The following is a 114,204-nucleotide window of genomic DNA, read 5'->3' as shown; positions in this document are numbered from 1 at the left end:
GCTGCGTCTGCGTCCAGCCGCGGTGCTGGCGGGCGTCACGGATGAGCTTGCCGATGCGTACGAGGTAGTCGTCTGCCATGGGCGTCACGTTATCTCAGATATGAGATGAGTCTTGCGCGGGGGTGAGCCGTCAGGGTGACGAACCGTGAGCAGTGGGATGGCGTGGTTCATACAGGGGCAGTTCGGACCCGCTCGGCATCCGCACGGTGGCGAGCAGCCCCCACCCCTGGTCGCTGGGCTCCGAGGTCTCGGCCCCGCGGTCCCGCAGCGTGGTGAGCGTACGGGTGATGTCGTCGCACATCAGATAGAACTCGTGCTTCGGCGCACCCTCCGTGGGGTGAACGGCGACCTCCGCCGGCGGGAGCTTGAAGATGAGCCAGCCGCGACCCGCGTCGACGTGCTCGAAGCCCAGCACGTCCTTCAGGAACGCCCGGTCGGCGTCCGCGTCCGGGGTGTAGAGAATCACATGCGCGCCGCTGAACATGATCCGATCCTCCCCCTGCCGTACGGCCCCGGCAATCGCTCCGCGCCCGTACGGGGAGCGGGGGCAGGGCTGCTCAGGCCGCGGCCGGCGCGGTCGCCGCGCGGTGGTGGCTCGGGCGGGTCCCGTACACGCGGTGGAAGGCGACGCTCAGTCCGAAGGCGCTGCGGTAGCCGACCTGTCGGGCGATCGACTCGACCGTCGCGTCGGTGCGCGCCAGCAGGTCGGCCGCCAGGGCGAGCCGCCAGCCGGTCAGATAGGCCATGGGCGGTTCGCCGACCAGATCGGTGAAGCGGCGGGCGAGCGTCGCCCGCGACACCCCCGTCTCCTCGGCGAGCGCCGCAACGGTCCACGGCCGCGCCGGACGGTCGTGCATCAGCCGGAGCGCCCGGCCCGCGACGGGGTCGCCGAGCGCGCGGTACCAGCCGGGCGGATCGGCCTCCGGACGGGCGAACCACTCGCGCAGCGTGGACAGCAGCAACAGGTCAAGGAGCCTGTCCAGGACGGCCTGCTGCCCCGGGTCGTCCCGGCCGATCTCCGCGACGGTGAGGTCCAGGATCGGGCCGGGCCCGCCGTCGGGGCGGACCATGACCACCCGGGGGAGCGCGCTCAGCAGCCGCTCCGAGACACGGCCGCCCACGTGGTAGCTGCCGGTGAGCAGCACCGTCGGGCCGTCCAGGGTGTTCCCGCAGGTGCGCAGCCCCAGCACGATGTCCTCGCAGACCTCTTCACCGTCGGCCGTCGTGCACCGGTCGGGGCCTTCCAGGACGTAGAGCGGCGGAGTCCCGGCGCCGGGATCGTCGGTGACGGAGAACGGCTCCGAGCCGACCACGACCGCCACGTCCCCTCGGCCGAGCGCCACGGGCGGCTCGGTGCCGCCCGGGAGAAGCCAGCCGGAGCCCCGCAACATCGTGACCAGGGTGAGCTGCGTGCGGTCGGCGAAGCGGATCGACCACGGCGGCGCCAGGATGTTCCGGCTGAACAGCGCGCCGTCGGATCTCACCTCGTACAGCAGACTTCCCAACGCGTCCATGCGGCAAGGCTAGACCCTGATTCGACGGGGGACGCGGCTCCCTGAGACGTTGAGACATCGATGTGAGCGCTCGTGCCATTCCGTGCCTCACGTCCACGGCGTTGGATGTCTCTCATGACGACTCATCACATGACCACCAGGCCGATCCTCGTCCTCGGCGGCACCGGCAAGACCGGCCGCCGCGTCCTCTCCCGCCTCCGCCGGCGCGGCCACGACGTCCGCGCGGCCTCCCGCAAGGGGCCGACCCGCTTCGACTGGACCGACGAGAACACCTGGGAGCCCGCCCTCGCGGGCGCCGGCGCCGTCTACCTGGTCGACTCGCAGCGCGAGGACGCCGGGACCTCGATGCGCGCCTTCGCGAAGCTCGCCGCCGCCGGCGGGGTCGAGCGCCTCGTCCTGCTCTCCCACAGCGACTGGGTCGTGCCGGAGGGCGAGGAGAAGCTGCCCTGCGAGGGCGCGGTGCGCGAGTCCGGTGCGGCGTGGACGATCCTGAAGCCGGCCTGGTTCGCCCAGAACTTCAGCGAGGACCCGCTCTTCCGGGGGCAGATCCTCGACGGCGAGGTGGTGACGTCGGCGGGAGCGGGCGCCGAGCCGTGGGTCGACGCCGAGGACATCGCCGACGTCGCCGTGGCCGCCCTCACCGAGGACGGTCACGCCGGGCAGACGTACCCCTTGTCCGGGCCGCGGCTGCTCACCTTCGACGCCGTGGCCGACGAGATCGCCCGGGCCACCGGCCGGGACATCACCCACCGGGCCGTCCCGCCGGAGGAGTTCGCGGCCTACGCGGCGCGCCGCGGGGTGTCGGAGGAGCACATCGCCCTGCTGAACATGCTCTACGGCTGGATCGGCGAGGAACGTTTCGCCCGGCTCGCCGACGGCGTCCAGCGGGCCCTCGGCCGCGAACCGCGCGACTTCTCCGACTACGTCCGTACGGCGGCGGTGACGGGCGTCTGGCACGGCTGACCGTCCCCACCCGCCTCTGGCGCGCCGACCGTCCCCACCCGTCGGCCTACGGCAATTCGACCGAAACGTGGGCGGAAAGGGCGCGGAGGAAGTCCGGCGCGTCGAACATCGCGCCCGCCGAGGCGACCCCGACCGTCCTGGTCCGCCCCGTGAGGACCCGCTCGACCGCCTCCACCGCGAGGGGCGCGCTGACGGCGTAGATGTCCTGGCCGCTCGCCACGGCGCGCCGCTCGACGCCGCCGGAGCGCACGACGACGTCGACGAGGAAGGTCTGCGCGGACCGTCCGCGCTCGTCGACCGCGGCCGGCGCCGGGGTGTCCGAGGCCGCCAGGTCCCTGGCCGCCTCGGCGGCCATGTACGTACGGACCTGGGGCACGGTCAGGTGGCTGGGGACGGTGACGATGTCGGCCATGGTGAAGTCGCCGATCACGGACCTGACCCCCAGCGGCTCGGGGAAGGTCCACTTCAGGGCCGGCGGGGCGTCGTCGCGGTACTCGATGCGCCCGTCGCGGAAGCGGACATGCCGCCCGTCCCTGCGCTGCCGGGAGACGGCACCCGCCGTTCGGGTCCCGGCGGTGGGGTGCCAGCTGCTCAGCCCGTACGCGACGTGCGCCTCGTCGGCCGACGTCCAGTCACCCATCGCCGCGGTGACGAGCAGGTCGCCGAGGCCGCCGAAGAAGGCCATCGCGGGGACGACGGCGGTACCCGCGGCGCGGGCGGGCTCCTCGAACCGGGCGAACGTGTCGAGATTGGCCTCGATCTCCGCCGCCACGTCCACGTACGGGATCCCGGCGCGCAGCGCCGCCTCGATCACCGGGGCGGCGGTCGTGGCGAAGGGCCCGGCGCAGTTGATCACGGCGGCGGCGCCGGCCAGCGCGCGGTCGAGCGAGGCCGGGTCGTCGACCGTGGCGGGCCGGGTCTCGAGTCCGGGACGCGTCGCCGCGAACTCGCGCAGCTTGCCGGCGTCGCGCCCGGCGAGAACCGGGACGAACCCCCGGTCCAGCAACTCCGCCACCACGAAGCGCCCGGTGTGCCCGTAGGCGCCGAACACCGCGACGATCTGTCCTGATCCCATGGGTTCCCCCGTTGTCCGCTGTCGAATGTTCCGATGCGGAGAGTCTGGCAACGGAGGCGTGATCCGAGGGAGTGTCCGGAACGACATGCCTCGTACAATTCCGGACATGGGAACTGTCGCGCTGGCCGTCACCGACGGAATGCTGCACTTCGAACTCTCCGTGGCCCACGAGGTGTTCGGTGACCCCCTGTACCGCCTGGCCGTCTGCGGGCCGGGTCCGGTCCGGGTGGGAAGGTTCCTGCTGGAGCCGGACGCGGGTCTCGACCGGCTCCCGTACGCCGACACGGTGGTCGTTCCGGGCTGGGCGGACGTGGAGGTGCCACCGCCCGCGGACCTCGTCGACGCGGTGCGCGCGGCGCACGAGGCGGGAGCACGGGTGGCGTCCCTGTGCACGGGCGCGTTCGTGCTGGCGGCCGCGGGCCTGCTCGACGGCCGCCGCGCGACGACGCACTGGGCGCACACCGACGTCCTGGCCGCCCGCCACCCCCTGGTGGAGGTCGACCCGGACGTGCTCTACGTCGACAACGGCAGCGTCCTCACCTCCGCGGGCAAGGCCGCCGCGATGGATCTCTGCCTCCACCTGGTCCGCCTCGACCACGGCTCGGCGGTCGCCAACACGGTCGCCCGCCGCCTGGTCGTGCCCCCGCACCGGGCGGGCGGCCAGGCCCAGTTCGTCACCGCCCCGGTACCGGCGCAGGACGACCACCCGCTGGGCGGCCTGTTCCCCTGGGTGATCGAACGGCTCGACCAGCCGCTGACGGTGGAGGACCTGGCCCGCCGGGCGAACATGAGCTCGCGCCACCTCGGCCGCCACTTCCGGTCGGTGACCGGTACGACCCCGCTGCAGTGGCTGCTGACCCAGCGGATCCGGCGCGCCCAGGAGCTCCTGGAGTCCACCGGCGACAGCGTCGACGCGATCGCGGCGGCCACCGGCATGGGCACGGCCACGACCCTGCGCCGTCACTTCAACCGCACGCTCGGCGTCCCCCCGGACGCCTACCGCCGCACGTTCCGCAGCGGCCGGGCGGACGGGTCGGGCGATCGTCCGCGGGTGGGGATCGGCCGGCCGGCGTCGTTCACCGGCCACCCGCGCGATTGAGTGGGCGGTCACACGCATGCCGGGCATGACCGAGCGGCGGGGATGCACTAGAGTTATCTCGACATCGAGATAACTGCTTACGGCGCACCGCAGCCGCCTACCTGGTAAGGGTTACCTAACTAAGCCTTACCTTAGCGGATCGGCGAGGAGTCGTGGCGGCAGCATGGCGGTAATACGCGCACATTGATGAAGGAGACTGTCGTGTCGGCGAACAGCTTCGACGCCCGCAGCACGCTGCGCGTGGGCGACGAGTCGTACGAGATCTTCAAGCTGGACAAGGTCGAGGGCTCCGCGCGCCTCCCTTACAGCCTGAAGGTCCTCCTGGAGAACCTGCTCCGCACCGAGGACGGCGCGAACATCACCGCCGACCACATCCGGGCCCTCGGCGGCTGGGACTCGCAGGCCCAGCCGAGCCAGGAGATCCAGTTCACGCCGGCCCGCGTGATCATGCAGGACTTCACCGGCGTCCCGTGTGTGGTGGACCTCGCCACGATGCGTGAGGCCGTGAAGGAGCTCGGCGGCGACCCGGCGAAGGTCAACCCGCTCTCCCCGGCCGAGCTGGTCATCGACCACTCCGTCATCGCCGACAAGTTCGGCACGAAGGACGCCTTCGGCCAGAACGTCGAGCTGGAGTACGGCCGCAACAAGGAGCGCTACCAGTTCCTGCGCTGGGGCCAGACCGCCTTCGACGACTTCAAGGTCGTCCCCCCGGGCACCGGCATCGTCCACCAGGTGAACATCGAGCACCTGGCCCGTACGGTCATGGTCCGCAACGGCCAGGCGTACCCCGACACCCTCGTCGGCACCGACTCGCACACCACCATGGTCAACGGCCTCGGTGTGCTGGGCTGGGGCGTCGGCGGCATCGAGGCCGAGGCCGCCATGCTCGGCCAGCCGGTCTCCATGCTCATCCCGCGCGTCGTCGGCTTCAAGCTGACCGGCGAGCTGCCGGCCGGCACCACCGCCACGGACCTCGTCCTCACGATCACCGAGATGCTGCGCAAGCACGGCGTCGTCGGCAAGTTCGTCGAGTTCTACGGTGAGGGCGTCGCCGCCACCTCCCTCGCCAACCGCGCCACCATCGGCAACATGTCGCCCGAGTTCGGCTCCACCGCCGCGATCTTCCCGATCGACGGCGAGACCCTGAACTACCTCAAGCTCACCGGCCGCTCCGAGCAGCAGGTCGCGCTCGTCGAGGCGTACGCCAAGGAGCAGGGCCTCTGGCTGGACCCGTCCGCCGAGCCCGACTTCTCCGAGAAGCTGGAGCTCGACCTCTCCACGGTCGTCCCCTCCATCGCCGGCCCGAAGCGCCCGCAGGACCGCATCGTCCTGGCCAACGCCGCCCAGCAGTTCGCGCTGGACGTCCGCAACTACGTGGACGAGGTCGACGAGGCGGGCAAGGAGTCCTTCCCGGCCTCCGACGCCCCGGCGAACCACCCCAACGGTGCCCCGTCGAAGCCGGTCACCGTCACGGCCCCCGACGGCTCGACGTACGAGATCGACCACGGCGCCGTCACCGTCGCCGCGATCACCTCCTGCACCAACACCTCGAACCCGTACGTCATGGTCGCCGCCGCGCTCGTCGCGAAGAAGGCCGTGGAGAAGGGCCTGACCCGCAAGCCGTGGGTCAAGACCACCCTCGCCCCGGGCTCGAAGGTCGTCACCGACTACTTCGACAAGGCGGGCCTGACCCCGTACCTCGACAAGGTCGGCTTCAACCTCGTCGGCTACGGCTGCACCACCTGCATCGGCAACTCCGGCCCGCTGCCGGAGGAGGTCTCCAAGGCCGTCAACGAGCACGACCTCGCGGTCACTTCGGTCCTCTCCGGCAACCGGAACTTCGAGGGCCGTATCAACCCCGACGTCAAGATGAACTACCTGGCCTCCCCGCCGCTGGTCGTCGCGTACGCCCTCGCGGGTTCCATGAAGGTGGACATCACCAAGGACGCGCTCGGCACCGACACCGAGGGCAAGCTGGTCTACCTGGCGGACATCTGGCCGTCGGAGGCCGAGGTCAACGACGTCGTCGCCAACGCCATCGGCGAGGACATGTTCAACAAGTCCTACCAGGACGTCTTCGCGGGCGACGCCCAGTGGCAGGCGCTGCCGATCCCGACCGGCAACACCTTCGAGTGGGACACCGAGTCCACCTACGTCCGCAAGCCCCCGTACTTCGAGGGCATGACGATGGAGACCACCCCGGTCACCGACATCGTCGGCGCGCGCGTCCTGGCCAAGCTGGGCGACTCGGTCACCACCGACCACATCTCCCCGGCCGGTGCCATCAAGGCCGACACCCCGGCCGGCAAGTACCTCACCGAGCACGGTGTGGAGCGTCGTGACTTCAACTCCTACGGCTCGCGCCGTGGCAACCACGAGGTCATGATCCGCGGCACGTTCGCCAACATCCGCCTGCGCAACCAGATCGCGCCGGGCACCGAGGGCGGCTACACCCGCGACTTCACGAAGGAAGGCGCCCCCGTCTCCTTCATCTACGACGCCTCCCGCAACTACATCGAGCAGGGCACCCCGCTCGCGATCCTGGCGGGCAAGGAGTACGGCTCCGGCTCGTCCCGCGACTGGGCCGCCAAGGGCACCGCGCTGCTGGGCGTCAAGGCCGTCATCGCCGAGTCGTACGAGCGCATCCACCGCTCGAACCTCATCGGCATGGGCGTCCTGCCGCTCCAGTTCCCGGAGGGCGCCTCGGCGGAGACCCTCGGCCTGACCGGCGAGGAGACCTTCTCCTTCACCGGCGTCGAGGAGCTCAACAACGGCACCACGCCGCGCACGGTCAAGGTCACCACCGACACCGGTGTCGAGTTCGACGCGGTCGTCCGCATCGACACCCCCGGTGAGGCGGACTACTACCGCAACGGCGGCATCATGCAGTACGTGCTGCGCAACCTGATCCGCGGCTGACGCATCGGGTGACAGAACGAAGCGGGCCCCGCTCCTCGGAAGAGGAGCGGGGCCCGTCCGTCTGTTCGTCGGGCGCCGAGGGCGTCGATCAGAACATGAAGCGGTAGGTGTTCCAGCCGGCGTTGCCGATGAGGGCACGGGCCTTGAACGGGGCCGCGGCGTTGCCGGTGCCCGAGTAGCGGTACAGCTTGCCGGTCGTGTCGCGGGCGACGATGTCGCCGAGCCCGTCGAAGTCCAGGTCGCTCACGGCCGTGAGGTTGTTGAACATGTTCCAGCCGGTACCGACCTTGGTACGGGCGGAGAACGGGGCCTTCTGGTCGCCGGTGCCCTTGTACAGCCACAGCGTGCCCGAGCCGTCGCGCGCGACGATGTCGGCCTTGCCGTCACCGCTCAGGTCGCCGGCACCGGTGATCTGGGTGTACTGGCCCCAGCCGCCGCCGACCAGGGTGCGGCCGGTCAGCTTGCCGGTGCCGTAACCGAGGTAGATGTACAGGTTGCCGGACGTGTCGCGGGCGAGCAGGTCCGGAGCGGCCGCGCCACCGAGGTTGCCCGGGACCAGAACCTTGTTGTAGATGTTCCAGCCCGTGCCGACGGTGATGCCGTCGTCCGCCGTGTCACCGTCGGCGTAGCCGAGGGTGCCGTCGGTCGTCCACACCCAGATGTCGTCGGCGACGCCGTCACCGTCGTTGTCGGCCTGCTGGGCGTGCTTGACGTCGCCCCACGTGTCGGTCTGCCACAGGCGGGCGTCGTAGCCGCCCGTGCCGTTCGGCGAGTACCAGTACAGGGTGTTGCCGGTGACGGCACCCAGCCAGCGGTAGTCGGCCTCGGCCGTCGTGGAGGCGATGCCCGCCTTCGGCGCCTGCACCGGCTTGGTGGCCGCGGCGGCGGCCTTGTCGGCGCCCTTCGGGGCGTCGGCCGCCATCGCGCTCGTGGTGGTGGCGACCAGGGCCGCGGTGATCGCCGCGACCGTGACACGGGACAGGATGCCCGTGGTGTTCAGGCCAGTGGAGGTGGCCACGTAAGTCTCCAGTCTCTGTGGTGGAAAAGGTCCGCCGCAAAGGGCGAACGGGCCCCGCTCCCCGGAAGAGGAGCGGGGCCCGTTCGTCTGTTCGTCGGACGTCGAGGACGCCGGTCAGAACGTCAGGTCGATCAGAACAGCAGGCGGTAGGTGTTCCAGCCGCTGGTGCCGATCTTCACGCGCGGCTTGAACGCGCCCGCGGCGTTGCCGGTGCCCTTGTACAGGTACAGCGCGCCGGCGTTGTCACGGGCTATGAGGTCCGTGATGCCGTCGAAGTCGATGTCGCCGACCGAGACGAGGTTGTTGAACAGGTTCCAGCCGCCGCCGATCTTGACGCGCCCGGCGAACGGGGCCGTGGAGCTGCCCGTGCCCTTGTACAGGTACAGGTTGCCCGAGCCGTCGCGCGCGACGATGTCGGCCTTGCCGTCACCGGTCAGGTCGCCCTTGCCGGTGATCTGGTTGTACTGGCCCCAGCCGCTGCCGACCAGCTTGCGCGCGGTCAGCTTGCCGTTGCCGTAGCCCAGGTACAGGTACAGCTTGCCCGAGGTGTCCCGCGCGAGCAGGTCGTCGGCGCCGGCGCCCGCGAGGTTGCCCGCGGAGGTGACCTTGTTGTAGATGCCCCAGCCGCTGCCGACGTTGAACGAGTCCTCGCCGAACGGCGTGTAGGACAGCGTGCCGTTGCCGACGGCCCAGAGGCCGTCGGCGCTGCCGTCCGCGTCCTGGTCGGCCTGCGTCATGTGCTTGGCGTAGTTCCAGCCGAAGCCGGTGTAGATCCGGCTGTCCAGGCCACCGTCGCCGTTCGGCGGGTAGCCGTACATGTCGCCGCTGCTGTTGACGCCGTACAGCGCGTTGATCGGAGCGTCGGCCGCGGCCGACGTGTTGAACGCGGAGGCGGACGGCGCCGCCTGCGCGCGCTCGGCAGCCGTCGGCTGGTCGGCCGCGACGGCCGACGTGGTCGTGGCGACCAGGGCCGCGGTGATCGCCGCGACCGTGACACGGGACAGGATGCCCGTGGTGTTCAGGCCAGAGGAATTGGCCACGTATTCACTCCCGTTTTTTGGTGGAAACGGGTCCGCCGCGCCCAGAGGGGCGCGGCGGACCACTCACTCCCAGGAATCCTCGCACAGGATCTTCACGGGTCAATTCGTTTGTGACAGAACTGTTTCGGTAAGGAGCTCCTGTTTGCCGGGTGTTAGCGGAGCAGCTCCACTTCTGCCAACTGGGCCTCTGTGCCGAGCACCAGACGGTAGGTCGTGTACGAGCCCGGTGCCCGGATCGTGAAGGCCCGGGTCTGGCGGTCCCAAGTGAAGGTCTCGCCGGTCCTCTTGTCCAGATCCATCCACTTATGTCCTTCCTTCGAGCCCTGCAACACCCACCCGGTCGGCGCCGATTCCGCCGCCGCCGACGTCAGCGTGTACTGCACCGCCCGCGTCCTCTCCGCGACCGGCAGTGCGACCGAGGTCACGGCCGCCGACGTGGCCGAGGTGTTGTCGACGAGCGGGCCGGTGCCGGTGGTGGCGTCCGTACGCGGCGACGGAGCCTTGCCGACCGGAGTGATCGAGACCGGACCCGCCTGCGCGCCCGTGCCCCAGGACGAGGGCTTCGACCCCATCTCGAACGAGAGCGTGCCGCCGCGGGCCAGCAGGTCGTGCGGCAGCGCGGTGGAGTTCCAGCGCTTGCCGTCGACCTTGACCCCCTGGACGTAGAGGTTCCTCGCGCTGTTGCGCGGGGCCTCGACGACCAGCTTGCGGCCGTTGTCCATCCGGACCGTCGCCTTGGTGAAGAGCGGCGAGCCGATCGCGTACTCCCCGCTGCCCATCACCAGCGGGTAGAAGCCCAGCGCGGAGAAGAGGTACCAGGCCGACTGCTCACCGTTGTCCTCGTCGCCGTGGTAGCCCTGCCCGATCTCGCTGCCGGTGTAGAGCCGGGAGAGCACCTCGCGGACCTTCTCCTGCGTCTTCCAGGGCTGCCCGGCCGCGTTGTACATGTACGGGACGTGGTGGGCGACCTGGTTGGAGTGCCCGTACATGCCCATCCGGACATCCCGGGCCTCGGTCATCTCGTGGATGACGCTGCCGTACGAGCCGACGAACTCGGGGCTCGCGGTCTCGGGCGTGGAGAAGTAGCTGTCCAGCTTCTCGCCCAGCTTCGACCGGCCCCCGTACAGCTGGGCCAGGCCCCGCGAGTCCTGCGGCGCGGTGAAGGCGTAGCCCCAGCCGTTGGTCTCGGTGTAGTCGTACCCCCAGATCCTCGGGTCGTACTGCTCCGAGGGCACCCGCCAGTCGCCCTTCAGGTCACGGCCCTGGAAGAAGCCGGCCTTCGCGTCGAAGAGGGAGACGTAGCTCTGCGCGCGGGAGAGAAAGTACGTCGCCTCCTCCTGGTACCGCTTCTTGCCGGTCTTCTTGTGCAGCGCCTGCGCCATCTTCGCGATGCCGTAGTCGTTGAGATAGCCCTCCAGGGACCAGGAGAGACCCTCGTGGGTCTCCGTCGACGCATAGCCGAGGAAGGGGGAGGTCTCCATCCCCTTGCGGCCCACGCCCCGGCTCGGCGCCACGACGGTGGCGTTCTTCAGCGCCGCCTCGTACGCCGCCTCCGCGTCGAAGTCCACGCCCTTGACGAACGCGTCGGCGAACGCCACGTCCGAGGAGGTGCCGGTCATCAGGTCGGCGTAGCCGGGGGAGGACCAGCGGGATATCCAGCCGCCGTCCTTGTACTGCTGCACGAAACCGTCGACCAGCTCGCCCGCCTTGTCCGGCGTGAGGAAGGAGTAGGCCGGCCAGGTCGTGCGGTAGGTGTCCCAGAAGCCGTTGTTGACGTACACCTTCCCGTCCACGACCTTTGCCCCGGTATGCGTCGGGGTGTCGGGGCCGGTCATGGGGGAGAAGGGGCTGGCGTACCGGTGCTTCGAACCGACCTTCTCGAATCCGGAGTTCGGGTAGAGGTAGAGCCGGTAGAGGCTGGAGTAGAGGGTCACCAGCTGGTCGTGGGTGGCGCCCTCGACCTCGACCCGGCCCAGGATCTCGTCCCAGGCGTCCTGTGCCCGCTCCTTCACGTTCTCGAAGCCGCTGCCGGCCGGGAGCTCGTCCGCGAGGTTCGCCTTCGCCTGGTCGACGGAGATGAGCGAGGTCGCGATCCGCAGGCTCACCGTGCGGTCGGCGCCCGCGTCGAAGCGGAGCAGGCCCCGGACGCCCTCGGCCGCCGAGGAGGTGACCGGCGCGTCGAAGACGCCGTACACGAACATCCGCGTGGCGCCCGTCGACAGACCGCTCTTGACGTCCGAGAAGCCGGTGAAGGAGCTGCTCGCCGGGTCGAGGGTCAGACCGCCCTCCGCCGTGACGTTGTCGAGCACGACGCTCGCGTCGTCGCCCGGATAGGTGAAGCGCATCAGCGCCGCGTGGTCGGTCGGGGTGATCTCGGCCTTCAGACCGTTGTCGAAGGTGACGCCGTAGTAGTGCGGCCGGGCCGTCTCCTTCTCGTGGCGGAAGGCGAGCGCCCGCCCGGTCCGGTCGGTCTCCGGGGTGCCGGCCGCCGCCGACGGCATCACCTGGAAGGTCTGCCGGTCGCCCATCCAGGGACTCGGCTCATGGCTCGCGGCGAACGCCTGCACCGTGGGCAGGTTGTCCGCGTTGTTGCCCCGCGCGTACTCGTACAGCCAGCTCTTGGAGGCCGCGTTGGTCACCGGAGTCCAGAAGTTGAAGCCGTGCGGGACGGCGGTCGCCGGGAAGGTGTTGCCGCGCGAGAACGAGCCGCTGGAGTTCGTGCCCCGGGTGGTGGAGGCGTAGTCGGAGAGCCGGTCGAGCCGCTTCTCCGGCGCCTTGGCCCTGAGCGCGATGTCGTCGATCCAGCCCTGGAACTTCGCCGGGCCCTTGGGGGAGTCGTACGCCACCAGGATCCGGTCGACGGTCCTGCCTGCCGCGACCGCGCCGATCCGCGAGGTCACCTGGTTCCACTGGTTGACGTAGAGCCGCTTGGCCGCGCCCTGACCCTGGGGGGAGAGGAGTCCGCCGTGGGAGTCGGTGGCCCTGAGGTCACTCAGATAGGTGCCGTCGGTGAAGGCCAGGTCCACCGACACGTTCGTGGCCGGGTAGTTGAGGTCCGTCTCGGGAAGGGACGGGAAGATCCGGTACGAGAGCTCGGTGTCCCGGGCTATCGGGGTGTCCACGTCGAAGATCTTGTTGTACGAGTACGCCCGGCCGTCCGGCTTGTGCGTGCCGGCGTAGCGCAGGGCCCGCGTTCCGGTGAAGCCGGCGTTCGCCTTGGCGGTCGGCGAGCCGCCGGGGCCGCGGTCGACATGGCTGCGCATCTCCTCGGGCACGGGGGTCGAGGTGTCCCCGTTCGAGAACTGAACGTCCGCCAGCTGGGTGAGGCCCGCTCCGGCGTTCTTCGTGAACTCGAGCCGGTAGTGGGCGTACGCCGTGTCGTTGGCGGTGTCGTACGTCTTCGTCTCGAAGCGCTTGGCGAAGTTCTGGCCCTCCCGGCTGTCGAGGGCCTTCCACTCCTTGCCGTCCGCCGAGCCCTTCAGGGTCCAGTCGCGCGGGTCGCGCTCGGCGGCGTCGTTCGCCGACGTCAGCGCGTACGTGACCACCTTGACCGGCTCGTCCAGGTCGAACTCGATCCAGGCGGTGGGCTCGAAGACCAGCCATTTCGTGGCGGGCTGGAGGTCGACCAGGTTCTCCTTGGTCTCTCCCGAGCCCGCGTTCTCGCCGCTGGCGCGCAGCGCCACCACCCTGTCGGTGACATTGCCCGGTATTCCAGTGGCGAAGCCGCCGTCGACCCCCGACGCGCGCGGGGCGCCGTCCGATCCGACGTCCACCGTGTTACGCCAAGTGGGCTGAGTTTCGTCCGATTCGAAGGAGGTGGTGAACTCCCCGGAGGATATGTCGGTTTGGCCGGGAAGTGCCTGTGCCACCGAGGGTGCCGAGCTCAGTACCAATGCCGTCGACGCGATCAGCGCGGCGGCTCTGACGCGGGGGTTCCGGGACCGTGATCGGGTGCGAATTCTGGGCTCCATGCCGTGTCGCCGCTCCTGCCACTGGATTTGGACAACGTTGTCAAATCAAAGACGCAGGCTCCAGTAGGGGGTCAAGTGAGAGGCGGTGTCAAGGGTGTTGACGGCAAGTCGGGGGATGAAACGGCATAGATACGCCTGCATAATCAGCGAGGTCTCAACTCGGGAAAGACTGCCGCGCAAACCTGCTTTCGATCTTGCTCAGGGTAAGGGAAGTGGACTATACCTGTCGGCGTCCGGACCGTCGTACCTCTCACTCGACGGCACGACGCCTGCACGTGTACGACCCAAGCTGCATTCGAACGCGGTGGCGGGGCCCTTCGCCTGTGGCGAGCAGATAACGGGCGACCGGTACACCGCCTGAGTCCTGAATGAAGGCGAGGACTTGAGCATGGGATCCACCTCCGCGCACAACGACGAGGGCCTCGGCCGCCGCGATCTGATCAAGCGGTCCGCCGCTCTCGGTCTGATCTCGGTGCCGACGATGAGCTTCCTTTCCGCCTGCGCCAGCGGCGGCACCACCGACGGCGGCGACAAGGTAGAGAAGGGCACGAAGACCGAGAAGAACCCCCTCGGCGTCAACGGGTCGGCCCCGCTCGACTTCGTCCTCTTCGACGGAGGCTTCGGCCAGCAGTACGCCAAGGACGCGGTGAAGGTCTACGAGGGCACCTACCCTCAGGCCAAGGTCAAGTTCACCGCCACCCAGAAGATCACCACCGAGCTGCAGCCGCGGTTCAACGGCGGCAACCCGCCGGACCTCATCGACAACTCCGGCGCCGAGCAGATGGACATGGGCGTCCTCGTCGGCCAGAAGCAGCTGGCCGACCTCACGGCGCTGCTCGACGCCGCCTCGATCGACGACCCGAGCAAGAAGGTCCGCGACACCCTGCGCCCGGGCATCGTGGAGATGGGCCAGTTCGACGGCGCCCCGGTCTGGATCCTCTACTACGCCTACACGATCTACGGCGTCTGGTACTCCCAGAAGCTGCTGGACTCGCTCGACGCGAAGTACCCCGAGACCTGGGACGAGATGCTGGCCGTCTGCGAGAAGGCCAAGAAGAAGGGCATCGCGGGCTGGACGTACGCCGGCAAGCACCCGTACTACGTCCCCTTCTCGCTGTACCCGATGATCGGCAAGGTCGGTGGCCGCGAGGTCCTCGACGCGATCGACAACCTGGAGCCGAAGGCCTGGGAGCACCCCGCCGTCAAGGCCTGTTTCGAGGCGTACTACGAGCTCCAGCGGAAGGGCTACATCCTCCAGGGCACCCCGGGCCTCGACCACATCCAGTCGCAGACGGCCTGGACCGAGGGCAAGGCGCTCTTCATCCCGAACGGCTCGTGGGTGGAGAACGAGGCGGCGAAGACCATGCCGGCGGACTTCAACCTCGCCGTCTCCGCCCCGACCGGCATCGACTCCTCCGACAAAATGCCGTTCGGCACGATCTGGGCCTCCGGCGGTGAGCCCTTCATCGTCCCGGCCAAGGCGAAGAACATCGAGGGCGGCATGGAGCAGCTGCGCATCATGCTCAGCGAGGCCTCCTCGAAGAACTTCACCAAGTCCGTGAAGTCGCTGACCGCGTTCAACGGCGGCACCGACGGAATCGAGCTGACGCCGGGTCTGAAGTCCGGTGTCGCGGCCCTCGACAAGGCCGGACAGAATGTCGTCAACCCGCGTCTGCAGGACTGGTACGTGGCGCTGCAGAAGGAGAAGATCGGTGTCGCCGGCATCGGCGAGATGATGGCCGGCCGGGCGACCCCGGCCGAGACGATCAAGAAGATCCAGAAGTTCGCCGACGAGGCGGCCAAGGACTCCTCCATCAAGCACTACAAGCACCAGTGAGCTGTGCCGGGGCCCCTTCCCGCCGACCGGGAGCGGGCCCCGGCTCCTTGCGTACGGCACTCACGCCACGCACGGCACCAGCGGCTACTCCGCGGGAAGATCGGGGTCGGTAGGAATGCAACACGGCAAGTACCGTTTCATCGTGGGGTTCCTGGCGGTCCCCCTGGCCATGTACGCGTTGTTCGTCATCTGGCCCTTCATCCAGTCCATCTACTACTCGTTCACGGACTGGAGCGGTCTCAGCCCCGAATTCCGGATGGTCGGGTTCGACAACTACAGCCGCATGCTCGACGACGAGGTGTTCTGGAAATCGCTCCAGCACAGCCTGACCTTCGCGGTCGTACTGCCGCTGGTCACCGTCGGCCTGGCGCTGTTCTTCGCGTTCATGCTCAATGTCGGCGGTCGGCGCCGCCGGGGAGCGGCCGTCGCCGGTGTGCGCGGCTCGTCCTTCTACAAGATCGTGTACTTCTTCCCGCAGGTGCTGTCCATCGCGATCGTGGCCCTCCTCTTCCAGTTCGCGTACAACCCCAACAGCGGAGCCATCAACTCGGTCCTCAAGGGAGTCGGACTCGGCAGCATCCAGCCCGACTGGCTGGGTGACCCGAACCTGGCCCTCATCTGTGTGATGGTCGTCCTCGTCTGGTCCACGGTCGGCTTCTTCGTGGTCCTCTTCTCGGCGGGCATGGCCTCGATCCCCAAGGACTTCTACGAGGCGGCGCTGCTCGACGGCGCGAACCGCTTCACGACCTTCTTCAAGATCACCCTGCCGCTGCTCTGGGACACCGTGCAGTCCGGCTGGATCTACATGGGCATCCTGGCGCTCGGCGCCGAGTCCTTCGCCGTCGTCCAGATCATGACGGTCGGCCCCAACGGCGGCGGGCCGGACTACTCCACCATCGTGATGCCGCTGTACGTGTACCAGAAGGCCTTCCGCGACGGTCAGGCCGCCTACGCGACCACGATCGGTGTCGCGCTGCTCGTCGTCACGCTGCTCTTCGCGGCGGTCGTGATGCGCCTCGGCCGGCGCGAGCGGCTGGAGTACTGATGCTGTGTCTTCCCGGGGAACGACTCCCGGACCCCCAGCAGGAAAGCAGCTCGGTCGCGGTGGCCGGCACGACAGCACGAGGTGACCTCCGGTGAAAGCCATCGACACCCCTCCGGCCGGCGCGGCGCTGCCCGAGCCGCCCGAGCCCGGCGTCACGAAGGTGACGAAGAGCGCGCCCCCCGTTCCCCGCAAGGCGAGCAAGGCGGAGGGCACGGTCCTCAACGTCTTCTCCCACGGCATCCTGATCATCTGGGCGATCATGGTGGTCATGCCGCTGCTGTGGGCGGTCATGACCTCCTTCAAGACCGACCGGGCGATCTTCACCTCGCCCTGGGCGCTGCCCGACAAGCTGCACTTCGAGAACTGGTCGCGCGCCTGGACCGAGGCGCACATGAGCGACTACTTCCTGAACACCATCCTTGTGGTGGGCGGGTCGCTGATCGGCACGCTGCTCTTCGGTTCGATGGCGGCCTATGTGCTGGCCCGCTTCGAGTTCCCGGGCAACCGCTTCATCTACTTCCTCTTCATCGGCGGGATGAGCTTCCCGATCATCCTGGCGCTCGTGCCGCTGTTCTACGTGCTTCAGAACATGGCCCTGCTCAACACGCTGCACGGCCTCGTCCTGGTCTACATCGCGTACTCGCTGCCGTTCACGGTCTTCTTCCTCACCGCCTTCTTCCGCACGCTGCCGACCTCGGTGGCGGAAGCGGCCTTCATGGACGGTGCCTCGCACACCCGGACCTTCTTCCAGGTGATGCTGCCGATGGCCAAGCCCGGGCTGATCAGCGTGGGCATCTTCAATTTCCTGGGCCAGTGGAACCAGTACCTGCTGCCCACCGTGCTCAACACCGAGCAGGACCAGAAGGTGCTCTCCCAGGGCCTGGTCCAGCTCGCGGTCAGCCAGGGCTACAAGGGGGACTGGTCGGGCCTGTTCGCCGGCCTGGTCATGGCCATGCTCCCCGTCCTCGCGGCGTACATCATCTTCCAGCGCCAGGTGGTGGCCGGGCTGACGGCCGGCGCGGTGAAGTAACGGTTCCGGACCCCTTGGAGGGCGGCCCCCGCGGAAGGGGGGTCGCCCTCCGCTTGTGGCGGCGATGTTCAGGACCCGGCCGTCACAGCCGAGTGCACGCGGCCCCTCCCGGGCGGGCCGAATGTCCCGCCAAGGGGCGCGCCACACGTTCCGCGCAGGGCCTTGCAGGGCTTTCCTACCCCCGCTGACCTGCGCGTTCGCCCGTGAACCCAGTATTCTGAGGTGTGACCTGAAGCGTCGGTCCTGTTCGTTCCCGGCCGGACCGGGACGGGTGCCGCCGCCGAGCTCATCCGAGCCTCCTGTGGCTCAAGCTCTTGACGGGGGACAGCCCCAAAGGCTCAGCTTAGAGTTCACAAGTTGGAGAACAAGCTGGGGTCTCACAGGCGCGACCCCGGCCCGGGGGCGGTGATCTCACCGTCCGGCGCAGGCGGGAGTGGATGAGTCGATGGAGACTCCGGGGTCGCAGACATCTCTGCACAAGGCCAATCTCGAACGGGTCGTCCGTGCGGTACGCATGGCGGGCTCGCTCACGCAGGCGGAGATCGCCCGGTCCACCGGGCTGTCCGCCGCCACGGTCTCCAACATCGTGCGGGAGCTGAAGGACGGCGGGACCGTCGAGGTCACCCCCACCTCCGCGGGCGGCCGCAGGGCCCGCAGCGTCTCGCTCTCCGGCGACGCCGGCATCGTGATCGGCGTCGACTTCGGCCACACCCATCTGCGGGTCGCCGTGGGCAACCTCGCCCACCAGGTGCTCGCCGAGGAGTCCGAGCCGCTGGACGTCGACGCCTCCGCCGCCGAGGGCTTCGACCGGGCGGAACGCCTGGTCATGCGGCTGATCGGGGCCACCGGCATCGGCCGCGACAAGGTCGTCGGCGTCGGCCTCGGCGTCCCTGGACCGATCGACGTCTCCTCGGGCACGCTCGGCTCCACCTCGATCCTCCCGGGCTGGAGCGGCATCAACCCGGCCGACGAGCTCTCGGGCCGCCTCGGCGTCCCCGTGTACGTCGACAACGACGCCAACCTCGGCGCGCTCGGCGAACTCGTCTGGGGCAGCGGCCGCGGGGTGAAGGACCTGGCCTACATCAAGGTCGCCAGCGGCGTCGGCGCGGGACTCGTCATAGACGGACGGGTCTACCGCGGGCCCGGCGGCACCGCCGGCGAGATCGGCCACATCACGCTGGACGAGTCCGGCCCCGTCTGCCGCTGCGGCAACCGCGGCTGCCTGGAGACCTTCACGGCCGCCCGCTACGTCCTGCCGCTGCTCCAGCCCGGCCACGGCCCCGATCTGACGATGGAGCGGGTCGTCCAGCTGGCCCGTGAGGGCGACCCCGGCTGCCGCCGGGTGATCGCCGACGTCGGACGGCACATCGGCAGCGGTGTCGCCAACCTCTGCAACCTGCTCAATCCCAGCAGGGTGGTGCTCGGCGGTGATCTGGCCGAGGCCGGCGAGCTGGTGCTCGCCCCTATCCGCGACTCCGTCTCGCGGTACGCCATTCCGAGCGCGGCGCGCCAGCTCTCCCTTGCCCCGGGAGCGCTCGGCGGGCGCGCCGAGGTGCTCGGCGCGCTGGCTCTCGCCCTGAGCGAGATGGGCGATTCGACCCTACTTGAGAGCACCCTGCCCAGTGCTGTGCAGTCGTCGGCGCCTGCCTTCACTTAGATAACGGATGGCACCGTTGTCATCTCGTTAAGGATTTACTCCTTGACGGCGACCCTGCGGCCGAGTTGACTTCCAGCCACCTCGGCCGCAATGTCGCGGCCTCGTCAGGGAGGCAACCCCACATGAACGCAATGACGCGCCGCGTCGTCATAGGCACGGCCGCGGTTTCCATGGCCCTCTCCCTCGCCGCCTGTGGCAAGGCGGGCGACAGCGGCTCGGGTTCGGGCGACACCAACGGCGGGAACGGTGGCGACGGCAAGACCATCGGTCTGCTGCTGCCGGAGAACAAGACCACGCGTTACGAGACCTTCGACCGCCCGATCATCGAGGCGAAGATCAAGGCGCTCTGCTCGGACTGCGAGGTCAAGTACAACAACGCCGCGCAGGACACCGAGACCCAGAAGAAGCAGTTCGACGCGCTGGTCACGCAGGGCGTGAAGGTCATCATCCTGGACTCGGTCGACTACAAGGCCACCAAGTCCTGGGTCCAGCAGGCCAAGGAGCAGGGCGTCTCGGTCGTCGCGTACGACCGCCTGGCCGAGGGTCCGATCTCCGCGTACGTCAGCTACGACAACGAGAAGATCGGCCGCCTGCAGGGCGAGGGCCTGGTCAAGGCGCTCGGCGACAAGGCCAAGGACGCCAACGTTGTCATGATCAACGGCTCGCCGACCGACCCGAACGCCCCGCTCTTCAAGAAGGGCGCCCACAGCGTCCTCGACTCGGGCGTCAAGAAGGTCGTCTACGAGCAGGACATCCCGGACTGGTCCCCCGACGAGGCCAACAAGAAGATGGGTGCCGCCATCGACTCGCTGGGCAAGGACGGCTTCCAGGGCGTCTACTCGGCCAACGACGGCATGGCCGGCGGCATCATCACCGCCATCTCCAAGCAGGGCATCAAGGTCCCGGTCGGCGGCCAGGACGCCGAGCTCGCCGGTCTGCAGCGCATCCTGAAGGGCGATCAGGCCTTCACGATCTACAAGCAGATCAAGCCCGAGGCCGAGACCACCGCCGAGATCGCGGTCCGCCTGCTCAAGGGCGAGAAGATCGACGACCTGGTCCCCACCAAGGTCACCAGCCTCACCGGTGAGTTCAAGGACATCCCGGCGAAGCTGTACGACGCGCAGGTCGTGACCAAGGAGAACATCGGCTCCACGATCATCGCCGACGGCGTCTACGAGGCCGAGGCCCTCTGCGCCGGCGAGTACAAGGCGGCCTGCGACGCGGCGGGCATCAAGTAACACCCGCCCCGGCACGGCCGTCCGGACCCCCAGATCCTCCGGACGGCCCCCCGGTCCGGTCCGGCGCTCCCCGCCCCGTTCAACGCCCCGCAAGCGGGGGCGGGGGCGCCGGACTCTTCTCACAGCCCCCTCTGTGCTCTCTCGCACCACCATCCCCGCCGGTCAGGCGGCGAAGGAGATGATTCACGTGTCCGCTACGCCCGTGCTGGCGTTGCGCGGAATCTCCAAGCGGTTCGGCGCCGTCCAGGTGCTCACCGACGTAGAACTGGAGATCCACGCCGGTGAGGTCGTCGCCCTGGTCGGCGACAACGGCGCCGGCAAGTCGACCCTCGTCAAGACGATCTCGGGTGTTCACCCGATCGACGAGGGCGTCATCGAGTGGGACGGCCGCCCCGTCCAGATCACCAAGCCGCATGACGCCCAGAACCTCGGGGTCGCCACCGTCTACCAGGACCTGGCGCTCTGCGACAACCTCGACGTCGTCGCCAACCTCTTCCTCGGCAGCGAGCTGAGCTCCGGCTCCGTCCTCGACGAGATCGCCATGGAGAAGCGCGCCAAGGAGCTCCTGGACACCCTGTCCATCCGGATCCCGAGCGTCCGCATCCCGGTCGCGGCGCTCTCCGGCGGTCAGCGTCAGGTCGTGGCCATCGCCCGCGCCCTGATCGGCGACCCGAAGATCGTCATCCTGGACGAGCCCACCGCCGCCCTCGGCGTCGAGCAGACCGCACAGGTGCTCGACCTCGTGGAGCGGCTGCGCGAGCGCGGCCACGGAGTCATCCTCATCAGCCACAACATGGCCGATGTCCGCGCCGTCGCGGACCGCGTCGCGGTCCTGCGCCTCGGCCGCAACAACGGCGACTTCAACGTCGCCGAGACCAGCCACGAGACGATCATCGCGGCCATCACGGGCGCCACGGACAACGCCGTGACCCGTCGCCAGGCGCGCCAGGCCACGAAGGAGGACGCGAAGTGAGCGACCTCGCCAAGACCCCCAAGCCCCGCTCCGCGGAGGCCCCCGCGGCCTCCGCCGCCCCGATCCCCGCCGTCGACCCGCGCCTGGTCGTCCGCGAGCAGGGCATCAAGGGCTACTGGACCGAGTTCAACCGCAAGATCCGCGGTGGCGAACTCGGTTCCCTGCCCGTCGTCCTCGGCCTGATCGTCATCGCGATCGTGTTCCAGGCGCAGAACGGCAACTTCCTCTCCGCGAGCTCCGTCGCCAACATCGCGGTCTACTCGTCCGGCCTCGGCATCATGGCCGTCGGCATCGTCTTCGTCCTCATCCTGGGCGAGATCGACCTGTCGATGGGCTCGGTCGCGGGCGTCGGCGCCGCCGTGTGGGCGGTGCTGAACGTCACCAACGGCATGAACGACCTGCTGGCCGTCGCCCTCGCCGTCCTCTCCGGCCTCGCCATCGGCCTGCTGCACGGCTTCTTCTTCGCCAAGATCGGCGTCCCGGCCTTCGTGGTCACCCTCGCCGGCTTCCTCGGCTGGAGCGGTCTCCAGATCTGGCTGATGGGCAAGGAAGGCTCGATCAACGCCCCCTCCGGCTCGATCGTGGAGAACCTCACGGCGTACTACTTCGAGGACAAGGCCGCCGCGTACGGCCTGGCGCTCGTCGCGGTCCTCGCCTACGCGGGCTCCCTGCTGCTCGACGCCAAGCGCCGCAAGGCCGCCGCCCTGCCGTCCCGGCCGGTCAGCGAGATCGTGCTGCGCACGGCCGTCGTCGCCGTCCTCTGCTTCGTCGTCGCCTACGTCCTGAACGAGCCCCAGGGCGCCCGCGGCCTGCCGCTCGCCCTGGTCCTCTTCCTGGCCGTCCTCGTGATCGCCGACTTCGTCGCCCGCCGCACGCTCTTCGGCCGCAAGGTCTTCGCGGTCGGCGGCAGCGCCGAGGCCGCCCGCCGGGCCGGCATCAACGTCGACCGGATCCGGATCGTCGTCTTCGGCATCTCGGGCATGCTCGCCGCCTTCGGCGGTCTCTTCGTGGCCAGCCTCTCGGGCGGCGCCACCAAGAGCCTCGGCAGCGGCAACACGCTGATGCTCGTCATCGCGGCGGCCGTGATCGGCGGCACCAGCCTCTTCGGCGGCCGCGGCAAGGTCTGGTCGGCACTCCTCGGGATGATCGTGATCCAGTCGATCCAGCAGGGTCTGAACATGATCGGTATGGCCAACGAGATCCAGTACATGATCACCGGCGCGGTGCTCCTCGCCGCCGTCGTGATCGACTCGGTCTCGCGCCGTACGCAGAAGACCGCGGGCCGCGCGTAACGTTTCCGCGTTACCAAGCCCACAGTGTCCGGCGCCGGAGAACCGGTGCCGGGCACTGCTGCGTCCTGCCCAGTGCACCGCCCGTAGGCTCAGCGGTGTGTCGGCCATCCGCGTGACGCACACCCCGCCGCCCGATGACCAAGGCCGGGGGCGGAACATTAGACTCGACAAATCGGCAAGCTCGACCAGCTCAATGGCAAGGAGGCACGGGTGGCATTGCTGACCCGTATCAGGGGACCGCGCGATCTGGACCGGCTCTCCCCGGAACAGCTGGACCAGCTGGCCGAGGAGATCCGGACGTTTCTCGTGGACGCCGTCTCCAAGACCGGCGGCCACCTCGGCCCGAATCTCGGCGTGGTCGAGCTGACCATCGCCCTGCACCGTGTCTTCGACTCCCCGAAGGACAAGGTCCTCTTCGACACCGGCCACCAGAGCTACGTCCACAAGCTGCTCACCGGCCGCCAGGACTTCTCGAAGCTGAAGATGAAGGGCGGCCTGTCCGGCTACCCCTCACAGGCCGAGTCCGAGCACGACGTCATCGAGAACTCGCACGCCTCCACGGTCCTCGGCTGGGCCGACGGCCTGGCCAAGGCCAACGAGGTCCTCGAGAAGGACGACCACGTCGTCGCCGTCATCGGTGACGGAGCCCTCACCGGCGGTATGGCCTGGGAGGCGCTGAACAACATCGCCGCCGCCAAGGACCGCCCGCTGGTCATCGTCGTCAACGACAACGAGCGCTCCTACGCCCCCACGATCGGCGGCCTCGCCAACCACCTGGCGACGCTCCGCACGACCGACGGCTACGAGCGCTTCCTCGCCCGCGGCAAGGACATCCTGGAGCGCACCCCCGTCGTCGGGAAGCCGCTCTACGAGACCCTGCACGGCGCCAAGAAGGGCCTGAAGGACTTCATCGCCCCGCAGGGCATGTTCGAGGACCTCGGCCTGAAGTACGTCGGCCCCATCGACGGCCACGACATCGAGGCCCTGGAGTCCGCCCTGACGCGCGCCAAGCGCTTCGGCGGCCCGGTCATCGTCCACTGCCTCACCGAGAAGGGCCGCGGCTACCAGCCCGCGCTCCAGGACGAGGCCGACCGCTTCCACGCCGTCGGCAAGATCCACCCCGACACCGGTCTGCCGATCGCCTCCTCCGGCGCCGACTGGACCGGCGTCTTCGCGCAGGAGATGGTCGAACTCGGCAAGGAGCGCCAGGACATCGTCGCGATCACCGCGGCCATGCTCCAGCCCGTCGGCCTCGACAAGTTCGCCAAGGCCTTCCCCGATCGGGTGTACGACGTCGGCATCGCCGAGCAGCACGGCGCGGTCTCCGCGGCCGGCCTCGCCACCGGCGGCCTCCACCCCGTCTTCGCGGTCTACGCGACCTTCCTCAACCGCGCCTTCGACCAGGTCCTCATGGACGTGGCCCTGCACAAGTGCGGTGTCACCTTCGTCCTGGACCGGGCCGGCATCACCGGCACCGACGGCGCCTCCCACAACGGCATGTGGGACATGTCGATCCTCCAGGTCGTCCCCGGCCTGCGGCTCGCCGCGCCGCGCGACGCCGACCAGGTCCGCGCCCAGCTGCGCGAGGCCGTGGACGTCACCGACGCGCCGACCGTCGTCCGCTTCTCCAAGGGCGCCGTCGGCCCCGCCGTACCGGCCCTGCGCCGCGTCGGCGGGATGGACGTGCTCCGTGAGCCGGGCACGGACACGCCCGACGTCCTCCTGGTCTCCGTCGGCGCGCTCGCGCCGATGTGCCTGGAGATCGCCGACCTGCTCGACAAGCAGGGCATCTCGACCACCGTCGTCGACCCCCGCTGGGTCAAGCCGGTCGACGAGGCGCTCGCCCCGCTGGCCGAGCAGCACCGGGTCGTCGTCACCGTCGAGGACAACAGCCGCGTGGGCGGTGTCGGCTCGGCCGTCTCCCAGGCCCTGCGCGACGCCGGTGTGGACGTACCGCTGCGCGACTTCGGCATCCCGCCGCGGTTCCTCGACCACGCCTCGCGTGCCGAGGTGATGGCCGAGATCGGTCTGACCGCCCCGGACATCGCCCGCCAGGTCACCGGCCTGGTCTCGCGCCTCGACGGGAAGTACGAGGACAGTCGGGCCGTGGAGCCCGCCCGCGACTGATTCTCGTCACCGCGCGTCACCATTGGGCCGGTCGGACCACCCTGCGGGGTTGCCGACCGGCCCTTTCGTGTGAAACCTGTTGGTTCGACAGGCGCCATCCCTTCGGGGTCTCGATCATGGGTGTCGGGACCGACGGTACGGAGGTACGACGGTGAGTACGGATCAGCAACCACCACGAGCGAACTCCGGGATGTTCCGGACGAAAACGGTCGAGCAGTCGATCCGTGACACGGAGGAACCGGAGCACGCGCTCAAGAAATCGCTCTCCGCCTGGGACCTGGTGGTCTTCGGCGTGGGCGTCATCATCGGAACCGGCATCTTCGTGCTCACCGGCAAGGTGGCCAAGGAGAACGCCGGACCGGCCACCGCGCTGGCCTTCGTCGCGGCCGGCATCGTCTGCGCGCTCGCGGCCCTGTGCTACGCCGAGTTCGCGTCGACGGTCCCCGTCGCCGGTTCGGCCTACACCTTCGCGTACGCCTCCATCGGCGAACTCCCGGCCTGGATCATCGGCTGGGACCTCGTCCTGGAGTTCGCGCTCGGCACGGCCGTCGTCGCGGTGGGCTGGTCCGGCTACGTACGGTCCCTGATGGACAACGTGGACTGGCATCTACCAGCCGCGCTGGAAGGGCCCGACGTGCCGGGCGGCACCTTCGACATCCTGGCCTTCCTGCTCGTCCTGGTGCTGACCGTGGTCCTCGTCCTGGGCATGAAGCTGTCCGCCCGCATCACCGCGCTCGTCGTGGCCATCAAGGTCACGGTCGTCATGATCGTGATCATCGCGGGTCTCTTCTTCATCGTGGGCGACAACTACGACCCCTTCATCCCCGACGCGGTCACCCCGCCAGGTGGCGGCTCCGCCTGGGACGCCCCGCTCGTCCAGACGATCTTCGGGTACGACCCCACCAACTTCGGCGTCATGGGCATCTTCACCGCCGCGTCCGTCGTGTTCTTCGCCTTCATCGGCTTCGACGTGGTCGCCACCGCCGCCGAGGAGACCAAGGTTCCGCAGCGCGACATGCCCCGCGGCATCCTGGGCTCCCTGCTCATCTGCACCGTGCTCTACGTCGCCGTGGCCCTGGTCGTGACCGGCATGCAGCACTACAGCGAGCTCTCCGTGAGCGCTCCGCTCGCCGACGCCTTCAAGGCGGTCGGACACCCGTTCTACGCCGGCGTGATCAGCTTCGGCGCCGCCGTCGGCCTGACCACCGTCTGCCTGATCCTGCTGCTCGGCCAGACCCGGGTGTTCTTCGCGATGAGCCGTGACGGGCTGCTGCCGCGGTTCTTCTCCGTCACGCACCCGCGTTTCAGGACGCCGTACCGCCCGACCATCCTGCTGGGCGTGATCATCGCCATCGTGGCCGGCTTCACCAGCATCAACGAGCTGGCGACCCTGGTGAACATCGGCACGCTGTTCGCCTTCGTCATGGTCGCGATCGGTGTGATGGTGCTCCGCCGCACCCGCCCCGACCTGCACCGCGCCTTCCGCACCCCGTGGGTGCCGGTGCTCCCGATCCTCTCCATCGCCGCGTCGGTCTGGCTCATGCTCAACCTGCCGGGCGAGACCTGGTTCCGCTTCGCGGTCTGGATGGTCATCGGTGTCGTCGTGTACTTCCTGTACGGCCGTTCCCACAGCCGCCTGGGCAAGGCGGGCGAGGGCGCGCTGTACTGACGCGACGTCCGGAAGAGGCGTCTGCGCACGAAGGGTGCGAACCGGGGGGACCGGTTCGCACCCTTCCTTCGTGGGACGTGAGGCCGCGCGGATGGCCGCCCAGGCCGTCCTCCTCCAACGCCATCCCCATGGGACCGGTCATGGAAGGCGACGAGTTCAGCCGGATCGCCGCGAAGAACAACCGGGAACTGATCGCCGGCATGTTCGGCCGCACCCTGGTCAACTCCTTCATCCACGCACCGCACCCCCTGCGCCGCAGCGTCATGGCCGACCTGGAGGCGTACTTCCCCGAAGCAATGGCACACCGCGCACAACCAGCTGCGCAGCCCGAGCGACGTCTCCGCGGCCGCCTCGCTGCACCACTACTTCGGCTACTACACCTCGCGCAGCGTGCCCGGCAAGATCTCCTGCGGCTTCGTCAACGTGGGTCTGAGCGAACAGGTCAAGAAGCTCAACCGGCTGCTCGCCACCCGGTCGAACGACGTGTTCTGCCTCAACGACTTCCATGACGGGGACGTCTCCGAGGACGAGCAGGACGCCACGCTCGCCGCGTTCCTGCCCAGCTACTTCCCCATCGCCAGCCAGTTCGAGACCGGCTCGCCCCGCAACCACCGGTTCCACGCGGGCCGGCTTCCCGGCGGGACGGTGGCGTAGCCCACGGCGGCATCAGGCACTCCCGGCACCCACTAAAGTCGACGAACAGCAGTCCGAGCGGACCTGCCCATTCCGATGCTGACCTGTCGACCGGAGCGCTGGACCCCATGGCATATCGATCCGAGGACCCGACCCACCGTCCGAAGGGGCCGTTCACCGTCCCTACGCTGCGCGGGGGATGGCTCACCCGTGGCACGGAGGGCCTCTTCAGCGCGTACCTGCTCAGGGACGGCGAGGTGGTGCGCTGGACGGAGGACACCGACGGCCGGTGGAGCGGCGCGGTCTCCCTCGGTGGCGGCGGACTCCTGCCGATCCTGGCGGTCGGGCAGGGCGCCGACCGCTACGTCCACCTCGTGGGGCTGCGCCCCGTGCCCGGCGAGGAGGAGCACGTCGAGCTGGTGCACACCACCCAGTTCCAGACGGGCCGTCCCACCGTCGAGTGGCGCTCGATCGCGCACTCCAACGGCAAGAGCTTCAAGTGGACCGGCAACCCGAGCATCGCGGTCGACGCCGAGGGACGCGCGTACGTCTTCACCCGCAACGGCGGCGGCGGACTCAGCGTCCGGGCCCAGAAGCCGAACGGCGGCTGGCACCCCTGGTGGGACCTGATGGGCAGCGGCACCGACCCCTCGCCGGTCGCCGTCACCAACGGCGACGGCCTCGTCGAGCTGTACACGGCCACCGCCAAGGGGCTGCTGCGCTACGTCCAGGAGGAGCCCGGCGGCAAGCCGGTGCGGCAGGACGTGGTGCCCGCCGCCGTGACCCTCGGCACGCTGGCCGCGGTGACCGGGCCCTCGGGGCACGTGACGCTCTTCTACCTCGACAAGGAGGGGCGCGTCTGCGTCTGGTCCCCGGGCCGCTCGCCCGAGGCGACGCCGTTCGTCGACGCCGTGGGAACCGGACCGCTCGCGGCGGCCTCCTGCCGGATCGACGGCTTCGACTGCACCGTCCTGGCCCAGCAGTCCGCCGACGGGCGGCTCGCGCTCGCCGCGTACCCCGCCGAGCAGGAGACGGCCGGCGCCAAGTGGACCGAGACGGGCGCCCCGCAGGGCCCGCTCACGACCACCCTCACCCAGGCCCTGGACGGTGGTCTCGTGGCCATGACGGTGGCCGACGGACCGGTGCTGCTCACCATGCGGCAGAAGACGGCGTCCGACGGCTTCCAGCTGGGCGCCTGGCACTCCCTGGTCTGATCCGCGGCACCGCGGCACCGCGGCACCGCGGCACCGCGGCACCGCGGCACCGCGGCACCGCGGCACCGCGCAACGCGAACGGCCCCGGCACCAGGAAGGTGCCGGGGCCGTTCGCGTACGTGGCGTTACGCCGGGACGCTCGCGACGCCCTGCGCGAGGAACGGCTTGCCGTTCACCCGCTGGGAGACGCCCTCACGGTCCAGGTACGGCGTGATGCCGCCCAGGTGGAAGGGCCAGCCCGCGCCCGTGATCAGGCAGAGGTCGATGTCCTGCGCCTCGGCGACGACACCCTCCTCCAGCATCAGGCCGATCTCCTGCGCCACCGCGTCCAGGACGCGGTCGCGGACCTGCTCCTCGGTCAGGACGACATCGCCCTGCTCGAGGAGCGCGGCGACCTCGGGGTCCAGCTCCGGCTTGCCGGAGTCGTAGACGTAGAAGCCGCGCTTGCCGGCCTTGACCACGGCCGCCAGGTTCGGGGAGACGGTGAAGCGCTCCGGGAAGGCGCGGTTCAGGGTCTCGGAGACGTGCAGACCGATCGCCGGGCCGACGAGCTCCAGGAGGACCAGCGGGGACATCGGCAGACCGAGCGGCTCGATGGCCTTCTCGGCCGTCTCGACCGAGGTGCCCTCGTCGATGACGTTCTGGATCTCGCCCATGAAGCGGGTCAGGATGCGGTTCACGACGAACGCCGGGGCGTCCTTGGTGAGGACCGCGGTCTTCTTCAGCTTCTTCGCGACACCGAACGCGGTGGCGAGGGAGGCGTCGTCCGTCTTCTCGCCGCGGACGATCTCCAGGAGCGGGAGGATCGCGACCGGGTTGAAGAAGTGGAAGCCGACCACGCGCTCCGGGTGCTGGAGCTTGGACGCCATCTCCGAGACCGACAGCGAGGAGGTGTTGGTGGCGAGGATCGCGTGCGCCGGAGCGACCGCCTCGACCTCCGCGAACACCTTCTGCTTGACGGACATCTCCTCGAACACGGCCTCGATGATGAAGTCCGCGTCCGCGAAGCCCTCGGCCTTGTCCAGGACACCGGAGACCAGGCCCTTGAGACGGTTGGCCTTGTCCTGGTTGATCCGGCCCTTGCCGAGCAGCTTCTCGATCTCGGCGTGGACGTAGCCCACACCCTTGTCGACGCGCTCCTGGTCGATGTCGGTCAGGACGACCGGCACCTCGAGGCGGCGCAGGAAGAGCAGGGCGAGCTGGGAGGCCATCAGACCGGCGCCGACGACGCCGACCTTGGTGACCGGGCGGGCCAGCGACTTGTCCGGGGCACCGGCCGGCCGCTTGGCGCGCTTCTGCACCAGGTTGAAGGCGTAGATGCCGGAGCGCAGCTCGCCGCCCATGATGAGGTCGGCCAGCGCCTGGTCCTCGGCGTCGAAACCGGCCTGGAGGTCGCCGTCCTTGGAGGCGGCGATGATGTCCAGGGCGCGGTACGCGGCCGGGGCCGCGCCGTGCACCTTGGAGTCGGCGATGAACCGGCCCTTGGCGACGGCCTGGTCCCAGCCCTCACCGCGGTCGATCTCCGGACGCTCCACCGTGACCGAGCCGTTGAGGACGGAGGCCGTCCAGATCAGCGACTGCTCCAGGAAGTCCGCGCCCTCGAAGATCGCGTCGGCGATGCCGAGCTCGAAGACCTGCTTGCCCTTGAGCTGGCGGTTCTGGTTCAGGGAGTTCTCGATGATGACCGAGACGGCCTTCTCCGCGCCGATCAGGTTCGGCAGGATCGTGCAGCCGCCCCAGCCGGGGACCAGACCGAGGAAGACCTCGGGCAGCGAGAACGCCGGCAGCGCCTTGGAGACGGTGCGGTAGGTGCAGTGCAGCCCGACCTCGACACCGCCGCCCATCGCCGCGCCGTTGTAGTACGCGAAGGTCGGCACGGCCAGCGCGGACAGACGCTTGAAGACGTCGTGGCCGCCCTTGCCGATGGCGAGCGCGTCGGAGTGCTGCTTGAGCAGCTCGACGCCCTTGAGGTCGGCGCCCACCGCGAAGATGAACGGCTTGCCGGTGATACCGACGCCGACGATCTCACCGTTGGCGGCCTCGGCCTCGACCTGGTCGATCGCCGTGTTGAGGTTCGCCAGGGACTGCGGACCGAAGGTGGTCGGCTTGGTGTGGTCGAAGCCGTTGTCCAGCGTGATCAGCGCGAACCGGCCCGCACCCGCGGGCAGTTCGAAGTGCCGTACGTGGGCGCTGGTGACGACCTCGTCCGGGAACAGCTCGGCCGCACCCTTCAGAAGCTCGGCGGTGGTGCTCACTTGCCCTCCCAGTGGGGGTTCTCCCAGATGACGGTGGCGCCCATGCCGAAGCCGACGCACATCGTGTTGAGGCCGTAACGGACCTGCGGGTTCTCCTCGAACTGGCGGGCCAGCTGCGTCATGAGACGGACGCCGGAGGAGGCGAGCGGGTGACCGTAGGCGATGGCTCCGCCGTACTGGTTGACGCGGGCGTCGTCGTCGGCGATGCCGTAGTGCTCGAGGAAGGCCAGCACCTGGACGGCGAAGGCCTCGTTGATCTCGAAGAGGCCGATGTCCTCGATGGACAGACCCGCCTGGGCGAGCGCCTTCTCGGTGGCCGGGATCGGGCCGTAGCCCATGACCTCGGGCTCGACGCCGGCGAAGGCGTACGAGACGAGGCGCATCTTCACCGGGAGGTCGTTCTCGCGGGCGAAGTCCTCGGAGGCGATGATCGAGGCCGTGGCGCCGTCGTTGAGACCGGCCGCGTTGCCCGCGGTGACGTTGCCGTGGACGCGGAACGGCGTCTTCAGGTTCGCCAGCGACTCCAGGGTGGTGCCCGGACGCATCGGCTCGTCGGCGGTGACCAGGCCCCAGCCCGTCTCGCCGGCCTCGGCGTTGGTGCGGCGGACCGAGATCGGCACCAGGTCCTGCTGGATCTTGCCGTCGGCGTACGCCTTGGCGGCCTTCTCCTGCGAGCGCACGGCGTACTCGTCGGCGCGCTGCTTGGTGATGCTCGGGTAGCGGTCGTGCAGGTTCTCGGCGGTCATGCCCATGAAGAGGGCGGACTCGTCGACCAGCTTCTCGCTCACGAACCGCGGGTTCGGGTCGACGCCCTCGCCCATGGGGTGACGGCCCATGTGCTCGACACCACCGGCGATGACGGCGTCGTACGCGCCGAAGGCGATGGAGCCGGCGACCGAGGTCACGGCCGTGAGGGCACCGGCGCACATGCGGTCGATCGAGTAGCCCGGGACGGACTGCGGCAGCCCGGCGAGGATGCCCGCGGTGCGGCCGAGGGTCAGACCCTGGTCACCGATCTGCGTGGTGGCGGCGATGGCGACCTCGTCGATCTTCGCGGGGTCGAGGCCGGGGTTGCGGCGCAGCAGCTCCCGGATGGCCTTCACGACGAGATCGTCGGCGCGGGTCTCGTGGTAGATGCCCTTCGGGCCCGCCTTGCCGAACGGGGTGCGGACGCCGTCGACGAAGACGACGTCCCTGACGGTACGAGGCACGATGGCTCTCCTCCAGGGTGCGGGATGGCACTGCTGCGGCACGCGGCTAAGCGCGCGCTTGCTCCCCCCATGCTACTTGCGGGTAACCATGCTGCCCAGCCCCGGGGGCCGGAGCGGCGAAGGTCACATCCGCCGACCGCCGATCGGAGGGTCCCGCAACCCGATGGGCCCAGGCGCGATGCCGTGCCGTGGCGAGGGGCGCACCGCGAGTCGAGGCTGGTCCCGCCGGGGCAGGAGGCCCCGGGACCCGACGCACGGAACGGATCTCCATGCCCGTCATCACCAAGGACCACGCGGTCCCCCACAAGTCCACCCTGCCCGCGAACAAGGACGAGATGGTCAACCTCTTCGTACGGGAGAAGCACGACACGTCGCCGGGGCACGGCCCGGATCGCAAGGCCGTCCTCATGCTGCACGGCCGGAGCGTTCCGGTACTCGCGGGCTTCGATCTCCAGCACGCCTCGTACAGCTGGGCCGAGGCGCTGGCGAAGGCCGGCTACGACGTCTTCATGATGGACCTCCAGGGCTCCGGGAGGTCGCCACGCCCGAAGATGGACGAGCCGCGGAACTGCAGCCAGGCCAACCAGGCCCTCCTGAAGCCGCGACCACCGGGCTTCACCCCCGGCCCGGCGGCCTACGCGTTCCAGCTGAACAACTCGGACAGCGACCAGGACGAGCTGCACACCGTCGTGGAGTGGATCCGCAACGAGCGCGACGTGGACACGGTCGCCTTCGTCGGCTGGTCGGCGGCGGCGTTCAGCATGGGGCCGTACGCGGTGAAGAACCCCACCACGGTGGAGAGCCTCTTCCTGCTGGCGCCGATCTTCCCACCCGACGCCACGTCGACCCCGCCGAGCCCGCTGCCGCAGCCGGGCGTCCCGATGTTCCTGACCACGAGATGGGGTGTCGAGTCGGGGTGGAACACGGAGCTGCGCTCACCGGACCAGCGTGAACCCGGCATGGTCGAGAGGGTGTGGGCCGCGATCATGGAGAACGACCCGGTGGGCAGGACGTGGGGACCGCCGGAGGGCCTCAGCCGTGTCCGGAACTTCGTCCGGTGGGGCTGGAACAGGACGACGGCGGCGCAGGGCGGTGTCCTCGGCGGAAGCGTGCCGATTCTGATCGTGTACGGGGATGCCGACGCCACGGTGAACACGTCACCACCCAGCACGAACCCGGAACTCAACTTCTCGGTCCCCGCGCTCTACGACGCCGTCGCGGGCTCCCACAAGCTCATGGTCCGGTTGGCCGACGCGGGCCATTCGCTGGTGTGGGAGGTGCAGCACAAGAACGTGCACGCCCTCTCGAAGCACTGGCTCAAGCACCTCAAGGTCGACGGCAAGACCCAGGGGGTCTTCGACATGGCCGTCAACGGTGACCTCAGCCCGGTCCCGTAGTACGGCGGAGCCCCCGGCCGCGCGCGGCCGGGGGCTCCGGGTCACTCCTTGACGCTCGCCAACGCCGTCACGAGCAGCGGCGTGACCAGCTCGATCTGCCAGGGGCGCGCTCCGTACCCGGCGAGTGCGCCGGCCACCGACTCGGCCGTCGCACCAGCGGGCGGCTCCCAGCAGACGCGGCGGACGGTGTCCGGGGTGATCAGGTTCTCCTGGGGGAGGTTCAGCTCCTCCGCCAAGGCCGAGACCGCCGTACGGGCGGCCGAGAGCCGGGCGGCCGCCGCCGGGTCCTTGTCCGCCCAGGCGCGCGGCGGGGGCGGACCCGCGACCGGCTGTCCGGGCTGGGGAAGCTCGTTGTCCGGGAGGGCCTTCGCCCGGTCCACGGCCGCCTGCCACTGCTCCAGCTGTCGCCGGCCCATCCGGTGGCCGAAGCCCGGCAGCAGGGTGAGCGCCGCGACGTTCGCCGGCACCGCGAGCGCGGCCTCCACGATCGCCGCGTCGCTCAGCACCTTGCCCGGCGAGACGTCCCGCCGCTGGGCGATCCGGTCCCGGGCCGTCCACAGCTCCCGTACGACCGCCATCTGGCGGCGGCGCCGCACCTTGTGCATGCCGGAGGTCCGCCGCCACGGGTCCTTGCGCGGTGGCGCGGGCGGGGCGGAGGCGATCGCGTCGAACTCCTGCAGGGCCCACTCCAGCTTGCCCTGCCGGTCGAGCTCCTTCTCCAGTGCGTCACGCAGGTCGACGAGAAGCTCGACGTCCAGCGCGGCGTACCGGAGCCAGGGCTCGGGCAGCGGGCGGGTGGACCAGTCCACCGCGGAGTGCCCCTTCTCCAGGGCGTAGCCGAGCACGGACTCGACCATGGCCCCGAGTCCGACCCGCGGGAAGCCCGCGAGCCGGCCGGCCAGCTCGGTGTCGAACAGCCGGGTCGGCACCATGCCTATGTCCCTAAGGCACGGCAGGTCCTGGGTCGCCGCGTGGAGGATCCACTCCGTCCCCGCGAGCGCCTCGCCGAGGCCGGTCAGATCGGGGCAGCCCACCGGGTCGACGAGCGCGGTACCCGCGCCCTCGCGGCGGAGCTGGACGAGGTAGGCGCGCTGGCCGTAGCGATAGCCGGAGGCACGCTCGGCGTCGACGGCGACGGGCCCGTGGCCCGCGGCGAACGCGGCGATCACCTCGGCGAGCCCCTCGGCGGTGGTCACGACGGGCGGAATGCCCTCACGGGGCTCCAGCAAGGGGATCGGCAGCCCATTCGCAGGGACGTCGTCGTCCGGGGGAGCGCCCCCGGTGGTTCGCAGTGCTGTGTCTGCTGCGGTCTCTTGGGCGTCGGTCACGTGTCAAGGGTATCTGTGAATCGGCAAATGCCTGTCGACAGAACGCCGGAACGTTCCGTCGACAGGCGCCGATCTTTCGTCAACCGCGCGGGGTGCCCGTTCGGGGCCTCGGCGGACTCAGTGGATGATTCCGGTGCGCAGCGCCACCGCGACCATGCCGGCCCGGTCGCCGGTGCCCAGCTTGCGGGCGATCCGGGCCAGGTGGCTCTTCACGGTGAGGGCGGAGAGGCCCATGGACACGCCGATCGCCTTGTTCGACTGGCCCTCTGCCACCAGCCGGAGCACCTCGACCTCGCGGCCGGAGAGTTCGCGGTAGCCGCCCGGGTGGCTCGGAGCACCCGGGGGGCGGCGGTGGCCGAGGCGGGCGGCCGCGGCGCCGATGGGGGCGGCTCCGGGGCGGGAGGGGTGGCCGATGTTGGTACGCGTACCGGTGACGACATAGCCCTTGACGCCACCGGCCAGTGCGTTGCGCACCGCGCCGATGTCGTCGGCCGCGGAGAGGGCGAGGCCGTTGGGCCAGCCCGCCGCGCGGGTCTCGGACAGCAGCGTCAGGCCGCTGCCGTCGGGAAGGTGGACGTCGGCCACGCAGATGTCGCGGGGGTTGCCGACGCGAGGACGGGCCTCCGCGATGGAGGACGCCTCGATCACGTCGCGTACGCCGAGGGCCCACAGGTGGCGGGTGACGGTGGAGCGGACGCGCGGGTCGGCCACGACGACCATGGCCGTCGGCTTGTTCGGGCGGTAGGCGACCAGGCTTGCGGGCTGCTCGAGGAGAACGGACACACGGCCTCCTGGGGAGATGCGGGACGGAGCCGGCTCGGGGAAGAAGCCGGGGGCGAACCCGTGCGGTGAAGGGGTCATTGACCTCTTCGGCAGCTGGGCCGCCTGCCTTTAGGGAAAGATCACGATTTGGTGAGTAACAATTCGGGCAATTCGGACGCGTGATCGATCATCCTACGAGTGAGCCTCCATCCGGACCCCCCGCCGACCCTCGTCAGGACCTCCCGTCAGGCCTCGTCGAGCCCTCGCCGGGGCTTCGTCGGGGCGCTCCTCCCCGGGCGCTCCCCGCAGCCCTCGGGGCGCCCGTCCGGGCCGACCCGGGGCGCGTCCTACGGCTGCTGCGGGCCCCTGCGCTGGGGCAGGGAGACGACCCCCGCACCCGAGATCGTTCCCGCCCCCGGGTCGGGCGTCGACGGCGGGAGTCCCGCGACCTGGCAGAGCAGATCGGACCAGGCCGTCAGATGCGCCGCCGCGTCCGGCGCGCCGCCCAGGGCGTCCTGCGGCGTCCAGGACGCCCGGATCTCGATCTGGGTCGCCGGGCGGCGCTCGGCCAGCCCCCCGAAGTAGTGCGAACCCGCCTGGGTGACCGTCCCGCTCGCCTCCCCGTACGCGAGACCCCGCGCCTCCAGCGCACCGGTCAGCCACGACCAGCAGACCTCGGGCAGCAGCGGGTCCGCCGCCATCTCGGGCTCCAGCTCCGCCCGGACGAGCGTCACCAGCCGGAACGTGCCCTTCCAGGTGTCGTGCCCGGCCGGATCGTGCAGCAGCACGAGCCGCCCGTCGGCCAGATCGTCCTCGCCCTCGACGACCGCCGCCTCCAGCGCGTACGCGTACGGGGCCAGGCGCTGCGGCGGCCTGGTCGGATCGATCTCCAGCTCCGGCCGCAGCCGAGCCGCCCGCAGGGCGTCGACCGCCCGCCGGAATGCGGGGGGCACCGCGTTCGCCTCCGTGTCGCCCGTACCTCCGTCACCGTCGGAATGATCGGAAAAATGTCCCTGAGCCGCAGCCATGCGGGGAAGAGTAGGCGGAACGGGGGCCTCGCGCAGGGAGGGACACCCGGCCCGGGCGAGCGGCTTCCCACCACATGCGAAGATTCTGGTCGTGAGTGCCAATGACAGCCCCGTGGGCCAGCAGACGAAGCAGCAGTCGCGGACGCACGACTCCGCGTTCCTCAAGGCGTGCCGGCGGGAGCCCGTGCCGCACACGCCGGTCTGGTTCATGCGGCAGGCGGGGCGCTCGCTGCCCGAGTACCTGAAGGTCCGCGAGGGCATCCCGATGCTCGAGTCCTGCATGCGGCCCGAGCTGGTCACCGAGATCACGCTGCAGCCCGTGCGCCGCCACAAGGTGGACGCGGCGATCTACTTCAGCGACATCGTGGTCCCGCTCAAGGCCATCGGCATCGACCTCGACATCAAGCCCGGCGTCGGCCCGGTCGTCGCCGACCCGATCCGTACCCGCGCCGACCTCGACCGACTGCGCGACCTCACCCCCGAGGACGTCCACTACGTCACCGAGGCCATCGGGATGCTCACCGAGGAGCTGGGCTCCACCCCGCTCATCGGTTTCGCCGGCGCGCCTTTCACCCTTGCGAGCTACCTCGTCGAGGGCGGCCCGTCCCGCAACCACGAGCACACCAAGGCGCTGATGTACGGCGACCCGCAGCTGTGGGCCGACCTGCTCGACCGCCTCGCCGAGATCACCTCGGCCTTCCTCAAGGTCCAGATCGAGGCCGGCGCCTCCGCCGTCCAGCTCTTCGACTCGTGGGTCGGCGCCCTCGCGCCGGCCGACTACCGCCGCTCCGTGATGCCCGCCTCCGTCAAGGTGTTCGACGCGGTTGCCTCGTACGGCGTCCCGCGCATCCACTTCGGTGTCGGTACGGGCGAGCTGCTCGGCCTCATGGGCGAGGCGGGCGCCGACGTGGTCGGCGTCGACTGGCGCGTCCCGATGGACGAGGCCGCCCGGCGCGTCGGCCCCGGCAAGGCGCTCCAGGGCAACCTGGACCCGGCCGTGCTGTTCTCCACCCGCGAGGCCGTCGAGGCCAAGACGGACGAGGTCCTGGCCGCCGCGGAGGGCCTCGAGGGGCACGTCTTCAACCTGGGCCACGGCGTGCTGCCGACGACCGACCCGGACGCGCTGACGCGCCTGGTGGAGTACGTCCACACCAAGACGGCCGTCCGAGCGGACGCCTGAACCCGAAGGTGACAGCGCCGTCGTTCCCCACGGGGAACGACGGCGTCCGTCGGCGGCGCGGGCGCCCGGCGGTCCCGTCGGGAACTCCCCGTGCCGGCGGGGTCAGCCCGCCTCGCGCACCGCCGCCACCGCCTTGCGCGCCGCGACCAGGACCGGGTCCCACACGGGTGAGAACGGCGGCGCGTACCCCAGGTCCAGCGCCGTCATCTGCTCCACCGACATCCCGGCCGTCAGCGCGACCGCCGCGATGTCCACCCGCTTGCCCGCGCCCTCACGGCCCACGATCTGCACCCCGAGCAGTCGGCCCGTACGGCGCTCCGCCATCATCTTCACCGTCATGGGCGCCGCCCCCGGGTAGTACCCCGCCCGGCTCGTCGACTCGACCGTCACCGTGACGTACCGCAGGCCCACCTCCCGGGCCTCCTTCTCGCGCAGACCCGTCCGGGCGATCTCCAGGTCGCACACCTTCGACACCGCCGTGCCGACCACGCCGGGGAAGGTGGCGTAGCCGCCGCCGACGTTCGAGCCGATGACCTGGCCGTGCTTGTTGGCGTGCGTGCCGAGCGCGATGTGCCGCTCCCGGCCCGAGACCAGGTCCAGCACCTCGACACAGTCACCGCCCGCCCAGATGTTCTCGTGGCCCCGCACCCGCATCGCGAGATCGGTGAGCAGCCCGCCGTACACACCCAGCGGCAGCCCGGCCGCCTCCGCCAGGCGCGTCTCCGGCACCACGCCCATCCCGAGGACCACCACGTCCGCCGGGTACTCGCCGTCGTCCGTCGCCACCGCCCTGACCCGGCCGTCGTCCCCCGTGAGGATCTTGGTGACGGCCGCCGAGCCGACCGTCCTGATCCCGAGGCCGTCCATCACCTGGTGGACCAGGCGCCCCATGTCAGGGTCGAGCGTCGCCATCGGCTGTTCGCCCCGGTTGAGGACGGTCACCTCGTAGTCCCGGTTCAGCAGCGCCTCGGCCATCTCCACGCCGATGTACCCGGCGCCCACGACCACCGCCCGCCGGCCCTCCGTACGCTCCAGCGAGTCGATCAGGGCCTGCCCGTCGTCCAGCGTCTGCACACCGTGCACGCCCGGGGCGTCGATCCCCGGGAGCGGCGGCCGCAGCGGCCGCGCGCCGGTCGCGATCACCAGCTTGTCGAAGCCCGTCCACGACTCGGCGCCCGACTCCAGATCCCGGGTACGCAACCTCTGCCCCGGCACGTCCAGTTCGACGACCTCCGTGCGCATCCGCAGATCGATGTCCCGCGCCCGGTGCTCCTCCGGCGTACGCGCGATGAGCTCGTCGCGCTCGGCGACGTCGCCACCGACCCAGTACGGGATGCCGCAGGCCGAGAACGAGGAGAAGTGACCCCGCTCGAAGGCGACGATCTCCAGCTCCCCGGGGCCCTTGAGCCTGCGTGCCTGCGACGCGGCGGACATGCCCGCCGCGTCTCCGCCGATGACCACCAGTCGTTCGCTCATGGCCCTATTCTTCAGGGCCCGGTTCAGCTCCGGCGCGCTTCGAGCCCTTCGGCTCACTCACGGGGCTCCTCGGGCTCCTCGGCAGGCTCGCGCCCCGCACGACGCGCCGCGCGACGCGGCCGGACGAGCAGCCGCCACACCAGATAGCCGACGAGGGCCACCGCGAGCCAGGGAGCCGTCGCCGCCAGGACGATCCCGGCCCAGGCCAGCGCCGCAACCAGCGAGTTCCAGCCACCCCCGAGGGCGTCGAGGAAGCCCGGCCGGTCCTCGGAGTCCGACGCCTTCTCGGTCTCCTCCTCCATGAGTTCGAGGGTGATCGTCGCCAGGCTCGTACGGTCCTTCAGAGAGGCCTGCTGTGCCAGCAGCGACTCCAGATCGGCCTGACGGCGACTCAGCTCGCCCTCCAGGGTGACCACGTCGCTCAGCCGCGTCGCCCGGTCCATCAGCTTGCGGACCCGGTCGACGCTCGCCCGCTGCGTCGCGATCCGGCTCTCCACGTCCACCACCTGCTCGGTGACGTCCTTCGCGTCCGCCTTCCGGGACAGCAGCCGGCCCGTGCCCGCGAGCTTCGTGAGCACCGAGTCGTACGACTCCTGCGGGACGCGCAGCACCACCCGCGAGGTCACGTGCGTGTCGTCGATCCGCTCGGTCGACTCGTTGGAGACATGACCGCCCGCGCCCTCGGTGACCCGCCGGGCGGTGGCCAGCGCCTTGGTCGCGTCCTCGACCTCCACGGCCAGTTCGGCGGTACGGATGATGTGCTGCGGCTGGGGCGCGGGGGCCGGCGCCTTCGTGTCTGCGGTCCCCTTGTCCGCCTGGTAGCCCCGGTCGGCGGCGCCCGCGCCCTCGGCGGACTTCGCCGCGCTCAGCCCCTTGCTGTCCCCGCCGCTGTCCGACGCGCCCCCGGCGCAGCCGGTCAGCGCCAACGAGACCGTCAGCAGCGCCACGGCCGCTCTTCGTGCTCCACGCATGGGATCCCCCCTGGGATGGTGACGAGTGGTGCCGGTTCGACGTGGGGGAGGGGCGCGCGGGTTTCCTCCGGGTGGTAGCGATGCGGTCACGTTCTGGCCTCGGAACGGGTTTGAGAGAGTGGAGCCATGAACGCGGACACCAGGACCAGGCATGTCGTCGTCGTCGGAGGCGGTATCGCCGGTCTCGCGGCCGCCCACCGGCTGGTCTCGGCCGGGCTCCGGGTGACGCTGCTGGAGGGCGGCGACCGGCTCGGCGGCAAGCTGCTCGCCGGGGAGATCGCCGGCGCCCCCGTCGACCTCGGCGCCGAGTCGCTCCTCGCCCGCCGGCCCGAGGCGATCGCGCTCGCCCGGGCCGTCGGCCTCGGCGACCGGCTCCGGCCGCCCGCCACGACCACCGCCTCCGTCTGGACCCGCGGCAAACTGCGTCCGATGCCCAAGGGTCACGTCATGGGCGTCCCCGGCGACGCCGCCGCGCTCACCGAACTCCTCTCCGACGAGGGCCTGCGCCAGGTCGCGCGCGACCGTGAACTGCCCCCCGCCGAGATCGGCGAGGACATCGCCATCGGCGCGTACGTCGCCGAGCGGATGGGCCACGAGGTCGTCGACCGGCTCGTCGAGCCGCTGCTCGGCGGGGTGTACGCCGGCGACGCCTACCGCATCTCGATGCGGGCCGCCGTCCCCGCGCTCTTCGCCGCCGCCCGCACCCACCCGACGCTCACCGAGGCCGTCCACGCCGTCCAGCGCGCGGGCGCCGCGACCCCGTCCGACGCCGCGGGCGCGGCCACCGGCCTCGGCGGCTCCGCCTTCCTGGGCATCGAGGGCGGCATCGGCACGCTTCCGGAGGCGGTCGCCACGGCGATCCGCGCGGCGGGTGGCGAGATCCTGACCCTCATGCCCGTGACCGAGCTGCGCCGCACGGTGGACGGACAGTGGCGGGTCGCCGCCGGCGACCGGGAGTTCCTCGCCGACGCGGTCGTCGTCGCCGCGCCCGCCTGGGCCGCCGCCGAGCTCCTCGCGGCCGAGGCGCCCGTCGCCTCCCGCGAGCTCGGAACCGTCGAGTACGCCTCGATGGCTCTCGTCACCCTCGCCTTCCGGCGGCAGGACGTCCACGCGCTGCCCGGCTCCGGCTTCCTCGTACCGCCCGTCGACGGGCACACCATCAAGGCGTCCACCTTCTCCAGCCAGAAGTGGCAGTGGGTCGCCGACGGTGCCCCCGACCTCTTCGTCCTCCGTACCTCCGTCGGCCGCTACGGCGAGGAGGAGCAGGTCTTCCGCGACGACGCCGACCTCGTCGAGGCCTCCCTCAAGGACCTCGCCGCGGCCGCCGGGCTGACCGCCAAGCCCGTCGCCACCACCGTCACCCGCTGGACCGGCGGCCTCCCGCAGTACCCCGTCGGCCATCTCGCCCGCGTCGCCCGCATCCACGACGCCGTCGCCGCGGTGCCCGGACTGCGCGTGGCGGGGGCCGTGTACGAAGGCGTCGGCATCCCCGCCTGCGTCGCCTCGGGCCACCGCGCGGCCGACGAGATCACGGCCGGGTTCGCCGACGAGATCATCGCCACGTCGGAAACCACCCACCCTGGTGCAGGGCACTGTCCGTGACGGGCGAGAATAGGCGTATGAGTGCGCCCGAAAAGATCCCGAACGCCGGTAAGAAGGCGAAGGACCTCAACGAGGTCATCCGCTACACCCTGTGGTCTGTGTTCAAGCTGCGCGACAACCTGCCCGAGGACCGCGCCGGCTACGCCGACGAGGTCCAGGAGCTGTTCGACCAGCTCGCCGCCAAGGACATCACCGTCCGCGGCACGTACGACCTCTCCGGTCTGCGCGCCGACGCGGACGTCATGATCTGGTGGCACGCCGAGACGAGCGACGAGCTCCAGGACGCGTACAACCTCTTCCGCCGCACCAGGCTGGGCCGCGCCCTTGAGCCGGTCTGGTCGAACATGGCGCTGCACCGCCCCGCCGAGTTCAACAAGTCGCACATCCCGGCCTTCCTGGCCGACGAGACGCCCCGCGACTACGTGAGCGTCTACCCCTTCGTGCGCTCCTACGACTGGTACCTGCTGCCGGACGAGGACCGCCGCCGGATGCTCGCGGACCACGGCAAGATGGCCCGTGGCTTCCCCGACGTCCGCGCCAACACGGTCGCCTCGTTCTCGCTCGGCGACTACGAGTGGATCCTGGCGTTCGAGGCCGACGAGCTGCACCGCATCGTCGACCTCATGCGCCACCTGCGGGCCTCCGAGGCGCGGATGCACGTCCGCGAGGAGGTCCCGTTCTACACCGGTCGCCGCCGCTCCGTGGCGGACCTGGTGGCGGGTCTGGCCTGACGGCCGCCCTACCGACTCGGTGACGGTCCGGCTGCCTGCCGGGACGTCACCCCTCGACCCGGAAGATCAGACGGCGGACGGAGTTCCGCACGCCGCTCCAGCGACACCGGGTCCGGCTCCGGGTGCGGCGCGCACGACGCGCGCCGCACCGGCGTCTTTCCGGCGGAGTCCGGGACGATCCCCGTCAGCAGATACGTCTCCAGGTACCCGTTGACGCAGGCGTTCGCCCCGCCCCCGATGCCATGCGTACCGGCCTCCCGCTCGGTCACCAGGGCCGAACCCGCCAGCCTGCGCTGAAGTTCGAGGGCTCCCTCGTACGGCGTGGCCGCGTCCCGCTCGGCGGCCAGGATCAGCACCGGCGGCAGCACGCCGTGACCGGTCCGTACGTCCAGCGGCCTCTGCCGCGGTGTCTTCCAGTACGCACAGGGCAGATTGGCCCAGACGTTGTCCCAGGTCTCGAACGGGGCGTCCCTCGCCAGAAGGGTGTTGTCCCGGTCCCAGACGGCGAAGTCCTCCGGCCACGGCGCGTCGTTGCACTCCACCGCCGTGTAGACGGCAGCCCCGTTGTCCGTCGACTCCGTGATCTCCTCGTCCGGCGCCGCCTGTTCGATCAGCGGCTTCGGATCGCCCTTCAGATAACGGGCGAGGGCCGTGGCCCGCAGTGGCCAGAAACCGTCGTGGTACCCGGCCTGGAGCATCGCCCCGTGGAGCTGCCCCGGGCCGACGCGCCCGCCGGCCGGCCGCGCCGCGAGTTCGGCGCGGACCTTCTCGTAACTCTCCTGGACCTCCTGGACGGTGGCGCCGAGGCCGTACACCTTGTGGTGCTTGGCGACCCAGGCGCGGAAGTCGGTCCAGCGGCCCTCGAACGCGCGTGACTGGTCGAGGTTGTTGGCGTACCAGATCTTCCCCGGAGCCGGGTGGACGGGTGCGTCGAAGACCATGCGGCGCACCCGGTGCGGGAAGAGCGTCGCGTACAGCGCGCCGAAGTACGTGCCGTAGGAGGCGCCCATGTACGTCAGCTTCGGCTCGCCGAGCGCGGCCCGCAGGACCTCCAGGTCACGGGCGTTGTTGAGCGAGTGGTAGTGCCGCAGCGCCGTGCCGGTGCGGGTCGCGCAGCCCTGGGCGTACGTCTTCGCGCGGGCGATCCGCTCCCGCTTGAAGACCTCGGAGGGGTGGGTGGGCGCCGGGGTGGGGCCCTTGGGGCGGTCGGCGGGGTCCTGGCAGGAGACCGGGGCGGAGGCACCCACGCCACGTGGGGCGTAGCCGACCAGGTCGTACGCGGCGGCGATCCGCTTCCAGGCCGGGAGCTCCGCGACCAGGGGGAAGTACGTCGACGAGGCGCCGGGGCCGCCCGGGTTGAAGACGAGCGCGCCCTGCCGGTCGGCGGCCGGGCCCGAGGCCCTGATCCTGCTGACGGTGAGCGGGATCCGGGCACCGTCGGGGTCCGCGTAGTCGAGCGGGACCCGGACGGTGCCGCACTGGACGGACGGCGGCAGCTTCTCGGCCGCCGGGCAGCCGCCGAAGCGGATGCCTTCGGCGGCCGCGCGGCGGGCGGCGACGACGGTGCCGCCGTTGTCGGCGGGCGGGGTGTCCAGGGCGGGGGCGGGTGCGGCGGTGAGGGAGGTCAGCAGCAACGACCCGACGGTTCCGGTCAACGCGAGGGCTTTCACGGCAGGATCGTTGGCACGATCGGCCGCCCCTTGTAAAGGATCTCCGGCCGGTGTCGCGGGAATCGACCCGGTCAGCCGCTGGAGCTGGAGCAGCTCGACCCGCTGCTGCTGGAACAGCTCGAACTGCTGCTGCTGGAGCAGGAGCTGCCCCCGCCGCTGGAACTCGAACAGCTCGACCCGCCGCTGGAACCGCCGGAGCAGGCGCTCGCGGAACAGCCGCCGCCCCCGGACCCGCTGTCCGAGCCGCCCCCGCCGCCTCCCGTGTTCCCGGCAGCGCCGCCGCAGCCGCCCGGGCTGCCCGGAGTGCCCGCGCACCAGAGCATCGGGAGCAGGACCACGTCCGTGCCGGACGCTCCGGAGGTGGTGTGGATGCGGGTCCTGGAGAGCGGCATCCGAGCCGCCGCGATCAACTGGGTCCGGAGCTCGGAATCCGCAACGCCGCGCAGTCCGCGCAGCGCCACCTGGTGCCCGGCGTCGGCGTCGTAGACGTGGTCCCGGTGGTACTCGGCCGCGGCGCGCCGGCCGGCGCGGGTGGGGCGGGTGGCGTTGTACGCGGCGCAGCCGAGGGCCACGAAGATGCCGCCGAGGACGACGGGGATCACCTTGAAGAGGAACGGCACCTCGAACGCCTCGCGTTCGACGCCCACGGACAGGGCGATCGAGGTGACGAAGAGTGCGAGCGAGGTGATGCCGAGGGCGAGGCACGCGCGCTTGCCGGCGGCCCGGACGTCCGGCGCCACCATCAGACCGCGCGCCGCCAGGCCGTCGCCGATCTCCTGGACGGCAGGGCTCCGCATCACCGCCAGGCGCAGCTCGTGCAGAGCGCCGCTGGGAGCGGCCGCGAGCTGCTCCATGACGGCGCGGCCGACATGGTCCCGGGCCCGCAGGTCAGGGCGGAGGACGACGACGAGGCCGGGACCGCCGACCCCGATCAGCCCCTGGGCGTGCAGCGTCGCCAGGGCCGTGTCCACGACCCTGGGCGGGCCGCCGGCCAGGAAGGCGGCCTCGGCGAGGTCGTGGACGGAACCACCGCGGTCCGCGCGGGCGGCGCGGAGGCGGGCGATGAGCAGGGCGGAGCCGGTGATCACGGTGGCCCAGAAGAGCAGAGCGATCAGGTTCATGAGGGCGTCACCTCCGTACGAGTGCGGCGCGGGCTGCGCGGATGAGTCGGGCGGTCGGGCCGGGCGGACGCGTGTCGGTGCGCTCCTGCCACCAGCGGGTGAGGCGGCGCCTGGCGTCCGGGTCCTCGGGGCGTCCGGCGACGAGCAGGTGCTCGACGAAGGCGAGCGCGTCACGGCGGTAACCGCCGGTCATGGGGCGGGATCTGGCGTACGCGCGGAACGCGGGCCGGTAGTCGTCGCCGAGGATCTCGGGAAGCTCCGGCGCGATCTTGGCGATCACGTCGGCCCGCTTCCCCAGGAGGGCGCGGCTCTGCACCCCGAGCCGTGCCGGGTCGAACCCCTCGGGCACGGGCGTCCCGGCGACGAGCGCGGACAACAGCGCGGCCTGCGCGACCCCGACCCGCTCCCGAGCGGCATCGGCCCGCGCGGGAGCGGCGGTCGGCGCGGACGGTACACCTCCGGTCCGCTCGGCCCCCTGAGCCGCGGCCGGTTCCGCCGCGAGCACCTCGGCCTGTGCGAGCGGGTGCGGCATCGGGCCGCCCGACACGCGGGCGCCCGCGCCGATGAGCAGCGGCTGCTCGGCGGCGGCCACCGCCGTAGCGACCGCGGGGCCGGCCTCCATGGCCACCGGCGCGGTCGCCCGCGCCCCCGCCACCCGCCCCCGGATCGCTGTCAGTTCCGACGCCAGCTCCGCCGGCGCGGGGAAGTTGTCGTCGCGTTCCAGCAGGACGCCCGGCGGGGCGACCCGGGAGGCCAGGTCCGACAGGATGTCCAGGACGGGCTCCGGGACCGGGTGGGCGTGGGTGTCGTGCCAGACGCCGTCGCGGGAGAGGCCGCCCGCCACATGGACGTACGCGATCGCCTCCACCGGGAGTTCCGAGAGCGCCTTCGACGGGGACTCGCCCCGGTTGACGTGGTTCGTGTGCAGGTTGGCGACGTCGATCAGGAGCCGTACCCCCGTACGCTCCACCAGCTCCGCCAGGAACTGGCCCTCGGTCAGCTCCTCGCCCGGCCAGGAGATCAGCGCCGCGATGTTCTCCAGGGCCAGCGGCACCGGCAGCGCGTCCTGCGCGATCCGGACGTTCTCGCACAGCACGTCCAGTGCGTCCCAGGTGCGCGGCACGGGCAGCAGGTGGCCCGCCTCCAGGACCGGGGTCGCGGTCAGCGCGCCCCCGGCCCGGACGAACGCGATGTGCTCCGTCACCAGCGGCGCCCCCAGCGCCGTCGCCGTCGCCGCCAGGTCGGCGAGCCGCCCCGCGTCCGGCCGGTCCGCGCCGCCGAGACCCAGCGAGACCCCGTGCGGGACGACCGTGACCCCGCGCGAGCGCAGCCGCGTCAGCGAGTCGGGCAGGTGGCCCGCGCAGACGTTCTCCGCCACGACCTCCACCCAGTCGACGCCCGGGAGCGCCTCCACCGCCTCCGCGATCTCCGGCCGCCAGCCGATGCCGATGCCGAGTTCCGTCATGTCCCCCTCCTTCAGTCCCCCACGTGATGGCCCTGCCGGACACGTTCGAATCCAGTCGGGGGGACGTTCAGAGGTTGATTTGAGGTTTCGGTGCCGCTACGGCTCCGAGTGCGGCGTCACGATGCCCGCCTCCGGCACCGGGCGGGAGGTGAAGGACTGGTCGGTCCCCGACGGGACCACCGGCGAGGGCACCGCGGGCGACGGCACGACCGGCGGGCCCGTCGGAGGCGCCGTCTTCCGGCCGGCCGCCTCGTTCGCGAGCGCGTCGTGGTCGACCATCCCGGTGGCCTCCAGCATGGTGATGTGGTCCAGCACGGTCTGGTTCGCGTCGCTCGCCAGCTGCCGGATCAGCGTGTTGCGCGTGGTGTGCCGGACCTCCGCGACCAGCGCGAACACCTTGCCGTGCGCGTTGCGCAGCAGGTTCGCGAACTTGCGCTCGTACTCCTGGCCGCTCGCGGCCGTCAGCTCGCGCAGCCACCCCTGCTGCTGTTCGGTCGGCTGGTTCGGCAGCTCGACGCCCAGCTTCGCCGCCACGTCGCGGGCCCGCCGGTCCAGGTCCGTGTGGCCGACGACGAGATGATCGCCGCACTCCACCATCGCCTTGCTCGGGGCGCGTTCGATGGCCTGCTGGCCGGCGGGGAGCTCCCAGAGGCCGGCCAGCCGTACCTTCACCAGGAAGTCCCGGTCCGTGGCGGAGAGCGGCCCCCACTGCGTGGCGACGCTCGACGCGTTCAGATTCGCCTCGCCGGTTCCGGATCGGTCGGCGTAGGACCAGACGGGGAAGGCGAGCGCGCCGACCGTCGCGACGAGCGCCGCGATGATGAGTGCCGTCCCGTTGACACGTAGCGACAAGGTGTCTCTCCCGTACGTTCGAAATATCGGTCACCGGAACTGAAGCGGTAACGACGCTTCCGTTCAACCCGCTTGGCGGTATCGGGAGATACGTACTACGGGACGGGCGTGTTCAGTCGCCGAGCGATCCGAGCGCGGGAAACTCGGACACGACCGTGCACGAACCGGGCGCGATCTCCGTGAATCCGGCGTCCCGCACCACCGGCAGGCCGCTCGTCGTCAGCTCCGCCCAGCGCGCCGGATCGGCCGTGCGTACGGCCAGCGGGAAACCGGCCTCGCGCCACGCCTTGCGGTCGGCCTCCGCCAGCTCCCACCACAGCAGCTGCGCCCCGTGCCCCGCCTGGGCCATCGTCTTGCCCGCGGACATGTCCAGCTCCGGGTTGAGCCAGAGCAGCGCGGCGCCCGAACGCGGGGCGCCGGGAGCGGCCGGGTCCTCCAGGTCGGTGCCCGAGACCTGGAGCTTGGCCAGCTCCTTGGGCCAGCCGTCCAACGGGACCGGCGGGAACACCCGTACCTCCGCGGCCTCACCCGTCACCGTGATCCCCGGGAGCGCCTCCGCGCGCCGCCACTCCGCACCGCGCGCCCGGCGCACGACCTTGCGGATCCGGGCGTCCTGCCAGTCGGTCATGATCTGTGCCCACTCGCCGTCCCCGGTCGAGCGCTCGTCGGCGAGGATCTCCAGGACCGCGCGGGCGGCCGCCTCCAGGGCGTCGGTACGGGCCGGGGGCTCCGCCCGCTCGATCCGTACGACCAGGGGGAGGACGAACTGGGGCTTCTCATCGCGGATGTCGGTCTCTTCGCTGCTCACCTGGCAATTCTGCCACCGCTCAAAGAGACCCTTCTTGGAGGAACGGATGGTTCCGGGACAGGATGACCTCATGAAGAGCGACCTTTTTGCCGGCGAGAACCTCGCCGAGACCGCGACGTTCCCGGGCATGACCCTGCAGAACGCCAAGTGCGTCAAGTACGCCGTCAACGGCGAGATGCAGGCGCGCCAGGGTTCGATGATCGCCTTCCGTGGCAACCTCCAGTTCGAGCGCAAGGGCCAGGGCATCGGCGGCATGCTCAAGCGCGCCGTCACCGGCGAGGGCCTGGCGCTGATGGCCGTGCGCGGTCAGGGCGAGGCCTGGTTCGCGCACGAGGCGCAGAACTGCTTCATCGTCGACATCGAGCAGAACGACGCGTTCACCGTCAACGGCCGCAACGTCCTCTGTTTCGACTCCACCCTCAGCTACGAGATCAAGACGGTGAAGGGCGCCGGCATGACCGGTGGCGGCCTCTTCAACAGCGTCTTCACCGGCTACGGCAAGATCGCCCTGATCTGCGAGGGCAACCCGATCGTCATCCCCGTCACGGCGCAGTACCCGGTGTACGTCGACACCGACGCCGTCGTCGGCTGGAGCAACCAGCTGCAGACCTCGCTGCACCGCTCGCAGTCCGTCGGCTCGATGATCCGCGGCGGTTCGGGCGAGGCGGTCCAGCTGAAGCTGGAGGGCGAGGGCTTCGTCATCGTCCGGCCCAGCGAGCTCACCCCGCAGAAGACCTCGAACTGAACCTGGAACGGGTGGGGCGCCGGTACGGCCTGCGCGGCCCGTGGGTGCTGCGCGAGGTCGGCCTCGGTCTGCCCGCCGGCAGCCTCGTCAGGATCACGGGCACCAATGGCACCGGAAAGTCGACGCTGCTCCGGCTCGTCGCGGGCATCGACGCACCGACGGAGGGCCGGATCACCGGCCGGCCACGGCGCACGGCGTACGTCCCGGAACGCTTCCCCGCCGCCCTGCCCTTCACCGCGAGCGGCTGTCTGACGCACCTCGGGCGCATCCAGGGGCTCGGCCGGGCCGAGGCGGCGACGAGGGCGGGGGAGTGGCTGGAACGGTTCGGCGCGGGGCAGTTCGCGGACACCCCGCTCGCCGAGCTCTCCAAGGGCAGCAGCCAGAAGGTCGCCGTCGCCCAGGCGCTGCTGGCCGGGCCCGACCTCCTGGTCCTCGACGAGGCGTGGACGGGCCTCGACACGGGCGCGCGGGAGCAGTTGGACCGAGCCGTGCGCGAACGGGTCGCGGCGGGCGGCACGGTCGTCTTCGTCGACCACGACCCGCGGCGGCTCGCGGGGGAGGCCGACGCCGCGTTCACGGTGGAGGCGGGGCGGGTACGGGCCGGGACTCCGCGACGCGACGAGGATGTCCCCACCCGTGCGCGGATCGTGGCCTCCGGCGGCAGCCCGCTCCCCGACGGGCTCCCCGGCGCGCCGTCGTACGAGCCCGGACCCGACGGCACGACGGTGTACGGGGTCGACGCGGCGCACTCCGACGCGCTGCTCCGGGCCCTGCTCGCCTCCTCCTGCCACATCCACGAACTGAGCACCGCGGGCATCCGGGCAGGACGGGTATGACGGCACTTCTGCGCTACCAGACCGACCTGCTGCTGCGCTCCCAGCGCTGGCTCGCGCCGGTGCTCCTGTACGCGGTGTTCCTCGGCGTCGGCGTCCGGGCCGGCGAGCCCGTGCTCGGCGCCCTCGGCTACACGGCCGCCGCGCTGCTCCCCGTGACTGCCTGGATCGTGCGGATCTGTCTCGGCCAGGAACCGTCCGCCGTGCGGCACGTGGTGGCTGCCGCCGCCGGCCGCGAACGGGCCCACCTCGCGGCCGTCCTGGCAGCCGTGGCGTGCGCGGTCCTGCTCGGAGTCGTCGCCGTCCTCGGTGTGACGGCGATGAGCGACCTCCGCAGCGTCGACCCGGTCGAGGCCGCGACCGCCGGCCTGCTCGCCACCGCGGCCTGCGCCCTGACCGGCGCCGCGGTGGGCGCCCTCACCACCCGGCCGCTCGTCCGCTCCCGCGGCTGGTCCCTCGCCGCGCTGGTCCTCGGCTCGCTCCTCGCGCTCGTGACGACCGGTTCACCGGCGCAGTACGCGGTCGCGGGCCTGATCACCGGCTCCCGCACCGCGACCACCCCGATGCCCTGGCCCGCCCTCGCCGGCGCCCTGGCACTCGCCGCCGCGGCGGCGGCCGTGAGCACGAGAGCCACGGCCCGGCGGGAGTGAGGACCGTGGGGCCGCTGACGTTCGGGACCGCCGCTCGGGTCTCCGGCGTCGGTCCGCCCCGGGAGTAGGGTGATGATGCGACGTCATATCAGCATCCGCGTACGGGGGTTCACCGTGGAACGACTGGGGCCGCTCGAGCTCGTCGGAGACCGATGGGTCATCGGGGACCCGAAGCGGGAGGGCGGGGCGTGCCTCGTGCTCACCGCCGAAGGCCTGGAGCACCACCGGAACGCGGCATCCGAACCGGAGGCCGTCGTACCGTGGTCCAGGTTCATGCAGATGCACCTGCGCGCCACCGGGCGGGAGTGGACGGCCAGTCGGCCCATGGGTGTTCTCGGCGCCTCCCACGGCACGGTCATGGGCCCCGACGGGTGCGCCGTCACCGCGCTGCTGCGCCACCCGTACGAGGACTGGTCGGCGCGCTACAGCCACCACGAACATCGCTACACGGCGGCCGACGTCTTCTGGCTGGGGCACCTGATCCGGCACACGGTCGAGGCGAAGTCGGCCCACCGGCTGGGCGACCCGGAGTGGCTGGGGTCGGCGGTCGCCCGGCTGGCGGCGCTCTCCCCGTCGTGGGGTCTCACGGCGAACCGGCGGGCGGCGGACGTCATCGCGGAACTCCACCGCGTCAGCGCCTAGGACGCCCGCTCTGCCATCAGCTCGGAGACCTTCACGAAGCGGTAGCCCTTGGCCCGCAGCGCGGGGACGATCCGGCGGATCGCCTGCTCTGTGACGGGGGCCGCGCTGCGGGTGCAGTGCATGACCACCAGCGAGCCCGGCTTCACGCCGTCGAGGACCTGCTGGGCCACCGCGTCGCCGTCCTTGGCGAAGGCGTCGCCGCTGACCACGTCCCACTGCACCGCCGTGACCTTGGCGGGTCCGAGCGCGTGCAGCGCCCGGCCGTCGTAGCAGCCGCCCGGGAACCGGAAGTACGGGACGACATTGCGCGCCCCCGCCTTCCGGAACGCCTCGAAGGCCCGCTTCACGTCGGCGGCCATGTCCTGCTCGGCGACCGTCGGGAGGCCGTAGCAGGGCGAGGCGAAGGCGTAGTGGCTGTAGGAGTGGTTGGCGATCTCGAAGCGGGGGTCGGTGCCGATGGACCTCGCCTGGTCCGGGTACTCCTCGGCCCACCGGCCGGTCATGAAGACCGTGGAGTCGACCTTGAGCCGCCGCAGGGTCTCGATCAGCTGCGGGTTGTCGAACCGTTCGCCGCTCGCCGCGCGCGGCCCCTGGTCGGCCGTCATGTCGGCGTCGAAGGTGAGCGCGACGACCTTGTCCGTACCCTTGCGGCCCCGTTCGAAGACGGGGGTGAGCCCTCCCGGGCCCGGCGCCATCGTGGGAGGAGCCTTGCGCACGACGGCCGGCTGCCCGGGAGCCGCTCCGGCGCTCGCGCTCGGGCCGGCGCTCGCGCCGGACGCGGGGCTCGACGGTGCGGCGGACGGACGGTCAGGCGCCGCCGCCGTGTCGGCCGAGCCCCCGCCGCAGCCGACGAGTACGACACCCAGCAGAGCAAGTGCCGACAGCTTTCGTGCAGAAATGGTCACGAACGGAAGTTATCCGATCGCCCCGGTTCAGCGTTCGCGGCTCGACAGCAGCAGGGCACGAGTCCACGCGGTGAGCTGACGGACCATCGCCTGGGTCTGCGCGGCCCGCGACCGCCGGAACGGCAGCACGAGCAGGGCGGGCACGAAGGCGAGGGTGACGACGAGGAGGGGCAGCAGGGCGAAGGCGACGATGAGGGCGCGCTGGGCCCGACGAAGTGCGTGCATGAAGAGGAGGGCTCCTTCCGAGGAGGCGGCAGGGGTTGGTGGGTCCACCGTCGGCGGCGTCCGGTACGTTGCGAAAGCCGCAACCGGTTGCCGACGCGGTGTCAACACAGGTGGGGGAGTGCCATGACCGAAGTGGCCCGTACGAACGGGATGTCGTCGCGGATCGAGCGCGGCGACGTGGCGGAAGTTGCGGTGCTCGGCAACGTGTTGAGGGAGCTGTTCAACAGGCTCGGCATCAGCCAGAACCAGTACGCCCACCGCGTCCACCTCGACAAGTCGGCCGTCTCCCGCTACCTGGGTGGCCAGCGGCTCGCACCCCAGGAGTTCGTCGACCGGCTGATCCGCGAGGTCGAGGAGCACATCGGCGTACCGCTCCAGCTGGAGGCGAAGGAGGCCATACGGAACCAGCGCCTGGAGGCTCTGAGGGTCTGCAACCCGGCCGAGTTCCAGCTGGAGAGCCTGCGCGGTGAGCTGGCCCGCTCCCGCCGCGAGACCGACCGCGCCCACCGCAACATCGAGGCGCTGCACGCCCTGCTGGAGAAGAAGGAGTCGGAGGCCGGCCATCTCGCCGACGACCTCACCCAGCTGCGCCTGGACTGGGGGGCATCGCAACAGGGTCTCCTCCGTGAGATCGACCAACTGCGGAAGGATCTCCAGGACGCCGAACGACTTCGCGCCGATGCCGAGCGGCGCAGCGCGGATCTGCGGGACGACGTCCTCCGCCTGGAACAGGAGCTTGCGGAGCGGGGCGCGGCCGAGGATCTTCCGCTGGAGGCGCTCAAGCACGAGCTGCTGCGCATGTGGGAGGAGGAGCTCTTCCCCGAGGCGGCGAAGGAACTCACGGAGGCGGCCTCGGCGAGGCCGTTGGAGGAGGTCCTCGACCTCATGAACTGGCTGGTGGAGCACAGCCCGGACACGATGACGTCGGAGACCGTCGTGACCGACGTCGCCAGGCTGCGTCCGGTGGAGGACCTCATCCGGTTCGCTCCGGAGGTCAACGTACTCGCTGCCGCAGAAAGGGAACGGGAGCAGTCGAAGAGCTCGGCTGTCGCCGGCGCGTGGATGACAGCGGTGGCCTCGCGTGTGACCGAAAGCAACGTGGCGGCCTTCTACCAAGGACTCACACGTGCCCGGATCACACGTGCACAGGGCGACCTGATCCTCTCACGCGCGGTGCGCCGTGCCACCGAGCCGGCCCGGGCGATCAGCCTCATTCGCAACGCCCTCGCCGACTCGACCGAACCATCGCCCCTCGCCGCCACGGCCCGTGCGGTGTCAGTACGCCTGAGGAAGGACGAGACGTACCCCTTCCTCGTCGCTCTCGGACTTCTGGACGCGGGGCTGGAGCGGGTGGCGAGGCAGATCGTTCAGCACATGGTGTTCGGAGCCGGCGCACTGAGAACCCAGTCGACCGCCGACGACCGGCAGTTCCACGAGGGGATCGGCCGGCTGGAAGCGTCCGACCGTGACGTCCTGTTCGCGTTCATCGCCGACACACGGAACGACTGGCTGATCGGACGCTTCGCCGACCGTCTCCACCACGGCGGTGACGACCGCCGGCTGCTCCACCGCCTGATGGACGAGCTCGCGTCGCGCGACGCGCTGGTCCCCCTCCTGAAGAGGAATCCGGACGGGAGCTCCCACGTCTCCGCCGGCCTCAGGCGCTACCTCGCCACGCAGGAGCGCTCAGCTCGCCAGTAGCAGCCTCCGGCTCTCCGCCACGTCGAAGTCCCCCGGGGGGTACCGCGGATCCAGGGCCTCCAGGTGTTCCAGGAGCAGCTTGCTGATGGCCCAGTTGCGGTACCACTTGCGGTCGGCCGGGACCACGTACCAGGGCGCCACCCCGGTCGAGCAGCGTTCCAGGGCGAGTTCGTACGCCTCCTGGTACGCGGGCCACAGCGCGCGCTCCTCGATGTCGCCCGCGTTGAACTTCCAGTGCTTCTCCGGATTGTCCAGGCGCTCCAGGAGCCGGGCGCGCTGCTCCTCGTACGAGATGTGGAGGAAGACCTTGACGATCGTCACGCCGTCGTCGGCGAGGGACTCCTCCCACCGGTTGATCTGGCCGTAGCGGCGGCCGAGGTCGCGGCGGGGGACCAGGTCGCGGACGCGCGCGATGAGGACGTCCTCGTAGTGCGAGCGGTCGAAGATGCCGATCTCGCCCGGCACCGGAAGGGCCCGCGAGATCCGCCAGAGGAAGGGGTGGTTGCGCTCCTCCGCCGTCGGCGCCTTGAAGGCGCGGACCCGGCAGCCGGAGGGGTTGAAATGGCCGATCACATGCTTGACCGTGCCGCCCTTGCCGCTGGTGTCCATGCCCTGGAGGACGAGCAGCAGCCGACGGCGGTCGCCGGCCGTGCTCGCCGCGTACAGGCGCTCCTGGAACTCGGCGAGGCGGGGGGCGAGCAGGGCTGTCGCCTCGATCCCCGCCCTCTTGTCCGCGGGCCCGGCGGTGATCTCCGAGGGGGAGTACGCGGAGAGGTCGACCGGCTTCCCGGCGGGAACGCGCAGCAGGTCACGCAGGACCGGCTGCTTCATCGAGCGGAGCTGTTCGGACGCGTCCTTCCTGGACCTCTCCTTCTTCGACCCGTCCTTCCTGGGCCTGTCCTTCTTCGTTCCGTCCTTCCTGTCCGCGTCCTTCGCCGACCCGGGCTTCCGCTTCTCGCCCTGCTTCTTCTCCTGCTTCTGGTCCTTCTTCGCCACCTCGCCACCCTTCGCGTCCACCCGCGCCTTCCCCCGATCCTGCGACGGAACACGCGGGCGCGCGACCGCTGGCACGCGGGGCTACGTCAGCACCACGGCCCCGTCACCGCGAACGTCGTGCCGGGCGTGTAGCAGTTGACGTACATGGTCCGGCCGTCCGGGGAGAACGTGACTCCCGCGAACTCGCCCCACTCCGGCGCCTCCGGGGTGCCGATGTTCTGCGCCCCCCGTGCCACCGCGTACACCTCGCCCCGCCGGCTCACCCCGTACACGTGCTGGGCGCCGTTGCCGTCCTCGCAGACCATCAGCCCGCCGCTCGGGGCGAGGCAGATGTTGTCCGGCGACTCGCCGGGCAGCTGGATGTCGGTGCTCGGGCCGAAGACGACGACGAGCGTCAGACGGCGACGGTACGGCTCGTACCTCCACACCTGCCCGAAGTGGGTCCCTGCGGAGCCGTCTCCGGTGCGGGCGAACGACGAGACGAAGTAGACGGACCGGCCACCCCAGTAGCAGCCCTCCAGCTTCTGCGCGTGGGTGATGCCCCGCTGCCCGAAGTCCTGGTGCCTGATGGGGGTCTCGACGGCCAGCGGGTCCGGTACGGGCACCCACTCGACGCGGTCGAAGCTCGCGCCGGTCTCCTGGATCACGGAGAGGTCGGGCACACCCGGCACCCGCATCGCCTGCAGCTCCCCGCCCGCGCGCAGCGAACCGCGGCCGCCCATCGGCACCTCGGGCAGGAAGCGGTAGAAGAGCCCGAACGGCCGCTCGAACGCGTCCTCCGTCTCGTACACGATCCCGCTGTGCGGGTCGACGGCGATCGCCTCGTGCTGGAAGCGGCCCATGGCCGTGAGCGGTACGGCTCCGGTGCGGTGCGGGTCGGCTCCGTCGACCTCGAAGATGAAGCCGTGGTCCTTGGTGTAGCCGTTGGTCCCGGCCCTGTCCTCGGTCTCCTCGCAGGTCAGCCACGTACCCCAAGGGGTGGGCCCGCCCGCGCAGTTGACCGCCGTGCCCGCGATCGCGACGTGCTCGTCGAGGACGTTGCTGCGACCGTCGAGCGTGAGCGCCGTACAGCCGCCCTTGCCGGCGGGGTCGTACGTCAGCCCCTCGACGGTCGGGACCCCGATGCGGCCGGTGGACCGGTTCTCGTGGTTCCGGACGAGATGGACCCGTCCGCGGCGGCCGGCGAAGGCGGCCATGCCGTCGAAGTTGCTCGGGACGGGACCCTCGCCGGAACGGAGGTCCTCACCCTCGCGGGAGAGGACCGTGTAGCGGAAACCCTCGGGGAGGTCGAGGAGGCCGTCGGGGTCCGGGACCAGCGGTCCGTAGCCGGAGTGACCGCGAGCGGCCGACGTACCGGCGAAGAGTTCGGCGAAGGCGCCGGTGAAGGCGATGCCGGCGACGGACGCGCCGGTGCGGGACAGGATCTGACGTCGTGTTGCGGACATGAGGCAACCCACTTTTCCTGTTGGCGGACAGGTGTGTGCTGTGACGTGTGACCCGCATGTGTGTACCACGCAGGGTAGTGACACGTGAACCATGCGGGCCACAACGGCCTCATGTGGCGTGAGTGATCAGGCGAGTTCAGCGGTCAGCGTGATCGTCGTGCCGGTGAGCGCCTGGCTCACGGGGCAGTTCTTCTTGGCGTCCTCGGCCAGAGCCTTGAACTCGTCCGCATCCAGGCCGGGGACCTCGCCGCGCACGGTCAGGTGGATGCCCGTGATGCCCTCGCCGGGCTGGAAGGTGACGTCGGCCTTGGTCTCCAGGCGGGTGGGCGGGTTGCCGGCCTTGGCCAGACCGTTGGAGAACGCCATGGAGAAGCAGGAGGAGTGCGCGGCGGCGATCAGCTCTTCCGGGCTGGTCTTGCCGTTCGGCTCCTCGGCGCGAGACGGCCAGGAGACCTGGTACTCGCCGAGGCGGGAGGAGTCGAGGGTGACGACGCCCTTGCCCTTGAGGAGGTCGCCCTCCCAGACGGTGTGGGCGTGGCGGACGGTGGCCATGGTGTATCCCTTCGATCGGGTATGGCCCCCAACCTACTGCTCGACCAAGCCCTTCGCGTCTCGTGCCAGCGCCGTGAGCCGGGAGATCGCCCGGAAGTACTTCTTGCGGTACCCGCCCTTCAGCATCTCTTCACTGAACAGACGGTCGAAGGGGAGCCCGGAGGCGAGCACCGGGACCTCGCGGTCGTACAGCCGGTCGGCGAGGACGACGAGCCGGAGCGCCGTCGACTGGTCCGGGACCGCCTGTACGTCCGTGAGGCAGACCGCCGTCAGGTCGTCGGTGAGCGCGCCGTACCGGCTGGGGTGGACCTTGGCCAGGTGGTCGAGCAGATGCGGGAAGTCGTCGAGCGAAGCGCCCGGCGTGGCGTACGCCGCCTTCGTCACCTGTCCGTCGGAGTACGGGGCGGGGGCCTCGGGCAGTCCGCGGTGGCGGTAGTCCTCGCCGTCGATCCGCAGCGGACGGAAGTGGGCGGAGAGGCCCTGGATCTCGCGCAGGAAGTCGGCGGCGGCGAACCGGCCCTCGCCCAGCTTGCCCGGCAGCGTGTTGGAGGTCGCGGCGAGCGCCACGCCCGCCTCGACGAGCCGGCTGAGGAGGGAGGAGACCAGGACCGTGTCGCCCGGGTCGTCCAGTTCGAATTCGTCGATGCAGAGCAGCCGGTGTCCGCTGAGCGTGCGCACCGTCTGCTGGAAGCCCAGCGCGCCCACCAGGTTGGTCAGCTCCACGAACGTGCCGAAGGCCTTGAGCCCGGGCTCGGCGGGCGTGGCGTGCCAGAGGGAGGCGAGCAGGTGGGTCTTGCCGACGCCGTAACCGCCGTCGAGATAGACGCCGCGCGGCCCGGTGGGGGCGGCCGGCTTCTTCGCGAACCAGCGGCTGAGGGCCGGGCGCTTCCCGGCGCCGGTGGCGTGGGCACCGCCGAGCCCCTCGGCGAAGGAGCTCAGGGCCTTGACCGCGTCGGTCTGGCTCGGCTGGTTCGGGTCCGGGATGTACGTGTCGAAGCGGACCGAGTCGAACCGGGGCGGCGGGACCATCTCCGCCACGAGCCGGTCGGCGGGGACGTGGGGCTCCCGGGCGCAGAGGGAGACCGGGGCCGTTTCGCCGGAAGAGGCTTCGGCTATGACGCGCGAGGCGTGGAAGGTACGGGTCGACACAGTTACCCACTCTAAGCGCCGTGTCAGACTGCGAGGATGCGACGCCTGTTCCCTGTGACGGACATGACAGCAAGCGACGACGCCGGTCAGGACACCTTCGGTGACAGGGAGTGGTCCCTCGACGAGCTCGCCGACGCCTACGCGTACCCCGGACTCGCCCCCGGCGAGACCTGGCTGCGCGCCAACATGGTCTCCTCCCTCGACGGCGCCGGACAGCACGAGGGCCGCTCCCAGCCCCTCTCCTCCGACAGCGACATGCGGATCTTCGGCACGCTGCGGGGGCTCGCGGACGTGATCGTCGTGGGGGCGGAGACGGTACGCCAGGAGGGATACCGCCCGGCACGCGCGCGTGAGGCCTTCGCGGCCCGCCGGGAGTCCGCCGGGCAGGGCCCCGCGCCGGTGATCGCCGTGGTCAGCGCCTCCCTCGACCTGGACTTCTCCGCTCCGCTCTTCACCGAGCCCCTGGTCCCGACCCTCGTCCTGACCGGCGCCGCGGCGCCGGTCGACCGGGTGGCCGAGGCCGGGAAGGCGGGGGCGGATGTGGTGATCGCCGGGGACGGGCCCGGGGTCGAGCCGGCCCGCGCGGTGGCGGCGCTCGCGGAGCGGGGTCTGCGGCGGCAGCTGACCGAGGGCGGTCCGCGGCTGCTCGGCCAGTTCGTGGCGGCCGGAGTGCTCGACGAGCTGTGTCTGACGGTCTCGCCGACGATGACGGCGGGCACCGCGCAGCGCATCGCCGGGGGGCCTTCGGTGGCCGTGCCGCAACGGTTCGCCGTGGCGTCCGTACTGGAGGAGGCCGGGTTCCTCTTCACCCGCTACCGTCAGATCTGACAATCGGCGGAATTTGTCGTTCCGGTTAGCTTCCGCTGGGCACACTTACCCCCGTAGACCCCGTGCGGGCACGGGGAAGGATGGTTTCCGCAGAAGGGCTCCTGAGGTGTTCACAAGCGTTCTGATGATCGAGAAGCCCCTGACGTCCGTCGACGTGGAGTTCGTCACCACCCTGCACGGCGACGAGAGCGTGTCGTTCATCGTGCTGATGCAGCCGCGGGGCGACCAGGCCGATGTACTCCTGCGCGCCATCGACGACGTCGCCATGGGCGAACTCAAGGAAGCGACCCGTGAGGGCGAGGAGCCGGAGGGCAAGGCGGCCCGTGTCCCGGCGGAGCAGGCCCTGGAGCACTCGCTCCAGGCGCTGCGTAACGCCGGCTGCGAGGCGGTCGGACAGGTGGTCGAGGACCACCCCCTGAACAAGATGAAGTCGGTCGTCGACGAGTCCGACGCGGACGAGGTGATCGTCCTGACGGCGCCCCACTACGTGGAGGAGTTCTTCCACCGCGACTGGGCGTCGCGGGCCCGCCACAAGGTCGGCGTCCCGGTCCTGAAACTGTTCGCCCACAGCGAGGCGGAAACGAGCTGACGCCCCGCGCCGGGGTCCAGGGGGGCCGCCGCCCAGGTCCCGGGCGGACGCCCGTACCCGGCGCCCATGGCCGACGACCGAGCCCGACGTCCGGCCTCGGGCTCCAGACCCGGGGGTGGGCGCGCGGGAGCTGATCGCGGGGCACGACACCCGCGCCCGGTGCGCATGGCGGACGTCCGAGCCCTGCGGTCCGGTCCTGCGGTCCGGTCCTGCGGTCGAGCCCTGCGGTCCGGTCCTGCGGTCCGGTCCTGCGGTCCGGTCCTGCGGTCCGGTCCTGCGGTCGAGCCCTGCGGTCCGGTCCTGCGGTCCGGCCCTGCGGTCCGGCCCTGACGTCGGGCCCTGGGGTCCGGCCTCGGGGCAGGACGCCGTTGTCCGGCGTCGTCGCCCGTGGCCGGCGGCCGAGCCCCGGCGCCTTGTGGTCCGGCCTTTCGCCCGGCACTGCCGGGCCGGCCTCGGGAAACGGGGCCCGGGCGCGTGGTCGGCTTCCGTGCCGCCCGCCGGGCCCCGGGCGGCGGCGCCCCCGGGGCCGTCGGCCCGGGGGTGGCACAGGGAGCCACTAGGCTGGGGACCTCCTGTACGTCGTACCCCGGGGAGAACACTCATGGCACCCGCCATCCCTGCCGCCATGGAACGGCCGCACTTCATCGGCATCGGCGGTGCCGGAATGTCGGGCATCGCGAAGATCCTCGCCCAGCGCGGAGCGAAGGTCGCCGGCAGCGACGCGAAGGAGTCCGCGACCGCCGAGGCGCTGCGCGCGCTCGGGGTCACGGTGCACATCGGGCACGCCGCCGCCCACCTCGCCGACGACGCGTCCGCCGTCGTCGTCTCCAGCGCCATCCGCGCCGACAACCCCGAGCTGGCCCGCGCCGCCGAGCTGGGCATCCCCGTCGTCCACCGCTCCGACGCGCTCGCCTCCCTCATGGACGGCCTGCGCGCGATCGCCGTGGCCGGAACGCACGGCAAGACGACGACCACGTCCATGCTGGCCGTCGCGCTCACCGAGCTCGGCCTCGACCCGTCGTACGCCATCGGCGGCGACCTCGCCGGACCGGGCACGAACGCCCGCCACGGCGCCGGGGAGGTCTTCGTCGCGGAGGCCGACGAGAGCGACCGCAGCTTCCAGAAGTACGACCCCGAGGTCGCGATCGTCCTCAACGTCGAGCTGGACCACCACGCGAACTACGCCTCCATGGACGAGATCTACGAGTCCTTCGAGGCCTTCACCGCCAAGATCCGCTCCGGCGGCACCCTCGTCGTCGGCGAGCACCCCGGCGCCCGCGAACTGGCCGGGCGGGTCTCCGGCAACCGCGACCTGCACGTGATCACCGTCGGCGAGTCCGAGACCTCCGACGTGTGGATCCGCTCGATCGTCCCGAACGGCATGACCAGCGAGGTCGTCGTCGTCCTCGACGGCGTCGAGCACACCTTCACCGTCTCCGTCCCCGGCCGGCACTACGCCCACAACGCCGCCGCGGCCCTCGCCGCCGGCTCCCGCGTGGGCATCGACCCGGCGGAGCTGGCGCAGGCCCTCACCGCGTACACCGGTGTCGGCCGCCGCCTCCAGCTCAAGGGCGAGGCGGCCGGCGTCCAGGTCATCGACTCGTACGCCCACCACCCCACCGAGATGACGGCCGACCTGGAGGCCATGCGCGGCGCCGCCGGGGCCGCCCGCCTCCTGGTGGTCTTCCAGCCCCACCTCTTCTCCCGTACCCAGGAGCTCGGCAAGGAGATGGGCGACGCCCTGGCCCTCGCCGACGCCTCCGTGGTCCTGGACATCTACCCGGCCCGCGAGGACCCGATCCCCGGCATCACCAGCGAGCTGATCGTCGCGGCGGCGCGCGCGGCCGGCGCGGACGTGACGCCGGTGCACGACAAGGCCTCGGTGCCGGACGTCGTCGCGGGAATGGCCAGGCCCGGTGATCTCGTTCTGACGATGGGCGCGGGTGATGTCACGGACCTCGGTCCGCTGATCCTGGCCCGTCTTTCGAGCTGAGGAGCATGTGATGACGTCGTACGAGGTCGAGAAGCCGGACGAGCAGTGGCGCGCGGAGCTGACCCCGGCGGAGTACCAGGTGCTGCGGCAGGCGGGCACCGAGCCCGCGTTCCGCGGTGAGTACACGGACACCAGGACGAAGGGTGTCTACTCCTGCCGGGCGTGCGGCGCCGAGCTCTTCACGTCGACGGAGAAGTTCGAGTCGCACTGCGGCTGGCCGTCCTTCTACGACCCGAAGGACAGCGCGGCGGTCGAGCTGATCGAGGACCGCTCGCACGGCATGGTCCGCACCGAGGTCCGCTGCTCGCGCTGCGGTTCGCACCTGGGCCATGTCTTCGAGGGTGAGGGCTACCCGACCCCGACGGACCAGCGGTACTGCATCAACAGCATCTCGCTCACGCTGACGCCCGACGAGGGCTGAGCGGGCGCCCGGCCACGGCTTGGCGGGCGCCGTCGGATAACCGGTGGAGGTCCCGGCGAGGCGGTGACAGGGTGTGACGCATGACGTCGCACCACGCAGAGCGGCTCCTGAAGGAGCTGCATGCCTCGCTGGGACTTCGCAAGCGTCCGGAAGACGTGGCCCAGCTCGTGCTCGACCTGTTCACCGCCCAGGGGGCCGAACTCGACCCGGCCACCGCCACCGCCCTCGGCAAGGCCACCGAGAACTCGCTGCGGAGCCTCTGGCACGGATACACCTCCATGCGGGAGGAGTTCGCCCGGCCCGTCGGAGCACAACGCCAACTCGGACGCGCCGCCGAGCTGTTCGGAAACGTTCCGCCCCTTCCGGCGGAAGCGGGAGACGATCCCGAGCGGATCGAGGCGGTGATCCGCCGGGCGGGCGAGGAGATCGGCCGGGCGTACGGCGAGAACGACTTCGGCATGGACCGGCTCGACCGGGCCGAGCGCGCCGAGGCGGGCATCGGCGCGCTGTCCAAGCGTCAGTACAACAAGCGCTTCCGGCTGTTGCGCCGGATGGAGGCCAAGCTGGCGCGGGTCGTCCACGAACAGCGCCGCTACGAGGTCGTCAGGACCGGCAAGGGGGCGATCGCCCACACCCTGCCGTACGAGCTGTTCGCCGCCGACCCCGGATCCGCGGCCTTCGTCGCGTACCTCACCGCCCGCGGATACATGCGCAGCGTGTTCACCAACGGCAAGCAGCGCCGGCCGTACGACGAGGTGGCCGACGCCCTGTTCCAGCGGCTGCGCGCGGAACCCGAGCGCACCGACTGGTACGTGGTCGCCCACGCCCACCCCACCGCGGAGGTGCTCGGACACCTCTCCGACGAGGAACTCTCCCTGCTGCTCTCGCGCTGGAGCCGCTTCCTGCGGTCGGTCGCCGAGCTGCTCGAAGACGCCTGGAACAGGTGCGCCCTCGAGCGCAACACCATGATCGTCCGGCCGGGCAACGACTCGTCGACGTGGAACCAGGCCGCCCAGGCCTGGAGTACGGCCCGGGCGCACTGGTTCGCGCTCCTCACCGAACTGGGGCGGGAGGATTTTCTCGACCGGGTCTGCCCGGGCAAGGTGCCCCGGCTGATGGCGGCCGACGTCGCCTACTGGCACCGGAAGAGCGGTGGCGGCCTGCACCCCGACACGTACGTGTGGGCGGAGCTTCCGCTGCCCTGGAAGGTGCTGCGGGGCGAGGAGGAGTGCACGCGCTCCCTGGTCGAGCAGGTCTGCGCGCGGTACGGCGTGGACCCGGTGGCGGGCGGTTGGACCGCGCCGCGACCGGCCGCCGAACCGGTCGGATACCGCCGTACGCCGGAGCTGGTGCACGGGGTCCGGGTGGCGGATCCGCTCATGGCGAGTGCCCTGCGGTCCGCCGGGGTGTTCTCCGGGAAGGGCCAGCGCGCGGCGGCGAACGAGTGGCTCTGACGGGCCGTACCGGCGCGTCGACGGGGGAGGCGGGGGCCTGGAGCCGGCGGCCGGGAGCGTGGCGCCGGGAAGCCGGGCGCCGGAAATGAGTTGACCGGTGCGGCGCTCGCTGACGAGGATGCACGACGGCGGCGAGGAAGCTCTGCGGAGGAGCGCCCGGCTCGATCTCCGGGTGGACGTAGGTTCGAATCCTGCCCTTGCCGCCGCCTCTCTCATCCCTCCCACCCCAGGGGGACGCGTGACCCACGTACACGTCGTCTACGCGCATCCCGGTGAGCGCAGCTTCACGCGCGAGGTTCTCGACGCCTTCCTGTGCGGGCTGGACGGCGCCGGGCACACGTACACCGTCTCGGACCTCTACGCGGCGGAGTTCCGCTCCGAACTCACGCGCGCCGAGTACGAGCGCGAGTCCGGGCAGCGGCCCGACGCACCCGTGCCCGACGACGTCGCCGCCGAGCAGGCCGCGCTCGCCGCCGCCGCGGCATGGGTGTTCGTCTATCCGGTGTGGTGGGCGGACTGCCCGGCTCGGCTCAAGGGCTGGTTCGACCGGGTGTGGACGGTGGGGTTCGCCCGGAAGACCGTGGGGCGACCCACGGTGGCCGAGAAGGCGTTGGTTCTGTGCACGGCCGGGTACGACATCGCCGAACTCGAAGCCTCCGGCTGCTACGAGGCGATGCGGACGGTCATGCTCACCGACCGGATCGGCGCACGGGCCGAGGCGAGCGAGTTCGTCGTCCTCGGGGGTTCGGCGACCTCGGGCGAGGAGGGATGGCCGGCACTCAAGGCCGCGCACCTGGCACGGGCGGCGGAGCTGGCGCGCTCGGTCTGAGGCTCAGCCGCTCTTCGCCTCCTCGGGGGCGGCAGCCGGCGACGGCTCGTCGGAGCGCTTCCGGCGCCGGGCGAGGTCGCCCACGGCGAGGGTGAGGACGCCCGCCAGAAGACCCCAGAAGGTCGATCCGATACCGAAGAGCGTGAAGCCGGAGGCCGTCGCGAGCAGGGTGACCACGGCCGGTTCGCGGAGGCGGTCGTCCTTGAGCGCCGAGGTGAGGGAGCCGCCGATCGTGCCCAGCAGGCCGATGCCCGCGATCCCCAGGACCAGGGCGGGCGGCATCGCGGTCAGCAGCCAGCCGACCGTTCCGCCGAAGAGGCCGACCAGAAGGTAGAAGACGCCCGTCCAGACACCGGCGACGTACCGCTTCCTGGGATCCGGGTGAGCCGCCTCGCCGCTGCAGATCGCCGCGGTGATCGCGGCCAGGTTCAGTCCGAAGCAACCGAAGGGCGCGAGAACGGCGTTGACCGCGCCGGTCCAGGTCAGCAGGGGTGAGACGGGCGTGGAGTAACCGGCGTTGCGCAGCACCGCGACCCCCGGCAGATTCTGCGAGGCCATCGTCACGGCGAAGAGCGGCAGCCCGACACCGACGAGGACCTGCCAGTCGAACTCGGGTCGTACGAAGGACGGTTCCGCGAGCGTGAGCGCGAAGCCGTCCAGCTTCCAGGAGCCCTGCCACGCCGTCGCCGCGACACCGACGGCGAGCGCGGCGACGACCGCGTACCGGGGGAACCAGCGACGGCCGACGAGATACGCCAGGAACATGGGGACGGCGATGGCGCCGTTCCGCTCCATCTGCGTGAACAGCTCGGTGCCGAACTGGAGGAGGACCCCGGCGAGCAGCGCCGAGGCGAGCGGCACGGGAATCCTGTTCATGATCCGCTCGAACCAGCCGGTGACCCCGCTGATCACGATGAGGACGGCGGACAGCAGGAACGCCCCGACCGCCTGAGCCATCGTCACGCCCTGCAGCCCGGTGGCGAGCAGGGCGGCGCCGGGGGTCGACCAGGCCGTCACCACCGGGGCCCGGAAGCGCAGGGACAGACCGATGCAGGTGATGCCCATGCCGATACCGAGGGCGAAGACCCATGAGGTGAGCTCGGCGGAGGTGGCGCCTGCCGCCTTGGCCGCCGTGAAGACGACGGCCACGGAACTGGTGACGCCGATGAGTACGGCGAGGAATCCGGCGGCGACGGCGGAGGCGGGCGCGGCGGACTGGGCGTGTCGTAGGAAAGCCATGGCCAGGGCATCGTGGCACATCCCGTGTGCGGGGTCCCATCGGGTTTTCCACAGGCCTTGTCCGGTGGGCCCCGATGGCCGCAAGATCCAGGAGTGATCCATTTTGGGGAGGGGAAATGATCAAGGGAGACAACGCCTTCGTTCCGACGGTTCCGCTGCGGATCGCGGTGCGGGGCGGGATCGATGTCGCGGTTCTGCTGCTGACGGAGACGGGCCGGGTCCGGGGGGACGCGGACATCGTGTTCCACGGGGCGCCGGTCCATCCCTCGGGCGCGGTGCGGCTGTTGGGGGAGGACGGCGGCACGGTCTGGCTGGAGGGGGGCCTCACGGCGATCGAGGCGGAGATCAGCCGGGTGCTCGTGGTGGGGTCGACGGAGAGCGGCGCGATGCGGGACGCACGCGGGCTCTCCGTGGAGGCGCTCGCGCCGGACGGCACGCCGGTCGCGCGGTACGACGTGACGGACGCGGGCGGCGAGACGGCGATGGTGCTCGCCGAGCTGTACCGGCGCGCGGGGGGCTGGAAGTTCCGAGCGGTGGGCCAGGGATGGCTGAACGGCCTCGCGGGCCTGGCGAGGGACTACGGCGTGGACGTGGCGGACGAGCCGTCGGCTCCGGGCGGGGCCCCGGCCCCGGTGCCCTTCCAGCCGCCGGTTCAGGCTCCGGCCCGGGTTCAGCCGCCGGCCCCGGTCCCCTTCCAGTTGCCGGCTCAGCCCGCGGCCCCGGTGCCCTTCCAAGCCCCCGCCCCGGTGCCCTTCCAGCCGCCGGTCGGCGGGCCGCCCGCCCCGGCGCCCACCGTGGCGGTCCCGCAGCCCGCGCCGCAGCCGTTCGCGCCGCAGGCGCCCGTACCGGACTGGACGTTCGGCCCCGTCTTCGAGCCGTATACGAAGACCGGCCGGGACGGCGACGTGATCTCGGTGGACGGGCTCCCGCCGGGCCCGGTCGTGGTCGACCTCGCCGTGGACGCCAAGGACGCGTACACCGGCCTGTGGCCCCTCTCCCGGTTCAACAAGGAGGAGTCGAGCCTCATCAACAGCACCGAGGACAACTTCCGGGGCCGAGTGATCGCCTTCGTCCCCGGGAACGGGCGTCTGCGTCTGCGGCTCAGGGCGGACGGGCCCTGGCGGCTCCAGGTCCAGCCGCTGGCGGCGGCCCGGCGTCTGACGGAGCACGACATGGAGGGCTTCGGCCCCGACGTCCTGTTGCACACAGGGGGAACGGCCGATTTCGCCATCCGCTACCGCGGCGACGAGAACCTCATCATCTACATCTACGAACTGGCCGACCACGACGACCCCACCACGCTTCCGGACGTGGGGTCCACCGTCAACGAGATCGGCAAGCGGCGCGAGACCATACCGCTGCCCGAGGGTCCGGTCATCGTCCATCTGATGATGGCGGACGGTCCGTGGCAGGGGCGTCTGAAGCACCTCGAGCCGCACAGCCGCGGGCCGTCGTCCGGCGGCGGCACGACGAGGCTCCCGGAGACGCTTCCCGAGCCCGGCAAGGGGCAGAACTGGCTACGGCGAGGCAGACGCTGACTTCTCCGCGACCCAACCCGCCCCTCCGCGGGCCGGGGCAGGCGTGGGTCGCGTGACCGGCAGACGTGGCCCACGCGAAGGGAGCGGCGTGGGGGGACCGTTCAGGACGTCGGCTGCAGGAGGTCCCAGCGGTTGCCGTAGAGGTCCTCGAAGACCGCCACCGTGCCGTACGGCTCATGGCGCGGTTCCTCCAGGAAGCGGACGCCCGCCGTGGCCATGCGGTCGTGGTCGCGTGCGAAGTCGTCGGTGTGGAGGAAGAAGCCGACCCGGCCGCCCGTCTGGTGGCCCACGGCGGACTCCTCCTCCGGGCTCTTCGCCCTGGCCAGGAGCAGGCCCGTGCCGGCGGCGGCTCCGGCGGGCCTGACGACGATCCAGCGGGAGCCGTCGTCGCGGGTGGTGTCGTCGACGAGGTCGAAGCCGAGAGGGCCCGTGTAGAAGGCGAGGGCCTCGTCGTAGTCACGGACGACGAGAGTGACGAGAGCGATGAGGGACATACGTCCAGGTTATACGTATGACCGGAGGGGCGCCAAGCGGTGCGACAATGCACCGCATGGACGCCCAGCTGCTCGCCGAGCTCACCGACCGCGCCCTGCTCCTCGCCGTCCCCGGTACGCGGCGGATCCTGGGGCTCGCCGGGGCGCCCGGAGCGGGGAAGTCCACGCTCGCGGCCCGCCTCGTCGCCCGGCTCGACGGCCTCGCCGTCCTCGTGCCAATGGACGGCTTCCATCTGGCGCAGGGGGAGCTGGAGCGGCTCGGCCGCGCCGAGCGCAAGGGGGCGCCCGACACCTTCGACGCCGCCGGGTACGCCGCGCTGCTCGCCCGCCTCCGCAGCCCCGAGCCCGGCACCACGGTCTACGCCCCCACGTTCGACCGCACTCTGGAGGAACCGGTCGCCGGGGCGATCCCGGTCGACCCCGACGTGCCGCTCGTCGTCACCGAGGGCAACTACCTGCTCCACGACCAGGGCCCGTGGGCCGCCGTCCTTCCGCTGCTCGACGAGGCGTGGTTCCTGGAGCTCGACGACCACCGCCGCGTGCCCCGGCTCGTCGAACGCCATGTCCGCTTCGGCAAGGACCGCGCCCACGCCGAGCGCTGGGTCCGCGACTCCGACGAGTCCAACGCCCGCCTCGTCGCCCCCGGCCGCGACCGCGCCCACCTCGTCGTCCGCATGACATAGGCAGCGGACGAGCACGTCTAGCGGGCCGCGTGGTCCGTCGCCGCCCGCGCCAGGGCCCGCACGATCGGGTGCGGGTGGGTGCCGTCGCCGGCCAGTTCCGGCTGGAAGAGCGTGGCCAGGAAGTAGGGGTGGCCGGTCAGTTCCGCGATGCGGACCTGACCGGCCTCGTCCTCTCCCGTGAACCGCATGCCGTGGGCGTGGAGGGTGTCCAGATGACGGCTGTCGGGGCCGTAGTTGCAGTGGTAGCGCTCCGTCGTCCGTTCGGCGCCGAGGACCGACTCCGCGAGCGAGCCCGGAGTCACCCGGACCGGACCCTCGTGGCCGACCAGCGAGCAGGCGAGCGGTGCGATCAGCGGGTCGTCGCCAGCCGCCGCCGGGTCGTTCTCGGCGTGCGCGGCCGCCGGGAGACCGCAGACGTCACGGGCGAATTCGAGGAGCGCGTGCTGGAATCCCGCGCAGGTGCCGAGGAACGGGATGCCGTCCTCGCGGGCGGTACGGATCGCCGCCAGCGCGCCCGCCTCACTCGCGTACGGACTCCCCGGCAGCACCCACACCGCGTCGAAGTCCTTCACCGCGCCCGGCGCCTCCGCGTCACCGGTCGGGATCCAGTACGCGTCGAGGACCAGGCCGTCCCGCTCGGCCAGCGCGTCCAGCAGGGCGGGGATGCGGACATGGGACTTCACGTGCGGGGAACGGTCGCCGACCAGCGCGATGCAAGGAGTGTGCGTCATGCCGACCATGCTGGTCGGAGGGGCAGGTTCACGTCCAACGATGATTCCTGCACGTCCGATCGCGAACGCTTATGAGGGCCGACGGCGGCGCCGGAGCAGCGGCGAGGAGCCTCGCGACCGCACATGACCAGGGGGCTGCCGCGTGAACCCGCGCAATCTCCTACGCTCGGAACCCCATGGACCCGCACCACCTCCGTACCTTCGTCACCGTCGCCCGGCTCGGCTCCTTCTCCGAGGCCGCCCGCGCGCTCGGCTACACCCAGTCCGCCGTCTCCCAGCACATCGCCGCCCTCGAGAACGACCTCGGCCTGCCGCTCCTCGGCCGCCGCCCCGTCCTCCCCACCCGCGCCGGCGACCGTCTCCTCGAACACGCCGGCTCGCTGCTCCTCCGGCTCGACGCCGCCCGCGCCGACCTCGCCCGGTTCGCCGCCGCGCCCCGCGAGACGCTGACCCTCGCCGCCTCCCCGCTCGCCCTGCACCCCCGTACCCTCGCCGCCCTGCCCGCCACCGGGGTCACCCTGCGCACCCTGACCCGCGACGAGGTGTCCACCGCCGTCGCGACCGGAGCGGCCGACCTCGGTCTGGTCGACGGACTCGCCGCCCCCAGCGACCCGTTGCGGCTGCCCGACGTCGCCCCGCTCACCGCCTACCGCGTCGCCGAGGAGCCGGTCGCCGTGGTCCTTTCCGCCGGGCATCCGCTCGCCGGCCGCCCCGGCCTGAAGCTCGCCGACCTCGTCGACGCCCGCTGGCTCGACGCACCCGACGCCGGCCTCCCGCTCGACCGGCTGCGCTCCGCACACGGCGGCCCCTCCGGCCACGGCTTCCGCACCGCCCTACGCCACGAGGGCACCGACTCCCGAGTCCTCGGCGCCCTGGCCGCCGCCGGACACGGACTGACGCTCCTCCCCGTCTCCCTCGCCGCCACGATCGCCGGAGCCGTCGCCGTACCGCTGAGCGCCCCGCGCCTCGTCCACCGCGTCGAACTCCTCCACACCGGCGCCGAACCCTGCGGCCCGGCAGCCGAGTTGACCCGACGGCTGACGATCTGACCGGCCGTGCCGACACGACACCCCCTAGGCTGGTCCCACGGCGAGAGGAAGGCGGGCGGACGTGGGGCTGTTCCGGCGAGGACCCAGGCGCGACGGTGACGAAGCGCCCAGGGACCCCGAGTTCTCGTACTTCTCGCAGCGCGAGGCCGCTCTCTTCCGCAGCCGCGTCCGTGAGGCCTTCGCCGAACTCGGCCTCGAAGTGACCGTCTACGCCGACTCGGTACGCGACGCCGACGGCCGTGCCTTCGGTCTCGGCAACCTCGCCGCCGTCTGCCACAACGACCGGCGCGGACCGCGCGTCTGGCCCGCGCTGATCCGCCGCCATGTCGGCCTGGTGCTGCGCACCATGGACGGTCCCTCCGCGCTCGACACCCTCCGGCCCGAGCAGATCCGCGCCCAGCTCTACCCCCGCGTGATCAGCGGCGACGGCATCGACCCGGGAACCTTCGGCTACGCCCGCAGCGTCGCGCCCGGACTGTACGAGATCCTCGCGCTCGACCTGCCCGAGAGCGTCGTCATGCTGACCGACGAGGCGCTCGAACCGCTCGGCGACGTGACGGAGCTGCGCGACCGGGCGCTGGCCAATCTGCGCGGGCTGCCCGTCGAAGGCCACGAGACGGTACGGGACGCCGACGGCATGACCTTCGAGGTGATCCTCGGCGACTCCTTCTACACCGCGAGCCGCGTCCTCGACCTGGACGCCGTGGTGCGGCGCGTGACCGGCCGGCCGCTCGGCGAGCACGGGGCCCTGGTCGCGATGCCGTTCCGGCACCAGCTGGCCTTCCACCCGATCCGCGACACCACGATCGTCCCCGCGCTCGGCGCCATGGCCTCGTTCGCCGCCTCCGGTTACGAGGACACGCCCGGCGCCATCAGCCCGTACGTCTTCTGGTGGCGGGGCGGCACGCTCACTCAGCTCAGCGACCGGGACGGGGACGACGGCGAGCTGCGGATCGTCGTCGGCGAGGACTTCCACGAGCTGCTCGAACGCCTCATCGCCCAGGGGCCGGGACACGGCGGCCAGGAGCCGCGCTGAGCGGTCGCGCCGCGAGGACCGGGCGGGGCAGGATGACCCCATGTCGAGTACGCCTGAGTCCCGTACGTCCGAGTCCCCGACGCCCGCGCCCTTCACCGCCGACGACTACCGGGCCCGGATGGACCGCGCCGCCGAGTCGGCAGCCGACGCCGGACTCGCCGGCGTCCTCGTCGCGCCCGGCCCGGACCTGGTCCACCTGACCGGCTATCAGCCGACCGCGATCACCGAGCGGCTCACCGTCCTCGTCCTCGCCGCCGGCCGGGACCCGGTCCTCGTCGTGCCGACCCTGGAGGCACCAGACGCCGAGAAGGCCCCGGGCGCCGCCGCGCTCACCCTGCGCGACTGGACCGACGGCACGGACCCGTACACCGTCACGGCCCCCCTCCTCGACGTCGAAGGACGCTTCGGCGTCAGCGACAACGCCTGGGCGATGCATCTGCTCGGGCTGCAGAAGGAGCTGCCCTCCACCTCGTACGTGTCCCTGACCGAGGCGCTGCCGATGCTGCGGGCGGTCAAGGACGCGCACGAGCTGGAGCGGATCGCGGCGGCCGGAGCCGCGGCCGATCAGGCGTACGGCGAGATCCTCAAGGTCGCCTTCGCCGGCCGCAGGGAGACCGAGGTGGCGGCGGACCTCGCCGCACTGCTCATGCGCTTCGGCCACTCCCAGGTCGACTTCACCGTCGTCGGTTCCGGGCCCAACGGCGCCAACCCGCACCACGAGGCGGGCGAACGGGTCATCCGGCGCGGGGACATGGTCGTGCTCGACTTCGGCGGCCTCAAGCACGGTTACGGCTCCGACACCACCCGCACCGTGCACGTCGGCGAGCCGACGGCCGAGGAGCAGCGCGTCCACGACCTGGTGCGGGAGGCGCAGCAGGCCGGCTTCGAGGCCGTACGTCCTGGCGTGGCCTGCCAGGACGTCGACCGGGCGGCCCGCAAGGTCATCACGGACGCGGGCTACGGCGAGTACTTCATCCACCGCACCGGCCACGGCATCGGGGTCACGACCCACGAGCCGCCGTACATGATCGAGGGCGAGGAGCTGCCGATCGTGCCGGGCATGTGCTTCTCCATCGAGCCCGGCGTCTATCTGCCCGGCCGCTTCGGCGTCCGGATCGAGGACATCGTGACTCCGACGGAGGCCGGTTCGGGGGCTCGCCGCTTCAACAACACCCCGCACGAGATGGCGATCGTGGAGTGATCCGGCCGCGGCCCCCCTGGCTCACCCGTCCGTCAGCACCACCGCGCACTCCGCCGGGAGGCGCAGCAGGCCGTCCGGGCCCGGGGCGTCGACCGGGGTCCAGGCGGCGATGACCCGGTCGCGGCCGTTCGTGCCGAGCGGGATCTCCGCCGGCTCCTTGCCCAGGTTGACCGCGATCCTCAGCACCCCGCGGCGGAACGCGAGCCAGCGGCCTTCCTCGTCGAAGGCGACCCGCACCGCCGCCAGGTCCGGGTCCGTGAGGTCGGGCAGCGTACGGCGCAGCGCGATCAGCTCGCGGTGCCAGGCCGCCAGCCGGTTGTGCGGGGCGCGTTCGCGCTCGGTACGGTCGAGGACCGAGCGGTCCCGGGTGGCCGGATCCTGCGGGTCGGGAATGTCCTCCGCCGCCCAGCCGTGTTCGGCGAACTCCCGACGCCTGCCCTGCCGTACCGCCTCCGCGAGCTCCGGGTCGGTGTGGTCGGTGAAGTACTGCCAGGGTGTGGTCGCGCCCCACTCCTCGCCCATGAAGAGCATCGGCACCGAGGGTCCCGTCAGGACCAGGGTCGCCGCGCAGGCGAGCAGCCCGGGGGAGAGGGTCGCCGAGAGGCGGTCGCCCTGCGCCCGGTTGCCGATCTGGTCGTGCGTCTGGGCGTACCCCAGGAAACGGTGCGCCGGCGTACGGACCCGGTCCACCGGCCGGCCGTGGTGGCGGCCGCGGAAACTCGAGTACGTACCGTCGTGGAAGAAGACATGGGTCAGCGTCTTGGCGAGCGCGGCCAGCGGGGCGCGCGCGAAGTCGGCGTAGTAGCCCTGGGCCTCGCCGGTCAGCGCCGTGTGCAGCGCGTGGTGGAAGTCGTCGTTCCACTGGGCGTGGACGCCCAGGCCTCCCGAGACGCGCGGGGTCGTCGTCCGAGGGTCGGCCGTGTCCGACTCGGCGATGAGGAAGTGCTGGCGGCCCTGCTCCCGCGCCAGCTCGTCCACCGCCTCGCTCAGCTCCTCCAGGAACGTCAGCGCCCGGTCGTCCACCAGGGCGTGCACGGCGTCCAGCCGGAGGCCGTCGATCCGGTAGTCCTGCAGCCAGGCGAGCGCGCTGTTCCTCAGATACGCGCGGACCTCGTCCGAGCCCGCCGCGTCCAGGTTCACGGCGGCGCCCCACGGGGTGTGGTGCGTGTCGGTGAAGTACGGGCCGAAGGACGGCAGATGATTCCCGGACGGGCCGAGATGGTTGTGGACCACGTCCAGGACCACACTCATCCCGAGGCCGTGCGCCGTGTCGACGAACCGCTTCAGCGCCGTCGGACCGCCGTACGGCTCGTGGACCGCCCACGGCGCCACGCCGTCGTACCCCCAGCCGTGCCTGCCGGGGAAGGGGCAGAGCGGCATCAGCTCCACATGGGTGATCCCGAGCCCCGCCAGCTCCCCGAGCTGCTCCGCCGCCGCGTCCAGGGTGCCGTCCCGGGTGAAGGTCCCGACGTGCAGCTCGTAGAGGACCGCGGCGCGCAGCCGCAGCCGCGGGGCCTCGTTGAACCAGACGTACGCGGAGTGGTCGACGACCGCGCTGAGGCCGTCCGGGCCGTCCGGCTGACGGCGGGACCGGGGGTCCGGGAGCACCGGGCCGTCGTCCAGGGAGAAGCCGTACCGGTCTCCGTCCTCGGCCGGCACCACGCCGGTCCACCAGCCGTCCCGCTCGGCGTCCCGCTCCAGCGGGTGTCCGGTGCCGTTCAGCTCCAGCGTCACCCGGTCACGGGCCCGCGGGGCCCACACCTCGAACAGCACCGGCCGATCCCCTCGTCGATGGTCCACTCGCAACGGCAGCCGCGACCCTGCCGCAGCTACGGCGTCCATCCTGGCAGTCAGGACTGGGCCGCGCCCGGCGTGTCCCAGACGAAGTTGATCGCACGCTGGAAGGTCGCGTACCCCGTGCGGGCGAAGGCGTTCGCCATCGGCACGTTGCCCAGGTCGGTCGCCGCGCGGATGCGCGGCACGTCCTGGGCGGCCAGGATGCGGGTGCCCTCGGCGAGGATGTCGTCGATGTAGCCCTTGCCGCGGTGTGCGGGGAGCACACCGATGTAGGCGATCGTGTGGTTGTAGTTGTTCCGGGCGGGGACGACGAAGCCGACCGGCTCGCCGGTCTCCGGCAGCTGCGCGACCTGCCACCACGCTCGGGGCGAGGCGTAGTGCGCGAACTCCTCGTCGTAGTGCTGCTCCGCCGCCTCGCGGGCCGAGAGACCGGACGCGAGGTCGGCCTTCCCGTGCGCGTCGAGCGTGCCCTCCATGACCGGGGTCATCAGCGCGACCAGGTCCTCGCGGTCGCGCACCGGGCGGAAGTCGAGCCGGCCCGTCGGCTCAGGTACGGGCGTGCCGGGGAGCCACTCCAGGCGCAGCCGCTCGACCAGCGGGCGGGCGCCCGAGGCCTCCAGGACGCCGAAGAGCGTCTCCAGCCGGGCGTGGGTCTCGGGAACCTCGCGCCAGTCCGCCGGCATGAAGCGGCCGAACTCCGGGCGGGCCGCTCCCGCCGGTACGACCGCCGCGGTCGCCGTCTCGAGCAGGCGCAGGCCGATCTCGGCGCGCTCCCGCTCGGGGAGCTCGGGGTCCAGGTCGAAGAAGTCGAGGGCGAGCGGCGCGCCGCCCTCCTTGCCGGTCCACCAGGAGATCCTGGCGAGGACGCGGTCGCCGCGCAGGGCGACCCACATCCACGAGGGCAGGCGGCGGCCGGTGGCGAGGTCGTCCTCGAGTTCGTGGTCGAGGACGTAGCTGAGCCGGCAGAAGAGGTCCAGCTCGTCCGGTCCGGAGAGCGGGCGCAGCGTCACGCCGTCGGGCGTGCTGGTCGATGACGTGGTCACGTCGTGGTTCCCCCTGGGAGTCGAGTCCGCAGACCGTAACAGCGATCTTGGTCCGGGCGGTACGGAATTGAGGTGGGGCAGGCGGGAGTGGACGTGGTGGCGGCAGCAGGCCCGTGTGGGCCCCGTGCGGCCCTGTGCGGCCCCGTTCTGGACACTTCGGGCCCGTCGGACCGACAATCACGTTGTGACGACGCCTTTCGAGTTCTCCACGCACCCCGCTCGGCTCTCCGATGCCGAGCGGGACCGTGCGCTGGTGCTGCTCCGTGAGGGCGCCGCCCAGGGCAGGCTCTCGCACGACACCTTCCTCTTCCGTATGGAGCGGGCGCTCGTCGCCCAGCGACCGGACGAACTCGCCCTTCTCACGGCCGATCTGCAGACCGAGTCCGGCTGGACGCGGCGCGTGGTGGGCGTCGTGGAGAAGATGTCCGCGTTCACGGCCAAGCTCGGCCGGGCCTGGCACGCCGAACGGCTGCCGAAGCTGCTCCTGCCCGAGCCGGGGCCGTACCCGCTGCGGATCGGCCGCGACCCGGTGAACGGGCTGCGGCTCAGCCACGAGACGGTCTCCCGGATGCACGCCGAACTCTCCCTCCAGGACGGGCTCTGGGTGCTGCGCGACCTCGGCTCGACCAACGGCACCGTCGTGAACGGACGCCGGGTCACGGGCGCGGTGGCCGTCCGGGCCGGCGACATGGTCGGCTTCGGGCAGATGTCGTTCCGGCTCTCCGTACGCTGATGTCCTTCCGGGCCCCCTCTGTGCGCTGAACTCACTGGATTCATAAGGGATTTCTCCTGCGGGTGGGGATAACCCCCCGGCGGTCCACCGGAGTCCACCAGTGACCGCGTGGCGCCTCCGGCGGGAGGCTGATCACCATGAGAAGAACTGGTCAGCAGCCCCCGACTTCCCCGGGCTCCCGGGCCTCCCAGGCCTCCCGGGGCAAGGGCCCGGTCACGGTCCGTACGGCGCGATGGTGTGCGACGCATCCGTGGAAGGCGATCGCCGGCTGGGTGCTCCTTGTCGCCGTGTGCATCGGCGCCGGGGCGGCTGCCGGCACGAACAGGGGCTCGTTCGCCGACTTCTGGATCGGTGAGGCGGGGCGGGCGGAGGCCATGGCCTCGGGCAGCGGACTGACGCCGCCGCCGGTCGAGCAGGTACTGATCGAGCGCACGGCCCGGACGGCCGGCGACGAACCCTCGGTCGCGGCCGAGGAGATCCGCCGGCGGATGGGGACGCTCCCGGCCGTCGAGAAGGTCGACGCCCCGGTGACCTCGCGCGGCGGCGACGCGGTGCGGGTGGCGGTCACCCTGCGCGGCGACCGGGAGACCGCGAAGAAGGACGTCGAGACGCTCCTCGCCCAGACCGCCGAGGTCCGGCGGGCCCACCCCGGTCTGACGATCGAACAGACCGGCAGTGCCTCCATCTCCGTCGCGGTCAACGACAAGCAGGGCCAGGATCTCCAGCGGACCGAGATGATCAGTCTCCCGGTCACCTTCCTCATCCTCCTCGTCGTCTTCGGCGCGGTCCTCGCCGCCGGAATCCCCGTCCTGCTCGCCCTCTTCTCCTTCGCCGGCGCGGTCGGTCTGTACGGGCTCGCCTCCTGGGTCTTCCCGGACGCGGGCGGTGCGGCGCTCAGCGTCATCTTCATGATGGGCATGGCGGTCGGCGTCGACTACTCGCTCTTCTGTCTCAAGAGGGCTCGCGAGGAGCGCGAGCGGTCCGGCGGCACGATCTCGCACGCCCGCGCCGTCGAGCTGGCCGCCGCGACCTCGGGCCGTGCGGTCGTCGACTCCGGGTTCGCCGTCGCCCTCTCCCTCGCCGGTCTGTACCTCGTCGGGGACGTGATCTTCTCGTCGATCGCCACGGGCGCGATCCTCGTCACGCTGGTGGCGGTCGGCGGTTCGCTGACCGTCCTGCCCGCGCTGCTCGCCAAGCTCGGCCACCGGATGGACGGCGGCCGGCTCGCCCGCCGCCGTCGCGGGGGCGGCGAGGGGCGCGTGTGGGCCGCGCTGCTGCGCCCGGTCGTGCGCCGCCCGTTCGTGGCGCTCCTCGCCGGCGTCGCCGCGACCGTCGCGCTGGCCGCGCCCGCGCTCGGCATGCGGCTCGGCACCGAGGGCAAGGAGACGTTCCCCGACAGCATCCCGGCCGTCGCCGCGTACGACCGGCTCGTGACGGCCTTCCCGTCCGAGGGACCGGCGCATCTCGTTCTCGTACGGGGTGAGGACCCGGCCGCGCCCCTGCGGAAGCTGGCCGGGGCGACGCGCGGCGACGCGCTCTTCGCGCAGGACTGGGCGCCGGTGGTACGGGTCGCGGAGGACGGGCGCACGGCGCTGCTCGCGCTGCCCGTCCCGTACGCGGCGAACTCGCCCGAGGCCGACCGCTCGCTGGCACAGGTCCGCCAACGCCTCCTGCCCGCCGCCGTCGACGGCACGCCCGGGCTCCAATGGGCTGTGTCCGGCGAGATCGCGGCCGGCGCCGACTACGCGGCCCACCAGGAGCAGCGGCTCCCCTGGGTGATCCTCTTCGTCTCGCTCGCCACCCTGGCGATCATGTACGCCGCGTTCGGCTCGGCGGTGACGGCGGCCCTCGGCACGATCCTCAACCTGGCCGCCGTCCTGGTGGCCTGGGGCGTCCTCACCCTGGTCTTCCAGGGGACGTGGGCGGAGGGCCTGCTGGGCTTCGAGTCGCTGGGCTTCGTCGGCTCCCGTACGCCGCTGATGGTGTTCGCGATTCTGGTGGGGCTCTCCACGGACTACCAGATCTTCGTCGTCAGCCGGATCCGTGAGGCCGTACAGCGGGGTGTGCCGACCCGGGAGGCGGTGGTCGACGGGATCGCCGGCTCGGCGAGCGTGGTGACGAGCGCGGCGGTGATCATGGTGTCGGTCTTCGTCAGCTTCCTGTTCATCGACCGCATCGAGATGAAGCAGATCGCGGTGGGTCTGACGGTCGCGGTGCTCTTCGACGCGATCGTGCTGCGCGCGGTGATCCTCCCGTCGGCGATGGCGCTCCTGGGCGACCGCGTCTGGTGGCCGCACCACCCGGCGAAGACACGGACCGGGACGCCGTCGCCGGGGCTGCCGTCCGGCGCGGGGGCCGAGGGGAAGGTCCTCGTCTGAACCTCGTCACGGCGCCCGCGTGTCGCGCTCCGGGATCTCCGTCCTGCGGACCGAGATCCCAGAGACGGTCGACTTCACCCGTTCGGCGGTATGCGGGCTGCGGGTGACCGTCGCCGGTGGTGGGGTGGGGAGACGCACACACGCTGGACCGACAGGGGGCGCGATGCGCGACGAGTCGAAGCCGTGGATACGGAAGGACGGCTGGGCGGACCTGCCGCCCATGGAGCCGTGGCCCTCCCCGCGCGCCCGGACCGGTGCCACCACCTCCGCGGCCGCCTCCGCCTCCCCGGCGGCGCGGCCCGCCGGACGCGTCAGGGCGGCGGACGGGCGCGTCCGGGGCACCGCCGCCGCGCCCCCCGCCGCCGGGCCGTCGCGGAGCCGGACCGTCGCGCCCAGCCCCCTCGACCCCGGCGCCACCCGGGACCCGTACCGCGTCCACCGGGTCCTGCGCGAGGAGTTCCCGCTCACGTTCGACCCGCTGCTGCGCGCCTGGGTCCTCAGCCGGTACGCCGACGTCGCCACCGCCCTCACCGACGCCCGGTTCACCCATGGCCACCGGCCCGGCGACCCGCCGTGCGCCCAGACGCACGTCGACGTCGACGTGGCCGAGCTGCGCAGCGCCACCGCGCGCACCGCCCATGTCCTCGCCCGCCGGATCACCGACCGGCCCAACGCGGACCTGGTCGCGGACTTCTGCCACTGGCTGCCCGCGGGCACCGTCGCCGCCGCCGTCGGCGTGCCCTACCGGGACATGATGCGCCTGGTCCGCGGCCGCGCCGCCTCCGCGCTCGCGGGCCAGTGCACCAGCCAGATCTCGGTACGGGAGAAGGCCCTCGCCTCCTTCCTCGCCCACGTCCTCGTCGACCCGGAGCGCGCGGCCGCGCTCCGGGACGCCCCCTCGGAGCGGATCGCCCGCGCCTGGACCGAGTCGCTGCGCCACGACCCGCCCGTGCAGATCGCCGTCCGCCGCACCGCCGCCGAGGTGCGCGTCAGCGGCGGCACGATCCCGGCGGGGGAGCCCGTCGCCCTGCTGATCGGGGCCGCCTGCCGGGACCCGGAGCGCTTCCGGGACCCCGACCGCTACGACCCGCTGCGTGACGACCCCGGCCAGCTCACGTACGGCAGCGGCGCCTGCCCCGCCGTCCTCCTCGCCGGGTTCGAGGCCGAGTACGCCGTGCGGGCGCTCTTCGACGCCATGCCCCGGCTGCGGCTCGCCCACGGCTTCCGGCCCGAGCGGACCGGCCTGATCACCCGCGCCCCGCGGAGCCTTCTCGTACGCCCCGGCGGCTGAGCGCACCCCCGCACGCCCCCGTACGCCCGCCCGGCGGGCTGCGCCCTCCCGATCGGCCCCCTCACTCCTCCCGCGCGGGCCGGCGGCCGAGCAGCGCCACCGGACGCGCGTCGAAGAGCTCGGCCGGCTTCACCGCACCGCCCGTGAACTGCCGTACACCGTCGAGGAGATCGAACCAGGTGCCGGGCGGCAGGATCAGCTCGGTGTCCTGCCAGCCACCCGCCTCCGCCAGCCGCAGCGGCAGTCGTGTGACCGCCGTGACCGACTCCGCCGACGCGCCCTCGCCGCGGGCGAAGGCCAGACAGTGCGCCGCCGCGGCCCCGGTCACCGTGAGCGGGGTGTACGAATCGGGCGCGGCGAAGGCCTCGGGGTGCAGCCGCCGCAGCGCGAGCGCCGCGCGGACCACCGCCGTCTTGTCGTCGTCCTCGCCGGCCGTGAAGGGCCTCCGGTTGTCCGGGTCGACCAGCGCCCGGTACTCCCGCTCGGTCCCCTGGTAGAGCTCCGGTACCCCCGGCATCGTCAACTGGACCAGCGTCGCGCCCAGTTGATGGGCCCGGATGTGCGGCTCCAGGGCGAAGGCCGCCTCCGAGGCCGCCCGGAGCGGAATCCGGCCGGGGCCGGCCGTCACGAACTCGGTCACCGCCCGCTCGTACGCCGGATCGGGTTCGGTCCAGCTCGTCTGCAGCCCCGCCTCCCGTACGGACTTCAGGACGGCGGGACCGAGCCGCTCCGGGTCCGGTGCGCCGAAGCCGAACGCGGTCTGCCACGCCGTCCACGCCAGATGCGGGTCCGGAGCGGGCACGCCGGCCACCTCCTCCAGCAGATCCCGCCACACGGACGGGCATTGGGAGAGGACCGCGATCCCGGCGCGGATGTCCGCGCTGCGCTTGGTGTCGTGCGTGGACAGGACGGTCCCGGTCGCGGGCCAGTCCCTGGAGAGCCGGAGGCAGTAGGCGTGGAACTCCTCGATCGCGATCGCCGGACGCCCGGGGTCGCCCCCCACCTCGTTCGCCGACAGCAGCGGGGTGTAGCGGTAGAAGGCGGTGTCCTCCACGGACTTGGCGCGCAGCGCCGACGAGGTCTGCGCGAACCTCGCCCGGAACGCCCGGTGTTCGGGTCCGTCGCCGAGCCGCCCCAGCGCCAGAGCGCGTACGGTGTCGACGGCCGTGGCCTCCTCCGGTACCGCGAAGGCGGCCGTCGCGCCCCGGGCGGCTTCCGGGGTCAGCACCGACTCGTCGCCCTCGCGGTAGAAGCGGTAGACCGGGACGCGGACGAGGAGTTCACGGATCGCGGTGGTCAGGGCCCAGGGGGCGTGGTCGCGCAGCGCGGGATCGGCGGCGCAGATCCGCTCGGCGAGCCGGGTCAGCGCTGCGGTCTCCGCCGCCAGATCGTGCGTCACGACCTCGTACGCGGCCCGGCGGGCCGTCGCCTCCCAGGCGCCGCCCCGGTCTCCGGCGCGGCCCGCGAACTCACGGTACACATCGGTGAGTTCGGCGGCTCCGACACCGTCCACGAAGACGCCGTCCACGTATCGCAGCGCGTCGTAGCCGGTCGTCCCGGCGACCGGCCAGGCGGCAGGCAGCGGCTCGGGTCCGGTGAGGATCTTCTCCACGACCGTCCAGCAGCCGCCGCCCGTCGCCTCCCTCAGGCGCCGCAGATACCCTTCGGGATCGGCGAGGCCGTCCGGGTGGTCGATCCGCAGCCCCTCGATCACCCCGTCCCTGACCAGCCGGACGATCGTGTCGTGCGTCGCGTCGAAGACCTCGGGATCCTCGACCCGTACCCCGATCAGCTCCGAAATGGTGAAGAAGCGGCGGTAGTTGAGCTCCGTGCGGGCCAGCCGCCACCAGCCGAGCCGGTACCACTGCGCGTCCAGCAGCTCGGGCAGGGGGAGCCCTTCCGTGCCCGCGCGGAGCGGGAAGGTCCGGTCGTCCAGGTGCAGCGCTCCGTCGGAGACCCGCATCCGCTCCCGTACCTCCGGGAGCCGGGCCGGCAGCACGGGCAGCAGGATGCGGCCGTCCCCCGCCTCCCAGTCGATGTCGAACCAGCGGGCGTACGGCGATTCCGGTCCCTCGCGCAGCACTTCGCGCAGCGCGTGGTTGTACGTGGGCGACATGGCCATGTGGTTGGGCACCAGGTCCACGACCAGGCCCAGACCATGGGCCCGGGCGGTCGAGGCGAGGGCCCGCAGTCCCTCCTCGCCGCCCAGCTCGGCCCGGATCGCGCGGTGGTCGGTCACGTCGTAGCCGTGCGTGGAGCCGGGCACGGCCTCCAGGACGGGGGAGAGGTGGAGATGGGACACCCCGAGGCCGGCGAGATACGGGACGGCCCGCTCGGCGGCCGAGAAGGGGAACTCCGGCTGGAGTTGGAGGCGGTAGGTGGCGGTGGGCACGGTCCGGGCGGTGGGCGGGGTCGGGAGCGAGGACGTCATGCGAACGTACGTACCCGGCGCGGAGGCTTCTGTGTCATCGCCTCATGCGTCCGTTCGGGTGCATCGCGTTACGTTCTGGCGATGTTCCGTATGTATCGCGACACTCTGTCCCTGCTCGGACCGGTGCTGCCGGTCCTCTCGTTCCTGGGGCGGCTGCCCACCGCCATGTGCCAGCTCGGCAGCCTGCTCCTGGTCGCCGAGACGAGCGGATCCCTGACGACGGCGGGGCTCGCGGGCGGCGCGCTCGCGGCGGGACAGACGGTCGCGGGGCCGGTCATCGGCAGACTCGCCGACCGGCGCGGACAGCGTGGGGTGGTCCTCGTGGCATCCCTCGCCAACGCGGTCGCCGTCGCCGCGCTGGTCCTCGCGGCGCTCGGCCACGCGGCGCTCGGCTGGCTGATCGCCCTCGGCGCGCTCGCGGGCGCGACCGTCCCCCAGATCGGCCCGCTCGCCCGGACACGCTCGGTCGCACTGGCCAGGCGCTCCGGCGCCGACGACCGCGCGGTCGGCACGGTCCTCTCCTTCGAAGGCACCCTCGACGAGGTGTCCTTCGTCCTCGGCCCGGCGCTCGTGGGCCTCGCCGCCGCCCTCGCCCACCCGGCGGCGGCGCTCCTGACGGCCTCGGCCCTCCTCGCGACCTGCGGCACGGCGTTCGCGCTGCACCCGTCCGCCCGGGTGGCCGAGGGCGATGCGCCGGCCGTCACCACCCGTACGGGCGCCGCCGAACGGGGGCGGCTGCCGAGGTCCGCGTACGCCCTTCGGATCACGATGGTGCTTCAGGGCGCCATGTTCGGTGCCTCGCAGGCCGGTATCACCGCGCTCACCGAGAAGCTCGGGGCGCCCGAGCAGGCCGGGCTCGTCTATGCGGCCATGGGCGTGATGAGCGCCGCCGTCGGCCTCTCGATGGCCGCCGTACCCGCCCGGATCGGTCTGCCGACCCGCTGGCGGGCCGCCACCGCCGCGCTCGTCGTACTCTCGGCCCCACTCGTCCTCGTCGACTCGCTGCTCGCCCTGTACGCGGTCGTGACCGTCCTCGGCGCCGCCTACGCGCCGCACCTCATCACCGTGTTCGGGCTCACCGAGCGGACCGTGCCGGCCTCGCGGCTGGCCGAGTCGATGGCCTTCCTCACCAGCGGGATCGTCGGCGGCCAGGCCCTCGCGCTCGCCCTCTCCGGCCGCCTCGCGGACACCCACGGCGCCCCGGCGGCCTTCACGGTGGCGGTGGCCGCGGCCGTCCTGTGCGCGGCACTGTCCTGGTCGGTCCGCACTCGCGTGCCGTCGGCAGCCACCCGGGAGCTGGTGAGCGGCTCCTGACGCACCCTGCCGAGGTGTCGTCGAAGCCTGGTGGAGCGCGACCGCGTCGACCACCCGTCCGTGCAGCGCTGGGTGAGCGCCATTGCGTCCGGTGCGCCGCGCGCCCGCAGCGGCGGTGCCGGGCCGGACAAGTCGCCCGGCTCGCCCGGGCGTACGTCGCCGAAGCCCGGGCGCCAGGACCGGGTGCGGCGGCCACCTCTCGCGGCGTTGCCCACCCCACGGAATGGCACGAGGACGGCGGGAGTCGACAACACCGGTATTCGCCTTGACCGTCGGCCCTTCTGCTGGCGACCCGAACCTGCCGCGGATATCCTGAGAAGACATGGATCCGTGCGCTTCGCCGATCCCAGCTTCTTTCCCGGAATTGCCGTGGCGCAGACAGGAAGCCCGCAGGAGCGACGCGATGGACCTGTTGCCAGTTGAGATCAAGGTCAACATCGAAGGCGATGTGGGGGCGGCCCTGTCCGCTCTGGGTGGGGCGCTCGGTGTGAAGAGGGTGCGTCAGATCTGGTTCGCCGAGGACTCGGTGGGCGTCGCCGAAGGGCGATTGCCATTGCTGGACGGCGGCGTGATCGTACGGTTCAGGCTCGGAGCCGGTTCGGACGACCTGACGGTCAAGCTGCGACCGTGCACACGGGAGCAGCTGATCGGCCGCTTCACCCGCTCTTTCGACCACGAACTCTTCACCTACGGAATCGAGGAGGACTGGTCGGGCACCCGCCGTGTTCTGGCCGCCGCGCTGGTCCACGACCATCGGCCGGGGGAACTTTCGTCCGCGGTGGAGCCCGGTGCCGATCCCTCCGCGCCGATCGACGCGGTGCAGGATCAGTTCCTGAAGGTGTGTGCTCCCGACGTCCAGATAGGTGGGCTGGTCGCACTGGGGCCGATTCTCTCGACCAAGGTCGAGGACGTCGCGCTCGACGACCTGGAGGTGAACCTCGAGGTGTGGTCGGGCGCCGGTCTGGAGTTCCTGGAGGCGTCGATCCGGGTGAAGCCCAAGGACGACGACGATGCCGAGAAGCTCACAGCTCGGGCCGAGCGCAAGCAGCAGAAGCTCGAGGATGCCGTGCGAGAGCGGGGAGTCAAGCTTTCCGAACACCCCGACACCAAGACTCGCCGCGTTCTGACCGCCTTGGCTGCCTTGGCCGGTGCCGAGCCAGGCCCAGGCTGATACGGGCCGACTCGGAGTGAGCGGAACTCGGTTCATTGCAGACCTGGTTCATCAATCGCAGACCTGGTCCATCAGTCAGAGGGCGATCACGTTCAGGTACGTGTCGAGATGGTGGCGGGCAGCCGCGGCCACCTCCGCCAGATCGCCTTCCACCGTCCGCTCGGCAGACACGGCACCGTGCAGCGTCACGGCATCCCGCAGCCGGACGCTGCCAGCCGCCGGTTCCCGCTTCAGCGTCATCCGCGCGTCACCGAAGACCGCGCTCCACCACCCAGGGGCGGCAGCCTCACTCCGCGTCCCTCCGGTGGGGTGGACCTCTGCGTCGGCGACCTCGAAGAGTCGCTCTCTGACCATGACGAAAACGGCCGTCCTCAAGTCGTCCGTGCTGCCGAGCCACGTGGCGAGGGACGGGTCCAGGGGCCCGCCACCGGACTCGGTCAGTCCGGTGCGGACGGCTCCCGCCGTGACGGCGGATCGGTACGCCGTGTCCGCCGCGTCTCCGTCAGGCCAGGGTTCTCCGGGCGGCACGGACACCCTGAACACCTCGTGCAGTTGCTCCACGTCGATGTCGAGAGTCGCCGTGAGGGCCGTCGGCCCGGTGTCGAACTGCTCGGTGAGCACGTTACGTACGACGAACGGCGGCGCGGAGGCTTCTCGCAGGTTCGTCACGACCGCTTCGGCCGCAGCCGGACTGAAGGACACCAGGAAGGAGCTGGACGCCTGCGCGTCGATCCCGCCGCCGGGGCCGCCCTGGACGCTCATGAGCAGAGGACCGGAGCCATTGCGCGGCTGCTTGATGACGCACGAGACGGCGCTGCCGGTGATCGGCACCATGAGCAGTTCAGGATCCGGGTCCCCGCGGCGGTGGGTGAACAGATGGGCGATGCGCGTGGGCGGGTCCGGGTGGTCGTGGTTCGCGAGCTTCTCCACGATGCGGGCCTGGACGTCGGCGGGCAGGGCGACCGTACAAGAGAAGGTGCAGGAGCCGCCGAGGTACTGCGGATGAGGCCCTACGGGGGACTGAACCATGGCTGTGGCCGAGAACTCGAGGTCGGTCGTACCGGGCCTCGTCGCGATGGTCACCCGCGGTGGCTGGAAATAGAACCGGGTGGGTTCACCGGAGCGCGCCAGGTCGGTGTTGACCGCGTCGGGCCAGATCCGGACGCCGATGCGTGACGCTGCTTCCGTACCGCTGTCCACCGTGATCACGAGCGAGTCGGGGCCGAAGATCGGGCCTGTGGGGATAACGCTGCCTGGCATCGCGGATGCCCCTGTCGGTCGAAGGCGGTTCTGTCGGCGGTGGTTCGCGTCAGTGGATCACCGCCGACGTGACAAGGAGAACGGGCTCGTCGACGAAGTCGTGCGCGACGGAGACGGTCCGCGCGCCGGACGCCGCGTTCACGGTCAGCACGACCGTGCTGTCCAGGCCGGTGACGGCGGAATCCACCGGGAGCGAGGCGTGCACGAAATCGATGTCGTGGGAAGGGCTCAGCGTCAACGCGGGAACCGGGTCTCCCGGGTTGGCATCGAGTGTGATCTCCACTTTGATGGTGCTGACGCCCTCCGCCTCGAAGTTCAGCCCGGTCGCGTTGACCGTGAGCGGGTACTGCACCTCCTGCACGGTTTGGGTGCGGAACGTGAGGAAGGTCAGCATGTCGGCCTTCGGCAGCGGAGCGGCCACCTCCAGGGTGCGCGACACTTCCACCACCGTCCCGGCGCCGACGCCCGGGAGGGTGGTGGTCTCATGGGCTTCGAGCACCCTGCCCCCGAGAGGGACGATCGGCTCCGGGCCCTGGCCGTCCCGCACGTCGGCGCACTGGAGGAGCTTGAGGTCGAGAGGTCCCATGTTCGTGGCCTGGGCGCTGAACGGCTGCGATCCGGATTGCGGAGTGATCGTCAGGTCACCGTTGTGGGCGGTGCGGCGCAGGTTCAGCAGCACCTGGCTGCGCACGGGTTGGGGGAAGAGGTCGTCGAGCCGGACGGCGATGCTGCCGAAGAGGGGCGCCGTCCCTGGCGATGCGAGCTGTTGCAGGAACAGGTTGACGAGGGACGCGGCTGGTGTCGGACGGTCGTCGCTGATGTCGACACCCACTTGGATGGTGGTGCCGTCGCCGTCGGCGAAGGCGACCTGGCCGCTCCGAAGGCCTTGCAGAGTGGACGGGGTACGGGAGTCCAGCCCACTGGGCAGGGCGACGCGCAGGGTGCGCCCGACTGCCTCCGGGACGCCGGTGACGTCCGCCCGCAGGCGGGCGAGGTCGATCGGGTCTGCCATCGGGCCGACCGTGAAGGTGAAGTGGAACCGGCAGCCGCTGATGGAGGCGGGCGACTCGTCGACGATCGAGTCGCAGGCCGCGAGGGCGCCCTGCGCCGTGACGAGGATCCCGTAGGCGTCCGGTACCGCGATCACCGTGCCGCTGATCTGGCCGAGGAAGACACGCTGGAGAGAGGGATACTTCGACGGGATGTCGCCGAGAGTGGTCAGTTCGCGGTACTCCGTACGCTGTGGCGCGAAGACCCTGAAGTCGTTGGCGTCGATGATGGGCCGCGTCACGTCCCCCGCCGTGATGGTGAACCGGCTGCGGTGGGTGTCGGTGTTGAACTTGTCTCCGAGGAGCAGGCTGCGTCGGAAGCCGGCGGTGCACGGGAAGAAGACGTACGCGCCGATCCTGTCGATGAGGGACGGCAGGACGGGAGCGTCTCCGGAATTGCCCCCGTCACCGAAGACCTCGAACTGGAGTCCCTGGAAGATCGGCCCGTGGACGGGGAATCCGGTGTCTGGCGACGTCACCAGCGCCGTCTGGTAGCCGGAGTAGGTCGGCTCGAACTCCAGCCGCAGCTGCCCGTGCAGGGTGAGGTGCACGTAGGCGGCCTCGATCAGCGAACCGGACAGCTCGAACGTGACGGTGAAACTTGTCCCGCTGACGGTCGCTGTCGTGCCCGTCACCGTGTGCTCCGTGACGGATCCGTTGGGCTCCGTGAGGGGCACGACCAGCTTCACGACAGGCAGCAGGTCGGGCACGGGGTGCAACTGACCCGACGCGACGGAGGAGAGGACGTTGTCCGACAGGTCCTCCTTCACCGTCAGGGTGAACGTGGCGCGGTTGAACGGTCCTCCACCGGTGGTGGGTGCGCTTGTCTGTACGACGTCAAAGGCGAACTTCCGGTCTACGGCGGGCAAGACATATGCCGGGAGGAACCAGGTTGCGTCGGGAAACGGGCCGAAGGCGAGCACGTCCGGGACAGAACTGCTCTCCAGGCGCGGAAGCAACGGCGCGTCCGCGGGGAGTTCGGGTCTCCTGCTCTCATTGAGCACCGAGCCGATGTGGTCCCCTGTCCGTCGTACCAGCCAGGGCTTCGGCTCCGCGACCAGGAATTCGTCGAACGCCTGCTCCATCTGTCCCATGGTGTCTCCCCGGCGGGGTGATCCGTCGCTTTCCCGGACGGGCGGTTCCGCCCGCCCGTCCAGGGCATGCCGGTGGTGTCACGTGGTGACGGCGGCGGCCGCGGCGACGTACCGGTTGATGGTCTCGATCTTGTCTGCGGGTGCTCGCGGCAAGGGAGTGGGCAGTTGCGGAATGTACTTGATCCGCCCTTCCGGTACGGGAACCCGGACCGGCTCCGAGGTCGAGTAGAAGACCGGCTCGTCGGTGAAGTTGGGCCCGAGCGCCTCGACGGACACGGTGTAGCTGATCTCCTTCACGAGGACGTACTTGTCGGAGTACACCTCCCACAGCGCGTTCTTCACGTTGTCCTTGGTGACCACGATCGGCGGGAAGGTGTCGTCGTCGATGGTCGGCGTTATCGTCACGGTGATGTTGGACGGGAGCCGGACGGGCGACACCATGAACCGCACGAACACGTAGCCGACCTGGCTCGCTGTCATGACCGGCGCGTGGTCGGTGCTCAGTTCCTCGATCACGGCGACTGAATCGTCGGTCGGGGCGATCTGCGGGGACAGGTTGACGCGGGGGTCCTGCCCGTCGAAGATCAGCTTGCGCCGCAGTTTCACCTGGTCCGACGGCCAGCCGTCGACAGGGTTGTCCAGTCGCAGGAACGAGATGTTGACGAAGTCCTTGGCCGTCTGTTCTCGCCAGACGGCAGGCTGCTCCTGACCGTTCGGCTGCGTCTCGCCGGGTATGTAGTGCTGGCCACTGGCCCTCATGCTCAGATTGACCTGGCCGTTCTCCATCGGTCTCGAGAAGTCGGGATACCCGGCCTCCAGTTGGACGGATCTGAGCGGACTCCTGCGTTCGGTGCCGTCGGGGAGCTTCTCGCTGAAGTTGACCTCGGAGAACCCGGCGACCTGGACCTTCTTGAAGAACTCGCCGATGTCGATGACGAACAGATACTTGTTGAGATCTGCCCGCACGGCCGGCAGGAGGTCGGTGAGGTTGCCGCTGATGGTATGGCTCACGGAAACCGTCTGGTCGAGAATCAACCGCTGATTGACGTGGACACCATTGTGGGCATGCGTGGACTTGATCGATACGGACGATCCGCCGAACAACTCGCTGAACCACCCGCGGTCGGTCGACGCCTTGGCGTCGCTCTTTGCGGGGTCGAAGTCGAAGATCTCGTGCTTGACCAGTTCGAGCGCCGTCTTCTTCATCTCGTTGACCTGCTCCGTCACCCACTTCTTCGTCTCCGCGTCGAGCACCGCGTTGTTCTGCGTCATGTGCGTGGTGATGGCGCCGCTGGTGATGCATTTCTGGTAGGCGAACTCCGCTTGCAGCGAGTTGATCCGGAACAGCCCGCCTGCCGAGACAGCAGCCGAGAACGAGTCGAACACCTTGTCGATGTCGACGTCCACATCGATCGTGACACCGTTGATGTAGAAGGTTTCCTGGAGCGCGTTGGTGACCAGGAAGGGCGGCGCGGCCCCGAGCTTCAGCGAACTCGCGATCTGACCCGCGGCCGGCAGGTTGCAGCTGACCAGGAACGAACAGATGCCCTGAGCCTCGATACTGCCCTTCCCGCTGTGCTGGGCGGTCATGAGGAGTTTGCCACCCGTGACCGCCGGGTCCGGAACGGCGCACACCACGGCGCTCTCCGTGATCGGAATGATGCCGAGCGAGGGCTCAGGATCGTTCTGCTGGAAGTTGAAGAAGGGCCCGAGCCTCGACGGGATCTCGTGCTCCCGCTGCTTCAGCTTCTGAACCGCACCGGTGATCACGCTGGGCGGAATGGCGAACGTCGTCGAGAACGAGCAGAATCCGCCGCCGAGTTCGGTTCCGGCCAGATCACCGGGTGTGATGTGTGCCTCCTCCGACATCAGACCCTTGAACAGCGTCATCTGGAAGTTGAAGTCCTCCGGAGAATCGTGCTTCCGCGCCAGGAAGACCTCGGCGGGCTGGAAGTAGTACTGCGTGGGCAGCCCTGCCTGGCGTAGCTGCGGATTGTGCGCGTCCGGGTACACCTGGAGCTGGAACGGTCTACCCGTTTCGTCATTGACGGTGACGACGACGAAATTCGGACCGAACAATGGTCCGACGCCGGATACGAAGTCAGCCATGAGTGGAACTCCCTGCCGGAGAGGCCAGCGGATCTGCTGGAGGAGTCACCCGGTACGGCCCCGGCGCATCAGAACCTCACCGCTCCCTCGGGGGCATGGAGCCGGTCGACGGGTGCGCTGTGAAGATACTTCGACTGTAGGTCCAACTCTCCTGGAACCGCCACCTGACCAGGTAGTTCGTTCCGCAACTGTCGGAGGACCGAGCATTCTGTCCCGGGCCGCTCAAGGAGGTCGGCAGACCCTTCGACGGGGATTCAGGCGTCCTCGAAGACAAGGTCCTCGGACGGGTGCGTCATTCTCACCGTGTGGCCGTCGGTGACCTCCACGACGTGATGCAGACCGGACCGCCGCTCGCCCGTGGAGAGGACGGAGTATCGGTCCCTGGCACCCGCCAGATAGGCGGGGAAGCACGCCAGCGGCATCGTGTCGAGGCGCAGGTAGTCCATCGTGCGCCGAAACAGCTTGGGGAGGATCACCACGTCGTCGGTGAGTGAGGCCACGCCTGTGATCTTGGCTCCGCTGGTGGTCACGTCGCTCACCCACAGGCCCTTTCCGGCCGCCCTGGCCGCGCCGGCCGTAGCGGCCATTTCCGTACGCAGGCTCGTGAAGAGGGAGCGGTAGAACGTCGGGTACGCCAGCCCCTCAGCCAGCAGATGGTGATTGACGGTCGTCCGCAGCACGGCGACATCCACGTCGATCTCCAGGCCGCTGGTGCCGGGCGGAGTGCCACGTCCGGCCAGGGCCACGCAGCGCCCGTGCACATCCGCACCACGGGTGAGGACGAATCCGGCAACCGTTTCCGGGGTGGTGGCGGTCACGGTCTCGTCCGGTCGGCGCTGTACGTCGGTGAATCCCAGCCACTTCAGCAGTTCGTCGCGCGCCGCGTGAGCGAACTTGAGCGGCTGGTGGTCACGCTTCGGGCCGTAATGGGTCTCGAGGGCGTCGACGGCGTCCAGACGCAGCTTCGCGCGCCCCAGCGCGGTGTGTTCCACAGCACGACCGCCCCCTCCACCGACGATGGTCCACTCGGTCGGGTTGTCGGCGGTGAAGTGAACCGTATCGCCGTCGGGCTGCGACCCCTTGATGTCGTAGAAACCCTTGATGAGCAGCATAGGCATGGCTACTCCTCAGCAGTGAGGCGGTGTGTTCGGGCCCCGAGACATTCGATCCGGAATTGCGGCGCGGCCACCTTTCTCTGGGTTCGTTCGCTACACGGTGTTGCGGAGGTCCTGAAGGTACTGCTGTACGAAAGCGTTGAACGCCGCCTGGACGTCCTGCTCCTCCTCCAGTTCGGGATCAAAGCCGTCCGGGTCCTCCCGGTAGACAAAGTCACCGAGACCGTCGGGCTCCATCTCGCTCAGGTCCGCAGCCGCCATGAGGTTGCGCAAGTGGGTCGACTCCAGCTCTGTCTCCGTCACGTCGCCCGGAGTCAGGTTGCCCGCGGTGTCCTCCAGCCCGGCGGCCTGCTGGAAGTCTGAGAGCGCACTCGCGATCTCTTCGCTGAACGAGCCGTCGATGGAGACGAGCGAGCCACCCGTGGTGCCCCGCCAGTCGTTCAACAACGCCTGGACGTACCTGACGTCCTGGGGTTCGTTACCGCCGTCCGGTCCCACGGATCCGCTCAGGGGGGAGCCGAAGGCGAGGACGGCCGGGACGAGGACCCCGCCGCCACCGAGGATGGCGATGGCGATGGCGGCCAATGCGGCGAGTGCGGCGATGACCGCGGAGACGAGGATCGCCTTGGCCAGCGCCTCCAGCAGCTCTCCGTCCACCTCCACGCAGATCTCGTAGACGACGAGGCCCTGAGCGATTTCCGGCTCGGTCGCCCGCCTGTAGTGCAGGGACACCCTGCAAGGGATGATGCCGAGATAGTTCCGTTGATAGAACGTGATGGTCCGATCGGGGTCGAACATCTTCCCCTTTTCGTACCGGACGAAATTGGGGTCGTTCGCGGAAATGAAGTCCATCAGTGACAGGAATGTCTCGATCTTCTCCCGTCCTGCCGTCCGCCCGAAGTCGGAGTTCGGCTTGATCTCGTAGAACTCCATGCGGACGCCCGGCTCGTGGGTGATGATGTCAGGCACCGCGAACCGTTCGTTCTCGTCGTCGCCTCTGTCGACAGGCTTCTTTCGCACTTCGCAAGAGTGAGAGATGAATCCTTCGTCAACCCCCGGGTTATGCGCCGCGAGGAAACTGGCAAGGAACCGGCATCGGGTCGTGTCCGACGCCTCGTCGAAGAAGTCCGTTCCGGTGCCACCCCGTTGGTAGGGGTTGCACCCACCCTTGCTGAAGCAGTACTCCAGACGGACGACCCATTCGACGACGAGGCCCACCTTGGCGGCCGCCCAACGGGGCGCGCCGGCCTCACGCGGAGTCGTGCAGAACTTCGCCACGGGAGTCACCTCTCCCTGTGCGCTCTCGATGCCGTGTGACGTGACGTTGGCTTCGATGTCGCGCGATGGCACACGGCCGCACTTCCAGGATATCCGCGCCACGCTGGTTCGCAGCCTGGCGAGGGGGTGCCACGAGAGGTACCGGACGGCACCTCAGATGATCTCCCGGTCGGGGCAGCATCGGCCGCATCAGGGCAGCTCATCGTTCGACTGCCGGTGGGCTCGGTCCTGCTGTTCAGCGAATTCGATCTGACACCGGTTGTGGTTCTCCGTCACCGGTCTGGTCTGCCCTCACTGATCCATGTGGGGGATGCGTCGCACCTCTCCGGTGTCCTCGCTCATCCGGCGTCGGTGCCACCTGTTACGTGAGGGGCGGGACGTGGAACACATGGTGAACAAGCCCCCAGGCACCGAGGTGAGTGATGAACGCCAGTCCGTCGAAGCCGGGGCGGGGTGCGAAGAGGACCGCGTCGAAGACGACCACGGCCCGAACGAAGTCCGCCTCCGCCAAGAGCCCGGCTCCCGCGAAGAAGACGTCTTCCCGTAAGCGCGCCGCTGCCGCCGCTGCGGACCCCGGCACCCCGTATGCGAATGGCTCGGGAGTGCGCGGCAGAGGTGAGTACCGGACCGGACCGGTCAGCGGGACCGCGCTGGTGGACGGAACGACGTTCCGTAACAAAGGACTGTTGTTCGCCGACGTGCACGGCAAGGCGATCTTCGAGGGCGACATCGTGCTCGGCACGGTCGAGGAGTTGAAAGCCCAACTTCCCGCACCCGCACCCGGCGACGTGGAGTCCCGCCCGCAGGCCTCGGTGGGAATCGTGGGGGATACCTACCGGTGGCCCAACGCGCTCATTCCCTACGAGATCGACCCCGCCCTGCCGAACGTGGAACGCGTGACACGAGCTATCGATGCCTGGACCTTTCGCACGCGCATCCGCTTCGTCCTGCGCACCCCCGCGAACGCGGACCAATACCCCGATTTCGTGCGCTTCAGCCCCGGCGACTCGTGCTCTTCTCCGGTCGGACGGAAGGGCGGGCTTCAGGTGATCGAACTCGGCCCGAGATGCGATTTCGGTAGCGCGATGCACGAAATCGGTCACGCGGTGGGTCTCTGGCACGAGCAGAGCCGCGAAGACCGCGATCTGTTCATCGAGGTCAAGTTCGACAACATCCTGCCGGACCATCAACACAACTTCCTCCAGAAAGCCGGGGGCGACGCAGACGACTTCGGCCCCTACGACTTCTCGTCGATCATGCACTACGGGTGGAACGCATTCGCCATCGACGATTCGAAGCCGACGATCGTCCCACGGCATCCGCTGCGCCCCGGCATTGTCATGGGGCAGCGTGAATTCCTGTCCGATCTTGATGTGGAGGGCGTCCACGCGCTCTATCCGCCCGCTCCTCAGACGTCCAAGGAAGTGGCCAAGGACCGCATCGAGGACTGGACGCTGAAAGAGCTTCCCAAAGACCCGTCCCATGACCGAGGGCCGAAGGGAATCGACCCGCAGGCACCTGCACTGATGCCGACCAGCCCCTACATCCTGGCCACAGGGCATCAGGCGCCGTCACTGGTTGGCCAGGCCGACGCTCTCGAGGCGCAGGTGGGCCGGCTGACCGAGGCCGTGGCCGGGCTCCAGCAGAGCGTGACCGCAGTGATGACGGACCACACGCAACTCGTGAGCAGGCTCGAATACCTGCTCGCCGGCGGCGTTCCCCCCGGGCCGCAACAATGATCCTCATCGTGTCGTACGACGAGGACCACACCCTCGCCGTGATGAGCCATCTGGAGGCGGCCGGGCGCGAGGTTCTGCGCATCGACCTCGCCGACTTCCCCGTGCGCGGTGCGATCAACCTCGAGTACCCCGTCGTAGGCCGGCCGGAGCTGACCCTCACCACCCCGGCGGGCCACGCCGAGCTCGACCGGTGCCACGCGGCATGGTGGCGGCGCGTCCGGTCCTTCACCTGCGACCCCAAGCTGGGAACACCGCTGGACCACCACTTCGCGGTCAGCGAGACAGGCCAAGCGCTGCATGGTCTGTTCCAGGCGATGGACTGCACCTGGGTCAACCCCCCTCTCCTGGACGGGATGGCCCAGCACAAGCCCTACCAGTGGGAGGCTGCGCGCAGAGTCGGTCTGACGCTGCCGCGTACTCTCGTCACGAATCAGCCGGAACGAGCTCAGCGGTTCGTCGACGAGGTCGGAATCGGGCGCACCGTGTTCAAGTCGTTCCTCGCCACCACCGAGGCATGGCGCGAAACGAGACTGGTGCGACCGCAGGACCTCGCGCATCTCGAGGCCGTCCGCTACGCCCCGGTCATCTTCCAGGAGTTCGTGGCCGGGGTCGATCTCCGCGTCACGATTGTGGGCGAGCGCGTCTTCGCGGCCGAGATCGACGCCACCCGCACCAGCTATCCCGTCGACATGCGGATGGTGATCGGCGAGTCCAGGGTCCGGCCGGTCACCCTGCCGACGACCCTCACCACCAGGCTGCTCCGCCTGATGCGCGACCTCGGGCTGGTGTACGGCGCGGTCGACCTACGCCGTCGGCCCGACGGGCAGTACGTCTTCTTCGAGGTCAACCCCGCCGGTCAGTGGCTGTTCGCCGAGGAGCACGCGGGGCTGCCGATCACGAGCGCGGTCGCGGGGCTTCTGTCGCACCTCGACGACCAGGGACCCCAGCGGACCGGCACGGGGGCGGAGAACGGCGTCGCCGAGCGAACGGCGCCGAGGACGACCAGTTCGGTGGTGGGACCATGAGCTACACGGTCACCGGCACGGTGACGATGCCAGCCGACGCACCCGCGACCCGCGCTGCACGGGTGTTGGTGGAAGTGCGCAACACCTCACGGTCCGACGCGCCCTCCACCGTCACCGGGAGCCAGGCGCAGACGGATCTGGAGCTCACTCCGGGCGGCACCGTTCCCTTCCACGTCGACGTGGACGATCTGGACCCGCGGGAGACGTACGGCATCCGCGTCCATGTCGACCTCAACGGCAGTGGTGTCGTCGAGGCCGGCGACCTGATCACGACCCGGACCACCGCAGTGTCCGCCCAGAAGACCCAGGGGATCGTGGCGGAGGTCAGCAGGGTGTGAGACGCAGGCCTCCCACACCGGAGGTGACACGCACCGCTCGGACCCGGCAGGGGCGCCCGCCCGTGGTTCGACCACGGACGGACGCCCCCGACGCGGCCGGGCCGCGCCCCTACGCCGGGCGCTTCAGTACCGTCAGGCTCAGCGGCGCCAGTGTCACCCGTTCGCCGGCCGCGACCTTGGGGCCCTCCTGCGGCGGGATGCCCTCCGGGTGGGAGGTGTCGACGACCACCCGCCAGCTCTCGCCGTGGTTGATCGGGACCTCGAACTCCAGCTCCTGCGCCGACGCGTTGAACATCAGCAGGAACGAGTCGTCCGCGATCCGTTCTCCCTGCAGACCGGGCTCCGAGATCGCGTTGCCATTGAGGAAGACCGACAGGGCCTGCGCGTGCGCCGCCTGCCAGTCCCGCGCCGTCATCTCCTCGCCCTCCGGCGTGAACCAGGCGATGTCGGTCAGCTCGTCGTGCGTGCCCTCCACCGGGCGCCCGTGGAAGAAGCGGCGCCGCCGGAAGACCGGATGGTCCCGTCGCAGCCGCACCATCGCCCGGGTGAACTCCAGCAGGGTGCCCTCCTCCGAGGCGCCCGGCTCCGGCCAGCGCACCCACGACACCTCGTTGTCCTGGCAGTACGCGTTGTTGTTGCCGCCCTGCGTCCGGCCGAACTCGTCGCCGTGGCTGAGCATGGGCACACCCTGCGAGAGCATCAGCGTCGCGAGGAAGTTCCGCATCTGCCGGGCCCGCAGCTCCCGGATCCCGATGTCGTCCGTGTCGCCCTCGGCCCCGCAGTTCCAGGACCGGTTGTAGCTCTCGCCGTCCCGGTTGCCCTCCCCGTTCGCCTCGTTGTGCTTGCCGTCGTAGCTGACGAGATCGCGCAGCGTGAAGCCGTCGTGGCAGGTCACGAAGTTGACCGAGGCCAGCGGCCGGCGGCCGTCGTCCTGGTACAGGTCGGACGAGCCGGTGAGCCGGGACGCGAACTCGGCGAGCGTGCGCGGCTCGCCGCGCCACAGGTCCCGGACGCAGTCGCGGTACTTGCCGTTCCACTCGGTCCACAGCGGTGGGAAGTTCCCCACCTGGTAGCCGCCCTCGCCGACGTCCCACGGCTCGGCGATCAGCTTCACCTGGCTGACCACCGGGTCCTGCTGCACCAGGTCGAAGAAGGACGACAGCCGGTCCACCTCGTGGAACTGCCGGGCGAGCGTCGCCGCCAGATCGAAGCGGAAGCCGTCGACGTGCATCTCCGTCACCCAGTACCGCAGGCTGTCCATGATCAGCTGTAGCACGTGCGGGGAGCGCATGAGCAGCGAGTTCCCGGTGCCGGTGGTGTCCATGTAGTACCGCCGGTCGTTCGCGAGGCGGTAGTACGAGGGGTTGTCCAGGCCCCGGAAGGAGAGCGTGGGGCCCAGGTGGTTGCCCTCGGCCGTGTGGTTGTAGACCACGTCGAGGATGACCTCGATCCCCGCCTGGTGCAGGGCCCGTACCGCCGACTTGAACTCCAGGACCTGCTGGCCCCGGTCGCCCCAGGAGGCGTACGCGTTGTGCGGGGCGAAGAAGCCGATCGTGTTGTAGCCCCAGTAGTTGGCGAGCCCGGCGTCCACCAGCCGGTGGTCGTTGACGAACTGGTGCACCGGCATCAACTCGAGAGCCGTGACGCCCAGTTCCTTCAGATGCCCGATCACCGCCGGGTGGGCGAGCCCCGCGTACGTCCCGCGCAGTTCCTCCGGCAGCTCCGGGTGGAGCATGGTCAGGCCCTTCACATGGGCCTCGTAGATCACCGTCCGGTGGTAGTCCGTACGCGGGCGCCGGTCGTCGCCCCAGTCGAAGTACGGGTTGACCACGACCGAGGTCATCGTGTGCGGCGCCGAGTCGAGGTCGTTGCGGGAGTCCGGCCGCCCGAAGTGGTAGCCGTACACCGCCTCGCCCCACTCGATCGAACCCGAGACCGCACGGGCGTAGGGGTCCAGGAGCAGCTTCGCCGAGTTGCAGCGCTGCCCGCGTTCCGGTGCGTACGGACCGTGGACCCGGAAGCCGTAGCGCTGACCCGGCATCACTCCCGGCAGATAGGCGTGCCGGACGAAGGCGTCCGTCTCGCGCAGCTCCACCGCCGTCTCCGAGCCGTCGTCATGGATCAGACACAACTCGATCCTGTGGGCGGCCTCCGAGAAGACCGCGAAATTGGTTCCGGCGCCGTCGTAGGTGGCGCCCAGGGGATACGCCTGTCCCGGCCAGACCTGCATAGATAAGACTCTTCCATTCTGATCCGGGTGTGGGGGTGCACTCCGGCCAGATCCTGCCCGAAAGTGGGGCAAGCTCCTAGGACTTCGCCCCGCCCTGCCGGGTGCGCGTTCATCGGTAATCTGTTCGAAGATCGCTCGATTGCGTGACGTGTCGGGGGTTTGCGGCCCGCCCACCACCCCGCCCACCCCCAGGTCAACCTGGGGTTCCATCGCACCGCCCCGGCCGGGGTCCGGCGCCGGGCGGCTGTCCGCCGGCGGGGCCTCCCGCTCGCGTCCAGGGGTCTCACCGGTATGAATCCGCTCACTCCGGCCGATCCGGTGACATGGAACGGCGCTCGGATTCACGGGAGTTGAGTAGGCAGCCTGCCGATCCTGCTGCACCGCCTCCCGCTCGGGGAGTACCCTTCCTTGATCGTCGACAGACGGTGGGATCGGGCGTCCAACAGCAGAAGGCGGTGCGCGGGTGAGCTCGGGAGGTCTGGAGCTGCCCCCAGGTGACGCGGGTCACGAGGGGGGCCCGCCCGACCCCGTGGACGTACCGCCCGGAGCGGTCTCCGTCGCCAGGCCGATGGAGATCGGGGCGGAGCTCGACTGGGGCGCCGAGGCCTGGAGCGAGGTGCGCACCCGCGCCCAGCGGGCCGGGCGGGCCTATATCTGGCTGAATCTCGTCGAGCAGCGGCTGCGCGCGGTGGTGGCCGCCGTGCTGCGGCCGGTGTACGAACCGGTGCACGGCGACGACTGGGTCGTGGCCGCGGCCGGGCCCGCCGGGCAGGAGTGGGTGCAGCGCGCCGTCGCCGTCCGCGAGGTCTCGCGGCGCAAGGGCTACCTCCTGGACCCGGCCGACGACAACGTTCTCAGCTTCCTGACGCTCCCGCAGCTGCGGGAGCTGATGGTGCAGCACTGGCCGTGCTTCGAGCCGTACTTCGACGACCGGCGCGAGGTCGAACTCGCCCTGGACGAGCTGGAGGTGACGCGCAACGTCGTCTCCCGCAACCGCGCCCTGTCGACGACCGTCCTCGCCCAGTCCGAACGGGCCTCGGCGCGGCTCCTGGAGATCCTCGGCAGCGGCGCGGGCGTGCCGTCCGCCGATCGGCTGCCGGTCGACGCGGTCGAGGACCTCGTGGGCGACCGGTACGCGGACGTGGTCTCCGTCCACCCCGACCGGGTGCGGCTGCAGCGCCAGCTGCCGGCCGAGGACCTCTTCGGCGGGGCGCGCCGCCTCGACGCCACGGGCATAGGCCTGAACCTCCTCGTGCAGAACTTCTCCGGGCGGCGGCTGGTGCGGCTCGCCGAGTCCGGCTGTCGCATACGCCTGCTCTTCCTGAACCCGGCGAGCAGCGCCGTCAAGCGGCGTGAGCGGGAACTCGGCCTGAAGAAGGGCGAGTTGAGTCGCTCGGTGGAGATGAACATCCTCCATATGCGGCGGGTGCGGGCCCGGCTGCGTGACCCGGACGCCTTCCAGATCCATGTCTTCGACGAGACCCCGCGCTTCACGGCGTACCTGGTCGACGGGGACGGGCCGGACGGGCTCGCCGTCGTCCAGTCGTATCTGCGGAAGGCGCGGGGGATGGAGGCCCCGGTGCTCGTGCTGCGCGGGGGCGGCCGGAACGTGGTGCGTTCCGGACAAGTGGCGCGTGACGGCGAATATGGACTTTTCGCAACATATCGCGAGGAGTTCGAGTCGGTCTGGCTCGACTCCCGCCCGGTCTCCTGAGGGCCGGGACCAGAGCCCGAGGGCCGTTGTCAGTGGCTCGTGCGAGGGTGTTCAGCACCACGGGGGAGATCACGTAAGGAGGACCCGATGGCTTGGCACGGGGAAGCGCTGGTCGGATTCGACCTGGAGACGACCGGTACCGAACCGCTGGAGGCGCGGATCGTCACGGCCTCGGTCGTCGGGGTCCACGGGGGGCGGGTGGTGCGGCAGCAGGACTGGCTCGCCGACCCCGGTATCCGTATCCCGGCGCAGGCGTCCGCGATCCACGGCATCAGCAGCGAGCGGGCGGCCGCCGAGGGCCGGCCGGTCGTCGAGGTGGCCGACGAGATCGCCGAGACGCTCACCGGCTACTGGACCCAGGGCGTCCCGGTCGTGGCGTACAACGCCTCGTTCGACCTCACGCTCCTCTCCGCCGAGCTGAGCCGCCATGGTCTGCCCTCGCTGAGCGAGCGGCTGGGCGGCGCCCCGATAGGCCCCGTCGTCGACCCGTACACCATCGACCGGGCCGTCGACCGCTACCGCCGGGGGAAGCGGACCCTGGAGGCGGTCTGCGCCGAGTACGGGGTCGTCCTCGGCGCGGCCCACCAGGCGGCCGCCGACGCGCTGGCCGCCGTGCGAGTGGCCGTCGCCATAGCCGAGCGGCACGCGCCGGTGGCCGCGCTGACCCCGGCCGAGCTGCATGAGCGTCAGATCGACTGGTACCGCGCCTGGGCCGAGGACTTCCAGGACTTCCTGCGCCGCAAGGGCACCCCGGAGGCGGTCGTCGACCCGTCCTGGCCGCTGCGCGAGCTCGCTACGGTGGCCGGCTGACGGACCGGTCCCGCCTCGGCCGGAGCCGTCAGCCGATCGGGTTCTCCGCCAGGAAGTCCAGCAGCAGGGCGTTGACGCGGTCCGGCTGGTCCAGCTGGAGCCAGTGGCCCGCGTTCTCCACGCGCTCGTAGCGCCAGGTGCCGTCCACGTGCTTGCCGGTGCCGGTCATGGACTGCTCGGTGAGGAAGCGGTCGCCGGTGGACCAGACGCCCATGACCGGGCCCGGCAGCGGCGGGACGGGCTGGGCCGGGCCGAACTGGACGTCGGCGGGCAGGCCCGCCCGGTAGACGTTCAGGGCGGCGGTGAGCGCGCCCGGCGCGCGCAGCGGCTCGATGATCGCTTCCGCGTCCGGGTGCTCGCCCAGCATCTCGCGGAAGTTGGCGAAGTCGTCGCGCGCGAGCCACTCCTCGGCGACGCCCGCCAGCTGGAAGAGGAGCATGTACCAGGAGCGCTGCTTCTGCTCCCAGCCCGCGGCGAAAATCGACGCGGCGTGTCCCACCGACAGGATGGTCAGGGACGCCATCCGATCGGGGAGGACCCGGGCGAGCCCCTGGACCATGCCCGAGCCCCAGTCGTGACCGACGAGATGGACCCGGTCGATCTCCAGCCGGGCGAGGAGTTCGACCAGATCGCCGACGTGCTTGGCCGGGTGGTACGCCTCCGGGCCGCCCTCGGGCCGGTCGGAGGAGCCGAAGCCCCGCAGGGTGGGGGCGACGCAGGTGTACCCCGCCGCGGTCAGGGCCGGCACCTGGTGGCGCCAGAGACGGTGGCTGTCGGGGAAACCGTGCACCAGCAGGACGGCCGGACCCTGGCCGCTCACCTCGACGTCGAGCCTCACCTCGGACAGTTCCACACGCATCACAACACCCCGATCGTGAGTGGGAATTCGAGTGGCGGGACCCCTGTGGTCAGAAGGGGTACCACCGCACCTCGGGATCACCCTCTCGCAGCGACGCCACCCGCCGCTCGAATTCGGCCAGCGCCTTGGGATTCGTGGGCGCGTGCTGGGCGACCCAGGCGCAGCTCGCCGTCTCCCGTGCCCCGCGCAGCACCGCGCACCCCTCCCACTCCCGTACGTCCCAGCCGTACGCCTCGGTGAAGGCGTCGTGGGCGGCCGGATCGAGTCCGTACCGGTCACGGGAGAGAGCGAGCACCACCAGATCGTGTTCGCGCAGATCGGAGGAGAAGGTCTCCAGGTCCACCAGGACCGGCCCGTCCGGGCCGACATGGACGTTGCGGGGGAGGGCGTCGCCGTGGATCGGGCCAGGTGTGAGATGCGGGGTGAGCGCGGCCGCCGCGGGGGCGAAGGCGTCGCGCCGCTCGCGCAGGAAAGCCGCGTCGGCCGGGGCGACGGCGTCTCCGGCGAGCCGCAGCCACCGCTCGACCCCGCCCAGCAGGTCGCGGCGCGGGAGCGTGAAGCCGTCCGGCTCCGGCAGGGCGTGGATCCGCCGCAGCAGGGGCGCCAGGTCCCGCGGCTCGGCCGGGCGTACGGCCTCGGGAAGCCGGTGCCAGAGGGTGACCGGGTGACCGTCGACCAGACGGGGTTTCGGCTCCGCCGCCCGTACGGCCGGGATGCCGGTCGAGGCCAGCCAGTCCGCGAGGGCGAGCTCCCGTTCGGCGCGCGGGAGCAGATCGGCGTCCCGGCCGATCTTCACCACCAGCTCGCCCAGCGCGAAGACCGCGTTCTCGCCGAGCGCGAGGAGCCGCGCCTCCGGCCCGCCGGTCGCGGAGCCGCCCGCGCCGCTCGTCGACAGCCCCGCGGCGGCCAGGATCTCCCGTGCCCGCGCCTCGTCCATCCGTCTCTCCCAGCTGTCCCCGATGCCTGTGCGAATCAGCCAAAGTCTCGCATCCGTGCAGGTTGCCTTGACGGACCGACGGCCCGTCAGGACCATGACAGAGGCCGGTGCAGCGTGTCAAAAGGCACAAAGGGGTCGATCTGTGAGTGTGGCGACCGCGACGAAGCGGTCCGGCGGAACAGCTGCCGCCGGCAGGAGACCCGGAGCCGGGCGGGACCACGGCGCCTGGTTCCTGGTGCTGCCCGCGCTCATCCCCATCCTGGTCCTCAGCGTCGGGCCCCTGCTCTACGGCATCGCGCTCGCCTTCACCGACGCGCAGTCCGGCCGGACCCAGGCCACCCAGTGGGTCGGCACCCTCAACTTCCAGGACCTGCTGCACGACACGCTCTTCTGGGACTCCTTCCGGATCGGCCTGCTCTGGGCCGTCGGCGTCACCGTCCCGCAGTTCCTGCTCGCCCTCGGCCTCGCGCTGCTGCTCAACCAGAACCTCCGCTTCCGCTGGCTGGCCAGGGCGCTCGCGATCATCCCCTGGGCCATGCCCGAGGTCGTCGTCGGCATCATGTGGCGGCTCGTCTACAACCCCGACGCGGGCATCCTCAACGAGACCATCCGCGATCTCGGGCTCGGCGACGGACGCGACTGGCTCACCGGACTCGCCACCGCCCTGCCCGCCGTGATCGTCGTCGGCATCTGGGCCGGTATGCCGCAGACCACGGTCGCCCTGCTCGCCGGCCTGCAGAACACCCCGCACGAACTCCACGAGGCGGCCGCCCTCGACGGCGCGGGCGCCTGGCGCCGCTTCCGTACCGTCACCTGGCCCGCCCTCAAGCCGGTCGCCCTCGCCATCACGGCCCTCAACTTCATCTGGAACTTCAACTCCTTCGCCCTGGTCTACGTGCTGACCAACGGCGGACCCGGCGGCCGTACCCGGCTTCCCATGCTCTTCGCCTACGAAGAGGCCTTCCGCTACGGCCAGTTCGGCTACGCCGCCGCGATGGGCTGCGTCATGGTCGCCATCATCTCCGTGCTCCTCGCCCTCTATCTCGTCGGCCGGCTGAAGGGGGACCAGGACCGGTGAGCACGCTCCGTACCAGCAGACCGGCACGGTTCGGCCAGTACCTCGCGCTCCTCGCGTATCTGGTCTTCCTCGCCTTCCCGTTCCTCTGGCTGGTCTCCACCGCCTTCAAGCCGGCGACCGAGCTCGGCTCGCTGCACCCGACCTGGATCCCCGAGGACCCGACCCTCGCCAACTTCCGGCAGGCGTTCGACGAGCAGCCGCTGCTCCGGGCAGCCGCGAACAGCCTGATCGCGGCGCTCGCCGCCGCCCTGATCGCCGTGGTCGTCGCCACGCCCATGGCCTATGTGATGGCCCGGCACCGCGGCCGGCTCTCCACGGCCGCCACCGGCTGGGTGGTGATCAGCCAGGCCTTCCCCTTCGTGCTGGTGATCATCCCGCTCTTCCTCGTCCTGAAGAACCTGCACCTGATCAACAGCCTCTTCGGCCTCGTCCTGGTGTACGTCGTCTGGTCGCTGCCGTTCGCGCTGTGGATGCTCGTCGGGTACGTACGGGCCGTGCCGGCCGAGCTGGAGGAGGCCGCGGCCGTCGACGGCGCAGGGAGGCTCCGTACGCTCGTCTCGGTCACCGCCCCGCTGCTCGCCCCCGGCATCGTCGCCACCGCGCTCTTCGCCTTCATCACCGCGTGGAACGAGTTCTTCTTCGCGCTCGTCCTGCTCAAGACCCCGGAGAAGCAGACCTTGCCGGTCGTCCTCACCCACTTCCTCGGCGCGGAGGGCGTCGCCGACCTCGGGCCGCTGGCCGCGGCCGCGTTCCTCGCCACCATCCCCTCGCTGGTCATCTTCGCGATCATCCAGAAGCGCATCACGGGCGGAATGCTGGCCGGGGCGGTGAAGTCCTGATGCGCGTACGGACGTTCACGGCGGCCGCCGCCACGATCGCACTGCTTCTGACCGGCTGCTCGGCGGGGGACGAGCCTGGCGACGGACCCGTACGGCTCCGCTTCCAGTCCCTGGCCTGGCAGAAGGAGTCCGTCGACGCCAACAAGGAACTGGTGGCGGAGTGGAACGCCGCCCACCCCGACATCCAGGTCGACTACGTCCAGGGCAGCTGGGACTCGGTCCACGACCAGCTCCTCACCTCCTTCGAGGGCGGCGAGGCGCCCGACATCATCCATGACGCCTCCGACGACCTCGCCGACTTCGCGTACGGCGGCTATCTGGCCGATCTGACCGACCTCCTGCCCGAGCGGCTCAAGGCCGACATCCCGGCGCGCAGCTGGGAGACCACGACCTTCGGCGACGGGATCTACGGCGTGCCGTTCCTCCAGGAGCCGCGCGTGATCATGGCCAACAAGCAGATCCTGGAGTCCTCCGGCGTCCGCCTCCCGACCCCCGAACGGCCGTGGAGCTGGATGGAGTTCCGCCAGATCACCAAGGACCTGACCGCCGCCATGGGCAAGGGGAGGTACGCGGTCGCCTGGCCGCTCAAGGAGCCGGTCTCGGTCAGCCTCAACCTGGGCCTCTCGGCCGGCGGGCAGCTCTTCCACCGCGGCCCCGACGGGAAGGTGACCGTCCGGTTCACCGAGCACGACGACACCGTGCCCGGCACCATCCACGACCAGGTCAACACCGACCTCAGCGCCTCGCGTTCGACCCTCGGCACCGGCGGCTCCGACGCCCTGCCGGGCTTCTTCGGCGGCAAGTACGCGATGGTGCCGCTCGGGTTCTCGTACCGCCAGCAGATCACCCAGCAGGCGCCCAAGGGCTTCGAGTGGATCGTCCTGCCCGCGCCCGCCGGCGCGGACGGACTCGCGCAGGGCGTCAGCCCGCAGACGCTCTCCCTCGCCGAGGACAGCCCGCACAAGAGGGAGGCGGCGCAGTTCCTCGACTTCTTCCTCCAGCCGGCGAACATGGTCCGCCTCGCCCGCGGCGACTGGATGCTGCCCACCGGGACGGCGGCCCTCGCTGACCCGTCGCTCCACACCCCGAAGGACGGCTGGGCGACCGGCGCCGCCGTGGCCGCGCATCTGCGCTCCGCGCCCGCGCAGTCGGTCCGGGGCTATCCGGAGTGGAAGGACAAGGTGGCGACCCCGGCCTACCAGGAGTACTACAGCGGGGCGATCGACGCGGCGGAGCTGCGCGAGCGCCTGGAGGAGGACGGCAACCTCGTCCTCGCCCGCTACCAGCGCGATTGAGTCACCCCTCGCACGTGAGGGGCGCATCGCACACAATCAAGTGGACGAGACGTCTCGTCTCGCTTACTGTGGGGCGATGACCACCACCCCGCGCCCCGCCCATATCGCCATGTTCTCCATCGCCGCCCACGGCCATGTGAACCCGAGCCTCGAAGTGATCCGCGAGCTCGTCGCCCGCGGGCACCGCGTCAGCTACGCAATCCCCGCCTCCTTCGCCGACAAGGTCGCCGCCACCGGCGCCACCCCCGTCGTCTACACCTCCACGCTTCCGACCGACGAGGACCCGGACGCGTGGGGCACCGAACTGATCGACAACATCGAGCCCTTCCTCCGTGACGCGATCCAGGTCCTGCCCCAGCTCGCCGAGGCCTTCGACGGCGACCGGCCGGACCTCGTCCTCCACGACATCACCGCCTACCCGGCACCCGTCCTCGCACACCGGTGGGGTGTGCCCGCCGTGGGACTCTGGCCGAATCTCGTTCCCTGGGAGGGGTACGAGGAGGAGGTGGCCGAGCCCATGTTCGCCGAGCTCAAGGCCTCCGAGCGGGGCAAGGCGTACTACGCCCGCTTCGAGAACTGGCTGACCGAGCACGGTGTCGACACCCACCCCGACCGGCTCATCGCCCGCCCCCGCCGGGCGATCGTGCTCATCCCGCGCGCCCTCCAGCCGCACGCCGACCGGGTCGACGACGCCGTCTTCACCTTCGTCGGCGCCTGTCAGGGCGACCGGGCCGACCAGGGGGAGTGGCACCGGCCGGCGGGCGCGGAGAAGGTGCTCCTGGTCTCCCTGGGCTCGGCCTTCACCAAGCAGCCGGACTTCTACCGGGCGTGCGTCGCCGCGTTCGGCGGCCTGCCCGGCTGGCACGTCGTGCTCCAGATCGGCGCGTTCGTCGACCCGGCGGAGCTGGGGGAACTCCCCGCCAACGTCGAAGTGCACTCCTGGGTGCCCCAGTTGGCGATCCTTAGGCAGGCGGACGCCTTCATCACCCACGCCGGGGCGGGTGGCAGCCAGGAAGGGCTGGCCACCGCCACCCCGATGGTCGCGGTTCCGCTGGCCACCGACCAGTTCGGCAACGCGGACATGCTCCAGTCCCTCGGCGTGGCCCGGCATCTGCCGATGGAGGAGGTGACCCCCGAGCGTCTGCGCGAGGCCGTCCTCGCCCTCGTCGGTGACCCCGAAGTGGCCCTACGCGCCAAGGAGGTCCAGGAGCGAATGGCGAACGAGGGGGGAACGTCCCGCGCGGTGGACCTGATCGAGGCCGAACTCCCGTAGCGCACCCTGCTCAAGGCCCCCGGAAATGCCCGGGGGCCTTACGTGTGCGGTGAGTTGGGGGGAGATGCCCCAAAGATTATTACGAAGTCTTGTTGTGTAAATCACAGCTGTATGAAGGTCTTGATTTGCACTCGTCAATGAGCAAGGGTTTCGAGGCAGCCGCCGGAGAACTTCCTTCCGGAGGCTCAACCCCCCCACAAATCCTGACGAGGAGTCCCCTCTTCATGGCAATACACAAGCGTGTCCGCCGGACGAAGCTCATCGCCGTCTCGACCGCGATCGCAGCGGCGGCCGGAGTCACCGTCATCGTCAGCCCGTTCGCCGGCGCGGCCCCCGCACCCGCCCTCGGAACGGTCCACGGCCTCGGCGTCGAAGGCGCCGTCGCAGGCAGCTACATCGTTCTGCTGGACGAGAAGGCCGACAAGGGCGACCTCGCGGAGGAGTACGGCGGCACCCTGCGCCGCAGCTACGACTCCGCCGTCAACGGCTTCTCGGTGAACGGCCTTTCGGAGACCGAGGCCAAGCGCCTCGCCGCCGACCCGGCCGTCGCCAAGGTCGTCCAGAACAAGAAGTTCACCATCAACGCGACCCAGGACAACCCGCCGTCCTGGGGCCTGGACCGGGTCGACCAGGCCGACACCGCGGGCGACTCCAAGTACACCTACCCGGACAGCGCGGGTGAGGGCGTCACGGCCTACGTCATCGACACCGGAGTCCGCGTCACGCACAAGGACTTCGAGGGCCGCGCCACCTCCGGCTTCGACGCCGTCGACAACGACGACGACGCCTCGGACGGCAACGGCCACGGCACCCACGTCGCCGGCACCATCGCCGGCGCCGCGCACGGTGTCGCCAAGAAGGCGAAGATCGTCGCCGTCCGCGTCCTCGACGACAACGGCTCGGGCACCACCGAGCAGGTCGTCGCCGGCATCGACTGGGTCACCAAGAACCACCAGGGCCCGTCCGTCGCCAACATGAGCCTCGGCGGGGGTGCCGACCCCGCCCTCGACGAGGCCGTGCAGAAGGCCATCGCCTCCGGTGTCGCCTTCGGCGTCGCCGCGGGCAACGAGTCCTCCGACGCCGGCCAGGGCTCTCCGTCCCGTGTGAAGGAAGCCATCACCGTGGCCTCCTCCACCAAGGACGACCAGCAGTCCAGCTTCTCCAACTTCGGCTCCGTGGTGGACCTCTACGCCCCGGGCTCGGACATCACCTCGGCGTGGAACGACAGCGACGAGGGCACGAAGACCATCTCCGGTACGTCGATGGCGACCCCGCACGTGGTCGGTGCCGCCGCCGTCTACCTCGCGGCCCACCAGGACGCCACGCCGGACCAGGTCGCCAAGGCCCTCGTCGACGGCGCCACCGCGGACAAGATCAGCAACCCGTCCGAGGGCACCGCGAACAAGCTGCTCAAGATCGTCGAGTAGTCGAGCAGCAGTGACCGGCGGTCGCCGTGCCCTCCCCCACGGGGCACGGCGACCGCCTTATCGTGTGGCCATGACGACGACGTACGCCGCGCTGCTGCGCGGGATCAATGTGGGCGGACACCGCAAAGTGCCGATGGCGGAGCTCCGTTCACTGCTCGAAGAGCTCGGCCACCGCGATGTCCGGACCTATCTGCAGAGCGGCAACGCCGTCTTCACCACCGACACCGACGAGCCGACCGACGAGGAACGGACCACGGCGATCGAGGACGCCATCGAGAAGCGGTTCGGCTTCCGCGTCGACTGCCTCGTCCGCGACGCCGCGTACCTCGCCGCCGTCGTCGACGCCTGCCCGTTCCCCGCCGCGGAACTCGAGGGCAAGCAGCTCCACGTCACCTACCTCTCCGAGGCGGTCACCCCCGAGCGGTTCGCCTCGATCGACCAGGCCGCCTTCCTGCCCGAGGAGTTCCGGCTGGGCGACCGTGCGCTCTACCTGTACGCACCCGAGGGGCTCGGCCGGTCCAAGCTCGGCGAGGCGCTCTCCCGCCCCGCCCTCTTCAAGGGGATCGTCGCCACCACCCGCAACTGGAACACCGTGGTCAAGCTCGCGGAGATGACCCGGGACTGAGCCCGTCCAGGAGGGCACGGCCGCACCGAAGTGGCCCATCCGACGGAGCCGTGAATGGACCGGAGCGGGCGGCCACCCGCTGGCTACGCTCCCTGACATGACCACCGAGACACCGCCGAAGACCGTCGTCGACTTCTACTTCGATCCCGCCTGCCCGTTCGCCTGGATCACCTCCCGCTGGATGCTCGAGGTCGAGCGCCACCGCGACATCGAGCTGCGCTTCCGGGTGATGAGCCTGTACTTCCACAACATCGGCAACGAACTTCCCGACTGGTACCGGGAGCTGGTCGACAGGTCGATCGGCCCGGTGCGGGTGGCGGCCGCGGCCGCCGAGCGGCACGGCGAGGGCGTCCTGCGCGACCTCTACACCGCGTACGGAACCCGGATCCACCAGGACAAGAACAAGGACTTCGACGCCGTGACCGCCGAGGCCCTCGCCGAGGCCGGCCTCCCCGCCGATCTCGCGACGGCGGCCCACGACCCCTCGTACGACGAGGCGGTCCGGCGCAGCCACGACGCCGGGAAGGACCCGGAGGCGGACGGCTACGTCGGCACGCCGACGATCCATGTCGACGGCACCGCCTGGTTCGGCCCGGTGCTCCGGGCCATCCCCAGGGGCAAGGAGGCGGCCGAGCTCTTCGACAGCTTCCGCGTGCTCGCCGGCCACTCCGACCTCTTCGAGATCAAGCGGACCCGGACGGGCGGGCTCGACTTCGGCTGACCGGGAAGCGGGTGACCTCCTCGGTCGTCGAGCGGTCGTCGAGCAGCCGGCGCGCGACGAGCGCGAGTCCGGCCCGCGCCAGCCCCGACGGTGTGGTGAGGTCGATGCCCAGCGTCCGCCCGATCTGGTCGATCCGGCGGGCGACGCTGCTGTGGTGCAGATGGAGCAGGTCCGCGGCCTGACGCAGCGATCCGGTGGCGCAGTACGCGTCCAGGGTCTCCAGGTCGTCCGGGTTGCCCGCGAGGCGTGCCATCGCGGCCACGTCGGCGTTGTCGCGGGAGACGTCGTGAGGGACCTCCGCCAACAGCGCCAGCGCGCCCAGGTCGTCGTGGTGGACGACGGGTTCGCGCACGCTCGTGAAGCGGAGCGCGGTCCGGGCCTCCCGCCAGGACCGGTCCGGGCTCCCGGCGGCGCCGATGCCCGCGCGTACGCCCGCCGGAACCCGGTCCCGGTCCACGGTGGTGGCCAGGACCACGCCGACATCGGCGAGCGGAGCCGCCTTCACCAGACGGCCCGGGCAGACCAGGCCGCCGATCCGGTCGAGCGGAAGGCGTGAGCGTACGGCGAGCACACGGACCGGCAGGTCGGCGGCGAAGCCCAGGAGGCGTAACGCCCGTGCCCGGGCGGCCTCGTCGGTGTCGCTGCTGATGACCAGTTCGACGAGGGCGGGGTCGGCCATGGTGGTCGTGGCCGGGCCGTACCGTTCGACGACCGCCGCGGCGGCGAGCGCGAGCCGGTCGAGCAGCACCGGGTCGAGGGGGCCGGGCGGGCCGGGTCGTTCCAGCCAGACCGAACCGATCTCCTCCTCGTCGAGGGTGATCGGTACGGAGGTGGAGGCGGGCGCAGCCGGTGCGGTGGCCTCCCCGCCGTCGGGCCCGACCCGGATCACCCCACCCGTACCGTGGAGCCGCACCCCGGCCACGCACTCGGCCAGGCCGGCCGAGGCCCGGGCGAGAGCGGGGAGATCCACCCGGCGGCGCATCAGCGTGTCGTAGAACGCCACGACCCTGATCGCGCCCTCGACGTACGGATCCACTCCCGACAGACGAACGGCCAGTGCCTCCATGGGAGAAGGATAGAAGCGAGGCGCGCCGATCGGTGCGCCGAACGGTGCGTGATCGGGGGAGGAAGCGCGACGAAGGTCGCTGACGCCCGGTGGGCGAAGGCCGCGAGGATGGCCGACATGGATCCCGAACTCGAAGCGTTCCTCCCGTTCATCCCTAGGCCGGACTACTCCGATCCGGTCGCCATCCGCACCGACTTCGCCGAACGCGCCGCCGCGTTCCCGACGCCGGACACCACCGGCATGGAGATCGAGAACCGCACGGTGCCCGCCGATCCGGACGTGGCGGTGCGGATCTACCGCCCGCACCAGGCACAAGGCGCCGTCATCTGGCTGCACGGCGGCGGATTCGTCTTCGGCGACCTGGACACCGAGCACCCGTGGGCCACCCGGATCGCCCTCGGCTCCGGCGCGGTGGTGATCTCGGTCGACTACCGCCGCTCTCCCGAGCACCCGTTCCCGGCCGCACTGGACGACACGTACGCCGTCCTGACCTGGGCGGCCGAGCACGCCGCCGACCTCGGCATCGACCCGGAGCGGATCGCCGTCGGCGGGCACAGCGCCGGCGCGTGTCTCGCCGCCGCGACGGCGCTACGGGCCCGCGACCAGCAGGGGCCGCCGATCCGCTTCCAACTCCTCAACCAGCCAGGGCTCGACGACCGCCAGGAGACGTGGTCGCAGCGGAACTTCACCGACACCCCCTGGGTGGATCGGGGCACGCTCACCACGGTGTGGCGCCACTACCTCGGCGCCCGGGCCGTCACTCCGTACGCCGCCCCGGCGCGCGCCACCGATCTGTCCGGGCTGCCGCCGGCCTATGTCACCACCGCGGAGTTCGACCCGGTCCGCGACGAGGGGATCGAGTACGGGCTGCGCCTGCTGCAGGCGGGCGTCTCGGTGGAGCTCCACCACTATCCCGGCACCTTCCACGGCTCGCAGACGATCCTCTCCGCCGAGGTCTCGCAGCGGCAGATCGCCGAACTCGCCACGACCCTGCGGCGCGCGCTTGCTCCCTAGGGGCAGGCGACGTGCGACGACGCGAACGCCCTCGCCGGGATTCCCACGGCGTCGGTGCGCGGGGCGGGCCCCGGTCGTCCTAGACCGCGGCCCGCGCCGCGAGGGTCGTCGGCGCGTGGCACTCCTCGTACCTGTCGACGAGGAGCTGGGCGAGCTCCGGTGACGGGCCGAGGACGTCCGCCAGGACATCGGCCTCCGCCGCGCCCGCGGCGATACGGTCCGGCAGACGGCCGGGGGCGATGACGTAGGGGGCCACCGCCACCCGGCGCACCCCGTCGGCACGCATCGCGCGGACCGCGTCCTCGGTCCTCGGAAGAGATGCGGAGGCGAACGCAGGCCGCACGGAGCACCAACCGGTGCGCCGCAGCTCCCGCGCCGTTTCTGCGATCGCTGCGATCGCCTCCGGGTCTGTGGATCCGGCCGAGGCCAGGACGACCCCGGTCGTGCGCTTCATCTCGTCGACGGCCCGGTGCCACGCGGTGGTGGCTGCCGGGGGTCCGGGGGTTGTCCCCCGGGTGGACGCAGTTGCGATCGCTGCGATCGCCTCCGGGTCTGTGGATCCGGCCGAGGCCAGGACGACCCCGGTCGAGTTCCTGGCGGCTGGCGTCAGACCGGCCTCGAACAGGCGCCGCTGCACCGCCGCGACCAGCAGCGGCGAGGGGCCGAGCACCTCCGCCTGGCGGATCCGCAGACCCGCCGGCGCCTGCCGCAGTACGGCCGGGATGTCGGCCTTCGCGTGGAAGGCACGGGTCAGCAGCAGCGGCAGCGCCACCACGTCCCGTACCCCCTCGGCCGCGAGCCGGTCGAGCACCCCGGGCACCGACGGCAGGTTGAAGTCGAGGAACGCCGTCTCCACGCGCACCCCCGGCCGCAGCGACCTGGCACGGCGCACCAGCGCGTGCACGGTCGCGGCGTGCCGCGGATCGCGGCTGCCGTGGGCGACGACGAGGAGGGCAGGGGCGCTCATGGTCAGCCCTTCACCAGCAGGCCGCGTCCGCGCAGCACCGCGCGCTCCAGCGGACTGAAGATCAGCAGGTCGATGGCGACACCGACCAGCAGGATCAGGATGATGGCGAGGAAGATCCCCGGCATGTCGAAGTTGTTCCGGCCGTTCTCCAGCAACTGGCCGAGACCCAGGCCCAGATCGGGCGACGAGGCGATGATCTCGGCGGCCATCAGCGAGCGCCAGGAGAACGCCCAGCCCTGCTTCAGACCCGCGAGATAGCCCGGCAGCGCGGCCGGCATCACGATGTGCCAGGCGCCCCTGAGCCCGGTCGCGCCGAGCGTGCGCCCGGCCCGCAGGAAGAGCGGCGGGACCTGGTCGACACCGGCCACCAGGCCGTTGGCGATCGACGGGACGGCGCCCAGCAGGATCACGGCGTACATCATCGAGTCGTTGAGGCCGATCCACAGCACGGCCGGCGCCACCCAGGCCACCGACGGCAGCGACTGCAGGCCCGCGAGCACCGGCCCGATGGCCGCCCGCACGACCTTCACCCGGGCGACCAGCAGACCCAGCGGCGTTCCGATGGCGAGTGCCATCAGAAAGCCGAGCAGGGCCCGCGACACGCTCGTCCAGAGGACTTCGAGGAGCGTGCCCTCCAGCCACATCGTGGTCACGCTGTTCCAGACGGCGGACGGCGCGGGCAGCTTGGACTCGTCGGTGACCTCGGCCATGACGAGCAGCTGCCAGACCACGAGGACCAGCAGCACGGCCACCACCGGGGGCAGGACCTTCTTCACGAGGACCTCGCGCACCGGCGTACGGCGCACCTGCACCGCGTCCAGCGCGTCGAGGCCCGCCTCCAGGCCGGCGAGGTCGTCGGCCTTCGAGGCCGTGGTGGCCTCAGGGCCCGTCGTATCAGTGCTGGCCATGACGGCGGATCTCCCCACGCAGTTCTTCGGTGATCTCGACGGACAGTTCCGCCACGTCGGCGTCCTCGATGCGGCGCGGCTGCGGGATGTCGATGGTCCATTCCCGGGCGATCCGCCCGGGCCGCGACGACAGCAGCACCACGCGCTCGGCCAGCCGTACGGCCTCCCGCACGTTGTGGGTCACGAACAGCACCGAGAGGTTCGTCTCGCGCCAGATCCGGGTCAGCTCGTCGTGCAGCACGTCCCGCGTGATGGCGTCGAGCGCCGCGAACGGCTCGTCCATCAGGAGCAGGTCGCTGTCCTGGGCGAGCGCACGGGCCAGCGCGACGCGCTGGCGCATACCGCCGGACAGCTCGTGCACCCGCTTGCGGTACGAGCCGCCGAGCCGCACCAGGTCGAGCAGGCGCTCCGCCTCCGGGCGCCGCTCCGACTTCGGCACCCCGCGCAGCCGCAGCGCCAGTTCGATGTTCTTGCCCGCGGTCAGCCACGGGAAGAGGGCGTGCTCCTGGAACATCAGGGCCGGCCGGCCACCGGGGGTCTCGATCGAGCCCGCGGACGGCCGGTCGAGCCCGGCGACCAGGTTGAGCAGGGTGGACTTCCCGCACCCGGACGCGCCGAGGAGCGTGACGAACTCGCCCGGGGCGACGTCGAGCGAGATGTCGTCGAGGACGAGCTGCCCTCCGGCGGGTCCGCCGAAGGACTTCGAGACATGAGCGATCCGGGCGGCGTGCGTCACCGTCGCACGGTCCTCGGCCTTGGCGAGCGTCGTGGTCGTGGCCATGGTCGTCACCTCCTGGGTATGAGCGGCGGACGTGTTCACTTGACGCCGAGACCGGCGTCGGAGACCTCGGACCGGCCGGCGGCCTTCAGCACCTTGTTGAGGGGCTTCAGGTCGTAGATGCCGTCGAGGTCGGGTTGATCGAGGAGACCGGCCTTCACCGCGTGGCCCGCCTGGGCCTGGAGCGTGGCGGCCAGCGGGTCGTCGGTGAACCGGATCGAGGGCCAGGCGCCGTCGATCACATCGGCGCCCAGCGGCTTGCCGGTCAGTTCCTTCAGCTTGGCGTTGGCGGAGGCCTTGGCCTTGTCGGGGTTGGCGTTGATCCACTTGTTGGTCGCGACCGAGCCGCGCAGTACCGCTTCGACGACGTCCGGGTGCTCGGCGAGGAACTTCTGCGAC

Annotated in this window: 94 protein-coding genes, 1 tRNA gene and 2 pseudogenes (1 of these 97 only partly in view); 53 read left to right on the top strand and 44 right to left on the bottom strand. The window is 70.9% G+C overall.

Annotated elements, in window-relative coordinates:
- From ACZ3OF_RS28375 to ACZ3OF_RS28365, 3 genes are all read right to left on the bottom strand, one after another.
- A protein-coding gene (locus ACZ3OF_RS28375; protein WP_361674590.1) for a helix-turn-helix domain-containing protein crosses the window boundary here: on the bottom strand, window positions 1-79 show its 5' end (the start). The gene continues 1,451 nt to the left of window position 1, outside the view; 79 of the gene's 1,530 nt are visible here — the first part of the coding sequence; its start codon is at window positions 77-79; the stop codon falls past the left edge of the window.
- Window positions 80-130: 51 nt separating this feature from the next.
- On the bottom strand, window positions 131-484 hold the full coding sequence (locus ACZ3OF_RS28370; protein ID WP_467307565.1) for a VOC family protein: 354 nt from the start codon (window positions 482-484) through the stop codon (window positions 131-133).
- A gap of 73 nt (window positions 485-557) precedes the next feature.
- Window positions 558-1,514: an AraC family transcriptional regulator gene (locus ACZ3OF_RS28365; RefSeq protein ID WP_361674586.1), complete on the bottom strand. Its 957-nt coding sequence runs from the start codon at window positions 1,512-1,514 to the stop codon at window positions 558-560.
- A gap of 114 nt (window positions 1,515-1,628) precedes the next feature.
- Here ACZ3OF_RS28365 and ACZ3OF_RS28360 point away from each other — a divergent pair, with 114 nt between their 5' ends.
- On the top strand, window positions 1,629-2,477 hold the full coding sequence (locus ACZ3OF_RS28360; RefSeq protein WP_467307562.1) for an NAD(P)H-binding protein: 849 nt from the start codon (window positions 1,629-1,631) through the stop codon (window positions 2,475-2,477).
- A gap of 46 nt (window positions 2,478-2,523) precedes the next feature.
- On the opposite strand, the gene ACZ3OF_RS28355 is transcribed toward ACZ3OF_RS28360, so the two are convergent.
- Window positions 2,524-3,552, bottom strand: coding sequence for a saccharopine dehydrogenase family protein (locus ACZ3OF_RS28355; protein WP_467307560.1), 1,029 nt, complete (start codon window positions 3,550-3,552; stop codon window positions 2,524-2,526).
- A gap of 106 nt (window positions 3,553-3,658) precedes the next feature.
- Between ACZ3OF_RS28355 and ACZ3OF_RS28350 the strand changes: the two genes are divergently transcribed.
- Both ACZ3OF_RS28350 and acnA read left to right on the top strand, forming a co-directional pair.
- Window positions 3,659-4,651, top strand: a complete 993-nt coding sequence (locus tag ACZ3OF_RS28350) for a helix-turn-helix domain-containing protein (protein WP_467307558.1) — start codon at window positions 3,659-3,661, stop codon at window positions 4,649-4,651.
- Between the two features lie 201 nt (window positions 4,652-4,852).
- Window positions 4,853-7,570 (top strand): aconitate hydratase AcnA, encoded by a 2,718-nt coding sequence (gene acnA, locus ACZ3OF_RS28345; RefSeq protein ID WP_467307556.1) that lies wholly within the window; start codon window positions 4,853-4,855, stop codon window positions 7,568-7,570.
- Window positions 7,571-7,658: 88 nt separating this feature from the next.
- Here the strand turns inward: acnA and ACZ3OF_RS28340 are convergent, their stop codons facing one another.
- From ACZ3OF_RS28340 to ACZ3OF_RS28330, 3 genes are all read right to left on the bottom strand, one after another.
- Window positions 7,659-8,588 carry a VCBS repeat-containing protein gene (locus tag ACZ3OF_RS28340; protein ID WP_361674576.1) on the bottom strand — a complete coding sequence of 310 codons (930 nt, stop codon included), beginning with the start codon at window positions 8,586-8,588 and terminating at the stop codon, window positions 7,659-7,661.
- Window positions 8,589-8,719: 131 nt separating this feature from the next.
- The gene (locus tag ACZ3OF_RS28335) at window positions 8,720-9,628 is read right to left on the bottom strand and encodes an FG-GAP repeat domain-containing protein (protein ID WP_467307554.1); all 909 of its coding nucleotides are present in this window, start codon (window positions 9,626-9,628) and stop codon (window positions 8,720-8,722) included.
- A 152-nt stretch (window positions 9,629-9,780) separates the two neighbouring features.
- Window positions 9,781-13,599: a GH92 family glycosyl hydrolase gene (locus ACZ3OF_RS28330; protein WP_467307552.1), complete on the bottom strand. Its 3,819-nt coding sequence runs from the start codon at window positions 13,597-13,599 to the stop codon at window positions 9,781-9,783.
- Window positions 13,600-13,987: 388 nt separating this feature from the next.
- Here ACZ3OF_RS28330 and ngcE point away from each other — a divergent pair, with 388 nt between their 5' ends.
- The 11 genes and pseudogenes from ngcE to ACZ3OF_RS28275 all read left to right on the top strand — a co-directional run bounded on the left by ngcE (window position 13,988) and on the right by ACZ3OF_RS28275 (window position 28,314).
- Entirely contained in the window at window positions 13,988-15,436 is a 1,449-nt protein-coding gene (gene ngcE / locus ACZ3OF_RS28325) for an N-acetylglucosamine/diacetylchitobiose ABC transporter substrate-binding protein (RefSeq protein WP_361674570.1), read from the top strand.
- 115 nt (window positions 15,437-15,551) lie between these two features.
- A complete protein-coding gene (locus ACZ3OF_RS28320) occupies window positions 15,552-16,481 on the top strand; it encodes a carbohydrate ABC transporter permease (protein ID WP_352186952.1) in 930 nt (309 codons plus the stop codon).
- 91 nt (window positions 16,482-16,572) lie between these two features.
- On the top strand, window positions 16,573-17,511 hold the full coding sequence (locus ACZ3OF_RS28315) for a carbohydrate ABC transporter permease (RefSeq protein ID WP_467307548.1): 939 nt from the start codon (window positions 16,573-16,575) through the stop codon (window positions 17,509-17,511).
- 445 nt (window positions 17,512-17,956) lie between these two features.
- The gene (locus ACZ3OF_RS28310) at window positions 17,957-19,168 is read left to right on the top strand and encodes an ROK family transcriptional regulator (RefSeq protein ID WP_361674568.1); all 1,212 of its coding nucleotides are present in this window, start codon (window positions 17,957-17,959) and stop codon (window positions 19,166-19,168) included.
- A gap of 122 nt (window positions 19,169-19,290) precedes the next feature.
- Window positions 19,291-20,406 (top strand): substrate-binding domain-containing protein, encoded by a 1,116-nt coding sequence (locus ACZ3OF_RS28305; protein WP_467307546.1) that lies wholly within the window; start codon window positions 19,291-19,293, stop codon window positions 20,404-20,406.
- Window positions 20,407-20,584: 178 nt separating this feature from the next.
- On the top strand, window positions 20,585-21,379 hold the full coding sequence (locus ACZ3OF_RS28300; RefSeq protein WP_361440962.1) for an ATP-binding cassette domain-containing protein: 795 nt from the start codon (window positions 20,585-20,587) through the stop codon (window positions 21,377-21,379).
- On the top strand, window positions 21,376-22,671 hold the full coding sequence (locus tag ACZ3OF_RS28295) for a sugar ABC transporter permease (RefSeq protein ID WP_361674564.1): 1,296 nt from the start codon (window positions 21,376-21,378) through the stop codon (window positions 22,669-22,671). Before ACZ3OF_RS28300 ends, ACZ3OF_RS28295 begins: the two co-directional genes overlap by 4 nt.
- Before the next feature lie 210 nt (window positions 22,672-22,881).
- Window positions 22,882-24,798 carry a 1-deoxy-D-xylulose-5-phosphate synthase gene (gene dxs, locus ACZ3OF_RS28290; protein WP_361674562.1) on the top strand — a complete coding sequence of 639 codons (1,917 nt, stop codon included), beginning with the start codon at window positions 22,882-22,884 and terminating at the stop codon, window positions 24,796-24,798.
- Window positions 24,799-24,988: 190 nt separating this feature from the next.
- On the top strand, window positions 24,989-26,467 hold the full coding sequence (locus ACZ3OF_RS28285; protein WP_467307541.1) for an amino acid permease: 1,479 nt from the start codon (window positions 24,989-24,991) through the stop codon (window positions 26,465-26,467).
- 110 nt (window positions 26,468-26,577) lie between these two features.
- Window positions 26,578-27,121 (top strand): annotated as a pseudogene (locus tag ACZ3OF_RS28280) (stealth conserved region 3 domain-containing protein); the annotation flags it as partial.
- 107 nt (window positions 27,122-27,228) lie between these two features.
- Window positions 27,229-28,314 (top strand): PLL family lectin, encoded by a 1,086-nt coding sequence (locus ACZ3OF_RS28275; RefSeq protein WP_467307539.1) that lies wholly within the window; start codon window positions 27,229-27,231, stop codon window positions 28,312-28,314.
- Between the two features lie 125 nt (window positions 28,315-28,439).
- Here ACZ3OF_RS28275 and ACZ3OF_RS28270 read toward each other — a convergent pair whose 3' ends face one another.
- Both ACZ3OF_RS28270 and ACZ3OF_RS28265 read right to left on the bottom strand, forming a co-directional pair.
- On the bottom strand, window positions 28,440-30,569 hold the full coding sequence (locus tag ACZ3OF_RS28270; protein WP_361674556.1) for a 3-hydroxyacyl-CoA dehydrogenase NAD-binding domain-containing protein: 2,130 nt from the start codon (window positions 30,567-30,569) through the stop codon (window positions 28,440-28,442).
- The gene (locus tag ACZ3OF_RS28265; protein ID WP_361674554.1) at window positions 30,566-31,780 is read right to left on the bottom strand and encodes a thiolase family protein; all 1,215 of its coding nucleotides are present in this window, start codon (window positions 31,778-31,780) and stop codon (window positions 30,566-30,568) included. The genes ACZ3OF_RS28270 and ACZ3OF_RS28265 overlap by 4 nt, the downstream gene beginning before the upstream one ends.
- A 269-nt stretch (window positions 31,781-32,049) precedes the next feature.
- Between ACZ3OF_RS28265 and ACZ3OF_RS28260 the strand changes: the two genes are divergently transcribed.
- A complete protein-coding gene (locus tag ACZ3OF_RS28260; protein ID WP_361674552.1) occupies window positions 32,050-33,177 on the top strand; it encodes an alpha/beta hydrolase in 1,128 nt (375 codons plus the stop codon).
- 41 nt (window positions 33,178-33,218) lie between these two features.
- Here ACZ3OF_RS28260 and ACZ3OF_RS28255 read toward each other — a convergent pair whose 3' ends face one another.
- The 3 genes from ACZ3OF_RS28255 to ACZ3OF_RS28245 all read right to left on the bottom strand — a co-directional run bounded on the left by ACZ3OF_RS28255 (window position 33,219) and on the right by ACZ3OF_RS28245 (window position 36,295).
- Window positions 33,219-34,505: a ribonuclease D gene (locus tag ACZ3OF_RS28255; RefSeq protein WP_361674550.1), complete on the bottom strand. Its 1,287-nt coding sequence runs from the start codon at window positions 34,503-34,505 to the stop codon at window positions 33,219-33,221.
- 117 nt (window positions 34,506-34,622) lie between these two features.
- Entirely contained in the window at window positions 34,623-35,288 is a 666-nt protein-coding gene (locus tag ACZ3OF_RS28250; RefSeq protein ID WP_352186942.1) for a response regulator transcription factor, read from the bottom strand.
- A 326-nt stretch (window positions 35,289-35,614) separates the two neighbouring features.
- Window positions 35,615-36,295, bottom strand: a complete 681-nt coding sequence (locus ACZ3OF_RS28245) for a DUF3000 domain-containing protein (protein ID WP_467307535.1) — start codon at window positions 36,293-36,295, stop codon at window positions 35,615-35,617.
- A 91-nt stretch (window positions 36,296-36,386) separates the two neighbouring features.
- On the opposite strand from ACZ3OF_RS28245, the gene hemE reads away from it, so the two are divergent.
- Window positions 36,387-37,475: a uroporphyrinogen decarboxylase gene (gene hemE / locus ACZ3OF_RS28240; protein WP_361674546.1), complete on the top strand. Its 1,089-nt coding sequence runs from the start codon at window positions 36,387-36,389 to the stop codon at window positions 37,473-37,475.
- A gap of 102 nt (window positions 37,476-37,577) precedes the next feature.
- Here the strand turns inward: hemE and ACZ3OF_RS28235 are convergent, their stop codons facing one another.
- On the bottom strand, window positions 37,578-38,951 hold the full coding sequence (locus ACZ3OF_RS28235; RefSeq protein ID WP_467307532.1) for an FAD-dependent oxidoreductase: 1,374 nt from the start codon (window positions 38,949-38,951) through the stop codon (window positions 37,578-37,580).
- Between the two features lie 53 nt (window positions 38,952-39,004).
- Window positions 39,005-39,922 (bottom strand): DUF4349 domain-containing protein, encoded by a 918-nt coding sequence (locus ACZ3OF_RS28230; RefSeq protein WP_361674542.1) that lies wholly within the window; start codon window positions 39,920-39,922, stop codon window positions 39,005-39,007.
- A gap of 126 nt (window positions 39,923-40,048) precedes the next feature.
- Here ACZ3OF_RS28230 and hemG point away from each other — a divergent pair, with 126 nt between their 5' ends.
- Window positions 40,049-41,524 carry a protoporphyrinogen oxidase gene (gene hemG / locus ACZ3OF_RS28225; protein ID WP_361674540.1) on the top strand — a complete coding sequence of 492 codons (1,476 nt, stop codon included), beginning with the start codon at window positions 40,049-40,051 and terminating at the stop codon, window positions 41,522-41,524.
- 17 nt (window positions 41,525-41,541) lie between these two features.
- Window positions 41,542-42,255: a hydrogen peroxide-dependent heme synthase gene (gene hemQ, locus ACZ3OF_RS28220; protein ID WP_361674538.1), complete on the top strand. Its 714-nt coding sequence runs from the start codon at window positions 41,542-41,544 to the stop codon at window positions 42,253-42,255.
- An 8-nt stretch (window positions 42,256-42,263) separates the two neighbouring features.
- Here hemQ and ACZ3OF_RS28215 read toward each other — a convergent pair whose 3' ends face one another.
- From ACZ3OF_RS28215 to ACZ3OF_RS28195, 5 genes are all read right to left on the bottom strand, one after another.
- Window positions 42,264-43,925: an alpha/beta hydrolase gene (locus tag ACZ3OF_RS28215; protein WP_467307529.1), complete on the bottom strand. Its 1,662-nt coding sequence runs from the start codon at window positions 43,923-43,925 to the stop codon at window positions 42,264-42,266.
- 71 nt (window positions 43,926-43,996) lie between these two features.
- Window positions 43,997-45,046, bottom strand: a complete 1,050-nt coding sequence (locus tag ACZ3OF_RS28210) for a TIGR04222 domain-containing membrane protein (protein WP_361674534.1) — start codon at window positions 45,044-45,046, stop codon at window positions 43,997-43,999.
- A gap of 7 nt (window positions 45,047-45,053) precedes the next feature.
- Window positions 45,054-46,511: an MbnB/TglH/ChrH family RiPP precursor modification enzyme gene (locus ACZ3OF_RS28205; RefSeq protein WP_467307526.1), complete on the bottom strand. Its 1,458-nt coding sequence runs from the start codon at window positions 46,509-46,511 to the stop codon at window positions 45,054-45,056.
- Between the two features lie 96 nt (window positions 46,512-46,607).
- On the bottom strand, window positions 46,608-47,363 hold the full coding sequence (locus ACZ3OF_RS28200) for a DUF4142 domain-containing protein (protein ID WP_361674530.1): 756 nt from the start codon (window positions 47,361-47,363) through the stop codon (window positions 46,608-46,610).
- A 112-nt stretch (window positions 47,364-47,475) separates the two neighbouring features.
- Window positions 47,476-48,171: a peptidyl-tRNA hydrolase gene (locus ACZ3OF_RS28195; protein WP_467307524.1), complete on the bottom strand. Its 696-nt coding sequence runs from the start codon at window positions 48,169-48,171 to the stop codon at window positions 47,476-47,478.
- Between the two features lie 70 nt (window positions 48,172-48,241).
- On the opposite strand from ACZ3OF_RS28195, the gene ACZ3OF_RS28190 reads away from it, so the two are divergent.
- The 4 genes from ACZ3OF_RS28190 (at window position 48,242) to ACZ3OF_RS28175 (ending at window position 51,041) form a co-directional block, all read left to right on the top strand.
- The gene (locus ACZ3OF_RS28190) at window positions 48,242-48,916 is read left to right on the top strand and encodes an AIM24 family protein (RefSeq protein ID WP_467307522.1); all 675 of its coding nucleotides are present in this window, start codon (window positions 48,242-48,244) and stop codon (window positions 48,914-48,916) included.
- Entirely contained in the window at window positions 48,913-49,752 is an 840-nt protein-coding gene (locus ACZ3OF_RS28185) for an ATP-binding cassette domain-containing protein (RefSeq protein ID WP_361674762.1), read from the top strand. Before ACZ3OF_RS28190 ends, ACZ3OF_RS28185 begins: the two co-directional genes overlap by 4 nt.
- Complete coding sequence (locus ACZ3OF_RS28180) at window positions 49,749-50,399, top strand: ABC transporter (RefSeq protein ID WP_361674524.1); 651 nt, start codon at window positions 49,749-49,751, stop codon at window positions 50,397-50,399. The genes ACZ3OF_RS28185 and ACZ3OF_RS28180 overlap by 4 nt, the downstream gene beginning before the upstream one ends.
- Window positions 50,400-50,471: 72 nt before the next feature.
- Window positions 50,472-51,041 (top strand): hypothetical protein, encoded by a 570-nt coding sequence (locus tag ACZ3OF_RS28175; RefSeq protein WP_361674522.1) that lies wholly within the window; start codon window positions 50,472-50,474, stop codon window positions 51,039-51,041.
- Here ACZ3OF_RS28175 and ACZ3OF_RS28170 read toward each other — a convergent pair.
- Complete coding sequence (locus tag ACZ3OF_RS28170; protein WP_467307519.1) at window positions 51,038-51,946, bottom strand: polysaccharide deacetylase family protein; 909 nt, start codon at window positions 51,944-51,946, stop codon at window positions 51,038-51,040. The two genes, ACZ3OF_RS28175 and ACZ3OF_RS28170, sit on opposite strands and share 4 nt — an antisense overlap.
- Window positions 51,947-51,973: 27 nt before the next feature.
- Window positions 51,974-52,171: a hypothetical protein gene (locus tag ACZ3OF_RS28165; RefSeq protein WP_361674518.1), complete on the bottom strand. Its 198-nt coding sequence runs from the start codon at window positions 52,169-52,171 to the stop codon at window positions 51,974-51,976.
- A gap of 123 nt (window positions 52,172-52,294) precedes the next feature.
- Here ACZ3OF_RS28165 and ACZ3OF_RS28160 point away from each other — a divergent pair, with 123 nt between their 5' ends.
- Window positions 52,295-53,872: a helix-turn-helix domain-containing protein gene (locus ACZ3OF_RS28160; RefSeq protein ID WP_467307517.1), complete on the top strand. Its 1,578-nt coding sequence runs from the start codon at window positions 52,295-52,297 to the stop codon at window positions 53,870-53,872.
- Here the strand turns inward: ACZ3OF_RS28160 and ACZ3OF_RS28155 are convergent.
- The 4 genes from ACZ3OF_RS28155 to zapE all read right to left on the bottom strand — a co-directional run bounded on the left by ACZ3OF_RS28155 (window position 53,858) and on the right by zapE (window position 58,014).
- Entirely contained in the window at window positions 53,858-54,703 is an 846-nt protein-coding gene (locus ACZ3OF_RS28155) for a PPK2 family polyphosphate kinase (RefSeq protein ID WP_361674760.1), read from the bottom strand. The two genes, ACZ3OF_RS28160 and ACZ3OF_RS28155, sit on opposite strands and share 15 nt — an antisense overlap.
- Window positions 54,704-54,954: 251 nt before the next feature.
- Complete coding sequence (locus ACZ3OF_RS28150; RefSeq protein WP_467307515.1) at window positions 54,955-56,313, bottom strand: alkaline phosphatase PhoX; 1,359 nt, start codon at window positions 56,311-56,313, stop codon at window positions 54,955-54,957.
- Between the two features lie 126 nt (window positions 56,314-56,439).
- The gene (locus ACZ3OF_RS28145; RefSeq protein ID WP_467307513.1) at window positions 56,440-56,865 is read right to left on the bottom strand and encodes an OsmC family protein; all 426 of its coding nucleotides are present in this window, start codon (window positions 56,863-56,865) and stop codon (window positions 56,440-56,442) included.
- A gap of 33 nt (window positions 56,866-56,898) precedes the next feature.
- Window positions 56,899-58,014 (bottom strand): cell division protein ZapE, encoded by a 1,116-nt coding sequence (gene zapE, locus ACZ3OF_RS28140; protein WP_467307511.1) that lies wholly within the window; start codon window positions 58,012-58,014, stop codon window positions 56,899-56,901.
- Between the two features lie 36 nt (window positions 58,015-58,050).
- Here zapE and ACZ3OF_RS28135 point away from each other — a divergent pair, with 36 nt between their 5' ends.
- The 7 genes from ACZ3OF_RS28135 (at window position 58,051) to ACZ3OF_RS28105 (ending at window position 64,128) form a co-directional block, all read left to right on the top strand.
- On the top strand, window positions 58,051-58,842 hold the full coding sequence (locus ACZ3OF_RS28135; RefSeq protein WP_467307509.1) for a pyrimidine reductase family protein: 792 nt from the start codon (window positions 58,051-58,053) through the stop codon (window positions 58,840-58,842).
- Window positions 58,843-58,948: 106 nt separating this feature from the next.
- Window positions 58,949-59,431, top strand: a complete 483-nt coding sequence (locus ACZ3OF_RS28130) for an indole-3-glycerol phosphate synthase (RefSeq protein WP_467307507.1) — start codon at window positions 58,949-58,951, stop codon at window positions 59,429-59,431.
- Window positions 59,432-60,032: 601 nt separating this feature from the next.
- Window positions 60,033-61,424 (top strand): UDP-N-acetylmuramate--L-alanine ligase, encoded by a 1,392-nt coding sequence (murC, locus tag ACZ3OF_RS28125; protein WP_361674506.1) that lies wholly within the window; start codon window positions 60,033-60,035, stop codon window positions 61,422-61,424.
- A 10-nt stretch (window positions 61,425-61,434) separates the two neighbouring features.
- Entirely contained in the window at window positions 61,435-61,845 is a 411-nt protein-coding gene (gene msrB / locus ACZ3OF_RS28120) for a peptide-methionine (R)-S-oxide reductase MsrB (RefSeq protein ID WP_361674504.1), read from the top strand.
- A gap of 80 nt (window positions 61,846-61,925) precedes the next feature.
- Window positions 61,926-63,299, top strand: a complete 1,374-nt coding sequence (locus ACZ3OF_RS28115; RefSeq protein WP_467307504.1) for a hypothetical protein — start codon at window positions 61,926-61,928, stop codon at window positions 63,297-63,299.
- 130 nt (window positions 63,300-63,429) lie between these two features.
- A tRNA-Ser gene (locus ACZ3OF_RS28110) sits at window positions 63,430-63,502 on the top strand.
- A 35-nt stretch (window positions 63,503-63,537) separates the two neighbouring features.
- The gene (locus tag ACZ3OF_RS28105) at window positions 63,538-64,128 is read left to right on the top strand and encodes an NAD(P)H-dependent oxidoreductase (protein WP_467307502.1); all 591 of its coding nucleotides are present in this window, start codon (window positions 63,538-63,540) and stop codon (window positions 64,126-64,128) included.
- Between the two features lie 3 nt (window positions 64,129-64,131).
- On the opposite strand, the gene ACZ3OF_RS28100 is transcribed toward ACZ3OF_RS28105, so the two are convergent.
- Complete coding sequence (locus ACZ3OF_RS28100) at window positions 64,132-65,367, bottom strand: benzoate/H(+) symporter BenE family transporter (protein WP_467307499.1); 1,236 nt, start codon at window positions 65,365-65,367, stop codon at window positions 64,132-64,134.
- 116 nt (window positions 65,368-65,483) lie between these two features.
- On the opposite strand from ACZ3OF_RS28100, the gene ACZ3OF_RS28095 reads away from it, so the two are divergent.
- Window positions 65,484-66,905 carry a TerD family protein gene (locus ACZ3OF_RS28095; protein WP_361674498.1) on the top strand — a complete coding sequence of 474 codons (1,422 nt, stop codon included), beginning with the start codon at window positions 65,484-65,486 and terminating at the stop codon, window positions 66,903-66,905.
- 101 nt (window positions 66,906-67,006) lie between these two features.
- On the opposite strand, the gene ACZ3OF_RS28090 is transcribed toward ACZ3OF_RS28095, so the two are convergent.
- Complete coding sequence (locus ACZ3OF_RS28090) at window positions 67,007-67,399, bottom strand: VOC family protein (protein ID WP_361674497.1); 393 nt, start codon at window positions 67,397-67,399, stop codon at window positions 67,007-67,009.
- A gap of 47 nt (window positions 67,400-67,446) precedes the next feature.
- Between ACZ3OF_RS28090 and ACZ3OF_RS28085 the strand changes: the two genes are divergently transcribed.
- A complete protein-coding gene (locus ACZ3OF_RS28085) occupies window positions 67,447-68,082 on the top strand; it encodes a nucleoside/nucleotide kinase family protein (protein ID WP_467307496.1) in 636 nt (211 codons plus the stop codon).
- A 17-nt stretch (window positions 68,083-68,099) separates the two neighbouring features.
- On the opposite strand, the gene ACZ3OF_RS28080 is transcribed toward ACZ3OF_RS28085, so the two are convergent.
- A complete protein-coding gene (locus tag ACZ3OF_RS28080; RefSeq protein ID WP_467307494.1) occupies window positions 68,100-68,813 on the bottom strand; it encodes a CTP synthase C-terminal region-related (seleno)protein in 714 nt (237 codons plus the stop codon).
- 176 nt (window positions 68,814-68,989) lie between these two features.
- Between ACZ3OF_RS28080 and ACZ3OF_RS28075 the strand changes: the two genes are divergently transcribed.
- The 3 genes from ACZ3OF_RS28075 (at window position 68,990) to ACZ3OF_RS28065 (ending at window position 72,099) form a co-directional block, all read left to right on the top strand.
- Window positions 68,990-69,862 carry a LysR family transcriptional regulator gene (locus ACZ3OF_RS28075; protein ID WP_467307492.1) on the top strand — a complete coding sequence of 291 codons (873 nt, stop codon included), beginning with the start codon at window positions 68,990-68,992 and terminating at the stop codon, window positions 69,860-69,862.
- Between the two features lie 61 nt (window positions 69,863-69,923).
- Window positions 69,924-70,898 (top strand): DUF1444 domain-containing protein, encoded by a 975-nt coding sequence (locus tag ACZ3OF_RS28070; protein WP_361674490.1) that lies wholly within the window; start codon window positions 69,924-69,926, stop codon window positions 70,896-70,898.
- Window positions 70,899-70,938: 40 nt separating this feature from the next.
- Complete coding sequence (locus tag ACZ3OF_RS28065; RefSeq protein ID WP_361674488.1) at window positions 70,939-72,099, top strand: aminopeptidase P family protein; 1,161 nt, start codon at window positions 70,939-70,941, stop codon at window positions 72,097-72,099.
- A 21-nt stretch (window positions 72,100-72,120) separates the two neighbouring features.
- Here ACZ3OF_RS28065 and treZ read toward each other — a convergent pair whose 3' ends face one another.
- Window positions 72,121-73,872 (bottom strand): malto-oligosyltrehalose trehalohydrolase, encoded by a 1,752-nt coding sequence (gene treZ, locus ACZ3OF_RS28060; RefSeq protein WP_361674486.1) that lies wholly within the window; start codon window positions 73,870-73,872, stop codon window positions 72,121-72,123.
- 77 nt (window positions 73,873-73,949) lie between these two features.
- Window positions 73,950-74,939 carry a GNAT family N-acetyltransferase gene (locus ACZ3OF_RS28055; protein WP_467307490.1) on the bottom strand — a complete coding sequence of 330 codons (990 nt, stop codon included), beginning with the start codon at window positions 74,937-74,939 and terminating at the stop codon, window positions 73,950-73,952.
- A 184-nt stretch (window positions 74,940-75,123) separates the two neighbouring features.
- Between ACZ3OF_RS28055 and ACZ3OF_RS28050 the strand changes: the two genes are divergently transcribed.
- The 3 genes from ACZ3OF_RS28050 (at window position 75,124) to ACZ3OF_RS28040 (ending at window position 79,341) form a co-directional block, all read left to right on the top strand.
- Window positions 75,124-75,672, top strand: a complete 549-nt coding sequence (locus tag ACZ3OF_RS28050; RefSeq protein ID WP_361441114.1) for a DUF1707 and FHA domain-containing protein — start codon at window positions 75,124-75,126, stop codon at window positions 75,670-75,672.
- Window positions 75,673-75,809: 137 nt separating this feature from the next.
- The gene (locus ACZ3OF_RS28045; RefSeq protein ID WP_467307487.1) at window positions 75,810-78,050 is read left to right on the top strand and encodes an MMPL family transporter; all 2,241 of its coding nucleotides are present in this window, start codon (window positions 75,810-75,812) and stop codon (window positions 78,048-78,050) included.
- 163 nt (window positions 78,051-78,213) lie between these two features.
- Window positions 78,214-79,341: a cytochrome P450 gene (locus ACZ3OF_RS28040; RefSeq protein ID WP_467307485.1), complete on the top strand. Its 1,128-nt coding sequence runs from the start codon at window positions 78,214-78,216 to the stop codon at window positions 79,339-79,341.
- Window positions 79,342-79,402: 61 nt separating this feature from the next.
- Here ACZ3OF_RS28040 and treY read toward each other — a convergent pair whose 3' ends face one another.
- Window positions 79,403-81,772 (bottom strand): malto-oligosyltrehalose synthase, encoded by a 2,370-nt coding sequence (gene treY / locus ACZ3OF_RS28035; RefSeq protein ID WP_467307483.1) that lies wholly within the window; start codon window positions 81,770-81,772, stop codon window positions 79,403-79,405.
- A 90-nt stretch (window positions 81,773-81,862) separates the two neighbouring features.
- Between treY and ACZ3OF_RS28030 the strand changes: the two genes are divergently transcribed.
- Complete coding sequence (locus ACZ3OF_RS28030) at window positions 81,863-83,086, top strand: MFS transporter (RefSeq protein ID WP_361674756.1); 1,224 nt, start codon at window positions 81,863-81,865, stop codon at window positions 83,084-83,086.
- A 403-nt stretch (window positions 83,087-83,489) separates the two neighbouring features.
- On the top strand, window positions 83,490-84,257 hold the full coding sequence (locus tag ACZ3OF_RS28025) for a hypothetical protein (protein ID WP_361674478.1): 768 nt from the start codon (window positions 83,490-83,492) through the stop codon (window positions 84,255-84,257).
- A gap of 75 nt (window positions 84,258-84,332) precedes the next feature.
- Here ACZ3OF_RS28025 and ACZ3OF_RS28020 read toward each other — a convergent pair whose 3' ends face one another.
- The 5 genes from ACZ3OF_RS28020 to ACZ3OF_RS28000 form a co-directional block, all read right to left on the bottom strand.
- Window positions 84,333-85,517, bottom strand: a complete 1,185-nt coding sequence (locus tag ACZ3OF_RS28020) for a hypothetical protein (RefSeq protein WP_467307481.1) — start codon at window positions 85,515-85,517, stop codon at window positions 84,333-84,335.
- Window positions 85,518-85,566: 49 nt separating this feature from the next.
- The gene (locus tag ACZ3OF_RS28015; RefSeq protein WP_467307479.1) at window positions 85,567-87,660 is read right to left on the bottom strand and encodes a hypothetical protein; all 2,094 of its coding nucleotides are present in this window, start codon (window positions 87,658-87,660) and stop codon (window positions 85,567-85,569) included.
- A 78-nt stretch (window positions 87,661-87,738) separates the two neighbouring features.
- Complete coding sequence (locus ACZ3OF_RS28010) at window positions 87,739-89,769, bottom strand: hypothetical protein (protein WP_467307477.1); 2,031 nt, start codon at window positions 89,767-89,769, stop codon at window positions 87,739-87,741.
- 254 nt (window positions 89,770-90,023) lie between these two features.
- Complete coding sequence (locus ACZ3OF_RS28005; RefSeq protein WP_361674472.1) at window positions 90,024-90,887, bottom strand: nuclease; 864 nt, start codon at window positions 90,885-90,887, stop codon at window positions 90,024-90,026.
- Between the two features lie 90 nt (window positions 90,888-90,977).
- Entirely contained in the window at window positions 90,978-92,234 is a 1,257-nt protein-coding gene (locus ACZ3OF_RS28000; RefSeq protein WP_467307475.1) for a peptidoglycan-binding domain-containing protein, read from the bottom strand.
- 350 nt (window positions 92,235-92,584) lie between these two features.
- On the opposite strand from ACZ3OF_RS28000, the gene ACZ3OF_RS27995 reads away from it, so the two are divergent.
- From ACZ3OF_RS27995 to ACZ3OF_RS27985, 3 genes are read left to right on the top strand one after another with little or no spacing between them, the layout of a single operon-like run.
- Window positions 92,585-93,901, top strand: coding sequence for a M12 family metallopeptidase (locus tag ACZ3OF_RS27995; RefSeq protein ID WP_467307473.1), 1,317 nt, complete (start codon window positions 92,585-92,587; stop codon window positions 93,899-93,901).
- 8 nt (window positions 93,902-93,909) lie between these two features.
- Window positions 93,910-94,926, top strand: coding sequence for an MvdC/MvdD family ATP grasp protein (locus ACZ3OF_RS27990; protein WP_361674466.1), 1,017 nt, complete (start codon window positions 93,910-93,912; stop codon window positions 94,924-94,926).
- The gene (locus ACZ3OF_RS27985; RefSeq protein WP_361674464.1) at window positions 94,923-95,264 is read left to right on the top strand and encodes a YbaY family lipoprotein; all 342 of its coding nucleotides are present in this window, start codon (window positions 94,923-94,925) and stop codon (window positions 95,262-95,264) included. The genes ACZ3OF_RS27990 and ACZ3OF_RS27985 overlap by 4 nt, the downstream gene beginning before the upstream one ends.
- A gap of 109 nt (window positions 95,265-95,373) precedes the next feature.
- On the opposite strand, the gene glgX is transcribed toward ACZ3OF_RS27985, so the two are convergent.
- Window positions 95,374-97,494: a glycogen debranching protein GlgX gene (gene glgX, locus ACZ3OF_RS27980; protein ID WP_361674462.1), complete on the bottom strand. Its 2,121-nt coding sequence runs from the start codon at window positions 97,492-97,494 to the stop codon at window positions 95,374-95,376.
- 463 nt (window positions 97,495-97,957) lie between these two features.
- Between glgX and ACZ3OF_RS27975 the strand changes: the two genes are divergently transcribed.
- Together ACZ3OF_RS27975 and ACZ3OF_RS27970 are read left to right on the top strand one after the other, a co-directional pair.
- Complete coding sequence (locus ACZ3OF_RS27975; protein WP_361602255.1) at window positions 97,958-99,208, top strand: SAV2148 family HEPN domain-containing protein; 1,251 nt, start codon at window positions 97,958-97,960, stop codon at window positions 99,206-99,208.
- Between the two features lie 87 nt (window positions 99,209-99,295).
- A complete protein-coding gene (locus tag ACZ3OF_RS27970; RefSeq protein ID WP_361674460.1) occupies window positions 99,296-100,018 on the top strand; it encodes an exonuclease domain-containing protein in 723 nt (240 codons plus the stop codon).
- 28 nt (window positions 100,019-100,046) lie between these two features.
- Here ACZ3OF_RS27970 and ACZ3OF_RS27965 read toward each other — a convergent pair whose 3' ends face one another.
- Together ACZ3OF_RS27965 and ACZ3OF_RS27960 are read right to left on the bottom strand one after the other, a co-directional pair.
- Window positions 100,047-100,877 (bottom strand): alpha/beta fold hydrolase, encoded by an 831-nt coding sequence (locus tag ACZ3OF_RS27965; protein WP_361674458.1) that lies wholly within the window; start codon window positions 100,875-100,877, stop codon window positions 100,047-100,049.
- 49 nt (window positions 100,878-100,926) lie between these two features.
- Window positions 100,927-101,814, bottom strand: coding sequence for a phosphotransferase enzyme family protein (locus ACZ3OF_RS27960; protein WP_361674456.1), 888 nt, complete (start codon window positions 101,812-101,814; stop codon window positions 100,927-100,929).
- A 148-nt stretch (window positions 101,815-101,962) separates the two neighbouring features.
- On the opposite strand from ACZ3OF_RS27960, the gene ACZ3OF_RS27955 reads away from it, so the two are divergent.
- The 7 genes from ACZ3OF_RS27955 (at window position 101,963) to ACZ3OF_RS27925 (ending at window position 109,072) form a co-directional block, all read left to right on the top strand.
- Window positions 101,963-102,892, top strand: coding sequence for a carbohydrate ABC transporter permease (locus ACZ3OF_RS27955; RefSeq protein WP_467307650.1), 930 nt, complete (start codon window positions 101,963-101,965; stop codon window positions 102,890-102,892).
- Window positions 102,889-103,731, top strand: a complete 843-nt coding sequence (locus ACZ3OF_RS27950) for a carbohydrate ABC transporter permease (protein ID WP_361674454.1) — start codon at window positions 102,889-102,891, stop codon at window positions 103,729-103,731. The genes ACZ3OF_RS27955 and ACZ3OF_RS27950 overlap by 4 nt, the downstream gene beginning before the upstream one ends.
- Entirely contained in the window at window positions 103,731-105,026 is a 1,296-nt protein-coding gene (locus tag ACZ3OF_RS27945) for an ABC transporter substrate-binding protein (RefSeq protein ID WP_467307467.1), read from the top strand. The genes ACZ3OF_RS27950 and ACZ3OF_RS27945 overlap by 1 nt, the downstream gene beginning before the upstream one ends.
- A gap of 76 nt (window positions 105,027-105,102) precedes the next feature.
- The gene (gene mgt, locus ACZ3OF_RS27940) at window positions 105,103-106,299 is read left to right on the top strand and encodes a macrolide-inactivating glycosyltransferase (RefSeq protein ID WP_467307465.1); all 1,197 of its coding nucleotides are present in this window, start codon (window positions 105,103-105,105) and stop codon (window positions 106,297-106,299) included.
- A 224-nt stretch (window positions 106,300-106,523) separates the two neighbouring features.
- Window positions 106,524-107,726 carry a S8 family peptidase gene (locus ACZ3OF_RS27935; protein WP_361674448.1) on the top strand — a complete coding sequence of 401 codons (1,203 nt, stop codon included), beginning with the start codon at window positions 106,524-106,526 and terminating at the stop codon, window positions 107,724-107,726.
- 70 nt (window positions 107,727-107,796) lie between these two features.
- A complete protein-coding gene (locus tag ACZ3OF_RS27930) occupies window positions 107,797-108,351 on the top strand; it encodes a DUF1697 domain-containing protein (RefSeq protein WP_361674446.1) in 555 nt (184 codons plus the stop codon).
- A 97-nt stretch (window positions 108,352-108,448) separates the two neighbouring features.
- Complete coding sequence (locus ACZ3OF_RS27925) at window positions 108,449-109,072, top strand: mycothiol-dependent nitroreductase Rv2466c family protein (RefSeq protein WP_361674444.1); 624 nt, start codon at window positions 108,449-108,451, stop codon at window positions 109,070-109,072.
- Here the strand turns inward: ACZ3OF_RS27925 and ACZ3OF_RS27920 are convergent.
- On the bottom strand, window positions 109,035-110,138 hold the full coding sequence (locus tag ACZ3OF_RS27920) for a PucR family transcriptional regulator (protein ID WP_361674442.1): 1,104 nt from the start codon (window positions 110,136-110,138) through the stop codon (window positions 109,035-109,037). The two genes, ACZ3OF_RS27925 and ACZ3OF_RS27920, sit on opposite strands and share 38 nt — an antisense overlap.
- 117 nt (window positions 110,139-110,255) lie before the next feature.
- On the opposite strand from ACZ3OF_RS27920, the gene ACZ3OF_RS27915 reads away from it, so the two are divergent.
- The gene (locus ACZ3OF_RS27915; RefSeq protein WP_467307462.1) at window positions 110,256-111,152 is read left to right on the top strand and encodes an alpha/beta hydrolase; all 897 of its coding nucleotides are present in this window, start codon (window positions 110,256-110,258) and stop codon (window positions 111,150-111,152) included.
- A gap of 79 nt (window positions 111,153-111,231) precedes the next feature.
- Here the strand turns inward: ACZ3OF_RS27915 and ACZ3OF_RS27910 are convergent, their stop codons facing one another.
- The 4 genes and pseudogenes from ACZ3OF_RS27910 to ACZ3OF_RS27895 all read right to left on the bottom strand — a co-directional run.
- Entirely contained in the window at window positions 111,232-112,119 is an 888-nt protein-coding gene (locus ACZ3OF_RS27910) for a sirohydrochlorin chelatase (protein WP_467307460.1), read from the bottom strand.
- 2 nt (window positions 112,120-112,121) lie between these two features.
- Complete coding sequence (locus tag ACZ3OF_RS27905) at window positions 112,122-113,027, bottom strand: ABC transporter permease (protein ID WP_361674437.1); 906 nt, start codon at window positions 113,025-113,027, stop codon at window positions 112,122-112,124.
- Window positions 113,014-113,808: an ABC transporter ATP-binding protein gene (locus tag ACZ3OF_RS27900; protein ID WP_361674436.1), complete on the bottom strand. Its 795-nt coding sequence runs from the start codon at window positions 113,806-113,808 to the stop codon at window positions 113,014-113,016. The genes ACZ3OF_RS27905 and ACZ3OF_RS27900 overlap by 14 nt, the downstream gene beginning before the upstream one ends.
- Before the next feature lie 35 nt (window positions 113,809-113,843).
- Window positions 113,844-114,204, bottom strand: a pseudogene (locus ACZ3OF_RS27895) (sulfate ABC transporter substrate-binding protein); the annotation flags it as partial.

The organism is Streptomyces sp. NPDC022552, assembly GCF_055561875.1.
Note: the sequence above shows the minus strand (reverse complement) of the source record. Positions and strands in the feature narration are given on the sequence as shown.

What these genes read in the sequence shown, in the direction of transcription:
- ACZ3OF_RS28370 (WP_467307565.1), bottom strand. Translation starts at nt 484, where the DNA reads ATGTTCAGCGGCGCGCATGTGATTCTCTACACCCCGGACGCGGACGCC.
- ACZ3OF_RS28365 (WP_361674586.1), bottom strand. Translation starts at nt 1,514, where the DNA reads ATGGACGCGTTGGGAAGTCTGCTGTACGAGGTGAGATCCGACGGCGCG.
- ACZ3OF_RS28360 (WP_467307562.1), top strand. Translation starts at nt 1,629, where the DNA reads ATGACGACTCATCACATGACCACCAGGCCGATCCTCGTCCTCGGCGGC.
- ACZ3OF_RS28355 (WP_467307560.1), bottom strand. Translation starts at nt 3,552, where the DNA reads ATGGGATCAGGACAGATCGTCGCGGTGTTCGGCGCCTACGGGCACACC.
- ACZ3OF_RS28350 (WP_467307558.1), top strand. Translation starts at nt 3,659, where the DNA reads ATGGGAACTGTCGCGCTGGCCGTCACCGACGGAATGCTGCACTTCGAA.
- ACZ3OF_RS28330 (WP_467307552.1), bottom strand. Translation starts at nt 13,599, where the DNA reads ATGGAGCCCAGAATTCGCACCCGATCACGGTCCCGGAACCCCCGCGTC.
- ngcE (WP_361674570.1), top strand. Translation starts at nt 13,988, where the DNA reads ATGGGATCCACCTCCGCGCACAACGACGAGGGCCTCGGCCGCCGCGAT.
- ACZ3OF_RS28320 (WP_352186952.1), top strand. Translation starts at nt 15,552, where the DNA reads ATGCAACACGGCAAGTACCGTTTCATCGTGGGGTTCCTGGCGGTCCCC.
- ACZ3OF_RS28310 (WP_361674568.1), top strand. Translation starts at nt 17,957, where the DNA reads ATGGAGACTCCGGGGTCGCAGACATCTCTGCACAAGGCCAATCTCGAA.
- ACZ3OF_RS28305 (WP_467307546.1), top strand. Translation starts at nt 19,291, where the DNA reads ATGAACGCAATGACGCGCCGCGTCGTCATAGGCACGGCCGCGGTTTCC.
- ACZ3OF_RS28300 (WP_361440962.1), top strand. Translation starts at nt 20,585, where the DNA reads ATGATTCACGTGTCCGCTACGCCCGTGCTGGCGTTGCGCGGAATCTCC.
- ACZ3OF_RS28285 (WP_467307541.1), top strand. Translation starts at nt 24,989, where the DNA reads ATGTTCCGGACGAAAACGGTCGAGCAGTCGATCCGTGACACGGAGGAA.
- ACZ3OF_RS28275 (WP_467307539.1), top strand. Translation starts at nt 27,229, where the DNA reads ATGGCATATCGATCCGAGGACCCGACCCACCGTCCGAAGGGGCCGTTC.
- ACZ3OF_RS28260 (WP_361674552.1), top strand. Translation starts at nt 32,050, where the DNA reads ATGCCCGTCATCACCAAGGACCACGCGGTCCCCCACAAGTCCACCCTG.
- ACZ3OF_RS28245 (WP_467307535.1), bottom strand. Translation starts at nt 36,295, where the DNA reads ATGGCTGCGGCTCAGGGACATTTTTCCGATCATTCCGACGGTGACGGA.
- ACZ3OF_RS28235 (WP_467307532.1), bottom strand. Translation starts at nt 38,951, where the DNA reads ATGAGCGAACGACTGGTGGTCATCGGCGGAGACGCGGCGGGCATGTCC.
- ACZ3OF_RS28230 (WP_361674542.1), bottom strand. Translation starts at nt 39,922, where the DNA reads ATGCGTGGAGCACGAAGAGCGGCCGTGGCGCTGCTGACGGTCTCGTTG.
- hemG (WP_361674540.1), top strand. Translation starts at nt 40,049, where the DNA reads ATGAACGCGGACACCAGGACCAGGCATGTCGTCGTCGTCGGAGGCGGT.
- hemQ (WP_361674538.1), top strand. Translation starts at nt 41,542, where the DNA reads ATGAGTGCGCCCGAAAAGATCCCGAACGCCGGTAAGAAGGCGAAGGAC.
- ACZ3OF_RS28210 (WP_361674534.1), bottom strand. Translation starts at nt 45,046, where the DNA reads ATGAACCTGATCGCTCTGCTCTTCTGGGCCACCGTGATCACCGGCTCC.
- ACZ3OF_RS28205 (WP_467307526.1), bottom strand. Translation starts at nt 46,511, where the DNA reads ATGACGGAACTCGGCATCGGCATCGGCTGGCGGCCGGAGATCGCGGAG.
- ACZ3OF_RS28190 (WP_467307522.1), top strand. Translation starts at nt 48,242, where the DNA reads ATGAAGAGCGACCTTTTTGCCGGCGAGAACCTCGCCGAGACCGCGACG.
- ACZ3OF_RS28180 (WP_361674524.1), top strand. Translation starts at nt 49,749, where the DNA reads ATGACGGCACTTCTGCGCTACCAGACCGACCTGCTGCTGCGCTCCCAG.
- ACZ3OF_RS28175 (WP_361674522.1), top strand. Translation starts at nt 50,472, where the DNA reads ATGATGCGACGTCATATCAGCATCCGCGTACGGGGGTTCACCGTGGAA.
- ACZ3OF_RS28165 (WP_361674518.1), bottom strand. Translation starts at nt 52,171, where the DNA reads ATGCACGCACTTCGTCGGGCCCAGCGCGCCCTCATCGTCGCCTTCGCC.
- ACZ3OF_RS28160 (WP_467307517.1), top strand. Translation starts at nt 52,295, where the DNA reads ATGACCGAAGTGGCCCGTACGAACGGGATGTCGTCGCGGATCGAGCGC.
- ACZ3OF_RS28155 (WP_361674760.1), bottom strand. Translation starts at nt 54,703, where the DNA reads ATGAAGCAGCCGGTCCTGCGTGACCTGCTGCGCGTTCCCGCCGGGAAG.
- ACZ3OF_RS28150 (WP_467307515.1), bottom strand. Translation starts at nt 56,313, where the DNA reads ATGTCCGCAACACGACGTCAGATCCTGTCCCGCACCGGCGCGTCCGTC.
- ACZ3OF_RS28145 (WP_467307513.1), bottom strand. Translation starts at nt 56,865, where the DNA reads ATGGCCACCGTCCGCCACGCCCACACCGTCTGGGAGGGCGACCTCCTC.
- ACZ3OF_RS28135 (WP_467307509.1), top strand. Translation starts at nt 58,051, where the DNA reads ATGCGACGCCTGTTCCCTGTGACGGACATGACAGCAAGCGACGACGCC.
- murC (WP_361674506.1), top strand. Translation starts at nt 60,033, where the DNA reads ATGGCACCCGCCATCCCTGCCGCCATGGAACGGCCGCACTTCATCGGC.
- msrB (WP_361674504.1), top strand. Translation starts at nt 61,435, where the DNA reads ATGACGTCGTACGAGGTCGAGAAGCCGGACGAGCAGTGGCGCGCGGAG.
- ACZ3OF_RS28115 (WP_467307504.1), top strand. Translation starts at nt 61,926, where the DNA reads ATGACGTCGCACCACGCAGAGCGGCTCCTGAAGGAGCTGCATGCCTCG.
- ACZ3OF_RS28100 (WP_467307499.1), bottom strand. Translation starts at nt 65,367, where the DNA reads ATGGCTTTCCTACGACACGCCCAGTCCGCCGCGCCCGCCTCCGCCGTC.
- ACZ3OF_RS28095 (WP_361674498.1), top strand. Translation starts at nt 65,484, where the DNA reads ATGATCAAGGGAGACAACGCCTTCGTTCCGACGGTTCCGCTGCGGATC.
- ACZ3OF_RS28090 (WP_361674497.1), bottom strand. Translation starts at nt 67,399, where the DNA reads ATGTCCCTCATCGCTCTCGTCACTCTCGTCGTCCGTGACTACGACGAG.
- ACZ3OF_RS28085 (WP_467307496.1), top strand. Translation starts at nt 67,447, where the DNA reads ATGCACCGCATGGACGCCCAGCTGCTCGCCGAGCTCACCGACCGCGCC.
- ACZ3OF_RS28080 (WP_467307494.1), bottom strand. Translation starts at nt 68,813, where the DNA reads ATGACGCACACTCCTTGCATCGCGCTGGTCGGCGACCGTTCCCCGCAC.
- ACZ3OF_RS28075 (WP_467307492.1), top strand. Translation starts at nt 68,990, where the DNA reads ATGGACCCGCACCACCTCCGTACCTTCGTCACCGTCGCCCGGCTCGGC.
- ACZ3OF_RS28065 (WP_361674488.1), top strand. Translation starts at nt 70,939, where the DNA reads ATGTCGAGTACGCCTGAGTCCCGTACGTCCGAGTCCCCGACGCCCGCG.
- ACZ3OF_RS28045 (WP_467307487.1), top strand. Translation starts at nt 75,810, where the DNA reads ATGAGAAGAACTGGTCAGCAGCCCCCGACTTCCCCGGGCTCCCGGGCC.
- ACZ3OF_RS28040 (WP_467307485.1), top strand. Translation starts at nt 78,214, where the DNA reads ATGCGCGACGAGTCGAAGCCGTGGATACGGAAGGACGGCTGGGCGGAC.
- treY (WP_467307483.1), bottom strand. Translation starts at nt 81,772, where the DNA reads ATGACGTCCTCGCTCCCGACCCCGCCCACCGCCCGGACCGTGCCCACC.
- ACZ3OF_RS28030 (WP_361674756.1), top strand. Translation starts at nt 81,863, where the DNA reads ATGTATCGCGACACTCTGTCCCTGCTCGGACCGGTGCTGCCGGTCCTC.
- ACZ3OF_RS28025 (WP_361674478.1), top strand. Translation starts at nt 83,490, where the DNA reads ATGGACCTGTTGCCAGTTGAGATCAAGGTCAACATCGAAGGCGATGTG.
- ACZ3OF_RS28020 (WP_467307481.1), bottom strand. Translation starts at nt 85,517, where the DNA reads ATGCCAGGCAGCGTTATCCCCACAGGCCCGATCTTCGGCCCCGACTCG.
- ACZ3OF_RS28015 (WP_467307479.1), bottom strand. Translation starts at nt 87,660, where the DNA reads ATGGGACAGATGGAGCAGGCGTTCGACGAATTCCTGGTCGCGGAGCCG.
- ACZ3OF_RS28010 (WP_467307477.1), bottom strand. Translation starts at nt 89,769, where the DNA reads ATGGCTGACTTCGTATCCGGCGTCGGACCATTGTTCGGTCCGAATTTC.
- ACZ3OF_RS28005 (WP_361674472.1), bottom strand. Translation starts at nt 90,887, where the DNA reads ATGCCTATGCTGCTCATCAAGGGTTTCTACGACATCAAGGGGTCGCAG.
- ACZ3OF_RS27995 (WP_467307473.1), top strand. Translation starts at nt 92,585, where the DNA reads ATGAACGCCAGTCCGTCGAAGCCGGGGCGGGGTGCGAAGAGGACCGCG.
- ACZ3OF_RS27985 (WP_361674464.1), top strand. Translation starts at nt 94,923, where the DNA reads ATGAGCTACACGGTCACCGGCACGGTGACGATGCCAGCCGACGCACCC.
- glgX (WP_361674462.1), bottom strand. Translation starts at nt 97,494, where the DNA reads ATGCAGGTCTGGCCGGGACAGGCGTATCCCCTGGGCGCCACCTACGAC.
- ACZ3OF_RS27970 (WP_361674460.1), top strand. Translation starts at nt 99,296, where the DNA reads ATGGCTTGGCACGGGGAAGCGCTGGTCGGATTCGACCTGGAGACGACC.
- ACZ3OF_RS27965 (WP_361674458.1), bottom strand. Translation starts at nt 100,877, where the DNA reads ATGCGTGTGGAACTGTCCGAGGTGAGGCTCGACGTCGAGGTGAGCGGC.
- ACZ3OF_RS27960 (WP_361674456.1), bottom strand. Translation starts at nt 101,814, where the DNA reads ATGGACGAGGCGCGGGCACGGGAGATCCTGGCCGCCGCGGGGCTGTCG.
- ACZ3OF_RS27945 (WP_467307467.1), top strand. Translation starts at nt 103,731, where the DNA reads ATGCGCGTACGGACGTTCACGGCGGCCGCCGCCACGATCGCACTGCTT.
- mgt (WP_467307465.1), top strand. Translation starts at nt 105,103, where the DNA reads ATGACCACCACCCCGCGCCCCGCCCATATCGCCATGTTCTCCATCGCC.
- ACZ3OF_RS27935 (WP_361674448.1), top strand. Translation starts at nt 106,524, where the DNA reads ATGGCAATACACAAGCGTGTCCGCCGGACGAAGCTCATCGCCGTCTCG.
- ACZ3OF_RS27930 (WP_361674446.1), top strand. Translation starts at nt 107,797, where the DNA reads ATGACGACGACGTACGCCGCGCTGCTGCGCGGGATCAATGTGGGCGGA.
- ACZ3OF_RS27925 (WP_361674444.1), top strand. Translation starts at nt 108,449, where the DNA reads ATGACCACCGAGACACCGCCGAAGACCGTCGTCGACTTCTACTTCGAT.
- ACZ3OF_RS27920 (WP_361674442.1), bottom strand. Translation starts at nt 110,138, where the DNA reads ATGGAGGCACTGGCCGTTCGTCTGTCGGGAGTGGATCCGTACGTCGAG.
- ACZ3OF_RS27915 (WP_467307462.1), top strand. Translation starts at nt 110,256, where the DNA reads ATGGATCCCGAACTCGAAGCGTTCCTCCCGTTCATCCCTAGGCCGGAC.
- ACZ3OF_RS27910 (WP_467307460.1), bottom strand. Translation starts at nt 112,119, where the DNA reads ATGAGCGCCCCTGCCCTCCTCGTCGTCGCCCACGGCAGCCGCGATCCG.
- ACZ3OF_RS27905 (WP_361674437.1), bottom strand. Translation starts at nt 113,027, where the DNA reads ATGGCCAGCACTGATACGACGGGCCCTGAGGCCACCACGGCCTCGAAG.
- ACZ3OF_RS27900 (WP_361674436.1), bottom strand. Translation starts at nt 113,808, where the DNA reads ATGGCCACGACCACGACGCTCGCCAAGGCCGAGGACCGTGCGACGGTG.